Origin of the sequence: Paenibacillus wuxiensis (genome assembly GCF_040195695.1) — a bacterium.
Classification (GTDB): Bacteria; Bacillota; Bacilli; order Paenibacillales; family Paenibacillaceae; genus Paenibacillus_B; species Paenibacillus_B suaedae.
Genome location: NZ_JBEFZI010000012.1, coordinates 1 through 115,343, shown reverse-complemented (window position 1 = coordinate 115,343; position 115,343 = coordinate 1). Strand labels below are relative to the sequence as shown.

Sequence of the window (115,343 nt, the reverse complement as noted above, 5' to 3'; positions counted from 1 at the left end):
TGGAAAGAGCGATCTTCCATGACAACAAAAGAAGCACAAAATGGAATTCCATTGGATTTGTTGGATCTGATTCGAACACCGGATGGAAATCCAGCAAACCAGGTACCTACAGGGAATCCTGAAAATAAGGAGCCAACAGGTTCAACAGGATCAGCACAGGAAGGTACTGTGGATAATCATTTATCCGAATTCGAGCAGCAGGTTCTAGATCTAGTAAATCAAGAGAGGTCCAAAGCAGGATTAGGTTCCTTGAGTAGGAGTGGAGAATTGTCAAATGTGGCTATGGTCAAGGCACAGGACATGTACAACAACAATTACTTTGATCATAATTCTCCCACACATGGATCCCTCTTCGATATGTTGAAGGAATTCGGGATTACATTCAACACCGCTGGAGAAAACATCGCAAAAGGGCAAACTACCCCTACCCAGGTTATGAAGGATTGGATGAATAGCCCAGGCCACAGAGCAAATATACTGAATAATAACTATACCCATATCGGTATTGCTTTTTATAACAACACATGGGTTCAGGAATTTACTGGATAACGCCTTTCATCTCCCAACAATAACGGTTCAAAAACCCGCAATTTATGCGGGTTTTTGGCACTTCAGGCTGACCCCTCTCCGTCTATTGGCAAGTTAATGTTCTCTGATGCTCCCAGATAACGATGTACGAACATCCCACTTAGTAGCGTTCAACTCACTTTTAAAATTCAAGTCAATATGTCGTAATAATGGTAATATATTGAATAATATCATCTTTTAAACGAGGTGGAACAGTGTTGGAAGATATTTCAAAAATGATTGCCATCGTGATATATATGGCAACTATGCTAGGTATAGGGTGGTATGCTTTCCGAAAAACAACAAACTTGACGGACTATATGTTAGGGGGACGTTCCTTAGGGCCTGCTGTAACTGCTTTAAGTGCTGGCGCTGCCGATATGAGCGGATGGCTGTTAATGGGGCTTCCGGGAGGGATTTACCTGACAGGACTGTCAAATATGTGGATTGCCATTGGCTTATCGGTTGGCGCCTATCTGAACTGGCTGTTTATTGCCCCACGTTTGCGCACATACACGGAAGTTTCCGGGAACTCCATTACCATTCCGTCATTTTTGGAAAATCGATTTAAGGATAGCACCAAACTTCTGCGGATTGTTTCCTCCATTGTTATCCTCATTTTCTTTACGTTCTATATTTCCTCAGGTATGGTGGCAGGAGCCGTCTTTTTTGAAAACTCCTTCTCCCTTCCTTACATAGCGGGGCTGCTCCTCGTATCCGGAGTGGTTGTTGCCTATACATTGTTTGGGGGCTTTCTTGCTGTCAGTTGGACGGACTTTGTCCAAGGAATTATCATGCTGCTTGCTCTTATCCTTGTACCAGTGTTAGCAATGAGCGAGACGGGTGGGTTTGCCAACACCGTTGATACAATCAGAGCCATAGATCCGTCCCTCCTAGATTTATTTAACGGAACTACTGTGCTCGGCATCATCTCTGCAGCTGCCTGGGGACTTGGCTATGTTGGCCAACCGCATATTATCGTCCGATTTATGGCCATCCGCTCTGTACAAGAGACCAAAACTGCGCGACGTATTGGTATGGGCTGGATGGTTGCCACATTACTTGGCGCTTCATTAACAGCATTAGTAGGTCTTGCTTTTTTTGCACAAACAAATTATACATTGTCTAATCCAGAAGCTGTCTTCATTCAACTTGGACAAATTTTATTCCATCCGTTTATTGCCGGACTTGTCCTTGCTGCCGTATTGGCTGCAATAATGAGCACGGTTTCTTCTCAGCTCATTGTAACCTCTAGTGCATTGACAGAAGATTTATATAAGCTGATTTTGCGTAAAAATGCCTCTGATGAAGAACTTGTGTTCTTTGGACGAATGGCTGTTCTAACGATTTCAGTCATCGCCTGCCTGCTTGCGCTGGGCGGTGAAAACAAAACCATTTTAAGTCTTGTCGCTTATGCCTGGGCCGGTTTTGGCGCTTCTTTTGGCCCCGTTATCCTGTTAAGCCTATACTGGAGAAAAATGACCAATTGGGGTGCCATTGTCGGAATGTTAGCAGGCGCAACAACAGTGATTATTTGGAAAAATATTGACTTGCAAATTACTAGAGATGTATACGAAATCATTCCCGGATTTATCGTCAACCTTATCGTCATTATTGCCATAAGTCTGTTTACCTATCAACGGGACGAAGCTATCGAGAAAGAGTTTGATACCAGCTTGAAACGGTTACACACGAATGTAAAAGAAGCATGATCAATTTGGGCTTACATCCCTGCAATACGCCGAGAACAATGCTCGAATGATGCTCACTCACCTTGGAGAAATGAAAACGAAATTTACAACAAACCCTACACTTTAACACCAGACTTTGCTCTGGTGTTATTTTATTTATGCAAAGAGAGCATTAAAGAGGGATCTGATCACGTGGAAACAACGATCAAGGTAGAAAACTTGAGCAAGTCTTACGCCAATGTCAAAGCAGTTGTTCATCTAAATCTATCGATTTGTCGTGGTGAAGGTTTTGGCTTACTGGGCGCAAACGGTGCAGGCAAAAGCAAAAGGTCGGTGGACTGGCGCCAAACATGAAAATAGCAAGTGCTGTAGCCAGCCTGATCTATTTCCCAATGCTTATTTTCTCTGGTGCTACCTTGCCTTATGAAGTAATGCCTGCGGCGCTTCAAAAAGTGGCCGATATATTACCGCTAACACAGGGCACTAAGATGTGGAAAGCCGCTTCACTTGGCCTGCCAATGGATAGTATCATCATCCCCGTGGTTGTAATGATTGTACTTACAGTGATATGTATGAGTATGTCTCTGCGCTTCTTCAAGTGGAATTAATAGTGATATAAACAGTGACAGTCTAGGACTTAATTTTTGCGTCCATACTGTCACTGTTTCCTAACCACCTTTATTTTCATAAACACCTTGTACTACTTCTCGAGGAAAGGAAAGTTAGAGGCTCTTTATACTCAGGCAATCATTTTACAATTATAGTTGTGCCGTCGAATTTCGTAAGCTTGAATCCGCAGAATGGTTCGTTAAACGTATGCCGGTAGTTGCGAAGCAAACCAATGGCGGCAGCCTCGCCCAAATTCATGCCATGGAAACAATCAGAGCGATAATGAATACCTGCAAATGCCCGAGCGATGGCCAAGTTATTGGCAAGCTTATTCAATTCACCGCCTATTGTGAGCGGCGCTCCGTTAAAGGGCTCAAGGGACAGACCGTCTTCGCTCACTGTAACTGGGTTCGGGAGAACAAAATCTTCGTTGAAGAACGCCTTTAACACAGTGACGCCTGCGCCGGCAATTACGGCATGACCTGCCGGATAGGACGGATGTGCCGGGCACCCTTCCGGATAAGCCTGTGGCAGCAAGTAGGTTCCGTATTTTTTGAAGGTTAGATCAACTGCAGGAGAATTCAGGAGCTGCTCATTAATCGGATAATTTGCATTGTTCGTTATTTTCTGTTGAACGAGACCGCCAAACTCTTCCGGCCGCAGTCTCCGATGCACAAGAAATTTCTGATACCAGGCAGACTCCATCGAGAAATTCGCGGCCCGTGCGACCAAATCCAAAATATATGGAGAACCAAAGGTAACAAATCCAGTTTGGGTGTGCGAATGGAAATACGGATTGGCCGGATCGAGTGCGGATGACCCCAAGCTCAACAAATATAAACAAGCCATTAACACACCTTGGTAAGAAAAATCTTTATGCACCCATTCACTTAGATCTCTTCCGTTTCTTAAAAAACGAGGTTCAGGATCATAGACAATGGAAGCAGACGGAGCAGCACCATTTTGAATGCTCAACCATGTTTGATAATCCGTTAAGAAATGTTGACCCGCCAAAGGGACTTTGTATTTTTGAATAATAGAAGTGGCGCCAAATGGAATATCTTTGTATAAAAATTGCGAGATATACGGCCCTACCAGATCGCCTTGCGTAACGCCGCGAAATAAAGTTTGCGGTGTTACTTGTCCATTTATTTTAGGCCCGTAAAAATCCTTCAGATTCGAAAGGCTCCCCGCTGCTTCAGCTGCTAATGGATCTCTATCATAGGTGTTGAACGGAACATCCCGCAACAACGATTCCCAGTATAGTTCTACCATATCGCTGGCGGCGGCTGCACTGTTTATCGAAGGCGGGGCTGGAATCGTTAAGGAATGTCCGTCGGGACCGGCAAGATCATACACGTAAGCGCCTTGCGGATTAACGAGCTTGAGCGTTCCCCCGAGTGGAATTTCCTCGAATTTACTTGGCTTGCCGCTGTTCAATGCTTTGAGATATGCCCCGTAAGCATGCTGATCAACTTCTCCAAGGCCGTTATGCGGCAGTCCCTTCGTGAAGTTTCCGATTTTGTTCGGATATTTTCTTTCATCGTGATTGCAGGGCTGAGGTAGGATTTTGCGCGACTTTTCTTCTTTAGCGGCTTGTTTTCGAATTTGATACGCTTTATGTCGCCTTTCCTTTGGATCTAAAGGGCCGAGTACACATGAGTCATCCATACGATTCCTCCTTGAGCGATCAGTGAAAAGCACATAGTTCTTTACAGTCTATTCAAATATATCGATTTAGTATGGATATATGTAGAGGACATGACCATAAAAGGAAACCTATTTGGAATACAGTCAACGTTTCATCGATCAATTTATTCTTAAACTCACTACCACGATCGGTATGGAAAAATTGAATCTGACGTAGTACCATCTGTTTTTGACTCTAACATAAGTCAGGTCGCTGACTACAACGCGTTTAGCTTCATCTTGCTGGAATTGGCGATTCAGTTCATTTGTTTGCTGGGACTGATTTCATACAGTCTTATGAGGGTTATAATGGGGAACTGTGTAGGAGATACAAGGCCTTGTGCCTTCATGATACAGCCAATTCGTCTCCTGGATACGATAAGTCCACGTTCGTGAAGTTTAGCTTTAAGTTTTCTTGTGCCATATGCTTTAATCAAAAGGGGTAATTCGGTAACTATTTATTAACGGTTGTAAGGTTCTACATTTTTGACCATTCTGTACAACGATAACTTGGGTTTATTGATTTCACCTGAAATCTGGTAGCCTATCCTCTGATACAATTTAATGGCAAGATGGTTCTCTTTCTTTACCGTCAGAGAGCATTTGGCAAAGCCTTGCAGGCAAGCCTGTTCCTCGGCAAACTCAAGCAGCCTGGTACCCATCCCTAATCCCCGGCTTTCGGGCAATAAGGCGATTGTTCCGATGTGAAACTCGTCATCTTCTCCCTCCTTCATGGTGATCATGGAATAAAACATTTTGATATTCAGAATATTATAAACAACAAGACCCAGCTTTCGGAATGAAAGCAGCTGTTTAAATGTGGGCCATGCAAGACGATTTAAAACAGGTATGGGATAGCAAGTAATCATCCCTAAAGTTTTCCCGTCCATTTGAGCTTCGTAAGCGTATTGATGACTAAAACGATTGTTCTCCTGCTGCCATAGCGTACGAAATGTCCCTTCGACCGTGTTCTTCTCCTCAGATCCTGCAAGTGAAAACGCCATGTATTCCAATGCCATTACATTAAGCTTAGCGCTGACCATGGATCGATGATCAGCCTTTACAATAGAGATTTGATTCATTTCCTAGCACTCCTTTTTTCTTTCTATATTATTGATGTTAATTATCATCTTTAGCTTTGAAACCATGATAAAACGTATTTAAGAAAAGCTCTGCAGCCGATTTTTTAGGCACATTACCTTCATGTACCTGCTCCCATGTATGGAAAAGCAGGGCATAAAGCGTATTCAAAATCCATTCGCTGCTAACCGTTTGCTGAAAGTAACCTCTTTGTTGTAACAACTCAATAACGCGTCGTAAGGGTTCCCTCAGCTTCTCTTCGGCTTCACCTAATTCTTTGTTGTTAAATACAGATGCATCATGACCTAGAAAATAGATTTTGTCACCTAAGGGGATTAACGCTTCAATGAGTTCCGGGATATAGTTTTCGCTTCTTTCCTCATCCAGTGGAATCTGGTTTACGGTATCACTTACCAGTTGTATAGCCCGATGGCCCAAGAGCAGCATCAATTTCTCTCTGCTTTCGACGTAGCGATGAAGTGTAGCAATGCCAATTCCCGCATATTCCGCAATTTCATTCATCGAAGCAGTAGGATTTTCAACAAGCAATATAGTAGCCGAATCAAGAATTGCATTAAATCTCGCTTCCTTCAACGCTGACAAGCCTTTCTTCATCGTCAATCTCTCCCTTTTTCTGTATAAATTCGTCATTTTTTTGATAGATAAATATATCATTTGATATTATCATAAATCATTTAAAACAAAGTGTCCAACTGTTGAATGTAGCTTTTCAAAAAGAATGATACTACTGAAACGGATAGTACTTTGAATGTTCCATTTTTAGCTTTTTTAATGAAGTTGATTTCTGCATAAGGTTATCGGTTCACTTTAAAATTCACTTCCGGGTATTTGGTTATCAGCCAGTTGCACCAATTATGCTTAGTAATCGTTCCATCTACTCTACTCCTTACTTCAAATCAAAAACTTAAAATGCCCAGCTACCTTTACGGAAAATTGGCTCTACAGTTCCATCTGGTAGAATACCGTCGATGTCCATCTCACTGCTGCCAATCATAAAGTCCTCATGTGTTACTGAAATATTTGCACCTAACGCTTCAAGCTGATCGTTTTCTAAATCTCTTCCACCCTCTAAGCAAGTTGGATAAGCATTACCAATCGCTAAATGGTTCGATGCATTTTCATCAAACAATGTATTAAAATATAAAATCCCCGATGCTGAAATTGGCGATTCATGTGGTACAAGTGCTACCTCACCTAAATAGCAAGAGCCTTCATCCACATTAATAAGCTCCTGTAATAAATCATGTCCTATCTGTGCTTCAGCTTTAACAATTTTTCCTTCTTGAAATGTCAGTTTAAAGCCGTCGATAATATTCCCTTGGTAAACTAATGGTTTTGTATTGCTTACAAAGCCATTTACACTTTGTTTCATCGGTAACGTATAAACCTCTTCTGTCGGCATATTAGCCATAAAGATAGTATCATCTGGCGTTTTACCACCTCCAGTAATCCATTTATGCTGTGGTGCTAATGCAATTGTTAAATCAGTACCTGGCGCTGTATAGTGAAGCTTCGCATATTTTTTATTGTTCAGTAGGACCGCACGAGATTCTAAATTTGTTACATGTTCACGCCATTTTTCAACAGCATTGCCTTCACCGATACGAACAGCTTTAAAAATAGCCTCCCATAATGCTGGTACTTGATCTTCAGCTGCTAAGTTCGGGAACACCTTCGATGCCCACATTGGTGAAGGAACTGCTACCATCGACCAAGCTATTAAATCCTTCATTACGGCGTTGCGATTGTTTCTTAGAGCAGCTCCTGATACCTTTTGATAGGTAGCTAGACGATCGGCTGAAATACCTGTAAATTTATCAGGGTCTGCAGCATCTATCATTAATAGTGCTCCTTTACGTTCGATCAGTTCATCATTCATTTTGACTATCCATTCTGGGAAACGATTAAATTCTTCATCTGAGGCATGCTCAAAGTAAGCACGATCCATTTCATCATCTGATAAGTTAACATGAACACGTCCTGCACCAGCCTTATAGGCCTCTTTCACAACTAAACGGGCGAAATCCAATGCATCCGCCGATGTATTGACTAATAAGTATTGCCCTGGTTGAATATTGACACCGACTTTTACCAAAAGTTCTGCATATGCTTGTAATTTTTCTTCAAAAGTCATATTATTTACCTCGCTTCTGTCCAATTGTTTTTTACCCTCCGCTAGCTTGTATTCATTTTTGATAGATCAATATATCAATTGATATGAATATAAATCATTTTAAATAAATTATCAAGCCGTTGAACCTCATTTTTTCAAAAGTGTGGTAAAAAATGTGTAAATCTAGGTTATAGAGTAAATAAAAAAGAATCCATTTTGACAAGAGATTAATCAAAATGGATTCTTTTCTTTTGGAATGAACATTCCTTTTTATAAAAAGTTTGGTCAATTAAATGAGCCTTGTTTACTGGTTGTACAGGTTTCCTTCTCGTTTCTGGGAGTATGATTACGCAAATGTAAATAAACGGTATGTTTCGTAATTTTCAACATATTTGCCACGATTGTAGCCGCATTTCTCATATTAAACACTCCCCGATCATACAAAAGACCGATAATGTGCTTATTTCGATTTGCATACGATATGTCAGGAGAAGCATCCACCGCTTCAATCGTCAGCTCTATCATTTCAAGAATCATATCCTCAATGGAAAATGAAAAATTTTCCTCATGTGCTTTTGTTTCAAAACCTGCTTGCGGTAAAAAAGTCTGAAGAAATCCAGAAAACGATTCATCCAAGTTTATGTTAATGCACATAAAACCAATAATTTTGCCAGCTTCACCACGAATGGCTATCATGCTTGATTTCATTGAGCGGTTGTCCTTGCTTTTGGTAAAATAACTGATCGCTTGCTTTGCGTTAGAGTACTTAGCCTCACTCAACATCTGCAAAGCCATATTCGTATTCGGGGCTCCTAATTCTCTGTCCGTATGATGCCCGTTCGCGATTTTGATAACGGTATTTTGATAGTCTTCCAAGCTATGCAGCACAATCTCGCTGGCATCTCCCAAATAATCGGCCAATCCTTCCACGATGGAGTCATAGGATTGCAATATCGCCCGATCACATTCCGTAAAATTCTTATTCTTCATAATTCGTACTCCTCCTTTCTATGAATATAGTTGCCAATAGAACTGATTGACTCAACATATGTTCATTTAATTAACCAATTTATAGTATTATTCTATAAATCATAGCCCCGATTCATCTTATGATTGAAATCACGAATGAATCGACTTATCGATAAAAAGAGAGCTTTCTTAGGTGCCAATGACAAGCCACCTGAGAAAGCTCAAAAGATATTTAATTAGAATAATGCTTTCAAACTTGCAAGGACAGTGAGAACGCCCACAACAGTGACAAAAATATTGCTAAGTTTTCCTTTGTATTTAGCTAGTGCAGGAACTTTATTGATCGCATACATTGGTAAGAGACATAAAATAGCAGCAACTAGCGGTCCGCTGAGAGTATCTATAATTCCAAGAATGCTTGGATTTGCATAAGCGGCATACCAGCATGTTAATACTACAAAAACAAGGATCGCTCTCTTAACTGTTTTTTCTTTGAGGTTTTTTCCGCGTGCTTTACCGGCCGAGATAATCATGTCACGCATTACCTCGTATACTCCTACATAATGGCCAAGAAAGGACTTTGTTACGGCCACAAACGCAATAATAGGAGCTGCAATAGTGATTAGAGGCGAATTAAGCCGATTGGCAAGGTATGAAAGTACTGATAAATTCTGTTCTTTTGCTATTACAAGATCATCTGGAGTCAAACTCAAGACACTGCTCCAAACAAAGAACATAACGACAATGAAAGTCATGATATAACACACTTTTTGTATTTGAGAACATTTGGCGTCTGTAGCTAGTATTCCATAAGTTTGTCTCTGTTTCATAACAAATGACGATATCATAGGAGAATGATTAAACGAGAATACAATAATCGGCAATATCATCCATATCATATTGAAGTATCCTCCTACTCCTGTTGGAGCAGTAGAAACACTTGAAAAACTAAGCATCGACGTATTCCACTGTGGAATTAAAGATATTGAGATAAAAAGCAGCGAAGCTATAAAAGGATATACTAGCATACTCATTACCTTTACAGTAATATCTTGACCAAAGTTCAGTATAGCTATAAGACCGAGTACTAATACAAGCGATAAAATGGCTCTTGGCGGCTCATTCATGTGCAATTGATTCACGATAAAACTACTTGCAGTATTTGTTAGTGCAACCGAATACATCAGCACGATAATATAAATCGAGAAGAAAAATACGATGTTAAAAATTATACTTGCCTTATTACCGAAATACTCTCTTATCGTACCTGTAATCCCCTCATCAGCAGATTTGGAAGCATATATCATTTTAGCAAGCGCCCTATGCGAGAAGTACATAACAGGAAATGCAAGTATTGTAATTAACAGTAACGATAATAAACCTCCTGCTCCCGCATTAATAGGTAGAAAGAGTACGCCTGCTCCAATTGCTGTTCCAAAAAGGCTCAATGCCCAGGTGGTATCTTGTTTGTGCCACCTTTTGGGATCTGGATATTTTTCATTTTTCACTGTAGTATCTTCAGCAGTAAATTCAAGTTTTTTCGCTGTATTCCCATTCATATTATAATTCCTCCTTGTATACTGGTTAACTACTTTATCATTTCCTCTCTTTTAAAACTGTTAAAATTGTTTACGTTTTCAAAACTATTTAATGCATACTATTACATTATATGGCATTAATAGATATCGATACACACTCCTCTCATCCTTGATAGAGAATTGGAGAATGAACCTTAATAACTGTGATTTTTTTCACAAAACATGAGTTGAAATCCCATTTTTTTGCTATAACGCTTACATTTCAGTGTGAATATTGTAATCTTTTATTACTATAATTATATATTATTATTATCTTATTTTCTAGTAACCTTATCTTCGAAAATTTTGTTTTTAATAGCAATTCCTGTGGGAGTGGCTGCAATTCCACCTAAACCTGTCTCTCTTAATTCGCGAGGCATCTGTCTTCCTACTACGAACATCGCTTCAATTACTTCATCAGCATTAATGATGTTGGTTACGCCCGCTAATGCAATGTCCGCTGCTACTAAGGCATTAGCCGTTCCAATAGCATTTCTCTTTACACAAGGAACTTCTACCAAGCCTGCAACCGGATCACAAACTAGACCGAGTAAATTTTGCAGTGCAGTTGAGAAAGCGTCAGAAGATTGCTGAGGTGTTCCTCCGGCAGCTTCTACTGCTGCTGCTGCAGCCATTGCTGAGGCACTACCTACTTCAGCTTGACATCCTCCGAAGGCTCCGGAAATACAAGCGTTATTTGCTACTACCATTCCTAATAAAGCTGAAGTGAATAGAAAATGAACCTTGTCTTCATGACTTAATTGTAAACTATCTTGGATACTAAACAGCACTCCCGGGATTGTCCCACTTGCACCTGCAGTTGGAGTTGCACAAATAACTCCCATCGACGCATTTACTTCATTAACTCCGATAGCGTTCTGGACCCCGAGCATCATCAAATCTCCAGAAAGGGTTTTTCCACTTTCACGATATTGTTTTATTTTAACAGCATCCCCTCCGGATAAACCGGTCGGAGAAAATACTCCGTTGCCCTCAGCGCTTTTCTTTACAGCATTCTCCATAGTCACTAAATTTCTTTCCATTTTTCTCCAAACATCTTCATAAGAAGTTTTAGTTTGCTCGATTTCCTGCTCAATTGCTAATTCATAAATTGGCTTTTGTCTTTGATTAGCTGCATCAATAATTTCCTTTATAGTCATGTACATAAACTTTTCACCCCTAATCTAATTAAAGAATAATGATATTAGCTGCACTGCTAGAATTTCTCAATTCCTTCTGAACATCACTAGATAATTGAGAATCCACATCAAATTGATATAAATATTTTCCTGACTTCTCCAAACTATTAAAATTGTTAATTTCCACATTATATTGTTTAAAGATCCTGCGTAATATAAATTCAAGGTCATCTCTCTCGGAAATCGCTATAATAACCGGCAATGGTCCTTGAAGATGTAAGCTAAACCCGTCAATTTCTATATGTTTAATTTCAATTAATCCGCCACCGACTGAAGTTCCCATTGTTCTAATATTTCGATTTCCATCCTCCAGATAAATATCTGCAGTATTCGGATGACCGGCAGGACTATCACCTGCTTCTTCTAAAAAGGTAATGTCAATTCCTTTAGATTCTGCTATTTCAATAGCACCAGGCACCCTACTATCGTCGGCAGCAAATCCTAATATACCAGCAATAATTGCAAAATCAGTTCCGTGTCCTTTATGGGTTTCAGCAAATGATTCATAATACCTTACCACAACTTTTTTGGGAAGACCTTGAAATAATTTATTGGCAACTGTTCCAATAGCTAAGGCACCTGCAGTATGTGAACTAGAGGGGCCGATCATAACCGGTCCAATCACATCAAAACAACTTTTGTAATTAACAACCCTTTTTTCTTTAACAGGAACTAATTTCATGTTCATATAAGTTTCCTCCCCATAGTTGCCATACCAGTCACCCGCCCACCATGTAAGGGTTTTCAAAAGTAACACTAAGAATCATCAAACCCTTTCTTAGTACTTATGGAATACTTGGATAAATTATCGTTGTAATCATACTCTTTGCAATCAATGCCATCAAAACAACGATCATTTTCTGATCCTTCTCACATAATTTGAAATAATTTATTATAGTAATTATTTTTTATTACTACACAGACAGAGTAGCACATAGATAATCGCGAAGTCAAACAAATAATAATAAATTATTTTTACCGGAATTTTTTATTACAAATTTAATTTTTCTACCTTTTAAAATTCTATAAAACTTGTTATAAGTTATAATAGGGTTGTCTATTTTGAATGCTGGCATCTTCATTAAACGAAATCCTTGTCGATAAAAGACCCGAAGTTGGGTTATCTATAGCTGAAAAAAGAAGAACGCATCTATGTACGAGAAGTAAAGCGCATCTTTTATTTGAAAGAGATTTTGCTCAACCCTGGAATTGAATATGAATTCGCGAGCAATTTCATAGTGAATGAAATTCAGGAATAACTGATTAGGAGGAAAACTTAAATGGATAATGAACTATTTCGACACTATCAAAACATAATGAATTATTTCGGGGAAATTTTGGGTTCTAATTATGAATTTGTATTACATGTTTTAAATCCTAATGGGGGTTCTCAAATCGGTCACATAGTCAATGGAGACTTAAGTGGAAGATCTTTAAATGGCCCTTTAACTGACTATGCAAAAAAATTAATTAACGAAAAGGTATATCTAAAAAAGGATTATGTTGTAGATTATGTTGGAGAAGGACCCAGAGGTAAAAAATTCCGTTCATCAACTTTATTTATAAAAGATCGTGAAGGTCAATTACAAGGTCTTTTATGTATAAATTTTGATGCGGATGTCTATAGAAAAGTCGCAAAGGATATATTAAAATTGGCCAATCTAAGTTCAGCTATAGATCTTATCGAACAGGAAACTGACCAGGAACAACCTATTGAAAAACTTACCGATAATATTCGTAATATCATTTATGGAGTAATAGATAAAGATATATTAGAATCCGGTGCTCAGTTATCACCTGAACAAAAGAGACTTGCTATTTTCAAATTAAAAGAATACGGGGTATTCGAAGTTAAAGGTACAATAAATGAAGTTGCTGAAATAATGGGAATGTCGGAATCAAGTGTTTATCGTTATCATCAAATGATATCTCGCAACGACAAGTAGCCCCAATCGAATCAGAACAATAAATCGAGCAATACAAGACATAGATAGGCGTATACAATTCTCAACTAAATGAATGTAAATCAAAAAACCTTGGATCAATCCGAGGCCGTAGAGCGAAACAAAAGACGACTATTATTCTATTTATGGGATAATAGTCGTCTTTTTCACTGTATACACAAGCCTGTACCACTGGCTTCTCACTTCGGTAGCTTTACTATTCTCTTCACGTTAAGAGCTAAAATTTGCCATTATGCCTTGTAACTCCATGCCAAAAAGATCCGAGGATAACGCTACGCCATACCCATGTCTATGTTTGAGTTCACTGTTCTTCGCCTCAATTTTGTAGCGTTCTTTTGCCTTTGTTTTGAAATATTCTCCCTTTTGGAATACCATTTGCTCAATGTGTAGTTTTTGGCAGTAGGTATTTCATCCACTAGACCCTTTTTACAACGCTCATATAAAATTTTATACTCATAGCCATGTATCCTCGTTAAAACTCTAGTATCAAGTTTCAAAACAATAAACGTAAAATGATAATGGAAATAATACCACCCAGTACGGTTCCCAATAAACTTCTTGTTTTTATCGCAATTAAAAAAGTCGGTATGGCTGCAAAAAATTCAATGTTGTTGGTAAGAGATGTAAGCTTTCCGTCATGGATAAATATCTCTTGACCTATCAGAGCAGCTATTACAGAAATGGGGACATAATTTAACCACCGCATTGCCCACTCTGGTAATTCAAAACGACTAAGCACCATAAGAGGAACGACCCTTGGAATGAACGTGACAAAAGCTGAGCCTAGAATAATCAAAAAAATGTCCCATCTTACTTCCATTTTTCTACCACCATTCCTATTGTTGAAGCAATAATTGTAGCCACAATAACGCCCATACTGCTGGACAAAAAGAAAGAACTTCCCACAGCAATGACCACTGCAATAATGGCGACAACGATATCAAGTTTGATTCTATTTCGCCCTACCATAGAGAGTACGAGAATTCCAATAAACATAGCTGGCAAGGCGAATGCTAGTCCGAATTTCTCAGGATTCGAAATCCATTGCGCCAAAAATGCTCCTGCTAGATTCGCTACAAGCCAATTTACATAAGCGGTTATGTTGAGACCATGCATCCATTTCTCACTGATTCGCTTTCTCTTGGCCGCCTCGGTAATCGCGACACCGAATGTCTCATCGGTGAGTAGAGATCCCACTAGCATGTTGCGAAGTGGAGTAAGATGCCGGAAATAAGGTGCTAGAGCGGCACTAAGTAAAATATGACGAAGATTAACAAAGAATATCGTAATAATAATGGCATGAATCGAACTACTTGCTGCTATCATACCCGCAGCAATAAACTGAGCTGAGCCAGCATAGAGAATCATAGACATTAGTGCGATCTCAGTGATGCTAAGTCCCGCAGTCTTTTGGATCACACCTGCAGCTAATCCGATACTTAAATAACCTAGTAGCGTTGGGACACAATCTTTTACTCCTTGGATAAAGCTATCTTCAGCTCTCGGAGACGAATTCATTTGGACGTTCGACAGACTCATTTCATTCCCTCTTTATTTTCAAGTATTAGAAGCTAACTTACTAACTACTACGAAAAAGTGAAAGAAAATACGGTTCAATTTATTTGAACCGTCTTCCAGTAACAACATGAAATAGGTTAGGAGCGTTTTTCCAAAGCGCTTCTGCTTTCTCTGGGCCCACTTCTTTCACTAATTCTGAGAACATAATGTCATGCCTGATGTATTCCATCGCGATTAACACAAGTGCCGGGTCTTCCGTTTTTACCGCCCATGCAGGTGTATTTGGCGCGAAATTTGCAATTAAGACTTCTTCATTATCCCGTGCAACAATCGTTAAGCGGCCGTTCATACGTTCCTCAGCTACTTCTGGAGCCATGTAATTGTGATGCGTAGTTGCTCCTAGCTGAATCTCAGGTGCTCCAAAAAGAATAGAAAAGACGTGGATATTATCCTTTATCCGCTCATCTATAGCACCTTTTATCGAATCGACTTGTGGTTCCCAGATCGACAACCATATTTCTTTTTTAGCTTTATCGATTATGTCAATCATTTCGGCCACAACGCGCTCATCACTGCTGATGCGTCGAATAACATCAACTTCTTGTTCACTTTCTAACGCAGATAAATTCTTTTCAAGATAATCCATAGAATTGTCAAAGTCATTACGCAATCGATGGATTAACTCTTTTGCTGGTAAAGGTGCATAAGTTACGGGGTCAGAAGGTACTGTGTACACCGCGCCTTTATCCATTAATTTTGCCAATACTTCATAAATCGTTGAACGAGGCACACCCGACCTTTTGCTTATTTCATATCCGGTTATAGGGGAGTTTTTCAAAAGCCCTATGTACGCTTTACATTCATATTGTGAAAAGCCCCACTTCTGAAGCTCTTTATAAAGTTCTTCCATGGCAACTCCTTTAGTAGTTAGTGTGTTACTTACTATAAAATAAAATGGATTACCTGTCAAAGCAATCCTGGTTCCGTTATCGAAAATGATCGTCAGACCACTGTTTTGTTCCTGATTCTTCAACTTTTGGGCGAGGTATAATTGCCCAGAAAAGGAGGATCAGTCCTTTTTAATCCAATCCAAGTACTATATAGTTGCATGAATTTTACTGATAAGGAAAGTTATATTCCGTTATCATTGTGCGAACTCTGGCTCGTTCATCCACACTACAATATATTTCCCCTCCTACCTAAGACCTACTGCCTAAACCTTGTCGGACATGTGGAATATGTAAAAAAGCATAACAAGGAATAACAAGGGATCGGTGCAGTTACTAGGCTGATGTCCAGTATCAAACCATATGGAATTAACATACATCCTCTTATTCCATCCGGATTTCAACATGATATATTTCTAGTGAATAATAATATTGAACTATGTTCATATATTCACAAATAATCCGTATGACCCATTAAATAAACGTGAAACTGCTGTATATTTAACGGTGTAAACATGTATCGTTATGCAAGAGTATGCATGTTTGCAGGTATTACTAGGCAAAGCTAGGGAAATCTAGTGACGCAAAACTAAAGGGGCTAAGGAAGAAATTCTATGCCAGCCAGTTGCCGATTAATAGACCCCCATCTCTATTAGTCGTATGGTTGTTTTTGTATGATCCATGGCGAGATGCCCCACCCTAGCTGCCTATTAATAAAATCTATTGATAGGAAGTGAATAACGGATGAAGACTGGGAGAAAGCGCAGTGCCCGAAGATTGTTCGCAATGACAGTAATGACCATCATGATGTTCGTATCCTCGCTGGCGCCGACTTACGCAGGAACGAGTGTTTCCGCAGCACAGGAACCTGTGGTCAAAAATGAAACTAAGGAAATCCGGAATGTCATGTACTATGGCGATTGGTCGATTTGGGGAGGACAGGGAAACTTTTATCCCAAGGATATTCCGGCCGATCAATTAACCCACTTGAACTATGCGTTTCTCGATTTTGATGCCCAAGGCAATCTTGTCTTTACGGACAAGGATGCGGCTGTAGAAGCGCCTGTCGGCCAGGATGGCGTTCAATGGCAAGCGGCCAATGCAGGCATCCTTATCGCCCTGCAGCAATTGCGCGCAGAAAACCCAAATCTGAAGATCGGTATTTCTCTTGGCGGATGGTCGAAATCAGGCGACTTCGCTGTCGTTGCAGCCGATGCTTCCAAACGGGCGAATCTGATCCAAAATGTCATGAAATTCATCAAGTACACGAACATGGACTTCGTGGATGTCGATTGGGAGTTCCCGGCTGAAGTTCGACAGCCCGATCTGGTCGATAATAAGAACGATGAAGGAACGAAATACGCTATACCAGAGGATAAAAACAATTATATTTTACTCCTGCAAGACATCAAAAACGCATTGAATAAGCAAGGAGCTGAGCTTGGTAAAGCGTATGAACTGTCTGTTGCGCTTCCAGCGCCGAAGAGTAAGATCGATATCGGCATTGATGTGCCGAGACTGTTCAACATTGTAGACTTTGCCAACATTATGACTTATGACATGCGCGGCGCATGGGATGAAGTAAGCGGCCACCATACTGGCTTGTATACGAACCCGAACGACCCGCTCACGGGCAATAATCTGTCCGTCGACGAAAGCGTAAATTATTTGATTCAGCAAGGTGCCGAGCCGAACAAGATTGTGATCGGGGCGGCCTACTATACTCGCGGCTGGGATAAAGTGTCGCAAGGATCCGATCCGAATCATCCGGGGCTATTCGGCGAAGCGGCACTATCCGCCAAGGACGCGGATCAGACTCCATCCCGCGGCGCCGTTGGCGAAGCAGCGCTCACCATTGGGGATGCCGGCCGTCGAACGGGGATTTGGTCTTATCGCAACCTCGACAAGCTGAAGGCCACTTACCCGAATCTCAAAGAATATTGGGATGATGCAGCCAAAGCTCCCTATCTGTATGATGGGACAACTGGCGTATTCTACACGTATGACAATGAAAGATCCATTCAAGAGAAAACGAAATATGTGCTTGAAAACGGTCTGGGCGGCGTCATTGCTTGGATGGCTTCCAATGATGCCCCTACTGCGGATCCTGCCAAGCGCGACAAATTAACAAAGGCAACGAAAGAAGGCCTCTTCGGGAGCCAGGCGTTGACAACACATGAAATCCAATATACCAAGCTGGACGTTACGGCGGATGTGAAACCGTATACTGAGGCTTGGGGCAACAGCAAAGGCTATGAAATCACCCTCTTCAATAACGAGTCTTTGACCGAATCGAATCAAGTGTTGAAAGCGGTGGAAAGAGGAGCTAAAACGGTTAAGCTGCCGAAGCTCTACATCCAAGCCGATGGACCGTTGACTTCCGGCGATTATTTAGCGGGAACCGTAACTAATGAGAACGGTTACACGATCGTCGATTTGAAATCGGTCTATGATGCCAAAACGATTGAACCTGGCAGATCCTATACATTCAAACTTAAGGGAAATGCCAAGGTTACAAGCATGGAGCTGGTTCAGCGGGTGTCGAATAACAGCCCGGAGATGAACAGACAACTCATTCTGGGTGATGAAGCTCCAAGCAAGAATCAACCGCCTGTTTTGCATGGCATAGCGGATCTGACGCTTACAGTTGGCGACAACTTTGATAAGCTGGCCGGCGTAACTGCTACGGATGCAGAAGACGGAGATCTCACATCACGTATTGCCGTGACGGGAGAAGTTAATACAAATGCAGCCGGCAAGTATGAGCTGGTGTACTCCGTTACGGATTCGCAAGGATTGACGGTCGAGAAAAAACGCACCATTACCGTTATCGAAGCGACGGCCCCGGGGCATGATTTTGGGGTTGGCCAAGGAATCGAGTGGCCGAAGCAAGTCAATTCTCCATTCGTTGATATGGTTGCATGGGTTACCAAACCGGGCTATTCCAACAACGGCGCCCCTAACCTCGCCAGAATTTCCGAGGATACCGGCGTGAAATTTTTCAATCTCGGCTTTATTCAATCCAGTTCGCAGCACATCGCGGATGGCAAAGTGCAATGGGGCTGGGGAGGATATTCCGTACTGAATGAGAAGAATGCGGATAACACCCAATACCAAGGGATTAAGCAGTCTATTCGGGAAATTCGCGAAATGGGCGGCGATGTCACGATCTCGCTGGGCGGTTTGAATGGCGTATCGTTCTGGGAAGTGACTCAAGACACCGATACCCTCTTCAATACGTATATGGAAATTGTTAAAGGCTATGGACTGACCCGCTTAGACCTTGACATTGAGGGCGGCGCTCAGAACAAAGCCCTGAATGTCGCCAACGCGCAGGCGATTAAGAAGCTTCAGGATGCAACGGGAGTCGATATTGTATTAACACTCCCTGTACTGCCAAGCGGTCTGACTTCTGTTCAATTGGATGTATTGGAAGCTTACTTATCTGCCGGCGTGGATGTCAAAGTCGTGAACATCATGACGATGTGCTATGGCAGCGGAACGCTCCTGCCTGGCGAGAACTATGGTTCCGCTTCATTGAGAGCCGTTGATTCGACGAAGAATCAAATCAAGCAGTACTTCAAGCAATTTGCCAACACGGATCTAACGGATCAAGACGCTTATGGCATCATTGGAACGACGCCATCCATCGGCTTTGAAGGCGCGGCTCATCCGATCTTTACGACGGAGTGGTCCCAGTTGATTGTGGATCATGCGATCGAGAAAGGGCTGGCGATGACCTCCTTCTGGTCGATGAACCGGGATGCGATGTTGGAAAGCAACAATGGCGTAACGGCGCAATATCAATACACAGATATTTTCAAAGCATTCGGAAATGGAAGCACCCCGCCGGGTGCTACAAAGCCCATGATTCATGGCGCAACAGATAAAACGATTTTCGTTGGCGAACAATTCGATCCGAGAGAAGGAGTTACCGCTGCGGACAAAATGGACGGCGACCTGACCGATCGCATCGTGATCGAAGGAGCGGTTGACTCCTCTACTCCAGGAGCCTATAAGCTGGTGTACACCGTAGAGAACAGCCAAGGGCTGCAAGCGGTTGCAGAACGTACGATCACTGTCGCAGAAAAGATGAATCACAAGCCAGTCATTCATGGCGCAATGGATAAAACGATTCTCGTTGGCGAGCAATTCGATCCGAAAGTAGGAGTTACCGCTACTGATGAAGAGGACGGCGACCTGTCCGATCGCATCGTGATCGAAGGAATGGTTGATTCCTCTACTCCGGGAACCTACGAGCTGGTGTACACCGTAGAAGATAATCAAGGTCTGCAAGCCTCCGCAGAGCGAAAAATCACCGTTATCGACGGGCTCGCGGATACGTATGATCCGACCAAGATCTACTACGAAGGTGATTCTGTCATTTACAAAGGAGAGAAATACACGGCAAAATGGTGGGTACAAGGCCAAGCGCCGGATTCCTCCCAAGTATGGGAAAAAGAAGTGATTCCAAATGAAGACGGCAGTGTGGATTACGTGCCGGGCAATGTGTACGTAGAAGGCAATTTGGTTCGCTATGAGGGCAAGCTCTATCAAGCCAAGTGGTGGACGAAGAGCATTCCGGGCAGCGATGAATCCTGGAAGCTTGTAGAATAATAGCATAGCAAGACGCAATTGCATCTACTGGGACTGACCCTTTACGGGTTAGTCCCTTTTGAGAATCAAGACGAATCTTACTTATTCGGGCCAAGGGCCAAAGTCCTTCCGATTACGCGAGAATATGAAAAAAACAGCTAGATCAATTTGATCTAACTGGTCATATGAATTTCTACACATATTAATTTAAAAGTACCAACTTCCACTTTTGGGCAGCGGTCCCGTTATCCGTCCAGATCTGCACGTTCGTACCGTCGTTCGTGCCTGATGAGGATACATCCAGAACCTTATTGCTGTTACTATTAATTAGTTTATACGAGCCATCTGTATTTCGTATGAAACTCCATTTCTGTGCACCTGAACCGTTGTCATCCCAAATCTGCACGTTTGTACCATCTCCTGTCCCCGAACTTGTCACATCCAGTGCTTTGGCACTAACCGCGTTAATCAGTTTATAGGTGCCGTCTTGGTTTCGATACACAGTCCAACGTTGAGCTGCTGATCCGTTATCTGAATAAATCTGAACATTTGTGCCATTCGCTGCCCCTGATCCTTGAACATCCAATGCTTTCCCACTGTTTACATTAATTAATTTATAGGGTCTTCCCACAAGCACATCGTTGTTAGTCAAGTTTGGATCCTTGGAATATTGCTGCCATAACTGATCGACAGTATGGCCAGTTACGTTCACCCATAATTGTTCACTATAAGTTCGATTGCGAAGATTGAAGTCCATCTCATTGACAATCGACGGACGGATCCGATTTTCCAGCCATACGAAAAAGCGAGCTGTAACTTGGTAACTTCCGTATATTTTTGATTAGGGCTATAATTAGGCAGGGACCATCCTGCCGGACCATTATTTCTGCCATATTTATAACGAGCATAGTCCGCAATCCCTTCGGTTATCCATCCCGGACTTCCCCCAGGATAGGCTTGAACGATATGCATTAACTCATGGGTCACCGTATCGGTATCTTCCGGATTCTTTCGCAGCCAATTAGAGCTGAATCTAACATTGCCCCCTCCTGCTTCCGCAACACCAGAGTATGTCGGATCAATTGTAAAATTTACTTTCCGAGCTGCCTGACCATTGAAACGTACAACCATTTGAGGATATACGATAAAGAAGGTATCAATCATTCGTTGTTTCACTGTCGAATCAAAAGAAGGATCCTCGTTATTCATTACTAACGTGTAGGTTCCGTCTGTGTAGGAATCAGTCTCGGCAGAGACCACCATCACTTCAGAACCGAATAGTACCAGCATCATCAAAATCATTGACAATTTTCGAATCAAATCCTATTCCTCCTTGTTGGATCTAACTAGCTCATATCGCTGTAAATCCTTGGTTCCAAGCGTACCGGATGTCATCGATTACAGCCGGGAATTTCGCTTAACGCACGTCAGCAACGTGTTTTGGCCAAATTTCACCAGGGACATACGATTTCGCTGATATTTTCCCCTTTATCGAAACGCTCCTCCTTTCCCCCCCTATAATCCATAGCTGTTCCGTTACTTTAGCGATAATGATCCCCCCAGAGCCGTGGCCTACCAGGAAATATTAAGCAGATTATTCTTTTTTATGTAGTCTACTGCTGATTTTGTGATCTCTTCTAGGGTTACTTTAGGATCGATCTGTCCTCTAACACTTCCGCAAAATTAGGCTCATCGAATGAGCTTACAAGGTCAATTTGTCCAGGAAATAAAGGCAATACAAACGAAGACATTAATATTCCTGTCAGCCTTTAAAAAGTAAGTTCTATACAGTACCATCGGGTAGTTATCAAAGAGGCTTAACCATAAAATAAAGTGTTAGACTGAATGCTGCAGGGCATGTTTGGTCGCCGCCGTCATCGGCGTACCGATCGGCAGCACGGCCAGATCCGGAAGGTTCTGGAGTACGAGCTCCTGTGGGGACATGAGAAAAGAGCGTATCCTATTGGGCACGCTCTCTTCTTAATAAATATTTGTAGAACGAATAATATCGTTCTTATTGCATCACGAACTGTTGCTTTTCCAAGCTCATGTACAAGGACTCTATCCATTGAATTGGATAGAGAATATAATCTCGATGAACATTCACGTGATCATGATTATGGCAAGCCTGGTACGATAATGACACTTAATTTTTGAACGTAATTTCGCCCACCTGTGTGGAAATGTTGAGCGTTGCACTTTCGGATTGAGCCTTACCAACATATCCATGGAGTTCTTTGGATACAACCTTTGTGGTATTTGTTTCTTTTTCAAGAGCAACCTGATTATCGATAGTTCCTATTTTTGTTGATAGATTCACATATAGAGGTGCTGGTTGATCAGGTAGATCGAATTCGACGCTACCAACGTCAGTAGATATGTTACTGCTTTCCATACCAATTACACCCGTTACAGTAACGTCGCCAGTATCGCTGATCACATTTAAATGTTGGAGCGACAATTCTGACTCAACGGATATGTTGCCAACTTTATTTTCTATCTCAAGGGATTTCAATTCTTTATACGGAAGACGAATCGTTAAAGATGGCAATGGCCCCGTATTTATGATCTTTAGTTTATTTTCAAGGATAATCTGTAATGTTCCATCTTGGATCGACGTAGTCACGTTGGTATCCATTCCTTGTGAATTGCCCTTGGATAATTCCAATTCTGCTTGATTGATTTGTTTGTCGCCTATAACTGTAACTATAGCAGCGTTACTCTGAATTTTTAGGGAATGAATGTTAGTTACATCTATTTGAGAAATATCCCCTTTTACTGCGTTCGAGACATTTCTCATGTCCGTTGTTCCTGAATTTACAATTGTGTTTGTCGATATAGAAGAGTTTTGCTGGAACAAACTTGGTGTACTAGTGACGGAGGATTCTTTCGTACATCCGGCGAGTCCGATACTGGCAGCGGCCAGGAGAATCATAGTTAACTTCATATTGTTGCTCATACGTTTATCTTCCTTTCTTCTGCATTAGATGTGTTGATTAACCAGTATTCGAATGGAATCGTTCGTACTTATGCTCCATACTCTTTTCTCCTCTCGCTCTCTCATAACTATATCTTACAGAACGTAATCTTCTTTTTTCTTACTTTACTCTTACGAAATCCTTAAGTTGACTCTATGTGCGATGATGCTCATGAAAAACTTTTTTCAATTGAACGATAAACACCGTCATAACAAGAACCATAGTCTCCATGTAAAAAGACAGCCATAAAGCTTTAACATAGTCTCCATGTTACTTCATGATTCACTATCTTTCTCATCTTTCCGAAATAAAGAAGTGTCAATCAGATAGATAATAAGAACAAAACCAATCTCAGAAAAATAGAAAAATGAACGGATGTCATCCATTCATCAATCAGATGAACGGCAATAAAATCGAGGAGTATTCGAAATATAGCGTCATGGCACTGCTTAAAATGCTGGCCAGTAGCGAGGAAATACCTTGCCTTCATAAATATAAATAATACTTTGGTAACCGCGTCAGCAACGAACGATAAACCAATAAACAGAAGTATCGATGTCCACGATTCGTATTGAATCCCTAATACCTCGAATATACCAATATGGAAGAAAAAGGACACAATAGAGCTTATTGTTTTCTCTACCGTGCCCATCTGAATTCTCTTGTATTAAAATGTGTTGAAATGATTTTTTTCATTACTCTGCTTGATGTAGCATGAGGTTTTGATAAAATGCTGAGTCTGGATCACCGTTCTCGCCTTTTTCGATAAATTGCTCAAACGTTCCTTGAAATCTCATACACCCTTTATGCAATAAGTGAATTTTACAATGTATATTTCGAAATTCATGTAAAGTATGAGTGGAAAGAATGACAGTAGAGCTTGTACCAAGAGTAAGTCTTTCTATTCTTTTTAAAATTTGCAATCTTGCTTCGGGATCAACTCCGGAAGTCGGTTCATCGAATACATACAGCTTCCTTTGCATAAGCGTTACCGCCAAAATACTTAAGTATCGGCGCTCTCCAATAGATAACTGACCAAATTGGGTGTCCCATACTTTTTCCATTAACTCAATTTCTGAAGATTCCATGTATTTATCGGTATAAGGAGTATTCGAAACTTTTATACTATTATTGTGATCCGTGTACAAAAAAAACCGAAACAAATCCTTCCCTTTCAAAGTCGAAGGAAACGATAACCCCTGTAACTGATAAATAATTTCAGAATGGTTAGGTACACCTTTGATTTCTTCGGGTCTTGGGATAACATTTGTAATTAAATCAAATAACGTCGTCTTACCGGAACCGTTTTTTCCTATAATGACGTTTACTATACCCGGTTTCAAATCTACAGTTACATTCTCCAAATTACTCTTATTACAATTCTTATGCCTATAATTTAAATTCTCAATTATAATCATATACCTGCCCCAATTCATGTTCGATTTGTCGAGGATACGATTCTTGTATATCTCATCCCCAAAAGTCCGATAATCATATATAAAATCAGGCCGAATACGATATGAGCCGAGCCAAAATTCATAAATTCCTTACCCGTTATGAGTTCTGCTATTAATAGATTCAAAGCTCTAACCAGTTCTAATGGATTGATATATAGCAGTACGATTCCCCACGATAATGAATGTGACAAATTATTAGCGGTTACGATCAAAAATACAAGTAGGAGCATATTCAGTACAGTAACTAGTGATTCTTGCTTCATCGGGAAAATCATAAGTATCAAAAAGAAGAACATTACCGGTATTGCTCCGCATAAGCCCGCTACGACGGAACTAATCATAAACAATATAATATCTGTAGGGTTATGTAGACTGCATAAGCTAGTCACTAGAGAAAAGATGAGGATCGAAAGAATAAGAAAGGATAATTGCGTAAAGACTTTTCCTATAATCATAGGGTACTTCGTGCCCGAAACGAATGCGAACATTTTCAAGAAGCCATCTTCTCTCATACGGATCAAACTTGTGGTAACCTCAATAGACATAACAAATGTAATATAGGCTAAGAACATGCTGGCTTGATATTGAAAAAAAGAAGCTTCTGGCTTAGTCATGATCCATTTGTAATGATATACGAAAAAGAGAATTAAGGGTAAAAGCAAGTACCACAAAAAACTCACTTTGTGATTCAACGTTATTTTTGCATACAATCTAATATATTCTCGAACAACTGACAATGTAATGCTCACTCCCTGTTAGCCAAATGGAATCACTTGTAATACAAAATCATATGTTGCTTCTTCCCTCATCAACGATCATGGTCTTTTTTCTGAAAAAGCAAAGTATCAATCAAATAGATAATAAGAACAAAACCAATCTCAGAAAAAATAGAAAAATGAACGGATGTCATCCATTCATCAATCAGATGAATGAACAGCAATAAAATCGAGGAGTATTCGGAAAATAGCGTCATGATACTGCTTAAAATGCCGACCAGTAGAGAGGAAATACCTTGTCTTCATATTACTTTGTAGCGTCTATTGAAATCTAATATGTGGAAAAATCAGCAATTGAAATGTCGCGTTATATAAAATATACCAAAAGTAGTCTAACAATTTTCAAAAAAAGTGTCTACCCTATTCCTTCAAGGGATGATATACCAAGTTAAATAGGCTCTTGTCATCATTTCTCTTTTCTTTTGTTAATAATAAATTTCTTAATCAAGTATTCAAAACCAACGCATATTTGACCAAGAAGCAAAAGGAGAACGGAAATATAAAAAGCGGTATCCAATCCTGAAATGGATACATACGGAAAAATGTTAAAAACAAAGTAAATAACTAACGTATCTCCAATCACATTGATAAGGTGACTCATCACTCGAGTAGGCTTTTTTTTCAAGAGAGCCAATAATAACGCATAAATAAACGGATGTATAAATGATTCCACCAGCAGAAACAAGAGGATTATGTACATCGAAACTGTGAACGCGGCATAATGATTTGGAAATGAGAGTGTTTGGTTTAATGCTCCGATTCCGGTTAACAATAGTGCGAATAATCCAGCCAACAACGAAACGATTGTAAGTAATAGAAGTGCCAACACTGGTATGAGCCACAATTTTACTTTGAATGGCGGCTTCGGTTCATTATCTTCACGATTGACTATATAATTCATTAGATGTAAGAAACCAATAAAAATAATTATCACAAACAGCAAATAGGTCATGCCATCTTCTCCCCATCTAAAAAAAGTATAAGAGGGACACAAAGAGTATTAATAGACCTTTGTGTCCCAAAATAGCTTAGAGTCCAATAAAGAGTACAATCCATTCTGCAATTGTAAGAGCATCCCCAGGTGACAATCCAAGTGCAACAAGTCCTAATTTAATCGGTTCAGTCTGCCATTCAGTAAGTTTGTCCAAAAAGTCAGCAGCCTTACTTGCATTTTTTTTGATCCAATCCGCCCCATCTTTGCTGATGACTTTCAGAAGATCCCCAAGGAGTTCTCCACCGTAACGGAGACCATTTACAATGAGTTTTTTCAGCATTGAAGTTGGAAGAGACTTGACACTCACCTCAGAACCTTGGTAAGTGACTGTCATTGGGATGGATTGTGCAATGATCGAATAAGGGACTGGTTTTGGAGCAACTGTTGCTGCTGAAATTGAAGGTGCAACTGCCGTTGTGAGAATAACTGAAGAAAGTACTGCAACCACTACTTTTTTCAAAAGATATTCCTTCCTATATAATATGATTAAAATTTCCTGGAGATGCAACGCCAATTTAAATGAATCTACACTAAATGCAGGCTTGATGTAGCGTACAAATATGCTGACTGTGAGAATTCGCTTAGTTTTGAACACTACAACAAAAAGTCATCCCTCCTTTATGTTAATAGCTACCCAATCCAATACTACAAAGATTTAGTTGGTGTTATAATGACTCTAGCTGTTTGCTTTGCTAGGCAAAGGAAAGAGCGCTTCGGAGTCGATTTCCGGTGTTGCCTGCCTATGCCTCATCTGGAATCGACTCTATATTATTGAAACAAGAGTGCTAGCATGACTAACATGCAGCATCCTTGAGACAACCCCTTTAATTGAGTTATCTTGCTTGAGAGAGCAGAATACGACTAGCTCCTTCTATCGCCTTTTCGTTACCTTTATTCTTCGTATCCGAATAATTCATTTTTTGAAGCTGCAATATGTACCAGTCGAGTTCCTGACTAATTTCCACTACATGTCTATCACTTAGGTTTTTCATACTTTCTACTGTTCTTGCTAAGCGTTCACGCAACTCTTTAACTTTTAATTGAATTAATTCCTCTTCCTGAGTTAGCATCGAGATTGGATACCCCCTTCTCAATGACAATTTAAACTAGGTTTCCTATATTCGTAATTTTTTTCCTCTAACAAAACCTTTTCGACATTTTCCGCCATAAACAAAAATAAGAGGTAGGATAAGTAATAAAAATTACTTTCCTTCCTCTTACTTGGTCGACTCAGCAACTTGTTGCCGCGCCCATTTAGGCAATATAAATAACAGTAAATTGAAACAGTCATTCGCCCTTATACGAGAGTCTACACCGATATAATGCAATATACTTAACATATAAGAGTCAATTGCCTCTTCATAATTTTTCATCAAAATGTAGTATTCAGCTTTAAACTTAAAATATAGAGCCAATTCAGATTTTTTAAACGGAGTGTTATACTGTTCGCTCAGCATATGCGATTCTTCTGTAATTAAATGATCGATTGCGTCAGTATCTTTAAGTTGAAGATAAAGCTCAAGAAGTTCGTTTATAATATGAATTGCATTATTGGACGGGGACTGTTTTAAACATATACGAAGTTGAGTAATTGCCTGCTCGAAATTTCCCTTTCTCCCGAGGATAGCAGCTTCGTTAAGCTTTACATTTTCCTTTATTTCTTCAAAAGGGTACTTTTTACATTCCAATAAATATTGCTCTGCTAAAAAATAATTACCTAAGTAGTAATAAGAATTGCAAATCAGAAGCAAGGCACGAGCTTTCATAAGACGATCACATGGGAATCCTTTGACAACGGCATTACATAACTGAATACATTTCTCATATAGCTGCAAGGCGTAAGCATGATAGCCTAGTTTAAAATGTACTTCTCCCTTGTCCTCCTCAGGAAAAAAATAAATATAGTTCATGATGTACATTCCCTTATGAAACGTTAGTTCCAATTTACTTAAATCAATTCGTTCGATTAAATATGTTTGATATAAAGCCTTTGCAACGAAAGGCTGCATTCCATGGTCTCTAGCATACTTTGCAATAAGTTCAAATAATACGAGTCTGATTGTATCATCTGCCACATTTTCTGTAATTCTGTATAGCTCTTCAATTAAATCGTAGCTATCTTCACTGTCACATTGCAGGAACTTCGCTGCTATCCTTTCAATAACTATGCTTTCGCCCCTCTGAATAGCTTCCATTAGCAGACGTTGAAGCACATTCTTACGCCTCTCTGTTACGATGTAATGTCCAACCACATCCGAGTATGGAATGGATAACGAAGAAGTTAAGGCGAGAATAGTAGTTAATTCAGGATGCTTCGTCTCCCCTCTTTCGATTTTCGATATCGTTCCTTTTGGAATGCCTGATAAAGCAGATAAGTGCGGTAAGGTGTATCTAAGTCTCTTCCGATAATCGAAAATTAACTCACCGATTAGCCTATCTTCTTTACTCAAACTATCACCTTCTTTCAAAAACGCCTTACTACAAAAACTACTTATATCCATTCAAAAACTACCATATATATACTAATATGTAAACATTCCACGATAGAAAAGGCGCTGAAAAAGATAAGGGATTAACCTCGTACTTCGTTCAGCGTTCTTGTATTCACGAACCCGAGAGGCTTAAGATGATAAGTTTACAGTCTCTCCCTGATCATGCTTAAGGCGGCTCTCTAATTTCTGTAATTTGTTAGTACATACTTCCTGCAACATTTCTTATACTTATTGCCACTACTACATGGACAAGGTTCGTTAACTTTTACATTTTTATATATTTTCTTTCCGGCGTCTGTATAATTAATATATAATTCCTTACTACTGATATTACCTGATAAATAATCGAAACAGTGCCCAACATTGAGCATTTCTTTAGAAATTACTATTAATGATTTATCTAGTTGTTTATTTAAACTCGAACCATAATTTATAATTTCATATAAAGCTTTATTTATATTATTAAAAATTGATTTGACATATTCTATTAGCCATTTTTCGTCTGAATGGACTATATACTCGTCTAATATCATTTCAATAAATTTTGTTTGATCCATAATCGCCCCAAAAACTAATTGGTTAGCTTGACCTGTTCGAATAATACGATTTTTCTCATCTAGGATATCTTTCCATACAGGATATATTAGTTTAAGAATAATCTCGAGAAATCTATTATCTTTACTTGCCTCTTCAGCAGCAGTAGTATTATAAATATTTTCTATTTCGGTGGTTAACATATACATTAAGATCCAACAATCTTTTTTCATGCCTTTTTCATTTAATGAATTCAACATATAATCAGCACGTACTTGAATATATCCAATTTTCTGACCATCCCGATCACCTACTTCAAGTTTTACATTGGTGATATGAGGTTTTGCCTGAACTAAAGGCACAAATATTGAACAAATTGACTCAAATGAAAAAGTTTCAGCTTCTCCCATAAATCTTCCGGATATCTCAAATGTATTATCGTAATTGTTTTCACTATCAATGATAATGCCAAATAGTCCAAGCAGACTATACAATCCAAGGATTTGTTCTTTTTCATCTTCCTTTTCGAAAAATGCATCAACATTCTCTATTTTATCTTTGAAATTAATTAAAAATGCCGTAAAAGCAGCTATTGATGAATAAACCGTTTCAGATAAAAGATTCAATTGTTCAAAAAACTCGTCAAACTCATACTCCTTTGTTGAAATAGATTTTGATTTTTGTTGTTTGTTACGCAATACTACTTTCTTATTTGTGATATCAATATCATAATCAACATGGGCTTCCGAGTGCCTTATTATGCTATCAACACCCTCAACAAAGTAATTTAGTTTTAACTTATTTAGTGAAGAAAACTGTCCGCAAATATTTCCAAAACCAGTCCAATGAATCAACCCTTCAATATCTGAAGGCTTTTCTCTTTCAATATTACTTGCCAACATTAAGAAAGTCATAGAATCTCTATATATTCCCTCACATAAATCCTTATACCATTTCAGAGCATTATTCATTAATACTTGATCCGAAGGATTGTTCCCAAACACAAAAGCCATTGCGATTGATAACTCACTTAGCTTGCTGAACATATATCTATATTTATTACAGTACCGCTCAAGAAAATCTTTAACTAAAATATCATCATTCACAAATGCCTTTTCGTACAAGTTATATGCGATATTAACCTTCCTAAGGAAGCTCTCATCATCAAATGCAATTATCCCAGCGTGCCTGTAAATTAATAAATTTAACAAATCATCATTTGAATAGTGCCCTTCATCCTTTGAAAGTATTGAGCGGAAATAATATCTTGTTTTTTGACATACATCAATAAATCGATCTTCAATAGTGCCTTCATTAGATGTTTGCCATACCATACTCAATATCGCAGAGTAGTTCGTTTCACCATTCTGAAACAACTCGGTAATGTTCTCGATATTTCGCGCTCCAAAGATACTGCCTAATAAAACAATCTCATTAGCAGCATTATCTAACTTATTTTGAGATGACTCTTTAAGTTGATTCGCATCATCTATGTTAAGTGCTACGGTAGACATTATGAGTTCAACGGCTGATTCCTTGAAAGAAATAATTGATAGAAGTAATCTTTTATAAACATTTCTAAACACTTTTGATGGCTCATACAAAGAAATTCTTCCCAGTAAATCATAGAGCTCTTCAAAAAATCTATTAATCTCACTTACTTTTTCAATTGTTTCAATTGAATCAATACTCTTTTGCGTCATATCAATTGAAGTGAATATTTCAAAACTTAAATTATTTTTCAAAGTATTAATATATTCTGATATTATGTCCATTTCATTTTCATAGCTAATCTTTTCAAGTAGACCTTTCCTTACATCCCTCTTTACTCCTTTGTATTCGTTTTCTCTCTGTGTAATTTTCAAAAGTACATTTTCTAGCAGTGTTTTACGAGACTCCACAAATGGATCTGAAGGATGAAAAACAGCTCTAAGTGAAGCTCCACATACTTTACAAACAATATTTGTACATTCATTAATGTGCTTATCGTCACATTCTATAGCATAAAAATCCAGTTCAATGTTAACCATTTATTTCAACTCCTATTAGTCAATATCATAATAAGAATCTCACATAATGTTTTGTATTTACGAACCAAACGCGGAAACTGTAGGGTAGACACGGTATTCTGTGGGACAGAATTTCTTCGATATGATCTAAGGGTCTGTCAAGAATTATGTGTAAACATAAACTGATTTATAAAGCAACTCCCCTTAAGGGGAGAATTTCACCTTTAACGTAGATGTTGGCCAACCCGATCTGGAAAGAAGACCGAAAGTTGAAGCAGCATCTGCCCCCAATTTTGCACACGCCCTGTCCACTTGCGACGACGTCCATTGTAGAGAGATATAGCATTTTGAGCAAGGCTTCATCGGATGGAAAGATGCTCTTACCTTTTGTCACTTTACGCAGCTGTCGGTGGTAGCTTTCAATGATATTAGTTGTATAAATGAGCTTTCGTATCTCTGGGGGTACTTGAAAAAGGTCGCGAGTTCATCCCAATTATTGCGCTAGGAGCGGACAATCAAGGGATATTTCGTTCCCCATCCTTCTTCAAAGTGATCAAGTTCTAAGAGGGCAGATTCTTCTGTTACTGCTTTGTAGATAGGTTTGAGATCTGCCGTTACCTTTTTGAGATCCTTGTAAGAGACATAGCGGGTTGAATTACGAATTTGGTGGATGATGCATTTTTGAATTTCTGTTTGTGGATAACAAGCCGTAATCGCTTGAGAGAACCCCGTCAGGTTGTCCACACACGTGATAAGAATAACCTGTACGCCACGGTTTTTCAGCTCATTAAGCACATTGAGCCAGAACTTGGCCGACTCATTCTCACCAATCCACATGCCGAGAACGTCCTTATTGCCATCCAAATCGATTCCAATGACCATATACGCTGCTTTGTTTACAATGGCACCGTCTTGCTTTACCTTAAAGTGAATGGCATCCAGAAAGACAACCGCATATACGGTTTGCAGCGGACGATTCTGCCATTCCTTAATTAACGGCATGATTTTATTCGTTACATTGGAGATGAGTGTTACGTCATTTCCGTAAAGGTTTGCGAGATGATTCTGGTTGTCCCGAGTGCTGACCCCTTTCGCATAGAGAGCCACAATTTGATCCTCAATGCCCGTTACGTTTGACTGGTGTTTCTGGCTCAAATTCACTTTGCCGGCCTCTAGGGACGGATATTTCTTGATCACCATACTCACTGATGACTGTTTTACGGCTCTTACCATTTCAGGTGTTGGTTGTCGTTTTGTTCTTCACTTCATGCTTCTCATAGCCCAGATGCGTGCCCATTTCAACTTCTAGCATCTCCTGAAGGGTCTCTGCAAAAAGTTCCTTTAGCGCATTCTGTGCATCCTGTGCCGTTACCAATTTATTTTCCTTAATAACTGACGTAGTTGCTCTTTCGACCACAGTCCCATGTGCTCTCCCAACCTTTCTAGTATTTCCATTTTAATAGATTTAGGAGTTTACACAAACTATTTTACAGACTCTCCTGATGCATGATTATGATGTTATATTAAGGTGCATTGAGTTGCCCATATTATTCATTTTCTGTCATCCACTTCAATAAAAGAATTTCAGATTTAAACTTCCCTTCCAATTTGTCTTCCTCATATTTGTTAATGTAATCAAGTACTCCTTCTAACATTCCAACACCTACAACCATAGATAAATTTGATGTTGCGTCATTATTGATTAATATCCCTTTTTGCTTTTGTACTTCTAACAATCTTTCTATCATTTCTTTAAAACCTCTAAGTGAAGTTTCACTTTTATATACAATTTCTCTATTTAAATTTACTTCTACAAGTTCATTTTGATATCTTTTTATAGTCTCATTTCGATGTTGTTCTGCCATATTAGCAGCCCTTTGCATTGGCCCAAGTTGGCATTGTGTTCTCCATTTAACAAATAACTCCTTGGATATTCCAAGTTCTTTTGAACCATCCCATTGATCAAGATTTCTTTCAACTACCATCTCATGCATTACTTCTTTTATTGTCTTTCCAAATACTTTTTCAATTCGTTCCTTATGTTCCTTGTTTGTAAGGACTTTATCATCTGACATTACTTCCTCTCCTTTATATATACTCTCCGCACTGTCATATAACATTTCTTGTATTCACAAACCGAGAAGCTTAAGGTGCGCATGCGCCGAGTTCGACGGACTTGGCCCCGCAAGATTGTGAGCTGAATAAGCTTCTCCACATACCTCATCTTGCGAATCAAGGGCAACGCTCGCAACGTAGATACGGTGTTATCCGATGCTACTCTTCTTCGACTAGTCTATTACCTCATCTCTGATTCAATCATATTTATAAAACTTCTTATTATTATTGCTCTGAGTTGTTGATGAGTTATAGACATCTCATAGTGTCGTTCTTCTTTATCGTCTTTCTTAAATTCTCTTAATTTAATTGTTTCTAGATAGTTGTCATCGTTAGATTCACTAAACAACGAAGTATGAAAATCCATTCCATGTACAAACTCGTTTCTAATTGAGTAGAGAATTCTGGCAATTATATCGATACTTATCTCTGTTTGAGTCTCAAACCTGTCGTCTAAAACCGACCTTCGGAGATTTCTAAGTAATTCTTCCTTGTCATCCTGGGTCACATACTTTCGGAAAAACCTTAGAATCACACCTAATTTATCAACCTTCTCAGAATCCTTTTCTGGAAAATGAATATATTCAGTTGATTCTATAAGTGCCATCCATAAGAAAATTTGTATACTTCGATTTCCTTTCTTGTTATTCATGCAAAAATCCGAAAAAATAATTACTCTAGCTAATTTGTTTGCCAATCTTCTGGATACCAAATTCCCTTCTTCATAACATTTTTCAAGAAATGTTTTTGCTTTATCTTCACTCCCAAACCAATTTGAATAAAAGTGAATATAATCTTCATTTAGAATGGACATCAGTGAGCCTCCTTCCTTCTAGTCTTTAGTCAGTTTCGAATAACGTAAATGTCGTCATACAACAAAATCTTGACAAATACTCGGTATTCAGTAAAGTGTGACGTCCTGCAAATCGCAAAAAATACCTTCTATGATGAAGCAAAAACAAAACCAGCAGGAAGACGACATCACAGCGCCCATCATTGAAATCTTCGAGAAAAATCGGAAAGCATATGGCACAATAAAGTTTAAGGCTAAACTTCATGAACGTGGACTTATCGTATCTAGAAGACGAATTGGCCGTAGGCACATGGCCTTCTATCCTCCTACACAGTTGCCCAGTTTAAACCTCTCAAGGTTCCGGCTCCTCTAAAAAAATAGGAACCGTACTTTATTTTTTAAACCCAAGTGTATTTTTAATTCGTCTATATATTTCTGGAATATCCACTGCAAATCCGTTTCCTTCATATTTTTTTATTGTAAATGCCCCCCCTAGAATTTTTTCATTTTTCTCTTCTTTAGACCCAATATAGGAACGTTGCAAAATAGCCGAATCTATGAGTTCCCGCTGCTGTGAGATCATATTCTGTTGATTTCGTATGGTTATTTCATTAGCTTGAGTTATTGCTCTAGCGAGTAATAACTGACTGTTAAGATGCTGAACGTTAGCTATTAATTGCTGCACATTGGGTTCAACAACTAATGGGTTATACTGAACATTTGTTAGGCTTACTGGTAATTGTAAGTATATATCTAACGCATCACGGATTTGTTCCAATGCTATTTCAGATGAAATGGGGGTAATTGAAAAGAGCACCTTTCCCGCATCATTTTGTATGCTAGTTGTTGCCTCAATACCGATTTCTTTTAGGAATTGCATAAAGTATACTAAATATTGTTCACATGGTACCCTTACCTCTTCTGGAAAATCAAAAATGCTGATTACTGAATTATCACTCCTAGTGTAGAGGAGAACATATGCTTTATCATATATCTCCCTTATGTATGGAACATATTCGTTAAAAACATCACTTATAGTTAATGAATGATCAAATTGGGTACATCTGATATGACATCCATTACTTACAACTTCATCGTCTTCTTGTACCCATTCAATACCAATAGAATTATAATCAGAAACTACTTGTTCCATCACTTGAGCTAATTCTAATATGCTATATGGCTGTTTCCACACTTCAAAATCCCATTCAAGTTTAAAAATGAAATTTACTAAATTACTATTTTTATAATCTCTTTCAACAATAACATCTTCAATTAAATTCCAGAACTCTAATGGATAATATAAAGACAATTTTCTAATGTCTTTGGAGATTGAGTTGAATGTATTTTTCATTAATATTTCAGATAAGTTACTATCAATTACAGAAACCCAATAGTTACTATTACCATAGATCCTGAAATCAGCAGTATTGATCGCTGTTCCATTATTCCATAATTCTTTTACTCCTTTTTCATCATCTTTCTTCTTAACTTCGATCATTTTATACCCTCCTATCTTTCAAAATTTTCACACACCGTCTTTCGTATTCACAAATCCGAGAGGTTTAAAGGAGCGCCACGATTAGATTCTACATACTGCCTCGCAGGAGTGGTTGAGAGCTAATTCCGATTCTATGCCATCCCTCTTCTTGCGATCCAAGGGTAGCCCACAGCGTAGATATTTTGTTTGGCGATGTACGGACGCTTCTCAGAAATAATCTAGGAGTTCTTGAAGCATTCTAAACCTTGCACGTTGTTTCTCTGTTTATTTTTTGAGAACTAATTGTAAAACTCGAAGAATAAAATGTTTGAGATTATCGTAAGCTTCGTGATGGGGGATGCATCTTCGCATGTTCAAGATTCTTCCGATTACGAACGACTGCTTCTTTTTTGTTTCAACATTTTTTCAATCCTTTGATACATCTTTTCTGATATGGTACTATATATGTAATAAAGACCAAGTGCGCTAACACTTGGTCCATACAATTGGCTTGGATGGATAATCCCTTCTTAGTCATTCATGAATGGAAACCCACCTTTGGCGTGCAACCTTGGGGTGGGTTTTTACTTTCTCTTGTTGTTATGATTAATGTATGTTAAAAGAGCAAGAATGAATGTTCCAAAGAGGAGCATGATCGTTATTGCGTCTTTTACTTCCATGGCTTCACCTCCTTTCGAAGGGAAACCACGCCCACCCAAGATTCAATTGTAGTTATATTTTACCTTTTTCCACATCCGCGTACAAGTGTTCTTATATTGATTTTGAACTTACAGTTTGAACATGGTTTTAATACAATTCGCATACCTTCCAAATAACGTTCCTGTATTTCACGACACGAGCCGGCCTTAGATAGCTCTCATCTTAGGCTGGCTCGTCTGTCGTCTAACCTTCATCCATTATTATACATCTGGCAACCAAAGAGCGAAAGCCCCCAGCGTGAATACTCTGTTATAGGATCTCTGCGGCATCATACAATCACTTCAAATTAACGCTCTTCTGAATGTAATATCTGATCGTTTATAAACGCTTTAATAAAAAATAGTTCATTTTCGCTTGGTTGCCTCTTATTTTCTTCCCTAAAAGCCTCTAATGATCCCTCTAATGAAGTTGAATTTGTGGCTTTACTGGCCAATGTTAGCTCTTTCCAGAACAAATCCATTTCTTCGATATCGCAAATCGATTCATGACCAACTATGAAATGACTCGCGTCGAATTTCTGAATATCTTCAATCATTGGCTCTAAATTAGACTTTTTATAGTGAAATAAAGAATTTTTGGTTGTACTATAAATACTATCTCCAAGGAAAATTGCTTTTTCATCGGGAACGTAAACGACTGTTGAATCATCAGTATGAGTGCTTCTGATTCTCTCAATAACACAAATCTTATTTCCTAAGTCAAGAACAAGAGACCCATCAAAAACAATATCCGAAGATTTTAACTTGAACACATCCCTATTTGGCACTTCATTCTTGATAATCTCCACACACTGCGAAGTCATCTTCTTAGCATCTACATATTCTTGTAGAGAGTGATCGTCAAAAGAATAGTTTCGCCACGTATTCAATAATTGATCGGTAAGACTATTCACAATAATCGTTGCATTATACTCATTCATCCCCAAAAAGTGATCCCAATGTGCATGTGTGATTACCAAATACTTAACCGGAGGTACGTTTAATTTCTCGATTTCATTTAAAAAATCCCTAGCATGCTGAACAGAATTTCCTGCATCGATGACTAGACTATATTTGTCTCCACAAACCAACCCTAATGTCGGTCTTTCTATTTCATTTTGGTTAGATAAATAATAAATGGAATCACTTAATTTATTTAGCATACAATATCCCCTCTTTTAAGAACTTTCGTTTCTCACGAGTCTCTTCATCACAATTTTTCATTGGTACCACCCCTCACCAATTTAGTTATATTTTACAATTATAGCATTGCACAAATGATATAGAAGGTAATAAACAATTATAACTAAACAGTACGTAAGCTTAATAAAATAAGCAGGCTGCGGTAGCCTGCTCAACAAGATGTGTTATAAAATTATTGTTGCTTTACCTTATCAACCGAAAAAGAAATCAAGAACATTCGAGCCAGCCGAAGATTTTTTATTGTAAAATTCGGAATACCCGCAATTTGTACAGTACACGACTATAAATTGATTGTGCTGAATATCGAACATTTTGGATAACCCTGTGCCAGTCATTGCTACTTCTTTCGTCCTTGCGTCTTTGCTTCCGCATTTGATGCATCCTTTTTCACTCATACATCTGTCACTCCCCAACATGTTATGTTTCTTCGTACGTTTCCAAAGCATATAAGGTTGCGAAAAAACAGAAAAAAGCTCCCGTCATGAGAGCTTTCCGTTCCATTCACCGGAGGCGGGAGTACAATGAACGTCCGAGGAGAAGGCCTCCAATAGCAAAAACAATTGATACCCAGGTTCCATTCTCACTCGTAGCTAAATACGATGGAAATGAAATATTTATCGTGACTTTCAGAGCAACAAACACGATGAGTGTTCCAACTATCCAAAGTTTCATCTTGCCTGATCCCATTTGCCCTCGTTTATTGAGAAATAGTACCCATGACACTACAACCCCTTTATGAAATTTGTAATAAACCACACCTGCCAGCTATTAATAAATCTTCTTCAACAGCTCAATAACTTCATCTAGGGTAAGGCCAAAGGATTTGTAGTATGAAGTGTCGTTAACCATTTGCTTCAAAACCATTTCGTTGCGTATTTTCTGTATTTCGTCGGATGTGAATTCGGCTACGAAACACCCTTTACCTGTTACTGTATTTATCAAACCACTTCGTTCGAGTTCTTCCCAAGCTTTCTTTACGGTAATGACACTAACACGAAGCTCCAGGGCTGCTTGTCGAATTGGTGGCAAACAATAACCGCTCTCTAATTCGCCTTTCAAAATTTGGGCGCTGATTTGTTCGAAAAGCTGCTGATAAATCGGCTTTTCAGATGTGTTCGAAATAGATACGTTCATTGGATCTCCACTTTTAGGAACCGTCTAACCGCAATTTGATAAGCAATCATAGTGAATGCAATAAATATCACGATTCCTGCAATCAAGATGGAAATTTGAAGCATCATATTGCCAGCACCGGCCCCATTGAAAATGTCATACAAATAAGGACTCTCGATTCCCACCCATTGGGCAACACCGGCAAAAACCATTGCAGCTGTTATAGATATAAACTGCGCCGTACCATATTTATACGCCGTCTTATAAAACATAGGGAACAAGAAAATGTTATAGATCGCAAGCATAACAAAGTTTAGTCCCCAGAAACCCATGTACGGCGCGAAGAAGTGGTACGTCACATTCGGGTATAGGTGAGCCGTGAACAAACTGTAGATCATGGCAATCACAAGATGCAGTAATTCCAAGATAACAAAAACGGACACCCTTGCCTTCACCATGTCTTTCTTGGTCACAGGCATCATCGCGGTAAAGAGTAAATCGTTCGCGCCTCTAAATTGGGCGAACAAATTCGGTGCCGATACCCAGAAAAAATACATAACCACAAGAAAATACAGCCAACCCGGAATGAGCATCAAGGCGCCCATCACAAAAGGAAACACAAAAAACATCGGATTTACGCCTAACTTCAAATCTTTCATCAATAAGTTAAACATACGCATCCTCCTTTTTCGCGAAATAAATCATGATTTCCTCAAGACTCGGCGTAGCTGCTTTAATATCGGATGATGGATCGAAGTCTTTGGAGTGGATCAATCCTGTGAAGCCGAATGAATTTATTTTGTAGGAAATTAACTTTTCCTTCACTTGGTTTAGCTGGCTTTCGTCACCACTCAACAGACGGTAAGACGCAACAAATTCATCTTTCTCAGAACTGCTGATAATTTGTCCATTTTCGATAAAGGTAATGAAATCCGCACATTTTTCTAAATCTGATGTGATGTGAGTGGAAAATAGAATGCTGATTTCGCCATCTACTACGAGCTCTTGAAAAATATCGAGAAGATCGTCTCTTGCTACCGGATCGAGTCCACTTGTTGGTTCATCGAGGATGAGGAGCTTCGCACCATGAGATAAGGCAAGGGCCAAACTGTACTTTACTTTCATTCCCGTTGACAATTCGACGATTTTCTTGTTCTCATCCAATTTGAATCTTCTCAGATAGTTGTAATAGGTTTCATCATCCCAATTCGTATAGAATTTCTTAATCACATCGGTCAACTTCTTCATTTTGCTTCGCGTATAGAAATCGATGCCGCCGAATGCGAATCCGATCTCCTGCTTCAATCCCAGTTCGTGCTCGGCCATGTCCCTACCCAGAATGTGTACCTCGCCGCTGTCAATTTGAATCATATTCAGGATCGATTTTATTGTGGTTGTTTTACCTGCGCCATTGGCACCGATAAATCCCATAATATAACCCTTTTCCAATTGAAACGACACATCTTTTAACTGAAAATTTTGAAACTTCTTGTTTACGTTTCGAATTTCTAATGCCAGCATAAGGGACCTCCTCATCAAATTGTGCATGTCGTGTATGCACAATATAACACAGGAAATTTCTAGAAGTCAATTACTTCATGGCCTATTTTCCGGAATTTATTTCAAGCAATTTTTCAACTATCCTGAGAATCCCTCCCCACATACAAAAAAGCCTGCAATATTAATTGCAGACTCCTTAACTCTAGTAGATTCAGTTCAATGTGAAACAATCAATCACTTGATCTTTAGAGGCATGGTAAACTAAGGGATTATTCTGTATGGATCTTAGACAATTGGACTTCGAGGTTTCCTCATTTTAAACTTTTTTAATTGCTGCTTTACTTTTACTATTATATATAAGATAACAGAGATACAAATATTGTTTAGTAATAATATATAAGGTAGTAAATAATCGTTTTGTATTACATCTTGTTGATTCAAAATAAGATAAAAACCATGTACATAAGGTAGATAAAAAAACCATATAATTTCCGGCCCAAAAAAACTCGGACTTTGATTATTGATTTCATTCACGTATATCAAAAATAGTAAAAGCCAAAACAAGATACCCATGATTGATATAAATGAGACAGAGATAATGTTTTGTATATTGCGCTCTGATACTTTAATGAATATTCCCACAACCAAATAACTTACCCATCCAATCATATCAACCCATAAAGTATTTGATAAAAATTGATCATTTAAGTAAAGGAACGAAACCCAAAATCCAAATGAGAAAAATAAATGCAATCCCAATGAGATTAGGATATTTTTCTCTGTTTGTTCATCGATCTTAATATTCACTACCATCATCCTCTTATTTGATTATCCATTGTTTCATCCGATCTTTTATAGTACTAGCAATCTCTTCATCTCTTTTATTAATCCAATCATATAATGGACCTTCAATAAATCCCTGCATTTCGTTTCGAGTTTTTTCGAGACTGTCTATAAGTTCTTTATATGAATATTGTATGGACTTGTTAACATGACTATCAATTGTTTCCGGAGCATCGGGCCAGACGTGTACTTGATCATTAATGTATGTAATACCTGGGGCAGGATCATGCCCCATCCACGGACTTTGTTTATTTATAATCGTATCAATCACACCAGAGAAATCTTCTAAACCACAGCAACAGCTCGGTAAAATATACTTGTTCTCATCTTCAAAGAAAGCAATTCCACCTGATAGTACAACTCCTTCTTGCTCCAATAATTCATTAAAAGATAAAAGAAATGATTGTTCTACATTGATATGATTATAACCAAACAGAAGAATCAGAAATAATTCAACATCCCGCTCATTCGATTCAGAAGATAAACAGATAAACTCTTCTCGAGTAATTTCATTAGCAATCCATTCAGGTTTATCATAATATGGTCCAGTTATTACTGCTTTAGTGTAAGGCATCATTGATTCCCCTTACTTCTATTTTCTAACGTTATTGTATCTACGAAACCAAGAAGCTTAAAGCACGCACTCGCAAGGGCCGTCAGACATTAGCCTTGCAGGGTTATCTGAAGAATCCTCACCCGAATATTCTTCATGCAAACCAAGGAGCGTAGATGCTGTGTTATAAGATGTCATCGCCCTCTTCGAGATTCATACATTTGACCTTGCACGATCAATATCCGTTATTCTGTAACTGGAATACAATTGATTTTAGTTCATTTAAGTCATCTATAACGATATCAGCCTGAGCAAGTTCATCTTCTTGTGCAAAATCAAAATTACATCCGATTGCAACCAAACCATTATCCTTGGCTGCATTTATATCCGATATTCGATCTCCTACTACTGCACCATGAGTAATGCCATACTTATCTATAATCGTCTTCACCAAATCTGATTTATTCAATGAATCTATTCGCTGGATACTACATGTTTCAGTTACCCAGTTATCCAAATTATAAAAATCTACAATCGCAGCTAAATACGCTGTTAAGCCATTACTTGCTATGTAAATTGAACAATTATTCTCTGTTAAAAAGCTGAAAACTTCTTTTACATTAGGATATAAATCCCCTTTTCCACTTCTTATATTCTCAATTAATCTCTCTAAAAAATAGGCATCCGTTTGTTCTCTTTCTTCTATGGAATGATTGGGTAATAAAGTTTCCCATACTTTGGGTAGTGGAGCACCCATAATTTCACGATATGTATCTATAGGCGTTTCTTTATCCCATTTATTTCGTGACTTCAGATGATTAAAGGTATCTTCGAGTGAACTTTCTAAAATCTTATCGGTTTGAAAAAGTGTGCCATCCATATCAAAGATGAATGCTTGAATCATTGACTTCTACTCCTTTTCTTGTCCCTAGAACAAATATTTTTTCCCAAATTGCCATCTCAAAATTTCTCCTCTCAACTAACAACTTCTTACAAACCAAGTGCAGTCCGCAGCCTAGATACGTTGTTAAAACTGAAGTCATTGACTTCTCGAAATAACTAAATAAATTATAGATTTAATTTGCGAAGTACTTTATTCAGAGTGTTAATCTTATTCTTATGCTTTATAATTTCTTTTCGATACCTTGACCCGTACTTCTTTTTAGTTTCTAATGATACTTTATCAATTATTTGTTCGAGTAAAATGTAAGACTGTATACTAGCTTCTAGCTTATCTTCTAGTATAACCTCGAATAATACATCAACATGTTTTTCGTAATTCAATGGCTCTAATGCATATAAAAGTGTTCCTCTACTACCTTCTGTATTTGGATCTTTCAGTAATTTTATTATTGGTACCACTACTTCTTGACATCTCAGATCCGACAAAGATATATTCACCTTATCTTTATAAATTTATCGTTCTTGTACCTACTAACCTGAGAATTCATTGCCTACCTCATATTGCTTACCGATGCCGTAGATACGGTGTTATGTGGAGTCCTTGTCACTCACTTCATCCTCGAATTAGGATAGGAGAGTATTAATTACTTACTTGATTATTTAATATGGTACCATCAGGGTTTAATACATATTGCCATACTTCATTATTTTCTCCTATGTAAAAATATGAAAACATAATAGCTTGTTTTTCCTTCAAAATAATAAATAGTTGATATTCTATATCTCCTTTTTTGATAGCATCATGTTCAACCTTATTCAAATCAGGCTTATACTTATATTCTGGTTTTGTTCTATCGTAGAGCCAAACATTACTATTATCTACATGATCACTTATAGGTTCTTGTCCGAATGCCTCCTGCATCTCAACCTCGGTCATTCCAATCTTTGCTGTCTTCTTGAAGTATTCAAGATCAATCGTTTGATTTGATTTATGATTTGAAGAACACCCTGAAATTATGATAGTAATCAAAATAAATGCGAGAAATAAGGCTGAGCACTTTTGACTCATTTTGTTTCACCTCTTTTGGTTTTTTCAGCCGACCCAGGAACAATGTCAAGACTTCTTTCTCTTAGGCGCGGTTATGTGAAGCGATAAAGAATGATAAATGCCGAACCCAAGAAGGTTATTGGGATAAATGAAGGTATTCGTGAATCCCGCTTTCGGAACGGCTTAGCGTGATTCATTGCGGAAGTCTTCGTGTAAAGCGAAATGGAACGTACCGTGAACGCCAACGATACTGCAAGGATTGCGGTAAAGCTTTAACGATATTAGCGGAACCCCTCTCTCTGGCAACACAATCCAGAGAAGTGGATGCGGTATTTTTTGCTGATGGTTGAAAACAGAGGGAAGTCATTGCCCAAAATTGCAGTTGAACTAGATATACACGTTTTCTACTGCATTTTATTGGAGACATAAGATTCTAAATGCCTTACGTTCATTAGGTCACACAACATTGCAAGGCATTGTGGAATGTGACAATGGCAAGAAGGGGAGGCATTGAACATCGAAATCCTCGTAAGAGAGGTGGTAAAGCTCAAAAACGTAAGATTAGTGATGAACAAGTGTCAGTCATGGTGGCACTTGTTCGCAATGGTTCAATTTTTTCAAAGATAGTTGGACGTGTGTCAGAAACCTAATTTCACTACGGTTCGGTCATTTAAAACGACTTGACTGATGATGCCTCTTTAAAAGTCATAAAAGATGAAGGGGTTAATTCTTCGCTCTCAATTACAATTGCAGTTAATCCATTTGTCGTTTTTGTTTCGTGCCATTCATCCTTCTCCCAAAAAACAGCATCTCCAGCTTCAACTTTAAAATATTCATTTTTCTCGCCTCTAACATACCCTTCACCAGCCATAATAAGGAGGATTTGAGGCACAACTGCTTGGTGATAGCCCATAATACCTTTTTCTTCCAAATGCATACACCCAATGTGAGCAGCCTTTTCAGTTTGAATAATCCGGGACATAATAAAGTCGGAATTGAATTTTGAAATTCTCTTGCCAATCTCTTTATCGAATCTATAAAATTCCATTGTTTTCCCCCTATACTATAGTCGCACTAATTTTACCATGGAAAAAGTAAGTATCCTACAATTACATGATATTTAACAACAATCTTTTAGAAAACAGCGTTTTCTTATTATCCTTTTCATTTCCTCACTTAAAATTTCCAGTTGCTTTTGCCATTATTAATTGAACTTCTATGATGGTTTTGAAATTGCACAGATTTCATCTAACGTCCTTGTATCTCACGACAAGGCCCAGCCCTTAGATAGCTCCTATCTTAGACTGGGTCGTGTGTTCATTAATATAAGGCATTTACATACTCTTTCCATTCCATATACAAATCTTCAATAGATTTATTTAATATGTTTTCAATCTCATCAGGTTCTCTGATTATTGTATTGAACTTGTCTTTTCCATACTTCTCATAAATGAATTGTACGATTAGACCAGAGAAATAATATGCCTGCCCACCCGCCTCATCAAAATACGTGCGACTCTCTAAAAATTCGCTTATATCAGGGACAGATATATGGACATATCTTGCATTTTTCATTTCGGCTTCCAATTGTTTTGAGACATAGTACGCTGTCCCTTCGTCCAACCACTTCATATTCCCGATCTCTTGATTAATTTGTTGAATAATCGCATGAACATATTCATGGATGATTTGAAATGTGTACTCATTGCGAACATCGATTCTACTTAAGTCATTTGGTGTATAGACCTTAATTATCTTATCTCTAGCATCATATGTTCCTTCAGTGTCTCGACCTATCATCTGGCGAAACTGGTCTTTATCCGTATAAATATGAATAATTGCTTTTTCAAAGGGTGAGACTTGGAACATATCAGTAATCCGTTTATATTGATTTTCGAACTCACTTGATATTATTTCCACCATGGCATTAATATCCTGTTCTGTTTTTCGAACGTAAATCATAGCATGCTCAGTTTCTTTAGCAAGCGCTAGTTCCTTAGGATAAGTAATTGTTTGCGATGAACAAGAACTTATGAGCATAACCATTAGTGCCATTATAATGATCTTTTTCATATTTCGTCCCCCCTCTAGATATCAAGTTATTTTGTTTCGGTCTTCGGTTTCGCTGACTTCCTATATCGTTTATGTAAGGCATTTAGGCCGTAGCATAGATACAATGATAGCTGATGTCATGTGCTTTCATCGAGCTACCCATTCAAGATCTTTCAAGTTGCTTTAAATAATAAATGATCCCGGCTCGATCTACATTTGAAAATTGTAATGGGTTGCTATTGATTAAATCTGATAGCTCCTTTATGGTAATCCATTTAATATCTGTCGTTTCATCCCCGCTCTTTACTATCTCTCCTTCAGCTTTACATCTAAAATAATACCCTACTGAATCAATTGGCCCTCTTATTGTTTGATATGCTCCAAAGGGTTTTATACATTCAACTTCAAATTCTGGATCTATTCCGGTCGTATCAATTCTTGTGTCTTCTCCCTCAATTTCTGTTACCTCCAGCCCGGTCTCTTCCCTTACTTCTCTTCTCAATGCTTGTATTAATGATTCATATGGTTCAATTCGTCCTCCAGGTAATTCAGTCTTTAATGGTTCGTTGGGTTTATTTCTTGTCTGAATTATAATTTGTCTTTCATTATTAAAGTCTCTTTCAATTATGGCTCTGGAGTTAACAAAGAACATATAATCAGTCCCTTCCAACAATTTGTATTTAAATAAAGAAAGAGAGAATTTCTTCTCTCCTTCCTTACTTAGTAAGATAACTAAGCCTTATTAAATTGGTTCAATTTTACAACAAATTCACGTAATTTGTAACCACGAATCGGATTCACTGGTCAAACTTGTATTTACTTAAGAGGATCGGAATCTTTCTCCGAAATCCTTTACCTTGCTTCTTCCACCAGTTTAGATGTTTTTCTGTGACGCTGACGAACGGCGATCCATCAATCTCATTGTCGATTCCCTATCAAGGCTTCCGTACATCCGGAAGTCTTCTTTTTACGATAATTCCATACAACCCTCCTCTTACATCAATCATCATAATTCAGTAAACTATTTTCATTATTTTCGGATATTTTGAAAATAATTTTCTAAAAGCGTTTACAAAGTATTTTTTATTTGTTAGCCTATAGGCATCAAGAGAACTAATCTTACGAGTAAAGGAGCGAAGCATATATGAATCAGTATGACGTAGTTGTAATGGGCGGCGGCATCGCCGGTGCTATGGCAGCCATCGCCGCATCCAAGACCGGGGCGAAGACGCTTATTATCGAGTCTCATGGTTTTCTTGGCGGCACACTGACCGCTAACGGCGTCGGCCCGATGATGACTTTCCATGCCGGCGAGAAGCAGGTCATTCAGGGCTTCACCGGGGATCTGATCGAGCGGCTGAAGCGGTTGGGCAAATCCCCGGGACATATTTTCGACACGGTCGGATTTACCTATTCTGTTACCCCGTTTGACGCCGAAGCGATGAAGCATGAGCTGGAGCTGATGGTCACGGAAGCATCCGGCGATATTTTGTACCATACGATGCTAGCAGGCGTTTATATGGAAAATGGCCGCATCACGGGCATACAGGTCTGCAATAAATCCGGGCTCAGCGACATCCATGCCTCTGTCTTCATCGACGCTACGGGTGATGGCGACCTCTCTGCCCTTGCCGGGGTCGAATACTCCAAAGGACGCGAATCCGACGGAGCAACGCAGCCGATGACCCTGAAAATGAAAATGTACAACGTCGATATCCCAAGGGTCAAGGAATATATTCACAGTCATCCGGAAGACTTCCCACTGTATAACGGGGATACCTCCATTATTGAGAAGTCCCCACGTCTGTCGGTTGGCGGCTTTGACAGCCTGTTCAAAATAGCCAAGGAGCGGGGTGAAATCTCCATTCCGCGAGAAAATATTTTATTCTTTGAGACTAATAACCCGGGCGAGGTCATCCTCAATACAACGCGGATTATCGGCTATGACGCCACCGACGCGCACAGCCTCAGTCAGGCTGAAATAGAAGGTCGCAAGCAGTGCCGTGAATTGGAGTTGTTCGTCCGCAAATACATACCGGGATTCGAGCATGCGGTTGTCGAGTCCACCGGACCAAGCATCGGTGTTCGCGGCTCGCGTCAAATCAAAGGCATCTATACGCTGACGGCCGAGGATATATTGCAGCAGCGCCTGTTCGACGATACGATCGCCCATTCTGGTTATCCGATCGACATCCATAGCCCGGACGGCGAGGGCACCAAGCATCAGAAACTCGACTGGGGCGGCGTATATAGCATTCCTTATTCCTGCATGATTACCGCCTCCGTACCTAACCTGATCGTCATCGGCCGCTGCATCTCGGCAACTTTTGAAGCGCAAGCGGCGATGAGAACCACTCCGACGACCGGAGCCATCGGTCATGGCGGCGGGATTGCCGCTGCACTCGCGGCGCTAGAGGGCAAGAACGTACAAGACATCGACATCAAGAAAGTGCAGACGATTCTCAAAGATCAAGGGGCTTATCTGGAAATTTAGTTCAACTTCTTTCACCCATTTGGAGAGGGGAAATTCAGATGACAACTACAATGTGGTTCCAAGCAATCGGTATTCTGCTCGTATTTCTGGTGTTTGTAGGGCTGATGATGACGCGAAAACTCCCAACCATTCTGGCGCTTCCGTGCATGGCGATTCTGTTCGCCATTATCGCAGGCGTACCTCTGTTATCAAGTGATCCAGAGACTGCAACAATCGCCAAGACGATTCTGGCCGGGGGCTCGATGAAGCTATCTGGCGCCATTGCTGGACTCATCTTCGGTGCCTGGTTCGGCCAAATTCTGAACAAAGTCGGCATCACCAAATCCATTATTCGCAAGGCGGCCGAGTTGGCCGGAGATAAACCTGTACTTATAGCTATTCTATTTTTCATTACCGCATCCATTATTTTTTCGGCTGCAGGAGGACTGGGCATGGTCATCCTCGTCGGCACGATCGTCATTCCGATTATGCTGACGGCAGGAATTTCCCAATTCGTCGCTTCCATCGTTGTTCTCCTTGCCGTTGGCGTCGGATCCCTGTTCAACGTGTCCAACTGGGCTGTATATGTCGATGTACTCGGTCTTTCCGTTGACCAAATCGCCAACTACACATTGGTTGTGGCTTCCCCATTGATCCTCATTGCCCTGGCCATGATCGTGTTCTATATCCGGAAAGATGGCAAAGGCCGCAAAGCTTGGACAATGCCAGCTGCAACACCTGGCGGCGGTGACAAAAAGGTGCCTGCGATTGCCCTGATTAGCCCGCTCGTACCGGTACTGCTCGTCTTTATCTTCAAGATCGATATCGTTCCAGCCGTCATTGCCGGTGCGATCGTCACGATCCTGCTCACCTGGCCAAAGCGTCCAGTCCATATCCTCTCCAGTGCCCTAGTGGAAGGAATTCAGGACGTTGCTGGCGCAATGGGACTCATGATCGGTATCGGCATTCTGCTCAGTTCCGTTATGTCGCCGCAAGTATCGGCGGTCATCTCGCCGCTGATCGAGTCCGTGCTGCCGAATACCCCACTAATGTTTATCCTGTTCTTCACGATTCTGTCGCCGCTGGCTATCTACCGCGGACCGCTGAACGTATGGGGCCTTGGCAGCGGCATCGCCGCCCTGTTCGTATCCGCAGGTATGACTCCGGTAGCTGCAATGCTTGCCCTGCGTGCTGTCAGCAACGTGCAATCCGTCTCCGACCCTACGAACTCGCATAACGTATGGGTAGCTGACTTCACGAAGAGCGACATTAATGAGATTCTGAAAAAGACACTGCCATGGACAATGGTATCCGTCTTGATCGCCGTCATCATTGGATCATTTATGGTGTTTTAAGCTTCAAAATAATTACCTTTACAGATAAAACCGGGTACAAGGACCCTGCGAAGAACCCCTTCACAGGGCTTGAGCAGAAGGTCCTTGACCCGCCAACTGGAGGAGAACATGATGGGGAGAACGAAAGTAAGGGTCGGCATTGACGTCGGCGGTACGTTTACCGATGCGGCACTGATCGATAATGAAACATTTGAAGTCATTGAGAAAATGAAAATTCCTACCACCCACCATGACACGGACGGCGTGGCCAAAGGGATTGTACAAATACTGAAGCGAATTCTGGACAGCAGAGGAATCCAGCCCGAAGACGTTACCTTCATCGCCCACGGAACAACACAGGCTACCAACGCCCTGCTCGAAGGAGACGTAGCGCGTATCGGCATCATCGGTATGGGCTCGGGCATCGACGGACTTAGCGCCCGCTCCGAGTCCAATCCGGGCGATATCGAGCTGGCTCCGGGCAAATTCCTGCACACGTTTCATACGTATCTAGATTCCAAGAGCATGACAGATGAGCAGATCAACCGTGCCATCGACGAGTTGGCGGCCCAGGGCGCCGAGGTGATCGTCGCCACCGAAGCGTATAGCGTAGATGATCCAACCAATGAGCTGCGTGTCGTCGATCTTGCCAACCGCAAGGGTCTCTACGCTACGGGCGGACATGAGATCAGCCAGCTCTACGGTTTGAAGACACGGACAAGAACAGCTGTCATTAACGCCTCCCTCATTCCGAAAATGATGGAGACCGCCAATATGACCGAAAAGTCCGTCAAGGATGCCAACATCCAGTCCCAACTCATGATTATGCGCTGCGATGGCGGTGTCATGAGCATTGACGAGGTGCGCAAGCGCCCGATTCTAACGATGCTATCCGGTCTTGCCGCAGGTGTTGCCGGGGCGTTGATGTACGAGAAGATTTCCGACGGAATCTTCTTCGAGGTCGGCGGAACCAGTGTCGACATCTCCGTGATCAAGAACGGCAAGGTGATGATCAAGAATGCTGAGGTCGGCGGCCACCGCACCTACCTGCAATCCTTAGATGTGCGCACGCTCGGCATCGCGGGCGGCAGCATGATCAAGGTGGCAGGTGCAAGAATTACCGATGTCGGGCCGCGCAGTGCGCATATCGCCGGTAAAGAGTACGAAGCCTTCACCCCGACAGAGAACATCGTCAATCCGAAGGTGAAATTCATTAGCCCCCGCGAGGGCGACCCTGCCGAATACGTCATCTGCGAATGCGCCGGAGGCAAAGAATTCTCGTATACACTAGCCGGAGCGGCCAACATTCTGAATTATATTCCCGAGGGCGATTATGCCAGAGGAAACAAGGAAGCATCGCTGAAATCATGGAAAGCGCTGGCCGATCATGTTGGACTAAGCGTAGAGGAAGCCGCTAGACAGGTTATGAATATTGCCATCGATAAGACGATGAAGACCGTAAACGAGATGATCGAGGACTATGAGCTCGACCGCAGCTTCGTCACGCTGGTTGGCGGCGGCGGCAGCGGTGCGGTGCTCGTCCCGGCAATGGCGGAGCGTGAAGGCTTCAAATCGCAAATCGCCAACAATGCGCCCTATGTCTCCACCATCGGCGTAGCGCTGGCTATGGTCAAAGAACAGCTTGAGCGGACGGTCGTCAATCCGACCGAAGAGGATATCAAGCGCATTCGCGCCGACATCATCGAGCGTATCGTACAGTCCGGTGCTTCCGAGGAGACAGTCGAAGTCAGCATCGAGATCGACAGCCTGAAGAATATTCTCCGTGCCATGGCGACTGGCTCCACCGAACTGCGCTCCAAGGATCTGACACAGGAGGCAATGTCGGTGGAAGATATGAGGGCCGTTGCTGCCAGCTCCATCGACCAGCCGCTAGAGTCGACGACACTCGCAGCACAGACCGGGCGATGGAGCCTATTCGTCAGCGAGAACGTGAAGAAATCTTTTTTTGGCTTGTTCAAAAAGAAATCCAGCTCTGTCAGCGTTCTTGACCGTGAAGGCGTCGTCCGCTTCAAGAAGAGCAATGTGCACTATACGAAGCTGAGCAAATCCGCGCCGGAAGCGCTAAGCTCATTCCTGGACGATAACACCATTTATTCCGATGCCAATGCCACGATACCGAAGGTGTTCGTCTTTTATAAGGAGAAGATGCTGGACTTAACCGGCATGCAGACCAAAGAGCAGCTGCTGTCCATCCTTGAAATTGAAACCGAGATGCTCGCAACAGAGGATGAATTGCTGGTTGTGGCTTATCAGTAATAGGAACCCGTCTTGTATTTCTAATGAAACTGCAGAGCGTTAAGGAGGCGTCCGAATGCCGGTTCAACCCCTTTTGCCGAACTCACTGTCCGGTCTGACCGATGAAGTCTTAGGTTGTATGGAGCTGCGCCAGGATCCATTGTTTCATAAAATACCGCCAGAGAAGATTCCGTATTACGTTCGTGAGTCACTTCAGGCCGGACGCTTGGCGGCTGCGACATACAAAGGCCTCGGCATTCGCGGCATGTGCAGGGATGCCGGACTTCGTTATGAGATCACGGAGGCTTCTGGCAAATTTCATAACGTCTCCTTCCGCGCACAGATCGATTTCTCCAAGACAACGCCGGAAATTATTCTGTACACCTCCTCGCTCAAGGGAATGCGGACGGTATGCCAAAAGATCCTAGGCGAAAGGTTATGTGGCAGCGCAGCGGATCTCGACCTTCTAGTCGATATTCATCTGGCTCATGAGTTCTATCACTGGCTGGAGTATCGGGAGAAGATTTTTACGAATGAAAAACTTGAGCGGATTGAAGTTTTTAAGTTAGGGCCATATACGAGGAAATCAAGCGTAGTGCAGTGCTGTGAGCTTGCTGCGCATGCCTTCTGCAAAGAGCTGCTGGGACTTCCCTTCCTCCCCAATTTGCTGGACTATGCCTATTTAATCGGGGAGCAACAGCTTGCGAAGGGAGATTTTATGGAACAGATCGAAACTTGCAAATTATGGATAGGGCGAACTCTCAATACCTCACTCAGTATGATATAATGGGAAAAGCTATTGCCAGACACGCACCGGAGTAGTCATTTCCAGCGTTAGATCAGGAGGAGGTATCATGTCTTCACAGGTTCCGGCCGTTATCGCCAAAATCGTATCCCAATCGCAAAAATTAACATATGGTGAGAATCAGATCGCCAATTTCGTCATACACAATCCGGATTTTATTACGCGCAACACGATTACGGCCATTGCCAATGAAATCGGCGTATCGGAGACAAGTATCAACCGCTTCTGTAAAAAAGTCGGATTCAAGGGCTTCAACGACTTCAAAATCGCCTTCGCCCAAGACGCCTTCTATCGGGATATGCAGGCTAAGAAAAAAGAGAGACGAGAAATCAATCCGATCGATGCGCTTGCACTCGATTATAATGAACTGATTGTCAATACATCAGCGCTTGTCACCGAGGAACAGCTCCGCCAAGTGGTAGACATTCTGAAGGGAGCACGGCGCATCTATATTATCGGCATGTTCGATTCTTATCTGGCCGCTATCGCCTTGAAGAATCGCTTGTCCATCATCGGCATCATGGCCGAAGCGATCAATGACAGCCGCGCCATGAAAATCGCCGCCGCACAATGCAGCAAAGAGGACGCTGTTGTGGCATTCTCCCGCTCCGGCTCGACGAAGGAAATCGTGGAGACGGTTGCGATCGCACAAGTGCACCAGGTCAAGACGGTTGCGATCACCTGTTACGATTCGTCACCCATTACGGAGAATGCGGACTTGAACATCATCGTGCCGGATAAGATATCGGTCAATAACAGCGCTCTCATGTCCAACCACATCACGTTCCTGTTCGTCGTCGATTTGATCATGAGCATCTTCATTTCATCGGACAGGGCTTACCTGAAGAAGAAGCTTGACAGTGAGGCCGTTCTGGCCAGCGATCAGGCGATGACCAACTATTATTTATGAACATTACAAAGTTCCTAAAGCGTTCTTTCCATCACGGAAGGGGCGCTTTTTTCATGACCACACTTGCAGGCAAAAACCTTCTTGGTCAAATCCATATTTATGTGAAAGTTCCCCCGTTACCGCTCACTTCCACTCATCCGGCATCAATGCCGCATAATGCGGGTGCAGATAACGGTCATCGATCAGCAGTAATTCCCCCTGATCCTTCTCTGTACGGATCAGCCGTCCGCCGGCCTGCAGTACCTTGTTCATACCTGGATATACGTAGGCATAGTCAAAACCGTTCTTGCCCTGCGCGTTGAAGTAGTCGCGGATGATATCACGCTCCAGGCCGATCTGCGGCAGTCCTACACCAACGATGGCAACTCCGGTCAAGCGGTCTCCCACTAGATCGATCCCCTCGGAGAAAACACCGCCCATTACCGCAAAACCGATCAATGTCCCTTCATTTCCAGCATCGAAGGCTGACAGGAAACTTCCCCGCTCCTCCTCCGCCATATCCCCCCGCTGTAGCAACAGCCGCAAGTTTGCATCTTCTGCATGAGCAGCAGCAAAAGCTTCATAGACGAGATTCATATAAGCATAGGAAGGAAAAAAGAATAAATAGTTTCCGGGACGGTCGGTAATCATCTGCCCCAAGCGTCTCACCAGCCTAAGCTTGGTTCCCTCGCGATCGTGATAACGCGTCGACAACGGCTCGATCTGAACCGCGAGCTGCTCGCGGAAGAAAGGAGACGGCAGCGGTAATGTATAATCCTCCTCTGGACTTGCCCCCAGCATGTCCCGGAAATAGGACATTGGCGTAAGGGTAGCCGAGAAGAAAATATGCGAGCGGAAGCCCTTGCCCATTTCCCGCAGCAAATGAGAAGGATCGAGACAGAACAGCTTCATGGATACTTCTCTCGAAGAAATCTCGGCATAGGTTACATATCTTTCGTCGTACAGCTTGCTGATCCTCACAAAATTCTGGGTCGCAAAATAAACCTGCAGCAACAACTGCGACTGCTCTGTATCCTGACGGGAGCCAAGCTCCTCTTCTGCTGCGAGGATAAATGCCTCGGCCCGATCAACCAGTTGTACAGGAACTTCCTGCGTAATTTGTGCGTTTCCGTCCGATTCCTTGCGCAGTTGTATAAAGAAGGCATTCACTGCCTTGGCCGCCTTGTACACCTCAGCGTTAAACTCTTTATATTCCCGCTGCAAGCTGAGAAAATCCCCTTTATTCAATGTAGCCGAATACATCTCTCGCGCCCGATCCACCAGATTATGCGCCTCGTCAATCAGAAGCGCCGTCCGGCTCTTCCGCTCGGCGAACATTCTTTTCAAAGAAATTCTAGGGTCGAAAATATAATTATAGTCGCAGATCACCGCATCCGCCGCATAAGCGAGATCAAGCGAAAATTCGAATGGACAAACTCGGTGCTTGCGTGCATATTGCTCAATGATTTGCCGGGTAATAAGCAACTCATTAGTCAATATATCAAGTACCGCCTCATTAATCCGATCATAGTAACCGTCCGCGAATGGACAATCTTCCTTGCGGCAGCTCACCTGATCTTGAAAACAAATTTTCTCCTTGGCCGTGATGGTTACGGTATGCATCTGCAATCCTTGCGACTGCATCAGGGCGAACGTCTCCTCCGCTGCAGTACGGGTAGTCGTCTTGGCAGTCAAATAGAAAAACTGCTCAAGCTGTCCCGTCCCCATTGCCTTTACTGCAGGAAACGTTGTTGAAATCGTCTTTCCGATCCCTGTGGGAGCTTTGGCAAATAATTTCACTCCCTCTTCGATCACTTTATAGACCGCTCCCGCTAATTTACGCTGTCCAGCCCGATAATTACTGAAAGGGAAATCCAGCCCGCTGATGCTTCTGTCCCGTGAGATCCGGTGATCGCGAAGCATCCGCGCATAAGGAGCGTAATTCTCCACCACATCCCGTACAAATAACTCCAAATCTGCAAAAACTACTTCCTGCTGAAACCGTCTTTGTTCGCCCTTTGCGACTTGTACGTAGGTCAATTGGATTTTCATTCGAGCAGGTTCATACTCTCTGGCGTACATATAGGCATAGCATTTAGCTTGAGCCCAATGAACCGGATAGGTATCCTCCAGTCTCTGTGGGATCTCACCAGAAGTCGACTTAATCTCATCGATGACGACGGATCCGTCTTCTTCTACCAGCAACCCATCGCAGCGCCCGTCTATAACAAACAACAGATCTCCGCAAGGAATCTCTGCCGATAAATATACTTCTTTCTGATCTGCCTCACCGTAAGTTCGCTGCACCTGCTGATGCGCTTTAGTCCCCTCCGTCAGGGCCGTTCCCGTCCTGAACCCGCTATCCAAGTCCCCGCTGCGGTACACGTACTCAACCAAAGGCCTCACCGCAATTTTCACTTGATCCTTCATCGCTTCACCCGCTGACTTTCGCTATAGAACATTTGTTCCATAGTATACCATAAAACTGCTAGATCTCCTTACTTTTAATGAACCTCTTTCAACATATCCTTTCTTCACAAAAACAACAGCGCCCTTGCATTCATTATGAACGCAAGGACGCTGTCAACTCGTTAATCACGAAGTCCGATTTTCATTAAAGAGGGGGCCCAAACGACTTAGTCAGTACTGTTACATGAAAATATATAGTGTGCCAGGAATTTTTCAAGGCAAGCATAATTCCAACAGTCTATTGCTTCGCCTTTTGAGACATTCCCTTAGAGGCTTTTGCATCTGCACCAGCGCCTGTTTCTGCCCCAAATTCCGTATCAAGATTTGGAACACCTAATTTCTTTTTTACTTGCTTGGAGCTATGCTTTGCATCATTCTTCTTGCTCATCACATTACACCTCCTCATGGCATGAAAACTGGCAATTATCTGAGCGGTTTGAGAAAATCACTGTTTCCTCAACTAGTATTATGTGATGAGCAGCTTCACCCTATGCGCTGTTCATGCGAGCAGCACGTCTAAAGCATAGTTTTGGTATTCGACGGTGCTTGATTACCGCTTGGTTCCAGCTCCAAGAGTCAGTCATCGAAAGTTCATTTCATCAAAGAATTTAAGCGTTGTTCAGACGGACGCGACTGGGTTCGACGGACTTATTTTGGGGGATTTCCTATAACGTTGTTGTGCTCACAAAACGACCAGCCTTAGATAGCTCTTATCTTTTATTTAAATGGCCTTGTCAAGAAATTGTTCTTTAGCTAATTCTCTATATAATGGTACTTTATCCAGTAACTCGTTATGATTACCTGAACCAACAATTCTTCCATGTTCAAGAACATAGATTATATCTGAATCAACTATTGTCGAGAGACGATGTGCTACAACAATGACAGTTTTAGACTCTCTCATCTTGTCAATAGCTTTTTTCAACCCAATTTCATTTAAACTATCTAAATTGGATGTCAATTCATCAAGAAGAACAATCTTTGCCTTTGATAAAAGAGAGCGAGCCATAGCTAACCGCTGGCGTTCTCCACCAGATAAAGTAGTACCAGATTCTCCAATTTTCATGTCTAGTTTTTCAGAAGAACGTTCTATCAAATAGCTAAGGTTTACCTCTTTTAAAACATCGTAACATTCTTGATCAGATACATTAGAATTTCCTAAAAGGAGATTATCTCGTAAAGTCCCGGCTACAACAGGTGCATTTTGTTCAACATAAGTGATACGTTTCCGAAGCTCTTCACGAGAATAGCTTCGATAATCCTTTCCGTCTACATAAATATGCCCGCTGATAGGATCATAAAATCTTTCTATTAATTGTAAAATAGTACTTTTCCCTGCACCAGAAGGCCCGACAATAGCTGTGCGCTTCCCATATTCTGCACGTAAAGTAACTTCTTTAAGTATCATTTCCTCTTCTTTTTGAGCAATATCTGCTCTAAACTCTAATTTGTTATATCCAAAACTAACTTTTTCAAAAAGTACCATCCCTTTTTGTGCAGAAGAATTGAGTGAAAATGTTATTGCAGGATTTGTATCATTATCAGTTTCTAAAGCAAGATCTAATAATTCTTTAATTCTTGCAAAAGCTCCAAGTGATTCTCCTATTCCAGAAAAAGCACCAAAAATTTGCCCCACTGGTCCAATCATAATAAATAGTAGTAAAGCAAAAGCAATTAAATCTGCAATCGTCATATATCCCATAGAAACACGATACCCGCCAAAACCAAGGACAATCAGACCACATACTTGTAAACTCATATTTGAAATTGGCATCATAAATGACTGTATTTTTGCTAAACGTATTCCTAACTTTCGTAAATGCTCTGCCTGTAGCTTAGCTTTATCTTCCTCTATTGAAGTAGAATTTGTAGAACGAATGGTTCTAATCGCATGTAAATCACGTTCAACAAGTCCACTAAGTTTTCCGAGTTCTTGTTGAACACGAAAACTTGCCTTTTGTATAATATTACTCATAAAAACGATTCCGATAAATGCCAGACATACGGTTACTAAAGCTGTTAAGAATAAAAGGATATCTTTTAAAGCTAGACCTATTGCTGCACCAACTACAATAAAAGATCCACTAGTTAATGCAACTGTCCCTTGAATAAGAGCCATTCTTAGTCTCGAAGAATCACCGCTCACTCTACTAAGCAAATCCCCTACACTTCTTTTGTCATACTCAAAAATTGGGAGTCTTAACAAATGGCTAATCAGATTGCTTCGTGCTTCAAAAACAACACCTTCGCCTATTTTCTGTAACAAATAATATTGTATAGTAGTTAAAATCATAGAAACGGCTAAAACCAAAATAAGAAGTATTAAAGTACTATTGACTGTAAATCCTGAGCTTGATTGCTTTACTAAATCTGCCACTAAGTTTGGTTGAATAAGTGTTAAAATTGCACTTGAAATACCAAGCATTAATACCAAGAAGAATTCTAATTTATGTCCTGTAGTTAAAGCAAACAATTGTCGTAAACTAGCTCTTGGAATCGGTTCATATCGCTCATCTTGTTCAAGTTCTTTAGGTTTGGGATTATTATTCTCCATATTTTTCTGCAATTTCCTCACCAAAATTAGGTACACTTATAACTTTGGAATATAAACTTATTTCATCCGGCTCTCCAACTGGAATACCGTTTAATTCAACCCATGCATGTGCCCTAAATGGCTCTAGGGCGTATCCGGTACACCAACTAACAGATCTTCGTTTTAACCACGTTGCTACTACAACCGCAAGTGAACGTCTCAGACAACCCTCTTGACTTCGACATCTCTTACTTACGGTACATACTGCATCACGAATAACCTGAACTTGTTCCTTAGAAGCCGATGGATAACTTCTCGTTAGACGAGAAAATATCTTTTCTATCATACTTGGAGGGAGCCAATTCAGAGGTGCTGATAGAAGTATAGCTAGCCTAGCATGCCATCTTGCCCCATTTGATACTTGTCCTGGCTGTTCTGGAAAAAGCGGTATATCCATTATGCTAGTCCCACCTCTCTAAGCATTGAAAGAAATTCATTAACATCATTTTCTGCAATAGCACTCTCTAAACCAAAAGTCTTTTCTAATTCAGCCACTAATTCATTCCTAGTTTTTCCTTCATCTAATCCTTGAATTAAAAGTTTTCCAACGTGATTTACTTGAAAATAAATTCCTCTACTTTTGTCAAATATCATTGCCCCAGTATCTTGTTCAATTATTTTAAGTTCTCTTTTTATCTTTTTCATAAAATTTCCCCTTTCTGAAATAATATTTCCACATTATGACGGACAACTCATTGCATTATGAAGCCATCGCTCAACAGCAGATAGTCTTTCAAAGGCTTCTATTCGATTGTGTAAAGCAGTTGGCATAGATAATTCAGAGACTAGTATGTCAGGGTCAACAATTCCTAGCTCAACAACTTTAAAATCTCTAACTGTATGAATATTTTTTTTTACAGATTCCTTATATCCTTGGTATAAAAATGTTGAATAATCTCCTTTAAAGCCTCGAGTAAATACTTCACGGGGAACAATTCCTTTTGTAGCTTGATACAACATGGGTTTAGTCATCCCAGATTTTATGTGATACCGCATTGGTATAGATAATGCAGACTCAATAATCTTTGGATCTAAAAACGGAGCTAGCCAAGTGAATCTATTTCCATAAATAGCATTAAGTTGGCTTAGTACACGCCTTTGAAACAGCAATGACTCTAGTGCTTGATGTTTAGAACGGTCAGAATCAAGACCTCCAGAAATTTCATTTACAGTTTTCATAGCAATCTGATAACACGGAGCATGATATTCTTTTGCAAGCCATGCAGGAATCGCAATTTTCCCAGACCAATCCACATCAGACTCTTTCCTTCGGGATTTAGCGTAGCCAAATCCAATATCTATTTCCGTTTTCAGTGCTTCTTTAAATGATGTATTGTTCATAAGATTGGATACATTTTTTAGGAATGATGTTCTCGTAAGTAAACAATATTGGAAGCCAAACGATAAACCACGCATTCTGTTCTGCCTTACAATGGACCACGCATATGCTGGCATAGGTGTAAACAATTCATCACCACCCACACCTATGAAATGAACTGAATCTCCATAGTTCTCATTTAAATTAACTATTTTTTCAACATAGCCCTCTGTATCTGCCCAAAATACTGGGGAATCCGGAAGAGTTAATCCTGAGTATGGCATGTCTGTTTCATATCTCCGACCAGACACACCGATTGATGGCAATGAATGTAGCGGTTCATTCATATCATTTGCAAACATAGCGGCGTACTTAGAATCACTATTCCATTTACTATCTGTTTTTGCATGATATAGCTTAATGTCTGCACTTTGAGCTTTTAAAGTATATGCAATTGCGGCTGAATCAACACCTCCAGAGAGGTCAGCAGATATATTAGCATAGCTGCTAGTATGATTCCTTAGTAATTCAAAAAACTGCTCTCTTATATTTTGCAGCGTCAATTCTACATCATTACTTAGTTCTGGCGGCATCCAAACTTTGAATTCTTCAAACTGTTTCTTTTTCCCATATCTCAAAACGCAAAATGGGTGGATTTTATTCACGCCTTCCCATAAAGGCATATTTTGAAAAGGGTAATAGGGTAGACTACTTATTAAGTTCAATGCAACTGCTGATTTGGATATATGTAAATCACAATATCGCGCAATATCACTAGCCGAATCACTAATAATTAAAATACCATTTAACATTTTCCATGATAGAGAAACATCAAATAATGCTCCTCCTACAATAACTTCGTGATTATCAACTAGAACAAAGATCCCTTTAGAAACAATCTTTTGAAAAGTTCCCGCTAATTTTGTAATCTCAAAATTCATAGTTCCCTGTATCTGGTCTGAAACTTTTGGATATTCACATGGTATACAATATATCTCTAGGTCGCCTATAGAATGCTTAACATACTTATGTTGAGAAATAAGCAAAATGCTTGCCGAAGCTGTTTTTATATGTACTTGGAATGGTACTTTATCAGAACTTAATTTTGTTAACTTTTCTTTTAACTGAATACTAATAACAGTCTCCCCTCTCGCAATCCCTAATATTTTGAACAAAATTTATCATACGAGCCTCTAAAACAATCAATTTTTCACAAAAAGTGGCCACTGGACATCTCAAAATTGTCCAATGACCACTTTTCTCTCTTAATTAATTGTCGATTATATTCTAGTTAAAGCACGACCACCAAGAACATCTCTGTATCTACCAAACCAAATCCCTTTAGTAGACTCTTTAAAACTAGCAATTTTCTCAATTGTTGGTTTAGAGTAAACAACGTTTGTCATTGAATTCCACCCCCTTTACCTATATGCTCACATCACCCACATTACATTCCAAATAGAAATTAATATCCTATTTGTTTTAGATAGTAATCTATTTTCCACTCAATTTTTCTTTTGTGTAATAAACTGCAAGTTAAATGTAATAATTGACATCATTTCAATTCTAGTATAATAATTGGTTATAGAAAAAAGGATCTTTTATCCTTTTTTCAATTCCTTTTGTGCTTGATTCTGAGGTCGTAAGTTACCGCTACCAACAAAAGCCTCATCTTTAAATTGCCGGCATTGCCCTACCATTTTTAAAAAGCCAATAGGAATGTTAAGCTCCTTAGCAATATCAGTGAGTGAATTTCGACTTGCCTGTACATACTTCCCAGTCTCTTTTTTACATTTTTTATAGTAACGTTGACGCTGTTCGCTCAAATTGTTATTTATGACATGATGGTGCATCAAAGCTACACTTACCATTATCAAAGGAGTGAAACGATGGCAATAAAAGTTGCTATTTGCGATGATGTCCCTGTTTTTGCAAAAGATATCGAAGATTTAATGTTAGAATATGACTCCTCTTTATTTGAAATTGATATATTTTATAATCCGTTTCGTTTAATTGAATTACTTAAAAGAAATAGATATGATTTGTTTATTTTAGATATTGAGTTTCCTAATGTATCAGGAATAGAGATTGCCGAGATCATTAGAAAGAATAATTATACTTGTCCAATTATCTTTATTACACGTTTCAAAGAATATATGGAAAAGGCTTTTAAGGTTAACACTTTTGATTACATTTTAAAACCAGCAACGAAAGACAAACTATATCCTGCCTTGAATCGCGCTATAAAATATTTAGATTTAGATGATTCAAAATTTATGTTTACATTTAATAAAGTTTTTTACAGTCTTTCTTTTAGTGAAATTATTTACTTTGAAAAAAATAAAAGGAGCGTACTTATTCACACTCCCTCTGATACATATGAAACGCTTCTTCAAACAAGAGCCCTTTTATCCAAAGTTAATCATAATTTTGTGCAAGTCCACACCTCGTTTATTGTTAATGTTAGATATGTAAAACAAATTAGAAATAATTGTGTTGTCTCCAATTTAAATGATAAGCAAACTGTTGAAATACCAATTAGTCGTAAATTTATAGATAGTGCCAGAAAACAAATTTTGATGAAGCTAAGAGAATGTCCTTTAAAAGCCTAAATTAAAGAGACCTTTTGAACGCCACAACGTGGTCGGACGCGATGCGCTTAGTCGTTGCGGGTGTGATTTGCTCATGAATCATGTTCCAAGCCTCGAATCCTTACCGGGTTCGGGGCTTTGTTTGTGTGAATCATCAAGGACTCGTTACATTACTGTCAGCTATTGCGCCTGCTCGCTCTGTTGCAGCATTTCTGCCAAGTAAGGGTTCAAGAATATGCCCGAAGGATCAAGCTCTTTGCGAAGGCGAAGAAATGCATCCCACTTCGGATATACCGTATGTAGCTGATCAGCGCGCATCGTGTGCATCTTGCCCCAGTGCGGTCTCCCGCCATTCCGTCTGCAGATCTCCTCTACTTTGGCAAAATAGTCGGCATACTCCATCCCACGGTACATATGTACAGCGATATAGCCAGAATCACGTCCATTCGCCGGACTGAGCCATATATCGTCTCCCTGAACATAACGGCATTCGATTGGAAAATGAACAGCAAATTGGTGCCGGTCTACTGCATCGCGTATTTCCTCAAGCACAGTTCGCATGCGGTCTGCGGGGACGCTGTACTCCATTTCATTAAATCGAACCAGCCGCGGCGTCGCGAAAATAAGGTGACTATGCCCCACTTCCTGCACATCCGGTACGCTTGTTGCTGATAATCGGCTTATTGGCTTGCAAAGGCGCGGAATGAAACGACAGCACTCCGACAATAACCAGAATAGCGCATTCTCCAGCAGCATGACTTTCCAGTAAGTCCAGCGGCTTGGCGTTCCGGGAACCTCATCCGTCATATTGGTCAGTTTTACTTGAGCGATATCCGTATAAGGAAACCAAAAAAATTCGAAATGACGGTTTTCCTTTTTGAATAGATCAAGCTGTTCAAGGCATTGGGAGAATGGCATTTTGCTGCTTGTATAGCGGAGAGCGTACGAAGGTACAACACGAAGCTTCACCTTAACGATAATCCCGAACATCCCAAGTGACACCTGCATCACCCGAAAAAGTTCTTCATCCTGCTGGGCTGAGCATTCGAGGATTTCCCCTGCCGCTGTCACTACCGTCAGACCTACCGCTTGCGTTGCGAGGCTCCCGAGCCGCTCCCCTGTCCCATGTGTTCCTGTACTGATCGCTCCTGCAATGGATTGCGCATTAATATCGCCCAGATTCTCTTGCGCGACCCCATAGGCATGCAATTCTTTCCCGAGTCGATCCAATTTTGTTCCACCCCACACCTCGGCAATCCCCTGCTCCGAATCAACAGCAATTACACCCTGCAATTGATCCAAGGAGACCAATACATCATCGGTCTGGACGAGTCGGGTAAATGAATGTCCGGATCCGACGACACGCAGCTTCCGTCCTTCGGCGGCACATTCTTTAACAATCCCGACCACCTCTTCTATGCTGGCCGGATATACAATGCTTCTTGGCAATCCGCGCACGAGTCCTGACCAATTGCGCCATACTTTCGTATTGCGCTCCTTCAAATTTACAGAAAGCATAGTCCGTCCCCCCGATATGTCGTTGTCTTGCCAACGATACTGCCGTTCGAAATGTAGTAGAGATGTGCGAATCGCTCACATAACTCTCCTGCTTTGCTATGACGCATGAAGATCGGATCGCCGAGTTTCAGCTCTTCTAGCCCGTTGTAGCGGATCGGTGTCTGCACTTCGCCTGCCCCTTCCATCGTAAGAAGTGCCGTACCTTGCGGCAGGTATGGACGCGGCAGTTTGTCGCTGCCTGCAGCACCCGAAGCCGTGTATCCGCCGCCCAAGCAAGTGTAGAGATCGCCGCGCGGCTGACGCACGAGCTCGATCGCATACCCTGCGGCGGGCAGCAAGGTGAAGTCCCTGTAGTGATCGAACAGACCGGGCGAATAGAACCCCGAGCCGGCTGTAACCTCGGTGACGGCCGGCTCCACGCTACTTGTATGCAAGCTGCCCGTGCCGCCTGCATTCACGAACCGCAGCGGTGGAATGCCCATGCGCTCGATCGCTGCGACCAGCTCGGCCCGCCTGGCAGCGGCTTCACGGATTGAGCGGCGCTTGAGCAGCCGCACGATCACGTTCTTCAGCGCCTGCCCAGGCACGCGGTCGCCTAAGCCTGCGACCTGCGCTTCGTAGCCCATGAGCCCGTCGAGAACGACGTGCTTCGACTGCGCGATGCGCTCGATGAGGCTGAGCGCCGCAGCTGTAGAGCGTATTGGCGAGCGCCATACGCCGAAGTGCAGCCCAGGGACATCGATCGACATATCGATGTCCACACAGAGCGGCAGCCTCACACCATATTTGGCGGCTGCCGCTTCCGCCTGCTCGACATGCGTCTCGCAGTCGACCATCAGCGTAATGCTGCGCCCTTCACGCTGATGCATGGCGACGGACTTGAACAGTCGTGCGTCCGTCGCAGGATAGCCTAGCAGCAAGTCGGTGAATCCTTGCTGCGCAAGATAGAGTGCTTCGGGCACCGTGAAGCACATGATCCCTTGAAACTGCGCATTTGCCTGTAGAATGCGCCGAAGCACATCAACAGAGCGGATCGATTTGCTCGCAATGCGGACTTTTTTTCCATTCGCCCTATGAAGAACGCTCTGAATATTCTGCTGCAACAGATCCAGATCAACGAAGGCAAAGGGCATCGGAAGCCCCGTGCAGACTTCTTTATAGTAACGATAATCACGCACTCTACTCGACCTCCTTTGTCTGGAAGATACACGATTTCTTATATTATTATTTAAGATCCTTTGAATTTATTATTTCTAGATTCTAAGGCCATTTCTTATACGAAAAGACCCAGCCTTAGATAGCTCGTATCTTAGGCTGGGTCTGAATTTTTCTACATCATATAAAATGAACACATAATGGGCTCCCTTTTTATGGATTAAAGAACACGTTGGATTATACTACCCTTTTCTTAACCCCATTACTCAGTCTGCATCATTTTTCAAGGCATAGTTCCCTGCCCCCCTGAAGTTATTACTATAAGTTCAGTTTTGACCCAAGCGAAAATGTGAAATTGAAAACCGTCTTCATTTACGTAAAACAATAAATGTTCTTGTCATTGGTTTTTGGCAAGAACATTTATCGTGAAAATAAAAAAAGCCGCAACTAAGCGACTTTTAAGCATATATGTTCTTCTCACCCGACAATAGTTAGTATGTGGTTTTAAATAGTTGCAAAGGCGATCTTCATTTTGATATTCATCAACAATAATGATTACTTAGCCATACGACCAAGATAATGTGTGCAGTCACCACTTCAAAGTGCTCCTATTTATTACCGAAGGAGATTGGTTTTCGCCAGTTCGATGATTTCGTTGCCTTGCCCGTTCAAAACGGCTTTCAGCATCCACATCGTAAATCCTCGTGCCTGCTCGAAGTTGATCTTCGGCGGCATAGCCAGCTCCTGACGATTGACGACGACGTCCAGCACTACCGGACCGCTGTGTTCGAACGCTCGGCGAACGGCGCTTTCCAAGTCGTTCGGATCCTCAACCCGGATTCCTTCGATTCCCATAGCTTGAGCCATTACCGCAAAGTTTGGATTGTCGAGTTCTGTTCCGAATTCTAAAAAGCCGGCTGCTTTCATTTCCAATTCCACGAATCCAAGCGCACCATTATTAAAGACAACAATCTTGATCGGGAGCTTATGCTGACGAAGGGTCAATAGATCTCCGAGCAGCATGGTGAGTCCCCCGTCCCCCGACAGTGATACGACCTGGCGTCCCGGCTGTGCAACCTGCGCCCCAATTGCCTGCGGCATGGCGTTCGCCATTGTCCCGTGGTTAAATGAGCCAATAAGCCTTCTTTTTCCATTCATCCTCAAGTATCGGGCTGCCCACACAGTCGGCGTCCCAACATCACAAGTCAAAACGGCATCCTCATCTGCGAGATCGCTGATTACCTTCATGAGGAATTGCGGATGAATAGGCGCTCGGCCGGGATCTGCAAGTTTGTCCAGCTCCTCGCGGACTTTGGCATAATCTGCCGCAAAGTGCTGCAGATGATCAGGGGAGTGCGGTTCCTCTAACAGGGGTAGCAGCATTTCGACCGTCGTCTTCACGTCTCCGCACACCCCGTATGCGAGTGTCGTTCGCCGGCCTAGTCGGGAGGAATCCAAATCAACCTGAAGGATGCTCGCTTCCTGCGGATAAAATTGCCGGTATGGAAAATCGGTACCCAGCATGAGTAAGACATCGCATTCCATTATGGCATGGTAGCCGGAAGAATAACCAATGAGGCCGGTTAATCCGACGGAATACGGATTGTCGTATTCCAGATATTCTTTTCCTCGCAGCGCTATAACCATCGGGGATTGCAGCTTCTCGCACAGCTTCATGAGCGAAGCATGAGCTCCCGCGCAGCCGGCACCGCACAGCAAGGTGATCCTCTTGCCTTTGTTTAAGTAGTCGGCAAGCGTCTTCAATTCGTCTGTAGAAGGGCAGACAATCGGCCGGGTGGAATGGATGACTCGTTCTGGAACGGGGCTTTCGTCATATTCGAAAGCAGCTACATCTCCTGGAAGAACTAAGACAGACACTCCCGACCTTGCCGTCGCGGTTTGCATCGCCATCGTAACCGCTCGGGGCATTTGCTTCGGTCCGGTTACGACTTCACAAAAGAAGCTGCATTCCTGAAACAACATGTCCGGACGGGTCTCTTGAAAGAAGCCGCTGCCGATTTCACTGCTCGGAATATGAGCGGCAATCGCAAGTACTGGTACCCGGTTTCGATGGCAATCGTACAATCCGTTAATGAGATGCAAATTACCTGGCCCGCTGCTACCCGCACATACGGCGATTCCTCCGCTGAGGGTGGCATCCGCGCCCGCTGCGAACGCTGCAACCTCTTCATGGCGGACATGGATCCATTCTATTTCTCCAGAACGACGGATCGCATCAAGCAAGGCATTGAGCGAGTCGCCGATAATGCCGTAAATTCGCTTCACGCCAGAGTTCAGAAGGGATTCCACGATGGAATCCGCTATCGTTCTTCTCAAGGGAATCTCTCCTTATCTGTTTTTATTATATTGCCATAATGAGAGCACCCTATTCTTGATTTCACAACGATTTAAGCCTGAACCAAGAAGAAAGCCCGACAATCCACATCTCGGGTTTGTTGGGCTTCAATCATAAGATTATGTAGTCAAATTTCGGTCATTACATTCACTTAATATAGGAATGCTCCCGTTAGTACTATAGAAAAAAGAACTGCATATGCAACTCAATGATTTTAAGCGTTTATTTTCACTTACTGTGATACGAACCTTGGCAAGTGAAGTTAGACTAGCATATATTGCCGGAAAAAGGAGGTTATACTATGTATTCTAATAACCGTAAAACCGCTAAAACACGCAAAGCTAGTGCGATTATTTCGCAGCGCAGACCACCGTTTTGTTTAGACTGTTCACAGTATGCCCAGACCGCAATTAATGGCGCGATAAAGGATCTACGAGCAGCAAAGCGATTTCTTTCTCGTGGGAGATTGGAACGGGCTGAAACTGCTCTAGCTAACAGCCTCCCAGACATTGCCAAGGCAATTCGTAATATTAATCGTATAGAACGCCATTAAAAAGGAAGGTATTGATAATCTCACCCTTATTAAAAATAATCCTCCCATTCAGTAGAGCCCCTCTCCCTTGGGGCGTATTTCCATGTCCTAAGCAGTAAAGGTCAAATATTTCGCTTCACTTATGGTACGATTCCCACGCTGTCGGTAACGGCATGTTTAAAGGCCATCCTTTGCCGGATGGCCCTTTCTTTTTAGAACATACACCTTATTGAGCTAGAAAGCCAGCTGCCGATACAATCAGTAACTGGCCATCCATCCACAATCCTATCTTAATTTTTCACGTTTTCGCTTCTCAAAGCGGTTAATTGCTCGAATTGCTTGAGCGATGTCTGAGAGGCTGTTAGCCAACGCATCTTCAGCACGCTCAAATTTCCTATGCGCAACAAATCGCTTCGCTGCTTTCAAATCCCGAATTGCTCCATTGATCGCTAACGTGCAGCTATTGCAAGCTGGAGCAGGGGCCGTCGCTCTCATTTAGAGTTCCTCCTTTTGATTCGAACTTCCTTTCCGATCACCGTACTCTCGATGCACGCTCAGCTTGATTGATGCCACAGTGCAGCTGGCAGATTTCTTCATAAGTTTCTTTCGTCATAGACAAGATTAGCAGATTGCGCGACAGCAGCTTCAGCGGCGAAGCATGCAGCTAACCAAGGGACGGCGATGCCACATAACGCCCGACAAGCCATTCCAATCTTTATGCATGTTTCGAGGCAATCCGGGGACGGTGAGCCAACAAAACGCCCTTGATACAGGATACCCACAATATATTCCTCTGCAGCTGGCCAGGTATAGTTAATTACCCAATTGGCTCCTATTTTTCCGAGAGCTGAAGGTCGAAGAAGCTCAACAACTGAAATAGCACGGCTGGGAAAGGAATCCGTCCTTATGAGAAGATGAAATTGGAAGTCGCTCAAGAACTCGGGAATCAGCTCCCTCAGGACGGTTATATAGGCTCATCGATTCACTTAATAAAAGTATTATGTACACGTTCTGATTTCATAAAATAGGGAATCCAAATTGCACATGTTATTACAGATTTCACTATATCCCTTAATGAGCTTCCATCTTCCAGTTCACTCGCTAAGGGAATTTGAATTACTAATAGATAATCAATCACCCCAATGATTAAACTAACACTATAAAAAATTATCATTAGCCGAGGTAATGTGGACTTCTTTCTATAAAAATTAATAAGTATAAATATACAGAAGAATAAAAATAGCACATTATATATCGCCTCGAAAATAAGTACAGGTTCCCATAAAGGATGGTAATATTGTGATGTTGATGACGTTAGTACTTCCCATGTATCGGATCTGAATGCAGGTAATGAATGCTGGAATAGTTGCACCGTTAATAGAATCATCGTTAAGTAAAGACCGATTTGTACGAGAATCAACCACCCCCCTAGCCCAGATACACCTAATGGCAGATGGTCATATTTCTGTTCTTGAACATTTGTCTCCATTGAGAAAACTCCCTCTTATCTCAGTTGTTCTATCTAAATTCTTTAATTCCATTTTCAAAAGCTTCTTGGTCATTATGATCTATCCCATGTAGAGCTTCCTCAAAAGCAAAGGTACTTCTATAAAAATGAACTCGTTCTGAAATTTGTTTTCCATATGGGTATAAATTCGTGCATACTTCAAAAAACTCTTCTCCATAACTGGAGAGAATTCCCGCAAAATCATATGCTGGATCCCCAAGTCCGGAACCTCCGAAGTCAATAACTCCTGAAATCCTGTTCACTTTTGGATCCCATAAGATATTACTTGCTCCAAAGTCTCCATGGATAAAGGTTTGCTCCAAATTCTGATTATATGTATTATTCAAAAATCCATTAAAGTTCTCTGCTACTTTTTCTTGTGCATCTACTCGCATAAAAGGAAAGAGTTTCTCTTTAATTCTTACATATAGATGTTCTATAGTTCTATGCACACTTTCATGTTGTTTTTGAGAAACAAAAGCTTTCGGTATATCCAAAGAGTGAAGTTCAATTAGAAAAGTAACAAGTTGTGAGGCAATTGCATTCGTAAGGTTTTGACTTTTGATATTACTCAGTTCTTCCTTCCAAAAAGGAGAACCCTCAATTAGCTTGTAGCCCATGAAAGCCCTACCTACCTCCATCTCATCAAAAGATTTATAGGCTGGATAGGGAATCGGCATCGCTACAGTTTTACTGATAGATTCCAATAACTCCGTTTCTTGCTTTAATTTTTCTAATCCTTGCTTGTACTTAGGAAACCTAAAGACGAGAGATTGATTAAGAATAAATACGTCATTATTCTGTCCGATCTCATTTTGTTTAACATCTTGAATATGTAAATTGGGGTACACTTCTTGAATGCGTCGAATGTAGGTAGAGATCATTTACAAGCTCCTTCATTATAAATGTTTTGCTTTCTTGTGTTGTGGCTGATTTCCTATAACGTTCTAGTATTCACGAAACTCCTCAATCTCAGATAGCTCAATGTTATATGACTTACTTGCCTTCCTGAATCACCACTAAAGCTTTACATATTCATGCTTCAAAATACTCATTATTATACGATCGACATATTGACCATTTTTATAGACTTCGTCTCTTAGTATACCATCCTTCTTGAAACCTGACTTTTCATAACTTCGAATAATCACACCAGGATTATCAGCATCTACCGTCAAATAAACTTTATGATTGTTGCTTATCGATTCAACTACGGTCACCGTTGGGCACCGTATCACGAAGAACGAGCTGGGATCAAGCTGCACGTTGCCTTCCACGCTGCCAGTAGTCAGCCACAGAACGTGATAGAGAAAGTTGGCTCCTGCCATGACGGGCCTGTTGGCGAGGAACTTGCGCATTCGTCATATATTCTCGTGCAAGATCGCGCGTACGGAAAAATCGAACGATTTGATCGATATAAAACGGAAGGTCAATCCTTTGTCATTCGATTGAAAGAGAACGTACAGACCGTATCTCCACATTCTTTACGTCGAGTCGACAGAAAACAAACGAGTCTCCAGTTACCAAGGATATCACTTGTTAACTGGGAACACCCCCATGTCGATCCAAAGAGCGTCATAGAGTCGTCATGCTTCAAGATGGTCATGGACATGAAATTCGGGTAGTTACGGATCTAAGAACAATCTCCGCTGAACAAATCGCTGAGATTTATAAAAGCCGCTCCCCTTCAAGTACGACACTCAATAAAAACCGTCATGTTATCATGGAGGCTGGAGCGCTACTTGGAGGGCTGTGAAAGTTACAAGGTAGTAGCCAAACGAGAAGGAGTTCGTAATTGTACACAATTGAAGGTTGGGTGAAGAAATGGCAAAATGGGGAGTCATTCGATGAGCGGAAAGGCAACGGGCCAAATCCACTGAAAGGGCGTACTCGGACGTCGTTTGGAAGCGTTGAAGAAGAACGAGATTACCTGAAAGTGCAGGTGGATTACTTTAAAAAGCGGTATCCAAATCCAGTAAAGGAGAAGCCCTCAGTCAGCAAGCGGTGGAAGATTACATTTATCATTATAACTACCACCGCTTTCAAGCCAAATTGAAACAACGCGCACCGATTGAGTATCAGTGCGCGCTAGCAGCTTAGCTTTTTTCATCTGTCTACTTGACAGGGGTATGTCCAGAATAGAGTTCTGTAAAATGGTTTTGTGTAAACTCAAAAGCCAATTACTAGAAAGGGACAATGATCAATTTTGATAAACCTATTCGCTCTAGATGATAGTTGACATTTAAGAGGGGGGGGCGAAAGCCCCCTTTTTACGGAAACATTTCACATGTTAAGATCGTATACTTATAAACGAAGTAAGTACAGAACATCGATTAGGGGCAATAATAGCTCTGTAAACTAGATATATAGTAAAAAACCACGTTGGATATCGTACTATATTGCTTTGAGCAAACATATGGTATAGATAATTCCAATTAACCGCTTCCTGGTCGAGCTTCTATCCTTCTTGACCACTTTTATGCTGAAACTGCAAAAAGCTTGCTATTGTCGGATACTTATACAAATCCATAGTATTGATAGAATAGCCGGCATGCTGCAACTCTTCAGCTAGTATAATTAATTTTAACGAATGACCGCCCAATTCAAAAAAGTTATGATGCACGCTAATCTGCTGTATGCCCAGTATTTCGGTCCAGATCGCTGCAACTTTTTGTTCCTCTGGGGTTTGTGGAAGGATTATAGTTTGCTGCCCGCGTAATTGTTGCCTATCGGGAACCGGTAGCCGGTCAGTGTCTACTTTTCCGTTAGTTTTTAACGGAATCCTCTCAATAATAATACAATCAGCTGGAATCATATAGTCCGGAAGCGATTTCCGTAAATGCAGTATCAGTTGGCTTTCCAGTTCATCAGTACAGATTTCAGGCACAATATAAGCACACAGCGACAACTCGTCAGAAGTATTTTTAATAGGAACGACCACTGCTTCAAGTACTTGATCATGTTTTAATAATATATTCTCAATTTCACCCAATTCGATCCGGTATCCCCGCAGTTTTAACTGCCGATCCTTGCGTCCCATAAATTCGATAGTTCCATCTTCGCGCCAATAGGCTAAATCTCCTGTTCTGTACATGATTTGAGCTGTTCGGCCAGGTATCCGCACATAGCGATCCGCCGTCAGTTCCGGCTGATTCAGATAACCTCTGCCTACGCCGACACCACTAATACATAATTCCCCGGGTACACCAATAGGTTGAATCTGATCATCCACACCTAAAATCGACACATTGGTTCCCGAGATCGGCTTTCCGATGGAAATACTGGTGCTTTCAGCCGAGCGAATATCATAATATGTTGTTAATACCGTGCATTCCGTAGGTCCGTAGGCGTTGACCAACCGTAAATCCGGGTATGATTCTAATATACGATTGGTTAAAACGGACGATAACACTTCTCCCCCCGTCAACAGTTGGCCAATACCGGAAAAAATATCAGAGTGATGACTCGCGAGATGGTGAAATAGCGCTGTTGTAATGAGCATTGAATTAACCTGTTGTTCTCGAATCGTTTCTTTCAACCGTTTTGGCTCCAGCAGGGTAGCTTTATCAACAATAACCAGTGTGCCGCCGTTTAACAGGGTGCCCCATATTTCTAATGTCGACAAATCAAATACTATTGATGTTGCCTGCAACATTACCGTCTGGCAATCCATGGATAGATAATGAGGATCTTGTACCAGATTAAGAACATTTTGCTGTTCGATCAATACACCTTTTGGTTGGCCTGTAGTGCCAGATGTATACAGCAAATATGCCAGATCTTCCGCTTTTGTCGGCACATCGAGATTGACCATCGGAAGTTCCCGGCTCAGGCTTTCTGTTACGAGAAGCGTTGAAACCATGTGTCCTTGCGGAATATCATCTACATGCTGTACAAGCATAAACCGAGCCTGGCTATCTTCCAGAATAAAATGAATACGTTCATCCGGATATTCCATATCGATCGGCAGATAGGCGCTTCCCGCTTTCAATATTGCTAGGATAGATATGATATATTCGATGCCCTGGCCCATGCGCACTGCCACAAATTCATTATGCTGAATATTCCACTCTGTTCGCAGCATATTTGCAAGCCGGTTTGCTTGTTTATTCAGCTCATTATAAGTCAACTTCCTGCCGTTATGAACCAATGCAATTCGATCAGGCTGCAAGAACACCTGTTGCTCAAACTGTCTGGCAAGCGTTGTTGCCGGTCTGCTGTCGGGGATAACCGGATTGAAATCGTGCTTAATCTTTTCCAGTTCAGTTAGCGAACAAATGGACAATTCACAAATCGCCCTATCCATGTTAAAAATGGTTGTTTGCAACAGTTCATTATAATGCACGGACAAGTTGCGAATCGTAGATTCTTTATACCGTTTGGGTGAATAATCAAACTTAATGTGCAGCCGATCATTCTGACGATTGAACAGTATGCGAATATAGGCCGGATCTGAAACATCCTCTATCTCGCTGTGAAGCCCTTCCATTGCAGCCACCACATGGAGCCGCTTCATCCGATTCGGTGCCAACTGCTGGTGGGAATAGACTGCAGCCAGTTGTTCCCTGAGCTTCAGCACATATTCTTTAAAGCTGCAGGCCGGGTCGATAGCAAGATGGATCGGCAGAAGTCTGCCAGATTGCCCGGAGTTCCCTTGCATCGGCGAGCCGACCAGTCGATCCCTTTCGCCAGTGTATTTATACAGACAAACGTTCAGCGTTGCCAGCAAAAAGCAATACCATAAAAAATCCGACTCTTTGCAATATTGACCCAATTGCTTAAATATAGCGTCCTCTGCAGTATAATCTACAGTCTCCATGGTCATATGCTCTGCCAAATCCATATTAGTATAGTCAGGTATTACCGTAGCAACTGGAAGTTCATCTGAATAATAGCTATGCCAAAATTGAAGCTGACTTGTTCTTTCCTTTTCGGATAATAACATAATGCTTCCCCTCTCTGAGCGGCGTTAAAATGAAAATGTGTCGGTCAACAATGAATGCATATCTCCATTTTCGGCATTTTTACATTGGTCGCTGTACCGATTCATACTTGCTAGTGTTTGATCAAGACCATCCGACAGCAATGATTCCAGCAAAGCAACGTAATATTTTGCCATTTGCTCTACTGTATCCTGTCTGAACAGACGGGTGGAATACTCAAACGTGAAGCCCAGTGCATCCCCATCCTCCTGAGCGATCAGGAGAATATCAGCTATACTGGATTTTCGTTCATACGCATACGGCGTAATAACCAGCCCATCCACTTGCAGTGGATGGATATCCATATTTTGCAAGGCAAACATCGTCTGGAACAACGGATTGCGGTTGGCCAAAGGTCGAACGTCCAGCTTCTCGATTAGCAATTCCAAAGGATAATCCTGATTACTGAATGCTTCAATGGTACGAGTTCGCACTTCCTTCAACAGTTCGCGGACAGTTTTGCTGGCAGACGGTTGGCTGCGGAGCACAATCGTATTAACGAACATACCCAGCAACTGCTGGAATTCAACCTGATTGCGCCCAGCAACAGGAGTGCCGACCATAATATCTTCATCTCCTGAATAATGCTGCAGGAGTGTGAAATACACGGTCAGTAACAACATGTACAGTGTCGTATGGGTGTCGTCCGCCAGCCGTTTGAGTTGGAAGGTCATTTCGATGGACACCTGGAATCGAAACAATGCACCTTCATAGTTCTGTTCATCGGGTCTTGGATAATCCGTTGGCAGATGAAGAACCGGCAGCGATCCCTTCATTATGTCCAGCCAATACCGCTCCTGCTTGTGCCAAGCATCAGACTGCCGGAACGACTGCTGCCAGACCGCATAATCCTTATACTGGAATTCCAACGGCGGCAACGATTCTCCCCGAAATAAAGCCATAACCTCTTCCGTCAGCAATCCAAGTGAAAAACCGTCCGAAATGCTATGATGAATATCGAATATCAGCACATGCCGCTCGGAAGATATCGTCACAACACCTACACGGAATAGAGGTGCCTGTGTTAAATCAAAAGGACGGACAAATTGTCTTATCCGTTCTGGAAGTTGTTCTTCCGTCCCGCTTATCCATTCTAGCGGGACTTCCACTTGGTCATGAACTTTGAATACGATCTGTTCGCCTGCTCGCTGATGTGAAAGTCTAAGTGACTCATGCCGTTCCATTAGTTGCTGGACTGTCTTTTTCAAACGTTTCTTGTTGAGCGCTCCAGTAATCCAATTCACATCGGTTATATTGTTGCTCGTATCCGCGAACCGCCTCATTTTCTCTAGGACATAAAGACGGGTCTGCTGATATGAAGCTGGGTAGAATTCGCGCTGATCCACAATTTGCGGTATCGGTAGTTCCTCTTTTTGCCGGAAACGCAGTTGATTGGCCAATCCACGGATCGTTGGCTGAGCAAATATCTCATCCATGCCGACATCGACACCCAGCTCTTTGCGAAGCCTTGCTACGATCAGAACCGCTTTGAGCGAATGTCCACCAAGCAGAAAGAAATTGTCTGTCACGCTAATCATCTTCAATTCTAGTATTTCACTCCAGATATCAGAAATGATCCGCTCTAGCTCATCCAGCGGCCATTCATGCGAAATGAAATCTGAATCTGAAGCAGTTGTGATCCTTTCAGGTGGTGGCAGTTCTTTAGTATTAATTTTATTGTTGGCAGACATGGGCATTTGCTTGAGCTGCACATACAGTTGAGGAACCATAAATTCGGGCAACAACTGTTGTAACTGTGTTCGCAAGTCCGATTCATTTAACAATGTAGCTGCAGTATAATAGGCGCAAATCTGCGTCTCCTTACCCTCCTGCTTGATAGGAATAACAACCGCTTCCTGAATTTGAGGCAAGCTTAAAATTTGCCGTTTGATCTCCTCCAACTCAATCCGGTAGCCTCTAATTTTGATCTGGTGATCTCTCCGCCCCAGGTATATAAGATTACCGTCGGCACGCCATTTGACCAAATCGCCGCTACGATACAGTCGCTCCTGGTTAAGCCATGGTACCGTAAGAAATTTTTCATCAGTCAGGTCCTGCCGATTCACATAACCGGCCGTTAATCCGTCTCCGCCTATAAACAGCTCTCCGGCAACTCCGATGGGTACGGGCTGATTAAATGCATCCAGTACATAACAGGTTGTGCCGGTTATCGGTTTACCGATTGGAATACTTTTTTTCTCTTGATTGGTCACATCATAGGTCGTAGTATAAGTCGTACTTTCCGCTGGTCCATACCCGTTTTTGAGTCGGACATGCGGATGATGTTGCAACAGAATCTGCACATGTGAGGGGGACATCACTTCGCCACCCACAATAATGGTCTCCAGGTTATTAAAGATTTCAGGGTCTTCGTTTAACAAATGATTGAACAGGGCAGTAGTTGGAGTCATTATGTTGATGGAGTGATGTAATAGAAAAGGCTTCAATCGCGCTGTATCCAGGAACGTGTTTTTATCGGTTAAATACAAACATCCTCCATTAAGAAGGGGTGCCCATGTCTCAAACGTAAAGACATCAAATCCCAAAGCACAGGTTTGCAACAGCCGGGTGTTCTCGCTTAATTCCACATAATCGGTTTGTTTGACCAAACGCGAAATGCCAAGATGCTTGATCATAATCCCCTTAGGTCTGCCGGTCGTCCCTGAGGTGAAAATAATGATCGCCGTCTGGTCAGGTTCCCTAACCAATCCTAAATTGGCGGTGTTTGTACTGTACAATGATTCATCCAACAAATCCAGTATCTTCAAGCTTCCCGGAAGCGGCTGCTCGGGTTCTCCCTGTACAAGCAGCCATTCCATACTGCTATCCTCCAGCATATTTAATATTCGCTGTGTCGGATAATCCGGCTCGATAGGCACATAAGCGGCTCCTGCTTTGATCACAGCAAGCATACCCACGATCATCTCGAGAGAACGCTCTGCCATTATGCCAACATTCGTTCCTTGCACCAAGCCACGGCTCCGCAAGCTGTGTGCAAGCCTATTGGCTTTATCATTTAGTTCCCGATATGTATACATCCTTCCATCATGAAATAACGCGGTTCGTTCCGCGTGCAACTCTGTCTGTTCTTCAAAAATCCGATCAATTGTTAAAAGAGGATAATTGATGATATTGTCGTTGAACTGATGTAATATAAGCTGTTTCTCCACTTCATCCAACAGATCAAACTGATGCAGTTCCATACCTGGCATCGTTGTTACCAGTCTGGACAATCTGACAAAATGAGCAGCCATTCTGTTCATTGTATCCGGTGTGAACAAATCGGTGCTGTATTCCAGCTTGCCGGTAATCACATCATTATCTTCTGTCAATTCCAGCGTCAGGTCGAATTTGGAGCTGTCACTCTCCCATTCATAGCGTTGGAAGACAAGGTCGCTCATCTCCAATTCGTACTTGTCCATATTTTGCACAACAAGCATAGTATCAAAAATGGGATGTCTGCTTGATGAACGTGCAATATTCAGCCGCTCCACCAGCATATCAAGCGGATAGTCCTGATGATCGTAAGCAGATAACGTAGTTTGCTTAATTTGGGCCAACAATTCCAGGAAAGTCATGTTCCCTTGAGGACGTGTACGAAGTGCCAGCGTATTCACAAACATACCGATCACCGACTCCAATTCGGCGCTTCGGCGACCTGCAATCGGTGTGCCGATTACAATATCTGTCTGGGAAGTATAACGATGCAGCAGTAGCGAATAAATACTGAACAACACCATATACAGTGTTGCTCCTTCCTGTTGAGCTATCTGCCGCGCCGATTGGACAACATCCGCATTTAACTGAAAATGCACATAGTTACCGCGACCACTGCTGTATGACGGTCTAGCATAGTCAGTCTGCAAATCCAGCACCGGCAATTCGTCTGCAAACTGCTGCATCCAGTACTGTTCTTGTGCGCTCATTTTCTCACCGGAAAACAAATCGTTTTGCCACATTACATAATCCACATACTGCACTTCTACCGGAGAAAGCGGAATGCCGTTATAAAGACAGCCGATCTCTTTTATCATAATTTGAATGGATATGCCATCCGCAATGATATGGTGAATATCAAAAAATAAATAATAGACTGTGGGAGAAGTGCGGATCAACTTAAGCCTGAATAATGGAGCCTGATTCAGGGCAAATGGCTGTGCCAGCGATTTCAATACTTCCTCGAGCTGCTCTTCCTCCACCTCAAGCGTTTCCAGCGAAAACGGAACCGTAGCCAGTACGGTTTGCGAAATATCGTTATTGTCTAGATCTGTCTCAAATATCGTCCGCATAGATTCATGCCGCTGGATAAGCTGCTGTACTGCCTGCTCAAATTTTTGGAGATCCAGTGTCCCCAGTATTTTGAAAACAGAAGATAGGTTATAGGCTACACTGTGCGGATTGAACTGCTGAACGACAAACAATCTCCTTTGAGCTGATGATGTTTCATAACAACCTATCGTTTCCATTGAATGAAACCCTCCTGATCATGAATTGCGGCAGGGATGTTCTGATTGATAACGCTTACCACTTCCTCCATATGGCTGTGTAGAAAAAAGTGATCCCCTTTAATCCATACGATTTCGCAGTTGTGAACGGTGTGCCGGTTCCATAACTGGATTTCTTCCCTGTTGATCTTATCGTTCAACCCGGCGAATACGGTTACCGGGCAATTTATCAAGGGCCGTGCCGGATCAAGACGATATGTCTCCAGTGCACGGACATCGGCATTTAATATTTTTTTGAACTTTGCGGCCAACTCCGGACGGCGTTTAATCTCCGCTGGGATACGGCCATCCGGAAAAGACAATGGGGCCAGGAGCCTTTGCTTGAGACTGGACCAAGAAAATGTACGCTTCCGATCAGACAAAGGTGCAGGCCGACCGGATAGCAACAAATGGACAGGCGGCGGATACCCTTCCCGGAGCAGCAAATAATATAATTCATACGCTAACACTGCCCCCATGCTGTGCCCGTAAATGGCATAGGGTACTTCCTGTACTTGTGGTCCTATCTGTGTCACCGCATCCTTTAACATATCGGCAATGCTGGCCGCATAAGGCTCGTCATAACGAGCGCCTCTGCCGGCAAGTTCAACCGGTCGGAGCTCGATATGTGGACTTAGCTGACCTTTCCACTGCCAGTATATTGTAGCCGAGGCGCCTGCATATGGGAGGCAAAATAATATGGTTTTAACGGTCATCACCCCTTCTCGAATAACGGAATGCTTGGCTTGATTAAGGGAACTACCGTTTGTGTAGTCTGCTGCATAGCCACAATGCGCCCCCCATCCATTTTGATAATACGATCCGCTAGATGGAAATAATGATCATCATGCGTAATTGCTATAATACATTTGCCCCGGTCCTTCATGTCCGGCAGCAGGGTATAATAAAAGAAACGGCGGTATTCCGGATCTTGATCCGCAGCCCATTCATCAAATAGACAGATTGGACGATCCTCCAAATACGCAATCAGCAAGGCCAGTCTTTTTTTCTGTCCGGTTGACAGTTTGGTTGTACTGAATGTGCCGTTATGAATAACGATCTTGTCCTGCAAATCCAGCAAGCGGAGATAGTGTTGCATTTCTGCTTCTTTAGCCTGCCAGTCGATGCCATACAAACGGTCGAACAGATGGAAATCGCCGAAGATCGCCGAGTAGTACTCACCTAGCCCATATGAGGAAATCACGCCATCATTCAGTGTCACCTTGCCTGTATCTGGTATGTACAATCCAGTAAGTAGCTTAGCCAAGGTTGACTTCCCACTGCCGTTACCTCCAGTAATAAAGGTGATGCTGCCACTGTCAAATGAGCAGTTGATGGGTCCGACCGCAAACCCGGTTGGCCCCGATGTGTTATTGCCTGTATATCTATAGGTCACATCTTCCAGTTGCAATCGAATCGGAACCGTCTGGACGGCAACTTCAGCAGAAGGATGTTGAATTCTCTGTTCCACCTCCCGGATCATTTGTTTAATGCGATCCCAACTGACCTTGCTCTGCGCATACTGGGGAACGCTGTCCAGCAGTTGATTGACGGGACCGGTCATATACAAGAACACAAACACATAATTTCGTAGCATCGACGTATCCATCTGCTTAAAAAGCTCTGGAAATACAAATACTACACACCCGATCACCAGTATGAACAGCAGTTCTCCCAACACAAAAATGTCCGAATAACGCAGTTGATACACATTGCGCTTCTCTTTGTACGTTTCGCAACTGATCTGCATCTCTTCTCTGAATTCCCGGCGTTTGTCAGAATGAAGCGAAAGCTCCTTGAAGCCTTTCAGCAGATCATTGATAAACTTAAAAAAAACATTCTGGAGATCACGCGTTTCCTCCATTAAATGGTTCGCCCGGCTTCCTACATACATATACAATACCGCTAGCACAGCAATGATCACTATGGATAGCAGCAAGGCATACATGTTCATAATCCCAAGATATAGAAAACAGCATAACAAGGTAATCAGATTGGTCGCGCCCGATATCAGGATTCCCATGGAGCGACTGATGGCTTCGGTATCATTATTAAGCGTCGCTTCTACACGTCCTCGTTCAAAGCTGTCCATTTTGGAGAAGCTCGTTTGCAAAAACTTATCAACCAACTCCATCCGCTTGGCATAAATAATTTGATTGGTCAGCTTAATCAACATAGCTCGGATGATTCGCTGTCCGAACACATACATCGCAAGCGCCATCGCAAAATAAAACAGGAGCCCATTCAGCAGATTATCCGTTCGGTTGAACGATTCATTGATAATAAAAATGACAAACGCATTCCCTAAACCACTGACCAAACCCAGAACAATTGGCGTCAGAAATGACTTCTCCGTGTTTTTTGGAAAAAACAGAGTCAGCAGCGAGTAAGCCATATACAAGGCTCCAGTAATCAGTAGCAGCCACACGGCGGTCATTACCGTCGATGGTAGCCATATTTCAATAAATCGCCAGGTCAGTTTGTACATCAGAATATCAGGAGCCTTGTATATCATCCATGCGAACAGGCAGGCAGCAATTAGATGATATCCTAGCAACCTGTAGGGCTTGGCCCGTTGAAAGGATGGTTTGCGTTTGCCGTTGCCAATGTCACGGAAGACCAGCACCAGATACACAAGTACCGCAGCTCCAATAATAGACAAGGCGATAATTAGGCCGACCGCCACAGAATCCGCTTTTTTGTAGGTATCGGAATGAATTAACGGAGGCTCTTCACCATGCAACTGGCTCAGGATGCCTTGTCCGATCCCTTGCGTATAATCGCTGTTCATATTAGCCATAATGACAACGCCAATGCCTTCTGCCGGACGCATGCCCACAAAGGAAGAAAATGTAGGGTTGTTACCCGAATGCGAAATCTCACCTTCTCCGCTTTGGAAGATATCCCAGCCTACCGCATAGGATGCACCGGTGCTCTCAGGCGGAACCGTGCGATTCGGCAGATGAGATTGATCAATCAGTGAATATTCAAAAGATCCTGAATGTTCGATTCCCATCTGAATTTTAAGCCACAGAGCCATATCCTCGGCATTGCTGACTATATATCCGGCAGGGGCATTGCCCACGAATGGCGGCGAGCTGTATAATTGCGGCCTTGTATAGGCCATTTTATAACCGGAAGCCAATTCCGCGGAGGCTATCGGTTCCTGCACCGCAAAAGTATGCTTCATCCCCAGCGGCTCAAAGATATTATCTTTCATATACTCGGCATAGCTTTGCTCACTAACCTGTTCAATGATTAATCCAAGCACATCGTAATTAATAGTCGCATACTCATACGTTTTGCCAGGCGCACGATTCAAGGGCTGGTTCTGCAATATGCGAACCGTCCTCTCCAATTCACCCGCTCCATAACCCTCCGGCAGATGGCCAATCGTATCAAACGGTATGCCGCTCGTATGATGCAGCAGTTGCTCTATCGTGATTACGGCCGGTTGATTATGATACACAGGTTGAAACCAGGGCAGATACTTGCTCACCGGATCATCCAGATGCAAGCGATTTTCCTTCGCCAGTTTTAACACTGCCAGACCAGTAAACGCCTTGCTGTTTGAACCAATTTCAAACAGGGTGGACGGACTGATGGCAGTGCCGGCAGACACGTCCTTGAACCCGTAACCCCGCTGCAATATAATCTGATCTCCACTGACTATCGTGACAGACATGCCCGGAATTTCCGCATGTTCCATTTGCTCCTGTACCCATGATTCAATTTGCTCCAGATAGCGGGGCGTCATGTCCTCTGCTGTATTCGCATAGGACATGACCGGTGCAGACAGCGCCAGCCAGCACGCCAATATACATATCCACAGTACTCTCCAGCATTTATACGGGGAATTCAAGCTTAATCCCGCCCCCTCTAATCCATTAGTAGAGCATTTCTCTGTTTACGAGCGCTCAGTACGTAGCACTTCGGAAGCTTCACTTCTTGATCTTTTAAATGATCATACAGCGCTGAAATATCGTGATCGTACTCGTCAAAAGACTGAATCATCAGTCCATTGCTCAGTGTACAGCTCATAATGTGCGACAGGGTAGGATCGAATACATAATATGGCGCGCCTTCATAGGTCTCTTTGTTGATATAATCCAAGCCTTCGTTATATACGCGCGGTTCATCAATGAAATACGAGAACTTCATTTCCAGAGGATGTTCCTTATCATTCTCATCTAACATGAACAGCACCGGATGAATATCGTAGATCAGTACATTCCCACCGTCTTTTAAAAGCCGCTGCACCGTCTGGAAAAACAGCGATAAATCAGGAAACCAAATCAATGAGCCGGCTGAAATATATATAAGATCAAATGTTCCGCTATACTGTTCCGGGATTTCGTACACATCGGTCTGCATAAATTCACATTCAATCCCAGCATCTATTGCCAGCTTACGAGCTTCATCGATCGCTAGATCACTAATATCAAATCCTATACAGGAGGCCGCCCCCAGATTTTTAAGGGATAACGTTTCCGTGCCGTCATTGCAGCAGAGATGAGCAACAGACTTGCCTTCAAGACCGTACGCCTTCAACTTGGCGGTTATCGTCTCATCCAGCACCGAATATCCTTTCTGGCGGAATAGCTTCTTTCGCTCCTCCTTTCCCTTATGATGGCGGGCAGCCACCTGATTCCATGAGCGCCGGTTGGCTTCGGTATAATCCTTGATTTCCACAGTGTCTAACTCCTTATTATTTGAATTTTTAGCGTTTGGTTCGTTCACGCCGCTCCACCTTTTTGAAGCTTACAGATGCCGGATTTTCAAGGGTGGGCATGGTCTGCTTTTTCTGCAGAATCCATTGTGCCAGACTGCGGACAGTAGCCATTTCAAACAACTCGCGCAGAGTTGGAACATAACCGCAAGCAGCGCCTATTCTAGCGACAACTGCGGTCGCCTTGAGAGAATGACCGCCCAATTCAAAGAAATTATCATTGACGCTGATTTCATCCAGTTGCAGAACATCTTGCCAGATGGCCAGAACAAGTGCTTCTTCTTCATTTTGAGGCGGTATGATTTCCCGGATGCGTTCATCTGTATTTTGAATTTCAGATAAGCGTACCTTGTCTATTTTGCCGGTAGAGGTCAACGGCATGTTGGCCACAAAAATAATCTCCTGCGGAACCATATAACCAGGGAGTCTGCTCCGAAGCCAAGCGGACAACTCCTGCCGGTTCGTCAAGGAAATTTCCGTCTGGAACTTCTCCTCACCGGATTCCGGATGTGGAAAATGCTGCACCCATACACTCGGATCATAATAGATTCCATTTTTCTGTTCCAAGTCAATCATGACAGGCTGTAACGTGATTGGCGTGATATAGCTGCCGCTTTTTGGAAACTCGATGCCGGTCCATAGCTGCCAATCTCTAATACTGCCTGTGATCGTCTGTGATTGTTCTGCAATGCTTAGAACTTGTCCGCCTGCCCGGATATGGGTTCGCAGCCAAGGATCTAACGGCAGGCCATCTGATCTGGTCAACGCACAGTACTCTGTAAATGACTGTTCGGGATAGTTCGTTTTGCCTGTTGGTCGAACAGGTACGATAATATGCTCCAACTGGTGAGCGTCAGCCACATATTTGAAAGCTTCCAGCAGCAGCCCGGCTAGTCCATTGCCCCGTTGCTGTTCATTTACCACCCCGGCCAATATCAGTAGCGTATTGGGAGAGGGATACGAACCGGCGGTTTCCACACTTTTCAGCAGACCCTCATCCCAGCCTTGCGGAAGATGCTCCGGTGAGCCGTCCCAATACATTGGGACGGTATTACCGACGGCGGCAATCTCTCCATCTTCTTGTAGCAAGGCAAATTGATAATCGGTGAAGTTGGCAAACAGCTTAGGCCAGTGTTCCAGCATTACACTATCCCCGATAAAATAATCTGGCCATGACTGCCGATGCAGTGCATTCATTCCCGCGGCCAACTGCGGCATTTGCGCCAAATTAAAGCATTTTAAACGTCGTGTATGGCTAAAGGGCTGATACTTGTTTGTAATTTCCACATAGGCGACCAAACCATCCATTCCTTTGTCATGGCGGTGGACAACGGCTGCGCTCGCGATATCACGGTGCTGCATAAGTACCGCTTCAACTTCCTCTAGCTCCACCCGGTTTCCTCTCACCTTCACCTGCTGGTCCAGCCGGCCGATGTAGCGAATGATGCCTTCTTCTGTATATTTGACGAGGTCGCCTGACTTGTATAGCTTCGAGTCAGACGTATCAGAGAACGGATCGTTCACAAAACTGTCTGCCGTGCGTTCAGGATCATGTAAATAACCACGTGCCAGTCCTGGTGAGCTGATGTATAGTTCACCAGGCACGCCTGCTGGCACAATATTCATCATTCGATCAAGCACATATACCATTACATTGCCCAGCGGCGAGCCAATCGGCACAATCTCTCCTTCAAATTCCAGCCTGCAATCAAATGTTGTTGCATCTACCGTGACTTCTGTCGGTCCATAATGGTTGTACAATCCGCAGTCGAATTCCTCCCGGAACAAATCGCGCAGCTTGCGTGTAAGCGGCGCTCCGCCACTAATCACAAACCGGAGTTCAGGCCATTGTGTAAATACCCCGTTTCTGCGGGCATTGATGAATTCCTCCAGCATCAGCGGTACAAACTGCAAGAATGCAACTCCCTGCTCCTTCGCAAGCTTCCCTAGCGCAGCCGGATCTTTGGCTTCATCAGGATGTGGGATGAAAATGCGCGCTCCGCAGGTGAGCGGCCAAAATATTTCCAGCAACGAAGCATCAAATGAATACGAGGTGTGGAACAGCGCCGTATCATTAACCTGCAACGAATAATGCTGCGCCAGCCCGGCAAACAAATGCACGATGCCCTGATGCTCAATCTCAATTCCTTTGGGCTTCCCGGTTGTACCCGAGGTAAATAATACATAGGCCAGTGTGGAACGGTCCGCCTCTATACCCGGATTAATGGTCGACTGTGCATGCAACTGCGCCTCCAACTTGTTGAGATCAAGCAAGGTTACCGGGTGTACAGATTGCACCAACCATGAACCGGTTCCCGTGATCAGTACAGAAATATCTGCGGCCTGTATGATTTCTAATTGCCGTGCTTCCGGGAGCTCCGGATGGATAGGCACATAAGCGGCGCCTGCTTTCCAAACGGCAAGCAGCGAAACAATCAAATCAGCCGAACGTTCAAACCTAACTCCGATTTTTTGCTCCCGCCGCACACCGGCAGTCAGCAGCAAATGCGCCAACTGATTCGCTTTTTCATTCATTTGTTTATACGTCATTGTCTGATTATGATCAAAGATGGCAATCTCGTTCGGTGTCAATTCCACCTGACGTTCAATCACTTGATGCACACAGGATTGGGCCTCATAGCTGTGTGGCTTGCGATTACGTAGGTTGGCGATAATCGTTTCGGACTGTTTGTCCAGCCACTCATAGGCATAAAGCGAGCCGTCAGGCGAATCAATCACCTGTTGCGTTAGCAAGATAAACTGCTCGGCAATCCGCTCTGCCGTCGTTCTTTTAAACAGATCCGTATTATAGTTCAAATTAAGTTCAATCCCGTGACCCAGTTCATCAAAAGCAAAGGTCAGATCAAAACGAGAACTGGTTTCCATGAAATCATACACTCGCGGATTGTAGTCGAGCCCAACAAATTTCAGGTTTTTCAGTAAATTTTGTTTATTGTTTTGCAAGCCGTACATAACCGAAAACAGCTTAGAACGCGAAAGATCATTTTCCGTCCGGATTTGCTCAATGACGAAGTTACTCGGATATAGATGATTATCATAGGCCTCGATTGCCGTCTGCCTGCTCTGGGAAACCAATTCAGCAAACGTCATATTCGGTTCTATTCGGCATTCCAACAGAATCGCCGTGGCAAACAGCCCTAGCATTCGTTCTAGCTTCACATCGTCACGGTTCACAATAGGAGAACCGACTGCGAAATGATCCTGATTGCTCAAACGGTGCATTTGTAAATTCAATACCGACAATAGGAACATATATAATGTAATCCCTTGCTGCTGACAGTAAGTGGCGATCCGCTTTTGCAAGTCCGGTTGAATCGTCTTCAGAACAGTGCCACCGTTGAACGTCACTATCGAAGGGCGCGGATAATCAGTCGGCAGGTCTAGTGCTGGCGGCACGACAGCGAATTTATCCAGCCAATACTGCCGTTTGGCTTCCAGGTATCCAGATTGAATTGAAGTGTTCATCCATTCGGCATAATCCGTATATTCAATCTCCAGCTCAGGCAACTGCGCAGTACGATGTTCTAATTGCGAATTGTACAGTTCACTGAATTCGTCAATCAGATTCATGGACGATGTCTCATCCCAGATAATATGATGCGCTACGAACATCATCAGAAACTCTTTGTCCGCATATTCGATCAACTTGACCGAAAACAGCGGCCCTTGGGCAAAATCAAAACTTTGATTGTTATGCTGTTCCGCCATCCGGTAGACATCTTGCATAATTTCATCCGGCTCTATATGTGTGCGATTCTCATATACGCTGTCCAGTCGGAAGTCCTGCTCCGATTTCACAACTTGAACCGTTGCGCCTTCATGATTGGCAAAATGAGTACGAAGCACGGAATGCCGTTCAATCAGTCGCTGCCATGCCCACTCAAAAGCTGGAAGATTCATATCACCATAAAACATCAAATCAAAGCTTACATTATAAAACGGGTTGTCCGGCTCCAGTTCATGCAAATACCACTCCGGCAGTTGAACAGGAGCAAGCGCGTATGCGCTTTTAGGCGGAAAACGGCGCAACGGATTATTGTCCGCAGCCTCTCTCGTTGGAGAATGGCCAGTTGTTTTGGCCGCTTTTTCCTGATCAATGACTGCCGCCAGTTCATGCAATACCGGGGTCGTGAAAATTTGCTGGAGTGCCATACTGATGCCAAACTGCTTCCGAATCCGGTTTACCAGTTTGACTGCACTGATGGAATGCCCCCCCAGATGAAAGAAATGATCCTGTGCATCCACTTGCTTTAATTCCAGGATCTCTGCCCATAAGAAGGAGAGTTCCCGCTCTGTTGGGGTAGACCATGTTGCCGGTTTGGATGGTGCGGATGCGATATACTCGTTCGCCCATGACTGCAATGTTTTGCGGTCAATTTTCTCGCTGGTCAGTAGCGGCATTTGCTCAATGCTGATTAACTGCGCTGGAACCATATAATAGGGGAGCTTCTCCTGCAAATAAGTCCGCAATTGTCCCGGCTCCAAACGCTCCTTGCTTGTATAAAAGGTAACCAGCATCGAGTCGCCATTTCCTTGCTTTCTCGCAATCACCGCCGCTTCGTCTATCCCTGGATGACGGTTGATTACCGCCTCTACCTCACCAAGCTCAATACGGAAACCGCGTACCTTGACCTGATGATCGATCCGGCTGGAAAATTCCAGATTGCCATTCGGCAACCAACATCCCAAATCACCTGTCCGATAAACAATGCGCTCATGTTCGTGGTTGGCAAACGGATTGGCAATGAACTTGCTGTGGGTCAGCTCGTCATTATGCCAGTAACCGGCTCCAACGCCAATTCCGGAAATCCATATTTCACCCTTTACCCCTACCGGGACTGGCTTATGAAATTGGTCCACCACATACAGACGCATGTTAGGAAGTGGTTTGCCTACAGGAATGCGCTTATGTGTCAAGTCAGATTCATCCTGAACATCACTGCGCATCGTATACTGGGTTACATCATCCGAACATTCCGTAGGTCCATAGGCATTAATCAACGGTATATCCGGGAGCATGGTAAACCAGCTTTTGACCAGTTTGCCAGGCAGCTCTTCCCCGTTGGCAATCATCCAGCGCATGGAGGGCAAGGAACGTTCGGAAGCAGGCATACTTTCCATCGTATCCAAGAAAGCAAACAGCAATGAAGGAACGGTCTCGATAACTGTAATCTGATGATTCTTTATATACTGCAACAATAACGCTTGATCCCGACCCGCCTCAAAGGAAACAATGGATGTCTGTCCGCCGACCAGCAGCGCAACAAGCGATTGCCAGATAGAGACATCGAAACTGATCGAAGCATTTTGTGCTACAATATCGCGTTCACTCAGTTGCAGGCTATAAATTTTGGCGTACAGATGATTGATCATGCCATTATGGCGTACGAGTGCACCTTTGGGCGTACCGGTTGAACCGGAAGTGTAGATCATATAAGCAAGCCGTTCGGCTGAGGGATCGTCCTCCCCGTCAGTTACCGGGAAATCAGCCAGACACTCGCTGGTGATCAGCTCATGTTGCTGCGGCCATAATGGCCCTTCCCCTATCGGCATATCCACACACAGCACAGAAAGGCTTGCAACCGTATCCAGTCTGCTCACGCGTTCCAGCAGTTGATTCTGAGTAATCAGAAGCTGTGCAGCGCAGTCCTGTAAGATATAAGTTGCGCGTTCATCCGGCACATTCGGATCAATCGGCACATAGGCTGCACCACTCTTGAGAATTGCCAGCAGCGAGGTCAGCCAGTCAAGATTGCGCTCACACATAACAGCAACAAATTGCCCTGACTTTATACCGCGGCTGCGTAAAAAATGCGCCAAACGGTTCGCACGCTCATTTAATTCTCTATACGATAATTGCTCTCCGTCGTAAGAGGCCGCAATATGATTCGGCGTACGTACAACCTGCTGTTCAAACAGTATAGGAAATGGCGTATGTACCGGGAAATCAACAGACACCTGATTGAAATCTTCCATCACCTGTGTGCGCTCAGGCTCCGACAGCATATCCATTTCGCTAACAAGTATCGTTGGATTCTGGATGGCCTGCTGGACCAGTTGTAAAAAATTACAGCTTAACCGTTCCATTGAAGACGATTCAAACAGGTGGGTGGCATATTGAATATACCCTTCAATCTGCCCTTCCTTTTGATAAAGCTCAAATATAAAATCAAATACGGAATAACGGATAGGTTGAAGCGAATGTTCAAATGACAAAAACAATCCTGGCGATATTTCGCGTACAGCTTTGCTGTCTGCATGCAGTGTATGCATTTCAAACACAACATCATATACGGGATGATGACTATTATTGCGATCCGCCCCCAGATCATGGACGATCATATCGAACGGATATGCCTGATTTTCCTGAATATTTAGCACATTTTCTTTGATTCGTTTGACAAATACGCTGAAAGGCTCTTCTCCATTTATCTGATTACGCACCGGTAGTGTATTGATGAAGCTGCCGATCATTCCGTTCAAATCGGGATGAAATCGGCCTGATAAAGAAGTCCCGACAATGATGTCCTGATTCCGTGTATATTTGGCGAGCAACACATTCATAATTCCTAATAAAAACATGTACAGACTCACATCCAACTGCTCACATGTTTTTTTGAGCGGCACAAACAATTCCTCGCCAATAACCAGCGGTACGGCCGCTCCGGTATAGGTTCGTTCCGCTGGACGTTGATAGTCCAGCGGGAAGTTCAGATCGAGCAGTTCCCCAGCCAAATAGTCAGCCCAGAATTGACGCTGGTCCGCCAATTCACCGCCCGTCAGCATACCGTTATGCCAATGAGCATAGTCGCTGTACTGAATATCAAGCTCTGGTAGTACAGGCGGAACCTGGGTAACATGCGCCTTGTAAATCACCATCAGTTCGGACAGTATAATGTCGATCGATAGCCCATCGACGATGCTGTGATGAGCGACGATCATGCAGATATGTTTGTCCGCGGATAACTTATACAAGGTGAACCGAATCAACGGGGCCTGCTGCAAATCGAACGGTGTATTCAATTCCTCCTGTATTCTATGCTCCAGCCGCTCACGCGAATCATCAGCCGAAATATCATAGATCGCAACCGGAATTTGAATATCGTGAAAAACGAGCTGCAGCGGCGAGCCGTCCTGATCCCGATAACTGGTACGAAGGGCAGCATGCCGTTTCGCCAGATCCTGTACTGTCTGTTTAAACAGCCCCACGTCCAGTGGGCCGACCAGTGTAAATACAGTAGACACATGGGACATTGCGCGAGCTGATGGATCATCGGAAAAATCAAGCTTGTCTAGGAACCAAAATCGTTTTTGCGTATGTGATAATTCATATTGATTAGTTGTCGATTGAGTAGAAATATTCATCGCAAAACTTCCTTTCATGCAGTTTCTTATTCCTGATTCATCGGAACAGCTTTCGGAATGGAAGACCGAATTTTGGATGCCGGCTTAGCATCTTGGAGTTGTTCATGGATAAATCTACTTAATGACCGAATCGTATCATAGCGGAATAGCGTGTTCGCATCTAGCTGCAACTGATAGATTTGCGACAACTGCACAGTAATATCAATTCCAAGAATCGAATCGCCACCGATAGAGAAATAATTCTCGTTCACATCTGGAGCCTGCTCCATCTCCAACATTTCGGTCCAGACACGCGCAACCGTAGACTCAATACTCTCTAGGCTGATATCCGCTATGGATGGTTTGGCAGATGAGGCATTCATCCTTTTCCTAAGATCGGGCTCCAGTTTGAAATACGCCTGCTTGTCCAGCGCCTGCAAATCCTGCTCATCCAATCCAGTCACCATTAAATGACTGGACCGCGCACCGGTAATCGTCCAAAATGCCCCAATCCCCTGCTTGCGGTCATAACCCAGAATAAGTGGAGATAAACGGGCAATTTCATGAATATGGGAGGACTGCAGCTCTTCGTTCTTGCTTCCCATCCCGGTAAATTGCCATCCTCCCCACTGAATAGAAATAAACTGCCGGCCAAGCTGTCTTTGTTGCAACGCATATTGATCCATAAAATGATTAGCACTAGTATAGGGTCCCAGATTTTTCTCTGACAATATAGCGTCTACAGAGGAGAAGGTCATAAAAAAATCAACCATATGTTCACGCAGCAGCATATCCAGAAGTACCGTCCCATAGACTTTAGCTTCATATACATCCTGATAATCTTCCATACTTGCCTCTTGCAGCGAAACCCGCTTCCCTAGTACACCTGCTGCATGAATAACCCCGTCGACGTTGCCGTATTGGGTGGAGATTCGCTCAACGGTTGACTCCAACTCATTGCGTTCTGCAATATTAACCGCAAAATACTGTACATCAGCGCCTAGCTCCGCCAGGGCACGAATATCGGCAAGCTGACGCTGGCTCATATTCTCTTCGCGGGTACGTCCCAGCAGCACGAAAGTGGCACGATATTTGCTTGCGATCTCACGGCATATTTCTGTCGCTATGCCTCCGGTTCCGCCTGTAACCAAGTAGACACCATCATTGCGAAACAACTCCCGCTTTGTCTTAGAAGGAACAGATTCATTCAAATACCGAACATAACGAGTGGCATGCCGGTAGGCCACTTCTTTCGTTTCATCATGCCAGCATACTTCGTTATAAATATGCTGTAATGAGACATCCTTCGCCCACTCCGACGCTTCCAGGTCAATACAACGCGACTCCAGTAACGGATATTCATGATTGGCGCTGCGATTTAGAGATACGATAAAACTTTGCAGCGGGTCAACAATGGCGTCTTCAGATCCAACCTTGTCCGCATTTCTAGTAATATGGAACAACCGCGCCGGTGTGGCGGCCGTATGCAGCGCAAGCTGCCTCGTCAAATACCATGCAGGTGCGAGTATCCCGTCAACCACCGCAGACAACTGCTTCCTGTCGGTAACCATCCGATCCTGCAACGGTTGACTGGATGAGATATGAATGCATGTATTGACAATTTGGCCGTTGTCCCTTAATTGCTTCAATACGTCGGCGATTTGATCTTCTTCATTTATATTCACTTCATAGACCTGCCGCTCTAACTGACGATATTGAGGGCCGTAATACATTTGTACAACATCCATGCCCTCACCGCGGAATTTATTTGCCAGTTGTTCCTGCCAGTCAGAGTGTTCGCCAACTATCAGCAAGACGCCCTGTAATAAATGCTTGCGCTCACGCTGAAGCTGAGTCGGTTTCCAATACAGCCGATGCAGCAGTTCACTGGTTACGGCACCTGTTTCCTGTTGTTCTTGATGACGAACTTCAAGCGCTTTGCGCTTTGTCGTGTTCATATCGAACCAGTATGATTTGCGTTCGAATGGATAGACAGGCAAGGAAACAACATTGCCCGTCTGAATTGGTGTCAAATCAAGGTTCCAGCCTGCTTTGTACAGATGTGACAGTACCGTCAGCAACTGGAGATCCCCCTGTGTGAAACCGAACACATCTGCTTCCCATTGCTGGGGAGGGATGGACGAACCCTCGGCGGATTGGGATGCTGTGTCAAGAAGCTGATGAATGGGCATTGCGCCTGCAGTCAGCAGGATGCCTCTATGTGCAAACCATTGCTGTTCATTCATATTCGTATTGTATTGTGCTAAGCTCGTATGCAACGCGGCATCTGTAACATTTGCCAGTGTTCCTTTATTCTGCATAACATTAGAGACCTCTGCTCCAATGCCGATTCCACTCAGCTCATAGTTCAGTCCTGTTGCCTGCAATAGACTGACGATAGCGTACAGAAACGAAGCATAGATCGCTCTGGCACGAAGCTGCGGGTCATCACTTGAAGCAGCAATATACTCATCGTATTGCGCTCGTTGCTCACGGTTTATCCAGCCTGTCAGGACTAATTGATCGTAAAGCCGCTCCGCACCCGGAATATAATCTTGCAGCCACAGACTGGCCCTTGCCTCTGTTTGTCCATGGCGGGCGTGAATTTCAGCAGCCTGTTCCAGCCGTTCGATGAGTTCCTTTCGAGTATGAGCGACCACAGCGAACCGATAATTATCCTGACTGCGCCGGCAGTTCAACGTATAGCTTATATCCGCAAGGGCAGCTTGATGATTATGCATAAGATGCTGCCGCAGTCCGTCTATCTTTCGTTGTACAATTGCAGGAGTTGAACCTGATACGGTGAACAGATACGCGATCTGCTGCACTTGATCCGGATCAGGTCCATTCTGTGAACCGTCCAACACCGATTGAGGTTCGAATTTCTCCAGAATTATATGCACATTCGTACCACTCAGCCCAAATGAACTCACACCGGCACGAAGCGGCTCTCCAGCGACTGACTGCCAAGAACTTAATGCACCGTTTACAAGGACAGGTGTCTGTTCAAATGGAATTAACGAATTTAGCGGTGTGGCATGGAGTGAAGCTGGCAACTCATTATGCTGCAAACTCAGCGCCGTCTTGACTAGTCCAGCCAATCCCGCCGCGCTGTCAAGGTGGCCTACATTGGACTTGAGCGAACCGAGTCGGATGAACTGCTTACGATCCGTATACTGCATAAATGCTTTTTGAATTCCTTTAATTTCAATCGGATCGCCCAACCGGGTTCCTGTTCCGTGCGCTTCGATATAAGAGATCGTTGTTGGATCAATATTAGCGTTGCTCCAAGCTTTTAATAAGGTTTCAGCCTGGGCATCAGGACTTGGGGCAGTGATGCCGTTCGATCTTGCACCGTCTTGAGTAATAGCGCTGCCTTTAATAACTGCATATACACGATCGTTATGACGTACCGCTTGCTCCAATGGCTTCAGAAGAATACATACGCTGCCCTCTCCACCGATTGTTCCGTCCGCCTGTTCGCTGAATGCCCGACAGCACTCGCTAGGTGAAACAATATTAGATTCCATAGCAAGTTCACGCTCAATCGGCTCAATATCCAGATGGATGCCGCCGGCAAGTGCCAGCTCACACTCTCCGTTTCGTAAAGCCTGTACTGCTGTATGCACCGCTGTCAACGATGACGAACAAGCCGTTTCAATCACCATGGAAGGGCCATTGAAACCGAAATGGTACGATAATCTTCCCGCCAGATTAGCAGGCAAATTGCTTGACATTAACTCATCTATTTTTAGATCCAGGTGTTGATAATACGTCGGAATTATTCCTGCCATAAAAACACCAACCGGACGATTATGCAGTTCTTCGCGTGTATAACCAGCATCTTCTAGCGTATGGTAGGCCGTTTCCAACATGATACGTTGGTTAGGGTCCATTGATTTTGCCAGTTTTGGTGAAATACCGAAAAACTGCGGGTCAAATTCATCGATCCCTTCAAGATAACCGTAGCGCAAATAATTTTTATCCCTATGACCGGTAGGGTCCAGCAATTTTCTGGATGAGGGAATTTCCCTGATGGTCGTTTGACCGTTCACTAGCATATCCCAGAATTGGTCCGGACCATCTATTTCAGGCAGGTGGATTCCGATACCAATGATGGCAATATCCTGCCCGGCCTTCGAAGTTTCCTTACCCTCGCCCGGTTGCACAGATTGTTCCAAACGATCTTTATTCTTGGGTGCCGAAAGAATGTCATCAGCTGGCTGCATAATATAATCTGCCAGTTGAGCAATAGTGTTGTAGGAAAACAGATCACTGATTTCTAGTTTTATTTCAGGCAGTTCTTTTTTTAGCAGGTTGTACAGCCGCATAATCTGAATTGAATTTCCGCCAAGTTCAAAAAAGTTGGACTGAATCCCAACATGGGAGAGGTTCAGCACATTCTTCCAGATATCAACCAGCTTCTGATCCAATTCATGACGCGGTTCGCTGTAGTCTTCACCCGTGCGAACAATTTCAGTGTTTTCCAATGCTTTGCGATTAATTTTACCGTTCGGTGATAACGGATAGGCTTCACTGTATTGGTAAAAGGAGGGGATCATATAACTCGGCAGCTTATCCGCTAAGAACTGCCGCAATTCCGCTGTTGATGGCTCTGTTCGAGATTTAAGAAAAGCGCATAATACAGGGTTATTCAGAGCTTTTCCCTGCAGCACGACTACTGCATCCTGAATTTGCGGGTGCTGTAGCAATGCTTCTTCAATTTCTCCGATCTCTACCCGATAACCACGGATTTTAACCTGATTATCCACACGACCGAGGTACTGTAAATTGCCGTCTTTTTGCCACTGGCCCACATCACCGGTTTTGTACATTTTATCTCCAGGAATATCGCTGAACGGATTCGGAATGAAGCGTTCGGCTGTGAGTTCCGGCTGGCCCAAATATCCGCGCGACAGCCCTGTGCCGCTAACACAAATTTCACCGGGAATGCCGATCGGGCACAGGCGGTTGTTCCGGTCCACTATATATATTTTTAGATTAGAACGCGGTTTGCCTATCAATGAAATCTCATGCTCAGAATTACCGTCAAAATGATAGGTGCTTGTTTCTACCGTTGTCTCCGCAGGGCCGTAACCGTTAATAATTTTCCCGGTAGGATTCAATATCTCGCGACATTTGCGCACCAGACTGATCGGCACATATTCGCTGCCCAGAGACAATGAGGTCAGATCAGGCAATACAGGTCGCTCGCTCCGTTCTTCTGCTTGCTCCACCAGCATATTCATCAGCACTGGTATTTCATCAATACTGTTAATCCGGTGTTTCTGCAAATAGTCCATATACTGGTCGGCATTCTTGCGTACGTCCGGATGAAGCAAGTGCAGTGTTCCACCTGAAACAAGCGGCGAGAAAATCTGCTGAATGGAACTGTCAAATGCGTAGGAATTGGACAACAGCACCTGATAGCCTGGGGTATGGTCATATTCTTCTAGCGTCCATAATATAAATTCAGTGAAAGAACGCTGATCAATCATTACACCTTTGGGCGTACCAGTTGAACCAGATGTATAAATGACATACGCCAGTGGAAAATCAACGCCCTCATGATCTGCTCCAACTGATTGACCGGCGGCAGTATTCTCAACTAGCCGGCAGTCACCCTGCTCCAGCACTACTGTAGACCTAACCATCGCAGCAGCAACCTCCTGGTACTGCTCCATGGTTACAATAATGCTAACCTTGCTACTTTCGACAATATAACGAATACGTTCCTCCGGATAACTTGGATCAATCGGCAAATAAGCACTCCCCGAACCAAGCACTCCCATAATGGCGGTAATCAAATCAGTCGACCAGTCCATCAGCAAAGCGATAATCCTGCCCTCGCCTGCTCCCCGATCACGCAAAAAACCAGCCAGCCGCTCTGCCTGTTGGGCCAGCTCACAATAAGTCAGCCTGCTTTCTTGAAAGACCACAGCCGTATATTCGGGCGTGGCTTGAGACTGCTCAACAAAAAATTGATATACGGTTTTGTCCTGCTTCAGGTCCATTCGGTCCGTCTGGTTGAACTCCACCAGCAGTTGTTGTTTCTCAACTTCCGTCAATAGCTCCACTCCAGCAACCGGCAGTTCAGCCTGATTCATGAATTGTTGCAATATCGAAATAAAATGCTCTCCCATCTTGTGTACGATCCATTGTTCGAACAGATCAGAATGATATTCCAGCTTCAGCATCGGCCTTCCAGCCAGCAGGAAGGATACGGTCATATCGTAATGATTAACCTCGGCTTCTTCATATCCGATAATGTTGAAGCTGCTAAAAGAGCCCTGCAGCAATTGCATATCCAGAGGGTAGTTTTCAAATACCAGAATATGGTTAAATAACGTCTCCGTGCCTTTCATCCGGGAAATACTTTGAATATCGCTTAGAGGTAGATTTTCGGACTTTTTATAGTGAATTAGCTTATTATGTATGTGTCGAATATAATCAATTCTCGACAAATCACCAGCTTCACTCACAATGACAGGAATGGTATTGATGAACAAACCTATCATCCGCTCCACCTGAGGAAGTACATCCGGGCGGCCTGAAACGGTCAGGCCATACACGACCTCATTACTATCGTTGTACCGTTGCAAGAGAAGTGCCCAAGCAGCATTCATTATAGAACTGGCCGATACGCTATACGCTCTCGAGAATTCCTCTACTTGAGGAAAAATGCTATGAAGATCGATTTCTACCTTATGAATGTCGCCACCTTGTGTTCTCGTCTGCTGCGCATACGGCAGTTTCGTATACGAGCTTAAAGATTCCAATTCGGTCTGCCAAAATTGGCGAGCCTGCTCATGATCATATTGTTGCAGCCATTTGATGTACGCCTTATAGGCAGGCTTACTGCTGCGGGTTACATGTTGATCATGTAGTAGCAATTCATAGGTTTGCAGCCATTCACTCAAAAACAGCCCCAATGACCAGCCATCCAGTATAATGTGATGAAATTGCAATAGAATGGTATAGCTATTCGCATCTTTCTTGCACAATACAGTCCTCAGCAGCGGACCTTTTGTGAGATCGAAGCCGTTATTCTGCTCACGACGTCTAATTTCACTCAACCTGGTTTCTGTATCGGCCGGAGACAAGGTGGACAGATCCTCTTGGCTCAGGATCAACTTTTGCTGCTTTAATACGATTTGAACAGGCTGACTTAAATTCTCCCAGCGAATGACAGAGCGAAGACAGTCATTATCCACTGCCATCCAATTCAGCGCCTTCTGCAATATTTCTGCATCCAGTTCACCGGTAATATGCAATGCCACTTGACTCAAATAGAGCGGCACCTCTGGTTCTTTTAAACAATGAAACAAAATGCCTTCCTGTGTAGGCGACAGCGCAATAATATCTTCAATGTTCGGATTGTTTACCTTTTGGGCCATACTGACCTCCCGTATGTTTGCATGATTAAATAATTGCTGAATGGGCAAAAACGTCTTCGATCTTGCTTAGATAGCGGATAATATTGTCCACACGGTCATGAATCAGAGTAATACGGAACCAAATTTCATCAGGCCGTTGCAAAATACCAAATACATTGCCGGGAAGAATGCCACAGTTCACTTCATAAAACAGCTTCTTGAAGAATTCATCATCATTGTCAAACCGATACTCGGGATTCACTTTAATGAAGAATACATTGCCAATCTGTTGATTGGTATAATCTACAAATACTTTCGATCCTTTCACATACTCGGTCACACGTCGAAGCGCATCGGCCTGTATGTTATCCGAAAGCTGAATGCGGGATTGATATTTCGCAAACAGCTTAAGCTCCTGCATTTTTTTAAACAATAGATGTTCATCCACATTCTGACTCCAGCCGAATAATCCCTGGTCAAATAATTTCATATCCTCCAGCGCCGGTTCTTCTCCGGTAAGCAGCTTATATTTGAAATACAGATTGAGCGCAAAATAGACCAACGAGTGGGTATTCATGCTATTTTCCATCGATGAAATAAAATATTTGTATTTCTCGTCAATCCGCGGATCACCAAACCAGTATCCCGTACGGAAACCGGAATAAAACGGTGTATCTTTGGAACAACCATATACTTTAATCACGTAATCAAGCTTATCCGTCAGATTAAAAATTTCTGTAAAGCCGCGGCTTTTAGGGAAGATCAAGTCCTGGTAGATATTATCTACCACCAAGAAAATCTCATTGGCCTGGCATAATTCTACGATCTGCTGCAACTCCCTTACATTCTCGCCCTCATAGGTAGATTGGGCAGGATTGTTAGGGTAGGTGATGATTACCGCGACTGTAGAGGGTGTAATCGCATTACGAATCTCGCAACTGGTGGGCAGATAATTATTCTCTCGTTGCGTATATACGTATTTAGAGGTTGCCTTGTCGTTCAGATTCGACAGTTGGGCTGCATAGACCGTATAGTTGGGCAAAATCAGAATCACTTCCGGATGCTCCAGCCCTTTTTCAACCTGTTTTAATTTCAAAATTGAATTAATAACACCGTTCATCACATTGGTGCAGCCGTTCCCGCAGCCTATACCGGCTTTCTCTACCAGCCTGTGGCTAATATCCGCCCGCTGGGGGGCATTCTGTAACAGTCTTGCCAGCTCCAGTCTACGGATCAACGCATTCATCTCGGTATAACCGTCGGGAGATGTGTAACCCGGCTCTATCTGATGCAAAGCAGAAATTTCGTCCATGGTGAAAATTTCTGGAAAGAGATGAACATTAAAGTTCATATTATCCAATATGTTCATTGATTCACGTCTATCAAACAAAATACTCCAATACTGAATCAAGCGTTGGTACATTTCCAGATTCTCAAATTTATCCTTGTAGTACGAGTTGTTTGACATGGAAGTATTCCTTTCTATATACAAATTTAATCAGTCTATAAACAAAGAATCCAGCTCTGCTTGGTCCAGCCCGATCGTCTCAAAATCAGAGGGCGTATATGTTGCCGACTGCCGGGCTGTGCAGTGTGTGATAATGGCAATCAACTGGTCATGCCAGGCATGAATTAGCTGATCCATCGCTTCCGTAGTAAAGTGTTCTTTTACGTAAGTCACTGAAAGGCGAAGCTGGCCTCCAATCGTCATCGCATTAACATCCAGTCGGACCGAAAAGGCATTGAACAGCCCATTATTATGACCGGTTTGTTCTTCCGCCAGTGCAAACAGACCAGGAGCGGACAAGGCAACAAAATCACCAAGATAATTAAATCGGATCATCTGCCCGATTGGTGATTCTAACATGGAAAGAATGGATGAAGGCTGTAAATGCCGACTTATCAAATAATCGAAACCTTTATTCGGCACACTGCGTAGCTGTTCTTTGACTAGTTTGATCTGCTGCTCTAGATCAGCGGCAGGCAGTTCAATCCGAACTGGGAAAATGCTTGTGAACCAGCCTACCGTTCGAGATACATCCACAGCCTCGCTAAACCTCTCTCTTCCATGCCCCTCCAGCTCCAGCAGAATGCAAGAACCAGTATCCAGTTGTTGCACTACCTGTGCTAGTGCGATAATTAGCAGATCAACTGGTTCCGTGTGATACGCGGAATTGGCGCGAAGCAGCCATTGACTCGTCCAATCTGCGCTTAACCGTTTGGTCACGGTAGCTGTGTGGCGATTTTCCACCGCTCGGATGTTCGGTGCGTTTCCTCCACTCCAGTCATCAAATATTTCGGTCCAGTAAGATATGCTTGTGGAAGTCAACGAAGCAGCATAGTGTTCCAATTCCTCTGTCCATTGCTGGTAGGATGATGTTTTAGCTGGCAGTACAGCTTCATGACCGTCTTTCTTTGCCGTTAAGATGGTAATCAAGTCCTCCAGTAAGATACGCCAAGAAATACCATCAACTACTAGGTGATGTGCTGTTAGCAGCAACCTTGCGCCTTGACTCCCGAGTTCAAAAAAAATCGCCTTGAACAGCAGATCAGACTGCAAGTCAAATGACGATTTTAATGTACTGCCCGCCGCTTCGATCCTTTCCAGCTGCTGATCATACGACAAGGACGACAAATCCAGTTGTTGCACTTGAAGAGGAAGATCCAGATGAACAGGATTATAAAAAAGAACACGATCATCATTCAGATTTAATCTCAAACTGTCATGATGAACAATTAGCGCTTGCAGGCCCGATTCTATCATTTCCAATGTAACCGAGGCATCCAGCGACAATAGTACCGATTGATGATAATAATCCTGCTGAGTCAATTGCTGATCAAAAAACCATTCGTGTATGGGAGAACGCTTCAAGACCCCCTCCGCTATTCGATGACGATCTTCCTGGTCTGCGCCTCTATCTTTGACAAGGTAAGCCACCATATCACCGATTCGCGAATATGTCAGAATATCGTTGACCTTTAGGACATATCCTGCTGTTTTCATTCTGGAAGATAGCTGAATCGCCTTAATGGAATCGCCACCTAATTGAAAAAACTCGTGCTCCAATCGTACAACCGGAATATTCAAAAGCTGTTGCAGCGTGTCGGTTAACAACTGTTGTTCCACTGAATACAGATACTGAAGCTCGTCCTTGTTTGACTCCACTGATACTTCTAGCTCCATTATCGGCACTGGTAATTTGGAAAAATCGATTTTACCATTAATCGTTAACGGGATTTCGTTCACTTCAATTAGCTGTGGAATCATATACAACGGCAACTTGGCGGCAAGTTTTGTTTTGATCATTGCCAGTTCTACAGGCGTTTTCATTACCAGATAGGCGCAAAGCTTACTTCGTTGGTCACTCTTACCTACATTTACTGTCTGTTGATCGGTATGCTCCGCATCGTTCATCCGGTATCCCAGCACGGCTGCATTGGAAATTTCATCAATTTCCAATAATGCCGTTTCGATTTCACCTATTTCAATACGGTACCCATTCAATTTGACCTGACGGTCTTTGCGGCCCATGTATTCCAGATGATTGCGTTCCGTAAAACGGACCAAATCGCCTGTCCGATACATCTTTTGCTGCGAAAGAAACGGATTTGGTACAAAGGCTGCTTCCGACAATTGCTCCCGGTTCCAGTAACCTCTTGCCACTCCTTCACCTGATATGAACAATTCTCCAATGCAGCCTGTCGGTACAGGCTGCAAATGCTCATCCAGCACATACAACTGTACATTAGCCGCCGGCTTGCCGATCGGTACAGAAACATCAGTATCCTCTAGGGGGTCATATTTATGAATCATACAGCCTACCGTAGCTTCCGTCGGACCGTATTCATTATAAATATGAATATTTGCACCGAAGCAATCATTTATTTCCTTGGCGATTGAGGTGTTCAGATTCTCACCGCCTACGATCAGGGTGCGTATAGAGCTCTGTGTATACGATTGCTCACGTAGTAAAGACAAATGCGCAGGCGTCAGTTTCAGTACAGTAACCTTGTTATCTCGCAAGATATCATACAATACAAAACCATGGTCTGATTCACTATAAATTCTAAGCTCATGCCCACCTATTAACGGTGTAAAGATAGACGTAACCGTCAAATCAAATGACAATGAAGAATATAAAGCGAAGACTTCCGGTGTTTGCCGCACGTAAACCTTATGAGCCCACCAGATGTAATTCGTCAGATTGCTGTGTTCGATCATAACGCCCTTCGGCTTGCCGGTTGAACCGGAAGTATAAATCATATAAGCAAGTTCACTCGGACCTGCCGACGGTCCGGTAATGTTCCAAACTGCTGCGTCATCTTCATCCTGTTGCTCCGGCCAAAGAATAGTCCCGCTGTAATCCACATCCGTTGGCAGGTCCCGATTCAGTACCATACAGTTTAGGGTGCTATCTTGCAAAATATCATTAATACGTCGGCTTGGATATGCATGATCGATAGGCACATAGGCAGCTCCGACTTTCAAAATAGCCAGCAATCCGGCCACCAGCTCCATCGAATGCGTTCCGTACACACCCACCTTGTGCCCGGAACCTATGCCGAGCTGCCGCAAGCGTACACTTAGTCGCAGAACCTGCCGATGCAGTTCCTGATAGTTCCATGTCTTGGTATACATACTGATAGCTATGCGTTCCGGCGTTAATTGCACTTGTTGTTCAAACAGCTCCACAACATTGTGGTTTGCGGGATACGATTGCGTTGTATCGTTAAATTCAACCAACAACCTATACCGCTCGTCTTCCGATAAAAGAGAAATTTGCTGAATCATCAGTTGCGGATGATTCATGATTTGCGTAGCAATCCTCATTATTCTATCAAACATTAGATCTATATCCTGTTTGCTGAATATGGCGCATCGATAATCAAATTCCAGCATCAACTCTCCTTCTGCCCATTCCTTTATCACCAACTGCAATGGAAGCTGTTGATAGCCCGAATGCAATTGTATGACCTCGAATGGCTGATCAAGTAATTGATTGCTCGGTACAAATGGATAATAATTGACCGACAGTTGGAACAAGGATTCGTAGCCTCTTTTCTTCAACTGTAAATCCTGCATCAACAAGTCGAACGGATACTTCTGGTGAACATAACCGGTGCGAATTTCGCGCTTGACAGCGGATAACAGCTCCAACACCGCAGCCTCCGGTTGAATATGGAACGGTACGGGCATTGTGCTTGTATACATGCCAATAGTTTGTTTATCTGCTGGACCGGAACGGTTGTATACAGGCAAACCTATCGTTACATCTGTCTGACCATACATTTTGAATATGTAGAGGTTCATTAATAGAACAAAATAATCGTTCAGTGAACAGTTATATTTTTGTGTCCAATCATGTATGGACGAAGTGATTTCCCTGTCCAGTGCATAGGATGCCCGCTGCGCTTCAAGTCGGTCGGAGCCCATATGAAAAACAGGCTCAGGAATCGTCTGAAACTTTTCGTACCAATAAGCACGGTCCTTCGCAAAACGAGGAGATTGTGCATATTTCTGTTCTTGATTTATCAACTGTAAATACGTTTGATCTTCCTGTATCGCATCATCCTCGCCGCGAAATAACCGCTCATAATGGTTGCAAATCTCTGCCGTCAGGAGCGGAAGCGACCAGCCGTCAAAAATCAAATGATGTATCTTGGCAAAAATACCGTAATGTTTCTCATCTAGCCGGTACACTTCAAATCGATAAAGGGGTTGTTGTCCATCTAGCGAAAGCGGCAGACGAAGTTGATTTTGCAACCATTGATCCCACACTTGTTGTGGGTTGGCTTTTGTGCTAAAATCCGTAAACTGCAGCCTGTGCTTACCATCCTTGGATACGGTCTGCATGGGGTCGTCATCTTCCTCTGAGATGACTAACCGAAATACCTGATTGCCAGCGATGACCGACCGAATCGACTGCATCAACATATCCGTGTCTATCTGTCCATAGATATTTGCGATACCACAAATATGATGAATATTAGTATTGGGATATAGTTTTTCGGTATACCAGATTCTCTTCTGAGGATGACTTAGCGGATAATGATAATCAGCATAATGAGGTATGATCACGAATATTCAAACCTTTCCTTATCAGAATAGGCGCGAGTTCCTGCCGGTTAATTTCTAGAATATAACGTCTGGAATGTTTTTTTGGTCAGTATCTCTCATCAAGATTTTCTCTTCTCCCCTTCGCACCTCGTACCCCCAAAAATTTCTTGTCGGTTGTTTGAAAGATATGGTCCCACAAGGTAATGAAAAAAGAGTAATTGCACTTATATAGATCATGATGCTTTAAATGGTAGGCGCCGATCGACAGCCATCGGGTGATGATACCCCTTATCCTTGGATTGTGATCGACTACCTTGCCAGCCAAAAACACTTCATAAACATAATGAAATCCTAACAATATGCCCCCTGGAACCGGGTCGATGAAGACGAGGACAATTAAGGGTAACGTCAGAGTAAGCCAAATATCCAGCGAAGCCTTAAAACTTCCGAACCAGAAGAAATAATTTGAAAACTCGGGCCAATTCGAATCCCCATATTTGACACGGTGATGTACGATATGAATTTTATATAAGAAATTTTTCTTATGGGGAATATGTGCTAGCCGATGTACACTGTACGAGTACAGCGTCCAAAGGAAGAAGTATGCAATAACTTTCACAATCACTAACACCATTGTCATCATCCTCCATTTTTTATGGATAACTTCAAAAGACAAAATCATCGAGACGCCCTGGGAATAATACACAAATCCCGCTTGAGAATTTCGAGATATTGATCAAGCATTCGTACAGCAGTAGCTTGTCTGGACGAATCTACAGCATATTCAAGCTGGAACGTAGGGGACTTGGTTCAGAGCAGAACCCTTTTCCTGGTTAACAATACTTCTCTTCTTTGACAAAGCTACTTGTGCATGATGATGGGCGAAGTATTTGCTCCTGTATTGATAGTCCATCAGGAGAATTAGTAAATTATTACCCTATTTGTGTGGCATCTGTGGCATTGATTGCTATGGGGGCTTACCTTTTTATCCGGACCGTATCCATTCTCGAAGCATATAGTCAACTAGCGAGAAATGAGCATATGTGAATCGCTTTGGTTTTAAGCTTCTGACGAAAGTGAGAAAAAAGGTAGATGAGCTTTTGATTTCTGTCCCGTTCAATGCCTGATGTTGTTCGATTGGAAGAATTCTTTTTGTGATAGAGGAAGTGTTCAGTCGGCTGCTAACCTTTTGCCATCGTGCCTGCCCCAATAATTCCAATTGATTGAGAAGTTCCATTCCTATGCTTATAACAGCCTTCTCATTTAGATAACATGTTCAATCTCCTTCTCACTAGTCAATTTCCAATCCGGGTTGTAGATAGTGCTTGTATACCGATCTCCACGATCCGGGAAAACTGTAACTACATTGATTTCGCGGTCGGGTAAATTTTGTGTGAAGTACTTTAAGATAGCTGACATTACAGACCCCGAAGACCCCCCTGCCAAAATAAAATATTCCTTTAGCAAACGCTGGCACATATTAACCGTCTCCAACTCACTAACCATTACATGATCATCAATTTTGGCCTTATTAAGTATCAATGGGTACTTGCTAGATCCAATTCCCGGAATACTCCTTTTTTTAGGTTGTGACCCGAAAATTACCGAACCATAAATATCAACAGCTATAATTCGCGATTCAGGAAAATACTCTTTAATACGGTTAGAAACCCCAGTTATCGTCCCCCCTGAACTCACCCCCATGAATACATAATCAATCTTTGTTACAGACTCTATTAGTTCACTAGCCAGTGTATGATAATAAGCCTCGGCATTTAGCGGGTTCTCATACTGGTTGATCCAATAAGAGTTGGGAATAGTTTCTACCAACTCTTTTACTTTTTTGATCCGATTCAGAAGATATCCCCCATACTCATCTGGTTCCGTGATTTTGAATACTTTATCGCTTAATGCAGAGATCAACAACTCATTGTCAGGCATTGTATTTTTATCAATCACACAATAAAACTTTAATCCTAACCAACGACAAGCCGCCGAGAGAGCAAGTCCAAAATTACCAGAAGAAGACTCAATGATAACTGTGTCTTTGTTTATAGTTCCATCTTCTAGCAATTTTTTAAGGATATAGGACGCTGCTCGATCTTTCACACTTCCCGTTGGATTAAACATCTCCAGCTTTGCGAATATATTGAGCTGCTTAAGCTCTGACATCGTAAGTTTCAATAAGGGTGTATTTCCTACAAGATTTAAAATATTATTTTGAATCAAGGCTAGTTCCCCTTTCTAGAGATACTTGAATGATCACAAATAAACTTGGATATATGTTAACAGTTTGAGTCATAAACATACCCAACATTTTGTATGGATAATTCCAACGAATTATCCAAAACACGGTGATTCCCCACCTTTCATTAGCCTGAAGCTGCTTTATTTCAGCAGAAAGCACCTTTATACAGTTCCATAAAATGCGACACCGCAACAATGTCGGATATGCGTTCAAAATCCCATTGACCGGCCCCGTCATGTACAGAAATACAAAGACATATGTTTAAATCGTGGAAGAAAGTAAGTTTGGAAACATAACCGGAAATAAAAGACTACAGCCCCTATGACGACGGTGAATAGCAACTCGCCTACCACATTAACATCGGAAAACCGTGACTGAAATGGAAATAAGCAAGCATAAAGATTAAGCATCCCAAGATAAACAAAACAACATATCGATGTCACCAAAGAAATAATGCCTGAAATGATTACATTGATCGATCCGCTAACTACTTCAGTATCATTATTCAAGACGGCATGTAGTCCGCCTTCCTCCATGTTCTCCAACTTTTGATGGGCAAATTCAAGCCCAAAATAAAAAAAGAAGACCGTTCGTCAGATTGTCTTCTCTACCAAATGCCTCCCTCGTAATATCTGAAGATCTGTGAAAATAGTCCATTAACGCAAAAAAACCAGGATTAAACTGTTAGTTCATGACCAACAATCGATGCCTAGTTCTACTTCTAAATGAATTATTAAGTTTCAACTCTTTTCTCTTATACATTAAGCATCAAAGCTCAAAAATCGCCAACGAGCATAGCTTCGCCCGTTCGCGCGAATTCACTCGCACTACATATAACATAGTTTGCAATTAAACACTTAACGTGCCTTAACAACGATTAAGTATTTTACTTCAAAAGTTAAGTCCTATCTCTGACATGGTCTATCTAATCTAATTAAAAATACATAACAAAAAATAACATAATATCCCTCATAAGTCAACTACCAATAAAAATGGGATATTCAATAATATCATGAACGAATAGTGTCTCTGTCTTTCACGACCACTATTAGAAAATCCGGAAATGCGTCCCTCAAAATGCCTGTGATCTGATCTCCGACAGGTACACCGTTCAATTCATTTTCCTAACAGTGCAATCAAAACCAATTGATTGTGATTGATACGTTCACCAAACTTCGATCAATTAGAGTTTGAAAATCTTCATTCTTCTCCATAAACTTTCCAACCGCAGGATACATCATAGCACCAGTTTCGTCAGTAAGTTGAACACAGCCTATAAAAATATAATCCTTTGCTGTATCGAGAGGAACTATTAATTTCGCACCTGATATCCCGATATGTAATAGGTTTTCCTTGATGACTTTGAAATATCCATAGACAGTTCTTTTCCAGCCCATATCAATAAATAAGGAATTTTTTTTAATCTAATTAGCAACGCCATTTTTAAAGATTGTATCTGTATGCTTCTCAAACAATTGCTTAAAATAGATAGCAGCTTCAGAAAGGAACCCCTTCTCGGCAAAACAAAGTGCTAAGCCCTACAGTACTTGACGATCTCGCGGCAGACACTTGCGAATTGGATGATCTATGGGGCTGAACAGTATCTTACGCCGCTTGCAGAACGTATGCGTGTGCATTTGTTGGAGCAAGACATTTTACATGCGGATGAAACGACACTCCAGGTACTGCGCGAGCCGGGTAAGTCGGCAGAGACACAGTCGTACTTGTGGTTGTATCGAACAGGACGGCAAGATCCGCCTATTGTGCTGTACGACTACCTGACAACACGTGGAGGCGGGCATCCACGAAACTACTTGTCCAACTTTCGCGGCCATCTTCATGTGGACGGTTACGCGATTGAGTTAGCTTCAGTTACTTCTGCGGATCGAGGGGGCTTGTCCTCCGATGCGTGAACATGATGTTATATGAAGTCCACTTCTACGTAGCGCTTACCCAATACCAATTCTTATCGAATTTCTTTACTTGAATAAAATCTCCAAATAACATTTCATCCGGTCTACTTCCATTGGCGGTATATATAAATCCAGCGAAATTATCAACTACACCACGATAAGTAAAAAAAAAGAATTTGAGTATCCTGTCCACTTCCTTCGACAATTATCTCACCACCGCCTTTGGACAATTTCTCATATTTGTCAGGTAGACGTATTAATGCTGCATTGAAAGATAAGTTAGGTTTCAACGAACCATCTAATACCAATTTCACAACTTCTTCACGTTCCGACTTATTGAAACGATAATCAAGATTTACTGTTATTGAAGTAAAAGGAATAATGAATATTAGTATAATAACAACAATATTAATCAGGATTGGTATCCCGTTTCTTGCTCTTTGGCATGGTTTACTTATCACAAAATACACAAAAACTATCAATGAGCAAACTATAAAAACTAGATAACCTATCATCTCGATGAATATTGCAATAAAAGGTGTGAAAATATCCACAATGGTCCAACGATAAATATTCTGAAGTAGAATTGTTAATGAGCCTATCAATCCGATCGATAACATGAAAAAAAACAAAATATTTGATTGCTTATTTCTGATTTGCTTTATTTCTTCTTCCATGATTCAGCTCCAATATTTAGGGTTATGGTGGATATCATTTTTGTGGTCACGAGCCCGAGAGACTTAAAGAAGCGCAGCGACTGGGTGCGATGCACTTTTCTCGCAGGGGTGTCTGCCAGATCTACTCCGTTGTATATACTTCGGGCAGACCAAGGGGTCTTGTTCCCCCGATGCGTGAACATGGTGTTAAATGATGTATCTGCCTTCTTTAAAATGCTTAAATAGTATCAAAAGAGATGTTTTTTATGTACGTTAGATCTCCATATCGAATCTCTATGGGATACTCTGATATCTCCTGTTTCAGCAAATCAATACTTTCATTTATTTTACTTTTAATTTCTGCCCTTGTGTAAATACTATATAATAGATCCTTTATTGCCCCAAAATTTTCGATTGAACTGCGTACTCCTAATTTCACCATATTATGCTGATCGGTAAAATCATGAAACAAATCTATTAATATAAAACTTTCCTTATCATTTCTCTTAAAAAATACAAGAACATCCCCCTTGCCAACACTATAAGTTCCTTCGCCATATGATAAATATTTATTATATAATTCCGTTATATCGAGTTTGATATTGAATTGTCTAATTAATTTTTCAAAACTAGATGCCTCATCTGTATCATCAATCAAATCAAAAAACGGTAAATAAAATGATATTTCAGTATATCCCTCCATTGCAAGTCCCTTCCTTTTACTTAAATAAATATAGATATTTCATATAACGTCCTCGTATCTACGACGCGACACCCGACCTTTGATAGCTCTTATCTTAGGTCGGGCCGTGTGTTGTCTGAATATTCTTCTACTTTTCAGCATCTGACAACCAAGGGCTAAAAGCCCCCGCAGCGCGAATATGTTGTTATACGCAGTTCTTAACTTCCCTGATATTCTTTCAACTGTTCTTTACCTTTATCGTCTTCAGTTAGTAGGTTATATATTTTTTCTTGTTCCCATGTTGTTATTGTATAGTTCTTACCGCTCTTCAAATAAATCTTTAGTTTGTTTTGCATTATGTACATCGTTTTTTTCTTCTCAACTTTTTTGATATCTGTTCTTCTTATTTCAAAGGATTCTTGGATCATAGTCACTTTGTATGAATTAAATTTGATACTTTCTTCCGTTATCTGTAACTTCCCTACGGCATGTTCCATATTGCTAATAATGTAGTTGGCCTGCCCTTCGTATACTGTAAATTGATCGTTATGCTTCAAGATGATCATCCCTTACTAAGTTTTGTCGTTTTTTATAGTCTTTCATCAGGAATTGCGTTTAACGTTGCCCTTATTCAAGTCCTTATTTGGAATTGTAACCCATTACCTTTCTTATTTCATTACTTCTTTAAATAGGCTTTGTTAAACTGTGTTGTTAATTTTTTTATTGAAGTAGCGGGCAGCATAGTTGCATGGATACCGCATGCAAAAAGATAGTAAAAAACGATTGACATTGGAATCTAATCCAATGTTATTTTGAATTTATGGAAAAACAATATTTTATAAAAGAGGTTTCACGGATACTTGGTATCCCTAAGGATATGCTCCGGTATTATGACCGTATTGGAATCGTATCGCCGTCTCGGGGACACAATTCTTATCGCAGGTATTCTAGGGAAGGCATCGTCGATTTGATGAATATTCAAATCATGCAGTATGCGGACTTTTCTCTAGAAGAAATCAAGGGGAAGTTTCAGTTCCATAGAATGCAGAGTGTAGATCCTGCTTATTGCCATGAGGTCGCTGAATTTCTTGATGCCAAGAAAGCTGAAACACGCAAGAAAATCGCACATCTTGAAAAGGTCGGTCAATTGCTCGACATAGCAGTTAACACGCTAAGAGACTTTAATCATGAAAGTGACCAGCAGCTGGCAGTGTCCGTTCGGGAGATTTACCGGGATCTTCACAAGAAGGAACCAGAAATAACTAAGGAGGATTGTGATTGACGTAAGAATTAAGAATTATTATTGTTTGATTGCCGGCACTCTTGCAATACTTTTTGCGGTTACGCACGCATGGAACGGGCAATCCGCTGTACTGCCGACGCTCTTAGTGAATGATATGGACTTGGATACAAGGATAACATTTACGTATGTCTGGCACATTATCACCGCTGAGAATCTGGTTTTCGGCATCGTATTCATTATCCTGTCATTTCAAAGCGAGAAATCTAAGATCCGGTTTGCTGCGTGGATGATCGTGTCACTTCTGCTCATCCGTCTAAGGGTCATTAAAGGAGGTCAATCATCACAAACCAGTAAAAGTTTGAAGCATCGAGGAGATGAGAGTGAGGTATACCTGGGTTGACTCTTACAATTGGCTGAAGTATCACGTGCAGATTATTATAAGTGGCGTAATAAGATTTCAGAACCGAATTTTCGCAGGTTGCAAGAGCAGTCACCAGAAGAACATATAATGGCCTTATAACGACTACATCCGTACTTTGGCTATCTGCGTGTGACTGTTGCTTTGAAACGCGAAGGGATTCATGTCAACCATGAGCGTGTTTATCGGATTATGAAGAAGCCCCTTTGCGTAAATTGGTAACCGACATTACCTATTTTCGGGCAGGTGATCGCTTTGTTAATCTATCCGCGATTCAGGATCTCCTCAATCACGAGCAACAAGCTCACAAGGATGGGAATACTAGGCAGTCATTCTAGACGTGGAAACTGCTTGACAATGCATGCATTGAATCGTTCTTTTCACATCTTAAAACTGAAAAAATTTGAACGCTTCCAAAAGAACTTGTCCTAGAATCAGCTAAAACCTTTTGCAAGAAAATTTATCCTAACAGATTTAGATTCGAAAATATACAAACAGAGGATCAATGAACTGCTAATCCGTACTATGGCTCAATTATTTGTCTGCCCACGTTCACATCTTCTACCTTCCATTGGTTATCAACAAACTTATAAAATACATAACGATCAACGAGCTCAAGATTGATAGGATCACTTTCAAAATAAGCTGATTGATGCATTCTCGCCGCTGTGGTGCTGTCGTAGGTAATATCGGCCTTTTTTGTTAGTATAGCGTTATTTTTAATTCCTTTACTGTGAATAATCTTGTTTATAAATGAGTCCGTGAAAAAAGGTCTGAAATATGTTCGAATTTGCGAATAGCTTGAGAGATCGGTAGCTTCATTTAACTTTGTATTAAGCACGTTTGTTCTCTCCTGACTCATTCTCAAAGGCTTGAGCGACTCTGTAAGGATAAAGACCTGTTGCAGTCCGATCATAATGGTTGCTTTTCGTTCTTGTTCGAACCACAGCGCTGTTCCGCCAAAAGCTTCAGCAAAAACACGAACTGGTACATAAGTTGTTCCCTTATCAATTTTTGCTGGCACATCAAGTTTGAAAGCAGCGTTATTTAATAAAGCAGTGCGAGAATTAACATGCAGCAATAGCTCTCGATTGCCATGAATAATCGTAATGCTTTTTTTTTGCCTGGTTCCAGATCACTTCTGAATTGAATCTCTCTGAAACAGCACGTAATGGAATCAGCACTCGTCCATTCTCAACTTTTCCATTGTCGACCGTATTCGAAAAATTATTGGCAAAGCTTATTGTTGGATTACCGATTAGTAAAGTAAACACTAAAGAAAGTGTTAGTGCGATTATTGTTTTTTTCATAGATGTTTCCTTCCACGGTTCCATTATATTCTTGACCCTAGCTCAATTCTTGTCGTCGAAAATAGCTTGCGATACACTCTTCTTCAGTTAGATAGACGCTATCTTATAGATAATGTTGCAGAATAAAAATATGGAAAAAGTATTTTTGTTTATTTTCCATTAAATTGAAATTGTTACTCGGCGGCACTTGACGGCAGATTCCTGTGGTGGATTTTTCACTTTCATTTGGAAGAAAACACCCGGCAGGATGCGTACCGAGAGAAATACGGCATACACCCAAGCCGGGTAAGGGATTAGAAAATAATATCAATGGCCTCTAGCACATCTTGCTCCTGTTCGGATTGCCCGTTCAGGGAAATATCCTTCAACAGCACCGAAGGCTGTTCGCAAATTTGAGAGATGATTACGAGCAGGTCCTGAGCGAAAATGTCGATCAGATTGCGTGTGAACAACTTGGTGGCATATTCAAACTGCCCGTTCATTCCCTCATCCAGCAACGAAATGACCAAGGTTAGATCAAATTGGGAAACCGTATGTGTTTCCGGATAAGATTCGATCTTGATATCCCCGAAGTTTTGAACGTTATCTTCCTTGGTTTCCAGAGCAAACACGACATCAAATACAGGATTGCGGCTTTGATCTCGCGGAACCTGCAGCTTTTTCACAAGCTCCTCGAACGGATAATCCTGGTGATCGTAGGCCCCCAGCATCGTTTCTTTGACTTCGTTCAAGTAAGCGAGGAACGTCTTCTCCCCGGACGGATAATGGCGAATCGCCAAAGTGTTGACAAACATTCCGATGAGCGGCTCCAGGTCGGCATGTGTGCGGCCTGAAACCGGCGTGCCAACAATGAAGTCTTCTTGTCCCGAGTACTTGCTGAGCAGCATTGAATAGACCGCCGATAACACCATATAAAGGGTGCCACCGTTCTCATCGGCGATGCGCTGCAAGCAGTCGGTCATCTGCTTGTCGATGTTGAAAGGCAGCACATCTCCCTCAAAGCTGCGAACGGCAGGTCTGACAAAGTCCGTAGGCAGTTCAAGCGTCGGCAGTTTTCCTTCCAACACGTCCAGCCAGTAGGCTTCCTGACGTTTCAGCCGCTCTTTTACAGGTTCGGACTGCTGCCAAGCGGCGAATTCCTTGTATTGGATCCGAAGCGGTTCCAGATTCTCGCCGTTATACAGTCGCAGCAGCTCTTCGACGAAGATGCCCATCGACATGCCATCCGTGACGATATGATGAATGTCCAGCATGAGCAGATGCCGTTCCGCTTCCCATTCGACTAAGCCCACACGCAGTAGCGGCGGCCGCTCCAAATCAAAGACGCGCACAAAGCCGGCTGCGATGCTCTTCGTTTCACTTTCCGTCGCTTTCGTATACTCGACGGCGAACTTCATGTCCGGATAAATCCGTTGTACCGGTATGCCATCGACCATTTCGAAGCCGGTTCGCAAAATTTCGTGACGAGCGATCAATCCTTTGAGCGCCGCCTCGAATTGATTCCGCTCCAAGCGCCCGACGAGAACCGTCATGCCGGACATGTTGTAGCTAAGCTCGGCGCCTTCCATCTTCTGCTGGATGTACAGCCGTTTTTGTACGGAGGAAAGCGGATAGTGATCCCTCTTATCTAGAACCGGAATGGAGAGGTATTCCTGCCGCTCCAATTGGCTGATCGCTTCGGCCATCGCTTCGATAGTCGAGTGCCGGAAGACATCGCGCAATGGCAGGTCCACGCTCAGCTCCTTGTGCACCTTGCTGACCAGCGTCGTCGCCCGCAGGGAGTGCCCGCCGAGGTCGAAGAAGTTGTCCGTTACGCCAATCGTGACCGGCCCGAGCACGTCCTGCCAGATGGCGACCAGTTTCGCCTCCAGTTCGGTGCGCGGCGCCTCGTATTCGCGGCCTGCGTTTGCTCCCCATTCCGGCGTCGGCAGCGCCTTCCGGTCGATTTTCCCGTTCGGCGTCAGAGGCAGGCGCTCAAGCTCCACGAAATACGACGGGATCA

88 protein-coding genes, 6 pseudogenes and 1 riboswitch (1 of these 95 running past the window's edge) are annotated in these 115,343 nt (G+C 42.4%); of the genes and pseudogenes, 21 read left to right on the top strand and 73 right to left on the bottom strand.

What is annotated here, in order from left to right; genetic code table 11:
• The 4 genes from ABN764_RS24735 to ABN764_RS24720 all read left to right on the top strand — a co-directional run.
• A protein-coding gene (locus ABN764_RS24735) for a CAP domain-containing protein (RefSeq protein ID WP_446673405.1) crosses the window boundary here: on the top strand, positions 1 to 549 show its 3' portion. It extends 168 nt beyond the left edge of the window; the window shows 549 of its 717 coding nt (coding positions 169–717); its start codon lies beyond the left edge, outside the window; the stop codon is at positions 547 to 549.
• A gap of 233 nt (positions 550 to 782) precedes the next feature.
• Positions 783 to 2,279, top strand: a complete 1,497-nt coding sequence (putP, locus tag ABN764_RS24730; protein WP_446673404.1) for a sodium/proline symporter PutP — start codon at positions 783 to 785, stop codon at positions 2,277 to 2,279.
• Between the two features lie 171 nt (positions 2,280 to 2,450).
• Complete coding sequence (locus ABN764_RS24725) at positions 2,451 to 2,612, top strand: hypothetical protein (protein ID WP_446673403.1); 162 nt, start codon at positions 2,451 to 2,453, stop codon at positions 2,610 to 2,612.
• Positions 2,609 to 2,866: an ABC transporter permease gene (locus ABN764_RS24720; protein ID WP_268627499.1), complete on the top strand. Its 258-nt coding sequence runs from the start codon at positions 2,609 to 2,611 to the stop codon at positions 2,864 to 2,866. Before ABN764_RS24725 ends, ABN764_RS24720 begins: the two co-directional genes overlap by 4 nt.
• Before the next feature lie 139 nt (positions 2,867 to 3,005).
• Here the strand turns inward: ABN764_RS24720 and ABN764_RS24715 are convergent, their stop codons facing one another.
• The 9 genes and pseudogenes from ABN764_RS24715 to sdaAB form a co-directional block, all read right to left on the bottom strand.
• Positions 3,006 to 4,538 (bottom strand): vanadium-dependent haloperoxidase, encoded by a 1,533-nt coding sequence (locus ABN764_RS24715; protein WP_268627501.1) that lies wholly within the window; start codon positions 4,536 to 4,538, stop codon positions 3,006 to 3,008.
• A gap of 109 nt (positions 4,539 to 4,647) precedes the next feature.
• Positions 4,648 to 4,981, bottom strand: a pseudogene (locus ABN764_RS24710) (IS3 family transposase); the annotation flags it as partial.
• A 36-nt stretch (positions 4,982 to 5,017) separates the two neighbouring features.
• On the bottom strand, positions 5,018 to 5,638 hold the full coding sequence (locus ABN764_RS24705; protein WP_446673402.1) for a GNAT family N-acetyltransferase: 621 nt from the start codon (positions 5,636 to 5,638) through the stop codon (positions 5,018 to 5,020).
• A gap of 37 nt (positions 5,639 to 5,675) precedes the next feature.
• Positions 5,676 to 6,251 (bottom strand): TetR/AcrR family transcriptional regulator, encoded by a 576-nt coding sequence (locus tag ABN764_RS24700; RefSeq protein WP_142546510.1) that lies wholly within the window; start codon positions 6,249 to 6,251, stop codon positions 5,676 to 5,678.
• 310 nt (positions 6,252 to 6,561) lie between these two features.
• Positions 6,562 to 7,791, bottom strand: a complete 1,230-nt coding sequence (locus ABN764_RS24695) for an aminopeptidase (protein WP_446673401.1) — start codon at positions 7,789 to 7,791, stop codon at positions 6,562 to 6,564.
• A gap of 264 nt (positions 7,792 to 8,055) precedes the next feature.
• Positions 8,056 to 8,760: a helix-turn-helix transcriptional regulator gene (locus tag ABN764_RS24690; protein ID WP_446673400.1), complete on the bottom strand. Its 705-nt coding sequence runs from the start codon at positions 8,758 to 8,760 to the stop codon at positions 8,056 to 8,058.
• Between the two features lie 215 nt (positions 8,761 to 8,975).
• Positions 8,976 to 10,298, bottom strand: coding sequence for an aromatic amino acid transport family protein (locus ABN764_RS24685; protein WP_446673399.1), 1,323 nt, complete (start codon positions 10,296 to 10,298; stop codon positions 8,976 to 8,978).
• Between the two features lie 293 nt (positions 10,299 to 10,591).
• Positions 10,592 to 11,482, bottom strand: a complete 891-nt coding sequence (gene sdaAA, locus ABN764_RS24680) for an L-serine ammonia-lyase, iron-sulfur-dependent, subunit alpha (protein ID WP_315744983.1) — start codon at positions 11,480 to 11,482, stop codon at positions 10,592 to 10,594.
• Between the two features lie 22 nt (positions 11,483 to 11,504).
• Positions 11,505 to 12,203: an L-serine ammonia-lyase, iron-sulfur-dependent subunit beta gene (sdaAB, locus tag ABN764_RS24675; RefSeq protein ID WP_021255847.1), complete on the bottom strand. Its 699-nt coding sequence runs from the start codon at positions 12,201 to 12,203 to the stop codon at positions 11,505 to 11,507.
• Positions 12,204 to 12,795: 592 nt separating this feature from the next.
• Here sdaAB and ABN764_RS24670 point away from each other — a divergent pair.
• Entirely contained in the window at positions 12,796 to 13,461 is a 666-nt protein-coding gene (locus ABN764_RS24670; protein WP_142546521.1) for a helix-turn-helix transcriptional regulator, read from the top strand.
• Positions 13,462 to 13,658: 197 nt separating this feature from the next.
• On the opposite strand, the pseudogene ABN764_RS24665 reads toward ABN764_RS24670, so the two are convergent.
• The 4 genes and pseudogenes from ABN764_RS24665 to ABN764_RS24650 all read right to left on the bottom strand — a co-directional run.
• A pseudogene (locus ABN764_RS24665) lies at positions 13,659 to 13,866 on the bottom strand (IS5/IS1182 family transposase); the annotation flags it as partial.
• A 106-nt stretch (positions 13,867 to 13,972) separates the two neighbouring features.
• Positions 13,973 to 14,299 carry a branched-chain amino acid transport AzlD family protein gene (locus ABN764_RS24660; protein ID WP_021255845.1) on the bottom strand — a complete coding sequence of 109 codons (327 nt, stop codon included), beginning with the start codon at positions 14,297 to 14,299 and terminating at the stop codon, positions 13,973 to 13,975.
• Entirely contained in the window at positions 14,290 to 15,018 is a 729-nt protein-coding gene (locus ABN764_RS24655) for an AzlC family ABC transporter permease (protein WP_446673398.1), read from the bottom strand. The genes ABN764_RS24660 and ABN764_RS24655 overlap by 10 nt, the downstream gene beginning before the upstream one ends.
• A 79-nt stretch (positions 15,019 to 15,097) precedes the next feature.
• Positions 15,098 to 15,907 carry a TrmB family transcriptional regulator gene (locus tag ABN764_RS24650; protein ID WP_446673397.1) on the bottom strand — a complete coding sequence of 270 codons (810 nt, stop codon included), beginning with the start codon at positions 15,905 to 15,907 and terminating at the stop codon, positions 15,098 to 15,100.
• A gap of 585 nt (positions 15,908 to 16,492) precedes the next feature.
• Positions 16,493 to 16,577: riboswitch (cyclic di-GMP riboswitch) on the top strand.
• 111 nt (positions 16,578 to 16,688) lie between these two features.
• Here ABN764_RS24650 and ABN764_RS24645 point away from each other — a divergent pair.
• Complete coding sequence (locus tag ABN764_RS24645) at positions 16,689 to 20,561, top strand: glycosyl hydrolase family 18 protein (protein WP_446673396.1); 3,873 nt, start codon at positions 16,689 to 16,691, stop codon at positions 20,559 to 20,561.
• A 181-nt stretch (positions 20,562 to 20,742) separates the two neighbouring features.
• Here ABN764_RS24645 and ABN764_RS24640 read toward each other — a convergent pair whose 3' ends face one another.
• From ABN764_RS24640 to ABN764_RS24575, 14 genes and pseudogenes are all read right to left on the bottom strand, one after another.
• A complete protein-coding gene (locus ABN764_RS24640; protein ID WP_446673433.1) occupies positions 20,743 to 21,309 on the bottom strand; it encodes an RICIN domain-containing protein in 567 nt (188 codons plus the stop codon).
• A complete protein-coding gene (locus tag ABN764_RS24635; RefSeq protein WP_446673395.1) occupies positions 21,249 to 21,860 on the bottom strand; it encodes a basic secretory protein-like protein in 612 nt (203 codons plus the stop codon). The genes ABN764_RS24640 and ABN764_RS24635 overlap by 61 nt, the downstream gene beginning before the upstream one ends.
• 516 nt (positions 21,861 to 22,376) lie before the next feature.
• Positions 22,377 to 22,511, bottom strand: coding sequence for a hypothetical protein (locus tag ABN764_RS24630; RefSeq protein WP_446673394.1), 135 nt, complete (start codon positions 22,509 to 22,511; stop codon positions 22,377 to 22,379).
• 175 nt (positions 22,512 to 22,686) lie between these two features.
• The gene (locus ABN764_RS24625) at positions 22,687 to 23,499 is read right to left on the bottom strand and encodes a DUF4097 family beta strand repeat-containing protein (protein WP_446673393.1); all 813 of its coding nucleotides are present in this window, start codon (positions 23,497 to 23,499) and stop codon (positions 22,687 to 22,689) included.
• A 341-nt stretch (positions 23,500 to 23,840) separates the two neighbouring features.
• The gene (locus ABN764_RS24620) at positions 23,841 to 24,170 is read right to left on the bottom strand and encodes a YrvL family regulatory protein (RefSeq protein ID WP_446673392.1); all 330 of its coding nucleotides are present in this window, start codon (positions 24,168 to 24,170) and stop codon (positions 23,841 to 23,843) included.
• A 43-nt stretch (positions 24,171 to 24,213) separates the two neighbouring features.
• Positions 24,214 to 24,936, bottom strand: a complete 723-nt coding sequence (locus tag ABN764_RS24615; protein WP_446673391.1) for an ATP-binding cassette domain-containing protein — start codon at positions 24,934 to 24,936, stop codon at positions 24,214 to 24,216.
• A 1,221-nt stretch (positions 24,937 to 26,157) separates the two neighbouring features.
• Complete coding sequence (locus tag ABN764_RS24610) at positions 26,158 to 26,703, bottom strand: hypothetical protein (protein ID WP_446673390.1); 546 nt, start codon at positions 26,701 to 26,703, stop codon at positions 26,158 to 26,160.
• Between the two features lie 76 nt (positions 26,704 to 26,779).
• Positions 26,780 to 27,205 (bottom strand): YqxI family protein, encoded by a 426-nt coding sequence (locus ABN764_RS24605; RefSeq protein ID WP_446673389.1) that lies wholly within the window; start codon positions 27,203 to 27,205, stop codon positions 26,780 to 26,782.
• A 373-nt stretch (positions 27,206 to 27,578) separates the two neighbouring features.
• The gene (locus ABN764_RS24600) at positions 27,579 to 27,815 is read right to left on the bottom strand and encodes a Spo0E family sporulation regulatory protein-aspartic acid phosphatase (RefSeq protein ID WP_446673388.1); all 237 of its coding nucleotides are present in this window, start codon (positions 27,813 to 27,815) and stop codon (positions 27,579 to 27,581) included.
• Between the two features lie 147 nt (positions 27,816 to 27,962).
• Positions 27,963 to 29,195: a helix-turn-helix domain-containing protein gene (locus tag ABN764_RS24595; protein WP_446673387.1), complete on the bottom strand. Its 1,233-nt coding sequence runs from the start codon at positions 29,193 to 29,195 to the stop codon at positions 27,963 to 27,965.
• Between the two features lie 221 nt (positions 29,196 to 29,416).
• Entirely contained in the window at positions 29,417 to 31,801 is a 2,385-nt protein-coding gene (locus ABN764_RS24590) for an SEC-C metal-binding domain-containing protein (protein ID WP_446673386.1), read from the bottom strand.
• A gap of 203 nt (positions 31,802 to 32,004) precedes the next feature.
• Positions 32,005 to 33,205, bottom strand: a pseudogene (locus ABN764_RS24585) (IS256 family transposase).
• Between the two features lie 122 nt (positions 33,206 to 33,327).
• The gene (locus ABN764_RS24580) at positions 33,328 to 33,855 is read right to left on the bottom strand and encodes a hypothetical protein (RefSeq protein WP_446673385.1); all 528 of its coding nucleotides are present in this window, start codon (positions 33,853 to 33,855) and stop codon (positions 33,328 to 33,330) included.
• A 221-nt stretch (positions 33,856 to 34,076) separates the two neighbouring features.
• Positions 34,077 to 34,709: a hypothetical protein gene (locus ABN764_RS24575; RefSeq protein WP_446673384.1), complete on the bottom strand. Its 633-nt coding sequence runs from the start codon at positions 34,707 to 34,709 to the stop codon at positions 34,077 to 34,079.
• Between the two features lie 130 nt (positions 34,710 to 34,839).
• On the opposite strand from ABN764_RS24575, the gene ABN764_RS24570 reads away from it, so the two are divergent.
• Positions 34,840 to 35,061, top strand: a complete 222-nt coding sequence (locus tag ABN764_RS24570) for an IS3 family transposase (protein ID WP_446673383.1) — start codon at positions 34,840 to 34,842, stop codon at positions 35,059 to 35,061.
• An 18-nt stretch (positions 35,062 to 35,079) separates the two neighbouring features.
• Here ABN764_RS24570 and ABN764_RS24565 read toward each other — a convergent pair whose 3' ends face one another.
• The 11 genes from ABN764_RS24565 to ABN764_RS24515 all read right to left on the bottom strand — a co-directional run bounded on the left by ABN764_RS24565 (position 35,080) and on the right by ABN764_RS24515 (position 44,050).
• Positions 35,080 to 36,189 (bottom strand): hypothetical protein, encoded by a 1,110-nt coding sequence (locus tag ABN764_RS24565; RefSeq protein ID WP_446673382.1) that lies wholly within the window; start codon positions 36,187 to 36,189, stop codon positions 35,080 to 35,082.
• Positions 36,190 to 36,752: 563 nt separating this feature from the next.
• Entirely contained in the window at positions 36,753 to 36,848 is a 96-nt protein-coding gene (gene comI / locus ABN764_RS24560) for a competence inhibitor ComI (protein WP_021255831.1), read from the bottom strand.
• Positions 36,849 to 37,174: 326 nt separating this feature from the next.
• A complete protein-coding gene (locus tag ABN764_RS24555; RefSeq protein ID WP_446673381.1) occupies positions 37,175 to 38,029 on the bottom strand; it encodes an MBL fold metallo-hydrolase in 855 nt (284 codons plus the stop codon).
• A 231-nt stretch (positions 38,030 to 38,260) separates the two neighbouring features.
• Entirely contained in the window at positions 38,261 to 38,464 is a 204-nt protein-coding gene (locus tag ABN764_RS24550) for a zinc ribbon domain-containing protein (protein ID WP_446673380.1), read from the bottom strand.
• Positions 38,465 to 38,837: 373 nt separating this feature from the next.
• Positions 38,838 to 39,203: a GntR family transcriptional regulator gene (locus ABN764_RS24545; protein ID WP_021255816.1), complete on the bottom strand. Its 366-nt coding sequence runs from the start codon at positions 39,201 to 39,203 to the stop codon at positions 38,838 to 38,840.
• The gene (locus tag ABN764_RS24540; RefSeq protein ID WP_446673379.1) at positions 39,200 to 39,856 is read right to left on the bottom strand and encodes an ABC-2 transporter permease; all 657 of its coding nucleotides are present in this window, start codon (positions 39,854 to 39,856) and stop codon (positions 39,200 to 39,202) included. The genes ABN764_RS24545 and ABN764_RS24540 overlap by 4 nt, the downstream gene beginning before the upstream one ends.
• Positions 39,849 to 40,703, bottom strand: coding sequence for an ABC transporter ATP-binding protein (locus tag ABN764_RS24535; protein ID WP_446673378.1), 855 nt, complete (start codon positions 40,701 to 40,703; stop codon positions 39,849 to 39,851). Before ABN764_RS24535 ends, ABN764_RS24540 begins: the two co-directional genes overlap by 8 nt.
• Before the next feature lie 264 nt (positions 40,704 to 40,967).
• The gene (locus tag ABN764_RS24530) at positions 40,968 to 41,489 is read right to left on the bottom strand and encodes a hypothetical protein (RefSeq protein WP_446673377.1); all 522 of its coding nucleotides are present in this window, start codon (positions 41,487 to 41,489) and stop codon (positions 40,968 to 40,970) included.
• Between the two features lie 13 nt (positions 41,490 to 41,502).
• A complete protein-coding gene (locus tag ABN764_RS24525) occupies positions 41,503 to 42,102 on the bottom strand; it encodes a hypothetical protein (RefSeq protein ID WP_315745034.1) in 600 nt (199 codons plus the stop codon).
• Between the two features lie 211 nt (positions 42,103 to 42,313).
• Complete coding sequence (locus ABN764_RS24520; protein WP_446673376.1) at positions 42,314 to 42,982, bottom strand: HAD family hydrolase; 669 nt, start codon at positions 42,980 to 42,982, stop codon at positions 42,314 to 42,316.
• Between the two features lie 639 nt (positions 42,983 to 43,621).
• Complete coding sequence (locus ABN764_RS24515; protein WP_446673375.1) at positions 43,622 to 44,050, bottom strand: hypothetical protein; 429 nt, start codon at positions 44,048 to 44,050, stop codon at positions 43,622 to 43,624.
• Positions 44,051 to 44,152: 102 nt separating this feature from the next.
• Between ABN764_RS24515 and ABN764_RS24510 the strand changes: the two are divergent.
• A pseudogene (locus tag ABN764_RS24510) lies at positions 44,153 to 44,664 on the top strand (transposase-like zinc-binding domain-containing protein); the annotation flags it as partial.
• A gap of 35 nt (positions 44,665 to 44,699) precedes the next feature.
• Here ABN764_RS24510 and ABN764_RS24505 read toward each other — a convergent pair.
• The 3 genes from ABN764_RS24505 to ABN764_RS24495 all read right to left on the bottom strand — a co-directional run bounded on the left by ABN764_RS24505 (position 44,700) and on the right by ABN764_RS24495 (position 46,733).
• On the bottom strand, positions 44,700 to 45,077 hold the full coding sequence (locus tag ABN764_RS24505) for a cupin (RefSeq protein WP_315745040.1): 378 nt from the start codon (positions 45,075 to 45,077) through the stop codon (positions 44,700 to 44,702).
• Between the two features lie 272 nt (positions 45,078 to 45,349).
• Positions 45,350 to 46,102: a gluzincin family metallopeptidase gene (locus ABN764_RS24500; protein ID WP_174809735.1), complete on the bottom strand. Its 753-nt coding sequence runs from the start codon at positions 46,100 to 46,102 to the stop codon at positions 45,350 to 45,352.
• Between the two features lie 142 nt (positions 46,103 to 46,244).
• Positions 46,245 to 46,733 carry an NUDIX hydrolase gene (locus tag ABN764_RS24495; protein WP_446673374.1) on the bottom strand — a complete coding sequence of 163 codons (489 nt, stop codon included), beginning with the start codon at positions 46,731 to 46,733 and terminating at the stop codon, positions 46,245 to 46,247.
• Positions 46,734 to 47,225: 492 nt separating this feature from the next.
• Between ABN764_RS24495 and ABN764_RS24490 the strand changes: the two genes are divergently transcribed.
• From ABN764_RS24490 to ABN764_RS24470, 5 genes are all read left to right on the top strand, one after another.
• Entirely contained in the window at positions 47,226 to 48,575 is a 1,350-nt protein-coding gene (locus ABN764_RS24490; RefSeq protein WP_446673373.1) for an FAD-dependent oxidoreductase, read from the top strand.
• Between the two features lie 38 nt (positions 48,576 to 48,613).
• The gene (locus ABN764_RS24485) at positions 48,614 to 49,909 is read left to right on the top strand and encodes a citrate transporter (RefSeq protein ID WP_315745048.1); all 1,296 of its coding nucleotides are present in this window, start codon (positions 48,614 to 48,616) and stop codon (positions 49,907 to 49,909) included.
• 108 nt (positions 49,910 to 50,017) lie between these two features.
• Positions 50,018 to 52,165: a hydantoinase/oxoprolinase family protein gene (locus ABN764_RS24480; protein ID WP_446673372.1), complete on the top strand. Its 2,148-nt coding sequence runs from the start codon at positions 50,018 to 50,020 to the stop codon at positions 52,163 to 52,165.
• Between the two features lie 55 nt (positions 52,166 to 52,220).
• Positions 52,221 to 52,931 carry a hypothetical protein gene (locus ABN764_RS24475; RefSeq protein WP_446673371.1) on the top strand — a complete coding sequence of 237 codons (711 nt, stop codon included), beginning with the start codon at positions 52,221 to 52,223 and terminating at the stop codon, positions 52,929 to 52,931.
• A 67-nt stretch (positions 52,932 to 52,998) separates the two neighbouring features.
• Positions 52,999 to 53,859 (top strand): MurR/RpiR family transcriptional regulator, encoded by an 861-nt coding sequence (locus ABN764_RS24470; protein ID WP_446673370.1) that lies wholly within the window; start codon positions 52,999 to 53,001, stop codon positions 53,857 to 53,859.
• 123 nt (positions 53,860 to 53,982) lie between these two features.
• Here ABN764_RS24470 and ABN764_RS24465 read toward each other — a convergent pair whose 3' ends face one another.
• The 8 genes from ABN764_RS24465 to ABN764_RS24430 form a co-directional block, all read right to left on the bottom strand.
• Positions 53,983 to 56,268 carry an ATP-dependent DNA helicase gene (locus ABN764_RS24465; protein WP_446673369.1) on the bottom strand — a complete coding sequence of 762 codons (2,286 nt, stop codon included), beginning with the start codon at positions 56,266 to 56,268 and terminating at the stop codon, positions 53,983 to 53,985.
• 277 nt (positions 56,269 to 56,545) lie between these two features.
• Positions 56,546 to 56,695, bottom strand: a complete 150-nt coding sequence (locus ABN764_RS24460) for a hypothetical protein (RefSeq protein WP_446673368.1) — start codon at positions 56,693 to 56,695, stop codon at positions 56,546 to 56,548.
• 333 nt (positions 56,696 to 57,028) lie between these two features.
• Positions 57,029 to 58,873: an ABC transporter ATP-binding protein gene (locus ABN764_RS24455; protein ID WP_446673367.1), complete on the bottom strand. Its 1,845-nt coding sequence runs from the start codon at positions 58,871 to 58,873 to the stop codon at positions 57,029 to 57,031.
• A complete protein-coding gene (locus ABN764_RS24450) occupies positions 58,851 to 59,297 on the bottom strand; it encodes a lasso peptide biosynthesis B2 protein (protein WP_315745058.1) in 447 nt (148 codons plus the stop codon). Before ABN764_RS24450 ends, ABN764_RS24455 begins: the two co-directional genes overlap by 23 nt.
• Complete coding sequence (locus ABN764_RS24445) at positions 59,297 to 59,545, bottom strand: PqqD family protein (protein ID WP_021255802.1); 249 nt, start codon at positions 59,543 to 59,545, stop codon at positions 59,297 to 59,299. Before ABN764_RS24445 ends, ABN764_RS24450 begins: the two co-directional genes overlap by 1 nt.
• Before the next feature lie 33 nt (positions 59,546 to 59,578).
• Entirely contained in the window at positions 59,579 to 61,393 is a 1,815-nt protein-coding gene (locus ABN764_RS24440) for an asparagine synthase-related protein (RefSeq protein WP_446673366.1), read from the bottom strand.
• A gap of 105 nt (positions 61,394 to 61,498) precedes the next feature.
• Positions 61,499 to 61,624 (bottom strand): lasso RiPP family leader peptide-containing protein, encoded by a 126-nt coding sequence (locus tag ABN764_RS24435; RefSeq protein WP_174809185.1) that lies wholly within the window; start codon positions 61,622 to 61,624, stop codon positions 61,499 to 61,501.
• Positions 61,625 to 61,819: 195 nt separating this feature from the next.
• Positions 61,820 to 62,071 (bottom strand): hypothetical protein, encoded by a 252-nt coding sequence (locus tag ABN764_RS24430; protein WP_446673365.1) that lies wholly within the window; start codon positions 62,069 to 62,071, stop codon positions 61,820 to 61,822.
• Between the two features lie 36 nt (positions 62,072 to 62,107).
• On the opposite strand from ABN764_RS24430, the gene ABN764_RS24425 reads away from it, so the two are divergent.
• On the top strand, positions 62,108 to 62,830 hold the full coding sequence (locus tag ABN764_RS24425) for a LytR/AlgR family response regulator transcription factor (RefSeq protein ID WP_021255799.1): 723 nt from the start codon (positions 62,108 to 62,110) through the stop codon (positions 62,828 to 62,830).
• Between the two features lie 159 nt (positions 62,831 to 62,989).
• On the opposite strand, the gene ABN764_RS24420 is transcribed toward ABN764_RS24425, so the two are convergent.
• The 3 genes from ABN764_RS24420 to poxB form a co-directional block, all read right to left on the bottom strand.
• Entirely contained in the window at positions 62,990 to 64,327 is a 1,338-nt protein-coding gene (locus ABN764_RS24420) for a D-arabinono-1,4-lactone oxidase (RefSeq protein WP_446673364.1), read from the bottom strand.
• Entirely contained in the window at positions 64,315 to 65,505 is a 1,191-nt protein-coding gene (locus tag ABN764_RS24415) for an amino acid deaminase/aldolase (protein WP_446673363.1), read from the bottom strand. The genes ABN764_RS24420 and ABN764_RS24415 overlap by 13 nt, the downstream gene beginning before the upstream one ends.
• 592 nt (positions 65,506 to 66,097) lie before the next feature.
• Positions 66,098 to 67,819: a ubiquinone-dependent pyruvate dehydrogenase gene (gene poxB, locus ABN764_RS24410; protein WP_446673362.1), complete on the bottom strand. Its 1,722-nt coding sequence runs from the start codon at positions 67,817 to 67,819 to the stop codon at positions 66,098 to 66,100.
• 320 nt (positions 67,820 to 68,139) lie between these two features.
• Between poxB and ABN764_RS24405 the strand changes: the two genes are divergently transcribed.
• Complete coding sequence (locus ABN764_RS24405) at positions 68,140 to 68,391, top strand: hypothetical protein (protein ID WP_174808724.1); 252 nt, start codon at positions 68,140 to 68,142, stop codon at positions 68,389 to 68,391.
• A gap of 264 nt (positions 68,392 to 68,655) precedes the next feature.
• Here the strand turns inward: ABN764_RS24405 and ABN764_RS24400 are convergent, their stop codons facing one another.
• From ABN764_RS24400 to ABN764_RS24385, 4 genes are all read right to left on the bottom strand, one after another.
• Complete coding sequence (locus ABN764_RS24400) at positions 68,656 to 68,865, bottom strand: hypothetical protein (protein WP_446673361.1); 210 nt, start codon at positions 68,863 to 68,865, stop codon at positions 68,656 to 68,658.
• Positions 68,866 to 69,352: 487 nt separating this feature from the next.
• A complete protein-coding gene (locus ABN764_RS24395; RefSeq protein WP_174808722.1) occupies positions 69,353 to 69,859 on the bottom strand; it encodes a DUF2569 domain-containing protein in 507 nt (168 codons plus the stop codon).
• 29 nt (positions 69,860 to 69,888) lie between these two features.
• Positions 69,889 to 70,761 (bottom strand): phosphotransferase family protein, encoded by an 873-nt coding sequence (locus ABN764_RS24390; protein WP_446673360.1) that lies wholly within the window; start codon positions 70,759 to 70,761, stop codon positions 69,889 to 69,891.
• A 135-nt stretch (positions 70,762 to 70,896) separates the two neighbouring features.
• On the bottom strand, positions 70,897 to 71,235 hold the full coding sequence (locus ABN764_RS24385; RefSeq protein WP_268626165.1) for a GNAT family N-acetyltransferase: 339 nt from the start codon (positions 71,233 to 71,235) through the stop codon (positions 70,897 to 70,899).
• Here ABN764_RS24385 and ABN764_RS24380 point away from each other — a divergent pair.
• Together ABN764_RS24380 and ABN764_RS24375 are read left to right on the top strand one after the other, a co-directional pair.
• Positions 71,131 to 71,502, top strand: coding sequence for a transposase (locus ABN764_RS24380; RefSeq protein WP_446673432.1), 372 nt, complete (start codon positions 71,131 to 71,133; stop codon positions 71,500 to 71,502). The genes ABN764_RS24385 and ABN764_RS24380 overlap by 105 nt on opposite strands.
• 379 nt (positions 71,503 to 71,881) lie before the next feature.
• A complete protein-coding gene (locus tag ABN764_RS24375; RefSeq protein WP_394358381.1) occupies positions 71,882 to 71,977 on the top strand; it encodes an IS3 family transposase in 96 nt (31 codons plus the stop codon).
• A 358-nt stretch (positions 71,978 to 72,335) separates the two neighbouring features.
• Here ABN764_RS24375 and ABN764_RS24370 read toward each other — a convergent pair whose 3' ends face one another.
• From ABN764_RS24370 to sbnA, 11 genes are all read right to left on the bottom strand, one after another.
• Positions 72,336 to 74,822: a non-ribosomal peptide synthetase gene (locus ABN764_RS24370; protein ID WP_446673359.1), complete on the bottom strand. Its 2,487-nt coding sequence runs from the start codon at positions 74,820 to 74,822 to the stop codon at positions 72,336 to 72,338.
• Positions 74,823 to 74,846: 24 nt separating this feature from the next.
• Positions 74,847 to 79,325: a non-ribosomal peptide synthetase gene (locus ABN764_RS24365; RefSeq protein ID WP_446673358.1), complete on the bottom strand. Its 4,479-nt coding sequence runs from the start codon at positions 79,323 to 79,325 to the stop codon at positions 74,847 to 74,849.
• Positions 79,313 to 80,059 carry a thioesterase II family protein gene (locus ABN764_RS24360; RefSeq protein ID WP_446673357.1) on the bottom strand — a complete coding sequence of 249 codons (747 nt, stop codon included), beginning with the start codon at positions 80,057 to 80,059 and terminating at the stop codon, positions 79,313 to 79,315. Before ABN764_RS24360 ends, ABN764_RS24365 begins: the two co-directional genes overlap by 13 nt.
• Positions 80,059 to 83,205 (bottom strand): cyclic peptide export ABC transporter, encoded by a 3,147-nt coding sequence (locus tag ABN764_RS24355; protein WP_446673356.1) that lies wholly within the window; start codon positions 83,203 to 83,205, stop codon positions 80,059 to 80,061. Before ABN764_RS24355 ends, ABN764_RS24360 begins: the two co-directional genes overlap by 1 nt.
• A 17-nt stretch (positions 83,206 to 83,222) precedes the next feature.
• Positions 83,223 to 84,083: a class I SAM-dependent methyltransferase gene (locus tag ABN764_RS24350; RefSeq protein ID WP_446673355.1), complete on the bottom strand. Its 861-nt coding sequence runs from the start codon at positions 84,081 to 84,083 to the stop codon at positions 83,223 to 83,225.
• Positions 84,064 to 91,458 carry a non-ribosomal peptide synthetase gene (locus ABN764_RS24345; protein WP_446673354.1) on the bottom strand — a complete coding sequence of 2,465 codons (7,395 nt, stop codon included), beginning with the start codon at positions 91,456 to 91,458 and terminating at the stop codon, positions 84,064 to 84,066. Before ABN764_RS24345 ends, ABN764_RS24350 begins: the two co-directional genes overlap by 20 nt.
• A gap of 26 nt (positions 91,459 to 91,484) precedes the next feature.
• Entirely contained in the window at positions 91,485 to 98,834 is a 7,350-nt protein-coding gene (locus tag ABN764_RS24340) for a non-ribosomal peptide synthetase (protein ID WP_446673353.1), read from the bottom strand.
• A 25-nt stretch (positions 98,835 to 98,859) separates the two neighbouring features.
• The gene (locus ABN764_RS24335) at positions 98,860 to 100,236 is read right to left on the bottom strand and encodes an aminotransferase class I/II-fold pyridoxal phosphate-dependent enzyme (protein WP_446673352.1); all 1,377 of its coding nucleotides are present in this window, start codon (positions 100,234 to 100,236) and stop codon (positions 98,860 to 98,862) included.
• 75 nt (positions 100,237 to 100,311) lie between these two features.
• Positions 100,312 to 104,892 carry a non-ribosomal peptide synthetase gene (locus tag ABN764_RS24330; RefSeq protein WP_446673351.1) on the bottom strand — a complete coding sequence of 1,527 codons (4,581 nt, stop codon included), beginning with the start codon at positions 104,890 to 104,892 and terminating at the stop codon, positions 100,312 to 100,314.
• Between the two features lie 85 nt (positions 104,893 to 104,977).
• On the bottom strand, positions 104,978 to 105,505 hold the full coding sequence (locus tag ABN764_RS24325) for a sterol desaturase family protein (protein WP_251489138.1): 528 nt from the start codon (positions 105,503 to 105,505) through the stop codon (positions 104,978 to 104,980).
• Positions 105,506 to 106,134: 629 nt separating this feature from the next.
• Positions 106,135 to 107,100, bottom strand: a complete 966-nt coding sequence (sbnA, locus tag ABN764_RS24320; RefSeq protein WP_268626154.1) for a 2,3-diaminopropionate biosynthesis protein SbnA — start codon at positions 107,098 to 107,100, stop codon at positions 106,135 to 106,137.
• Positions 107,101 to 108,672: 1,572 nt separating this feature from the next.
• Here sbnA and ABN764_RS24315 point away from each other — a divergent pair.
• A pseudogene (locus ABN764_RS24315) lies at positions 108,673 to 108,996 on the top strand (IS66 family transposase); the annotation flags it as partial.
• 179 nt (positions 108,997 to 109,175) lie between these two features.
• On the opposite strand, the gene ABN764_RS24310 reads toward ABN764_RS24315, so the two are convergent.
• The 3 genes from ABN764_RS24310 to ABN764_RS24300 all read right to left on the bottom strand — a co-directional run bounded on the left by ABN764_RS24310 (position 109,176) and on the right by ABN764_RS24300 (position 110,927).
• Positions 109,176 to 109,709 (bottom strand): hypothetical protein, encoded by a 534-nt coding sequence (locus ABN764_RS24310; RefSeq protein ID WP_446673350.1) that lies wholly within the window; start codon positions 109,707 to 109,709, stop codon positions 109,176 to 109,178.
• 217 nt (positions 109,710 to 109,926) lie between these two features.
• Positions 109,927 to 110,391: a hypothetical protein gene (locus ABN764_RS24305; RefSeq protein ID WP_446673349.1), complete on the bottom strand. Its 465-nt coding sequence runs from the start codon at positions 110,389 to 110,391 to the stop codon at positions 109,927 to 109,929.
• Positions 110,392 to 110,588: 197 nt separating this feature from the next.
• Positions 110,589 to 110,927, bottom strand: coding sequence for a PH domain-containing protein (locus ABN764_RS24300; RefSeq protein ID WP_446673348.1), 339 nt, complete (start codon positions 110,925 to 110,927; stop codon positions 110,589 to 110,591).
• Between the two features lie 263 nt (positions 110,928 to 111,190).
• On the opposite strand from ABN764_RS24300, the gene ABN764_RS24295 reads away from it, so the two are divergent.
• The 3 genes and pseudogenes from ABN764_RS24295 to ABN764_RS24285 all read left to right on the top strand — a co-directional run.
• On the top strand, positions 111,191 to 111,652 hold the full coding sequence (locus ABN764_RS24295) for a MerR family transcriptional regulator (protein ID WP_446673347.1): 462 nt from the start codon (positions 111,191 to 111,193) through the stop codon (positions 111,650 to 111,652).
• Complete coding sequence (locus ABN764_RS24290) at positions 111,648 to 112,013, top strand: hypothetical protein (protein ID WP_446673431.1); 366 nt, start codon at positions 111,648 to 111,650, stop codon at positions 112,011 to 112,013. Before ABN764_RS24295 ends, ABN764_RS24290 begins: the two co-directional genes overlap by 5 nt.
• Positions 112,014 to 112,133: 120 nt before the next feature.
• Positions 112,134 to 112,435, top strand: a pseudogene (locus ABN764_RS24285) (IS3 family transposase); the annotation flags it as partial.
• Between the two features lie 119 nt (positions 112,436 to 112,554).
• On the opposite strand, the gene ABN764_RS24280 reads toward ABN764_RS24285, so the two are convergent.
• From ABN764_RS24280 to ABN764_RS24270, 3 genes are all read right to left on the bottom strand, one after another.
• Positions 112,555 to 113,112 (bottom strand): copper amine oxidase N-terminal domain-containing protein, encoded by a 558-nt coding sequence (locus tag ABN764_RS24280; protein WP_446673346.1) that lies wholly within the window; start codon positions 113,110 to 113,112, stop codon positions 112,555 to 112,557.
• Positions 113,099 to 113,341, bottom strand: coding sequence for a stalk domain-containing protein (locus ABN764_RS24275; protein ID WP_446673345.1), 243 nt, complete (start codon positions 113,339 to 113,341; stop codon positions 113,099 to 113,101). The genes ABN764_RS24280 and ABN764_RS24275 overlap by 14 nt, the downstream gene beginning before the upstream one ends.
• Before the next feature lie 293 nt (positions 113,342 to 113,634).
• Positions 113,635 to 115,343, bottom strand: a 1,709-nt coding sequence (locus ABN764_RS24270; RefSeq protein ID WP_446673344.1) for a condensation domain-containing protein, incomplete at its 5' end; no start/stop codon positions are given.

Coding starts and splice junctions, on each gene's coding strand:
- ABN764_RS24555 (WP_446673381.1), bottom strand. CDS start 38,029: ATGCTAAATAAATTAAGTGATTCCATTTATTATTTATCTAACCAAAAT.
- ABN764_RS24520 (WP_446673376.1), bottom strand. CDS start 42,982: ATGATTCAAGCATTCATCTTTGATATGGATGGCACACTTTTTCAAACC.
- ABN764_RS24525 (WP_315745034.1), bottom strand. CDS start 42,102: ATGATGCCTTACACTAAAGCAGTAATAACTGGACCATATTATGATAAA.
- ABN764_RS24720 (WP_268627499.1), top strand. CDS start 2,609: ATGAAAATAGCAAGTGCTGTAGCCAGCCTGATCTATTTCCCAATGCTT.
- ABN764_RS24505 (WP_315745040.1), bottom strand. CDS start 45,077: ATGGAATTTTATAGATTCGATAAAGAGATTGGCAAGAGAATTTCAAAA.
- ABN764_RS24325 (WP_251489138.1), bottom strand. CDS start 105,505: ATGGTGTTAGTGATTGTGAAAGTTATTGCATACTTCTTCCTTTGGACG.
- ABN764_RS24450 (WP_315745058.1), bottom strand. CDS start 59,297: ATGGATATACCGCTTTTTCCAGAACAGCCAGGACAAGTATCAAATGGG.
- ABN764_RS24485 (WP_315745048.1), top strand. CDS start 48,614: ATGACAACTACAATGTGGTTCCAAGCAATCGGTATTCTGCTCGTATTT.
- ABN764_RS24545 (WP_021255816.1), bottom strand. CDS start 39,203: ATGAACGTATCTATTTCGAACACATCTGAAAAGCCGATTTATCAGCAG.
- ABN764_RS24310 (WP_446673350.1), bottom strand. CDS start 109,709: ATGGAAGAAGAAATAAAGCAAATCAGAAATAAGCAATCAAATATTTTG.
- ABN764_RS24515 (WP_446673375.1), bottom strand. CDS start 44,050: ATGAGTCAAAAGTGCTCAGCCTTATTTCTCGCATTTATTTTGATTACT.
- ABN764_RS24445 (WP_021255802.1), bottom strand. CDS start 59,545: ATGAAAAAGATAAAAAGAGAACTTAAAATAATTGAACAAGATACTGGG.
- ABN764_RS24695 (WP_446673401.1), bottom strand. CDS start 7,791: ATGACTTTTGAAGAAAAATTACAAGCATATGCAGAACTTTTGGTAAAA.
- ABN764_RS24400 (WP_446673361.1), bottom strand. CDS start 68,865: ATGAGAGCGACGGCCCCTGCTCCAGCTTGCAATAGCTGCACGTTAGCG.
- ABN764_RS24370 (WP_446673359.1), bottom strand. CDS start 74,822: ATGTTATTATCCGAAAAGGAAAGAACAAGTCAGCTTCAATTTTGGCAT.
- ABN764_RS24420 (WP_446673364.1), bottom strand. CDS start 64,327: ATGCTTTCTGTAAATTTGAAGGAGCGCAATACGAAAGTATGGCGCAAT.
- ABN764_RS24600 (WP_446673388.1), bottom strand. CDS start 27,815: ATGCTAACTCAGGAAGAGGAATTAATTCAATTAAAAGTTAAAGAGTTG.
- ABN764_RS24500 (WP_174809735.1), bottom strand. CDS start 46,102: ATGAAAAAGATCATTATAATGGCACTAATGGTTATGCTCATAAGTTCT.
- ABN764_RS24540 (WP_446673379.1), bottom strand. CDS start 39,856: ATGTTTAACTTATTGATGAAAGATTTGAAGTTAGGCGTAAATCCGATG.
- ABN764_RS24615 (WP_446673391.1), bottom strand. CDS start 24,936: ATGATTATAATTGAGAATTTAAATTATAGGCATAAGAATTGTAATAAG.
- ABN764_RS24460 (WP_446673368.1), bottom strand. CDS start 56,695: ATGAGCAAGAAGAATGATGCAAAGCATAGCTCCAAGCAAGTAAAAAAG.
- ABN764_RS24345 (WP_446673354.1), bottom strand. CDS start 91,458: ATGAATATTTCTACTCAATCGACAACTAATCAATATGAATTATCACAT.
- ABN764_RS24490 (WP_446673373.1), top strand. CDS start 47,226: ATGAATCAGTATGACGTAGTTGTAATGGGCGGCGGCATCGCCGGTGCT.
- ABN764_RS24495 (WP_446673374.1), bottom strand. CDS start 46,733: ATGTTCTTTGTTAACTCCAGAGCCATAATTGAAAGAGACTTTAATAAT.
- ABN764_RS24565 (WP_446673382.1), bottom strand. CDS start 36,189: ATGATCGAAGTTAAGAAGAAAGATGATGAAAAAGGAGTAAAAGAATTA.
- ABN764_RS24625 (WP_446673393.1), bottom strand. CDS start 23,499: ATGAGCAACAATATGAAGTTAACTATGATTCTCCTGGCCGCTGCCAGT.
- ABN764_RS24275 (WP_446673345.1), bottom strand. CDS start 113,341: ATGAAAAAAACAATAATCGCACTAACACTTTCTTTAGTGTTTACTTTA.
- ABN764_RS24580 (WP_446673385.1), bottom strand. CDS start 33,855: ATGTCAGATGATAAAGTCCTTACAAACAAGGAACATAAGGAACGAATT.
- ABN764_RS24470 (WP_446673370.1), top strand. CDS start 52,999: ATGTCTTCACAGGTTCCGGCCGTTATCGCCAAAATCGTATCCCAATCG.
- ABN764_RS24365 (WP_446673358.1), bottom strand. CDS start 79,325: ATGGAAACGATAGGTTGTTATGAAACATCATCAGCTCAAAGGAGATTG.
- ABN764_RS24590 (WP_446673386.1), bottom strand. CDS start 31,801: ATGGTTAACATTGAACTGGATTTTTATGCTATAGAATGTGACGATAAG.
- ABN764_RS24395 (WP_174808722.1), bottom strand. CDS start 69,859: ATGGAGACAAATGTTCAAGAACAGAAATATGACCATCTGCCATTAGGT.
- ABN764_RS24650 (WP_446673397.1), bottom strand. CDS start 15,907: ATGGAAGAACTTTATAAAGAGCTTCAGAAGTGGGGCTTTTCACAATAT.
- ABN764_RS24705 (WP_446673402.1), bottom strand. CDS start 5,638: ATGAATCAAATCTCTATTGTAAAGGCTGATCATCGATCCATGGTCAGC.
- ABN764_RS24645 (WP_446673396.1), top strand. CDS start 16,689: ATGAAGACTGGGAGAAAGCGCAGTGCCCGAAGATTGTTCGCAATGACA.
- sdaAB (WP_021255847.1), bottom strand. CDS start 12,203: ATGAACATGAAATTAGTTCCTGTTAAAGAAAAAAGGGTTGTTAATTAC.
- ABN764_RS24405 (WP_174808724.1), top strand. CDS start 68,140: ATGTATTCTAATAACCGTAAAACCGCTAAAACACGCAAAGCTAGTGCG.
- comI (WP_021255831.1), bottom strand. CDS start 36,848: ATGGAAGTAAAAGACGCAATAACGATCATGCTCCTCTTTGGAACATTC.
- ABN764_RS24335 (WP_446673352.1), bottom strand. CDS start 100,236: ATGTACCAACGCTTGATTCAGTATTGGAGTATTTTGTTTGATAGACGT.
- ABN764_RS24690 (WP_446673400.1), bottom strand. CDS start 8,760: ATGAAGAATAAGAATTTTACGGAATGTGATCGGGCGATATTGCAATCC.
- ABN764_RS24390 (WP_446673360.1), bottom strand. CDS start 70,761: ATGATCTCTACCTACATTCGACGCATTCAAGAAGTGTACCCCAATTTA.
- ABN764_RS24295 (WP_446673347.1), top strand. CDS start 111,191: ATGGAAAAACAATATTTTATAAAAGAGGTTTCACGGATACTTGGTATC.
- ABN764_RS24360 (WP_446673357.1), bottom strand. CDS start 80,059: ATGACCGTTAAAACCATATTATTTTGCCTCCCATATGCAGGCGCCTCG.
- ABN764_RS24670 (WP_142546521.1), top strand. CDS start 12,796: ATGGATAATGAACTATTTCGACACTATCAAAACATAATGAATTATTTC.
- ABN764_RS24475 (WP_446673371.1), top strand. CDS start 52,221: ATGCCGGTTCAACCCCTTTTGCCGAACTCACTGTCCGGTCTGACCGAT.
- ABN764_RS24465 (WP_446673369.1), bottom strand. CDS start 56,268: ATGAAGGATCAAGTGAAAATTGCGGTGAGGCCTTTGGTTGAGTACGTG.
- ABN764_RS24305 (WP_446673349.1), bottom strand. CDS start 110,391: ATGGAGGGATATACTGAAATATCATTTTATTTACCGTTTTTTGATTTG.
- ABN764_RS24620 (WP_446673392.1), bottom strand. CDS start 24,170: ATGGGCACGGTAGAGAAAACAATAAGCTCTATTGTGTCCTTTTTCTTC.
- ABN764_RS24685 (WP_446673399.1), bottom strand. CDS start 10,298: ATGAATGGGAATACAGCGAAAAAACTTGAATTTACTGCTGAAGATACT.
- ABN764_RS24430 (WP_446673365.1), bottom strand. CDS start 62,071: ATGCACCATCATGTCATAAATAACAATTTGAGCGAACAGCGTCAACGT.
- ABN764_RS24385 (WP_268626165.1), bottom strand. CDS start 71,235: ATGCGCAAGTTCCTCGCCAACAGGCCCGTCATGGCAGGAGCCAACTTT.
- ABN764_RS24655 (WP_446673398.1), bottom strand. CDS start 15,018: ATGAGTCTGTCGAACGTCCAAATGAATTCGTCTCCGAGAGCTGAAGAT.
- ABN764_RS24550 (WP_446673380.1), bottom strand. CDS start 38,464: ATGAGTGAAAAAGGATGCATCAAATGCGGAAGCAAAGACGCAAGGACG.
- ABN764_RS24715 (WP_268627501.1), bottom strand. CDS start 4,538: ATGGATGACTCATGTGTACTCGGCCCTTTAGATCCAAAGGAAAGGCGA.
- ABN764_RS24610 (WP_446673390.1), bottom strand. CDS start 26,703: ATGACCTATTTGCTGTTTGTGATAATTATTTTTATTGGTTTCTTACAT.
- ABN764_RS24575 (WP_446673384.1), bottom strand. CDS start 34,709: ATGTCCATTCTAAATGAAGATTATATTCACTTTTATTCAAATTGGTTT.
- ABN764_RS24340 (WP_446673353.1), bottom strand. CDS start 98,834: ATGGCCCAAAAGGTAAACAATCCGAACATTGAAGATATTATTGCGCTG.
- ABN764_RS24480 (WP_446673372.1), top strand. CDS start 50,018: ATGATGGGGAGAACGAAAGTAAGGGTCGGCATTGACGTCGGCGGTACG.
- ABN764_RS24570 (WP_446673383.1), top strand. CDS start 34,840: ATGATGAAGCAAAAACAAAACCAGCAGGAAGACGACATCACAGCGCCC.
- ABN764_RS24535 (WP_446673378.1), bottom strand. CDS start 40,703: ATGCTGGCATTAGAAATTCGAAACGTAAACAAGAAGTTTCAAAATTTT.
- ABN764_RS24660 (WP_021255845.1), bottom strand. CDS start 14,299: ATGGAAGTAAGATGGGACATTTTTTTGATTATTCTAGGCTCAGCTTTT.
- ABN764_RS24435 (WP_174809185.1), bottom strand. CDS start 61,624: ATGACAAACGTTGTTTACTCTAAACCAACAATTGAGAAAATTGCTAGT.
- ABN764_RS24700 (WP_142546510.1), bottom strand. CDS start 6,251: ATGAAGAAAGGCTTGTCAGCGTTGAAGGAAGCGAGATTTAATGCAATT.
- sdaAA (WP_315744983.1), bottom strand. CDS start 11,482: ATGTACATGACTATAAAGGAAATTATTGATGCAGCTAATCAAAGACAA.
- ABN764_RS24425 (WP_021255799.1), top strand. CDS start 62,108: ATGGCAATAAAAGTTGCTATTTGCGATGATGTCCCTGTTTTTGCAAAA.